Raw genomic sequence first — 100,712 nt, forward strand, 5'->3', positions numbered from 1 at the left:
GAGCCGGATTTCGGCCAGCATCGAAGGCGGCACGAACCGGATCGAAGAGCGTCTCGGAACCATGGACCGTGCCCTGACCATCGGGCTCGACAATGTCAGCCGGACGATCGAAGGCAAGGCCGCTGGCCTCGTCACCAGCATTCGCGGTGCCGTGGGTGACGCAGCCCAGGGTATCGACGCCGAGGCCGCCCGCTCGGCCGACCTGCTTGCCCGCGCCGGCGATGATTTTGCCCGCGCCATGGCTGCCCGTCAGACGGAATTTGCCACCTCGATCGAACAGACGGCGGCCCAGGTCGCCATGCGCAGCGCGGAACTCGCCCGCTCGGTCGGCGAAGCCTCCGACAATGCCAGCGCCCGGATTTCCGAAACGCAGGGGCGTGTTGCCGAACAGGCCTCAACGCTGCAGCAGAACCTGTCCGACGTCGAAAAGGCGCTGGAAGCGCGCGGCAACGCCATCCGCGCAACGCTGGATGACAAGACGCGCGAACTGAATTCGATGCTGTCTGGCCGTTCGGCCGAATTGTCCCGCCTGATCGACGAGCAGGCCCGTCCGCTGGTCGAGCAATATGCCGTTACCGGCAAGGAAACCGCCGAGCGCATCACCGCCATTACCCAGGAAAGCGCCGATCGCCTGCGTGCCGAAAGCGCATCGCTGATCCACAGCCTGACGGCCCGCACCGGCGAAACCCTGAATGCGATTTCCGGTCGTGCAGAAGAGACGGCCAAGGCGATGAAGATGGTCGAAAACCGTCTGCAATCGACGGCCACCGGCCTGATCGACCAGCTCGCCGCCAGCAATTCGGCGATCGCTTCGGTCATCGAGCAGGCAGGCGCCAACCTCGGCGCCATGGATGAGCAGCTCGAATCAACCACCGCGCGCTTCTCCGAATCCGCCACCCGCGCCACGGACATGCTCTCGACATCGACCCGCCTTCTCGAAGGCAAGGTCGACAAGCTCTCGGAGATCTCCGGCTCGACCCTGTCGCAGATCGGCGGCATCGTCGGTCGCTTCGAGGATCACTCGCGCGTGCTCAGCCAGGCCTCAGACCTCCTGGGCGCGGCCCAGTCCAATCTCGCCAGCACGCTCGAGGAACGCCAGGAGGCCCTGCGCACCCTCTCTGTCGGCCTCGTCCGGCGCTCGGAGGAGATCGAAAAGACCATGCACGCGCTGGAAGGCTTCGTCGATGGCGCCTTCGAACGGGCGGAAGAACGCTCGACCCAGGTTGCAGGCAACCTTCGCAGCGGCATCCAGTCATCCTTTGCCGATGTCGGCCGCCTGCTGACAGACGCCGAGAAGCGCGCAGCATCGGCTGCAGACGCCATGCGCACAGCTCTGGTCCAGGCAGGCGACGAAGCCAGCATGTCGGTTGAATCCGTGTTCGTTCGCGCCGAAGAGCGCTCAAGCCAGATCGCCGGCAATCTGCGGGCCGGTGTTCAGGCATCCTTCAATGATGTCAGCAAGACGCTGTCCGAGGCAGAAGCGCGCGCCGCCAACGCCTCCGAAACGATGCGTGCGGCAGTGACCAAGGCTGGCGACGAGGCCGGCATGTCGGTCGAAAATGCCTTCATCCGCGCCGAGGAACGGTCCAAGGAAGTCGCCTCGCGTCTTCGTGGCAGCGTCGGGGCTTCACTTTCGGATATCGAACGCCTGCTGGCCGAAACCGGCAAGAAATCCGACGGTGCCGCCCTGCAGATGCGGGAAGCCCTTCGCCAGGCTGTCGAGGATGCGATCGGCAAGTTCAGCGGCGCCACCGACGATATCCGCCGTTCGGCCAACGAGATCCGCAAGGAACTCGACATGACCCGCGAAGAATTGAAGCGCGGCGCATTCGACCTGCCGGAAGAAGCCAAGGAAAATGCCTCTGTCATGCGGCGCGCCGTTGCCGAGCAGATCAAGGCGCTGCAGGAACTGTCCGAGATCATCGGCAAGTCCTCGGGCCAGATGGAAGTCTCGCAGCCTGTCGTCCGCCAGCAGCAGCCGGTCGCCAACCCTATCGCCCAGGCCATCGCCCGGCCGGTCGCCCAGGCCATTGTCACACCAGCGCCGGCCCGCGTCGTCCAGCAGCAGCCGACCCCCGAACCGCGTCGCCAGGAGCCTGCACCTGCCCTGCGCGGCACGCTTGGCCTGCAGCCGCAACCGGTTGCCCAGCAGCCCGTCCGCCAGCCCGCACAGCCCGTCGAGGACAGAAACACACGTCCGGAAGAAGGCAGCTGGATGCGTGATCTTTTGCGTGGGGCATCCCGTGACGAACCCCAGCCGGCGCCGGTACAGCGCGCTGCCGAGGCCCAGCCAGCCACACGGGCAAGCGACAGCCGCAATCCGCGGCATGTCATGGAATCGCTGAATTCGCTCTCGGTCGATATCGCCCGTGCCATCGATCATGACGCGTCGGTCGATCTCTGGCGCCGCTATCAGCGCGGCGAGCGCGACGTGTTCACACGCCGCCTCTACACGCTGAAGGGCCAGCAAACCTTCGACGAGATCAAGCGCAAGTATGATCGCGAACCGGAGTTCCGCACTGCCGTCGACAGGTACATCGCCGATTTCGAAAAGCTGCTGGCCGACGTTGCCCGCAACGATCGCGACAAGATGATGACCCAGACCTACCTGACGTCCGATACCGGCAAGGTCTACACCATGCTTGCCCATGCAGCCGGGCGGTTCAACTGATCCGAACCACTCGTTTAAACTCTGGAGGCTCCGCAGGACATCGCGGAGCCTTTTTTGTATCACTCCCCTGACCTCGGCCCGCTGATGCCCTGGAGAGCTCAGAGATCGCCGGGGTATAGGGAGTTGACGCATAAGAACTGGACCAGCGCGTTGATGCGCGGACGAAAGCTGCCGTTGAAGGTCAGCACAGCGGCATATGGCGACTTGCCACCGCGCCATATCTCACATGTGTCGCAGAACCTGATTTTCCTGAATGTTGCTGAACAGAGCGAGCCTGGAGAAATCGCTTTTTTCCGGCAAAGGCAAACTCTGAGAGAACGAAGACCTGTTTGACAAACGGGTCTCGCTCGACCCGCCGCCAGTTTCGATCAGATTTGATGCCGCAGCCATCGTCAATGGATCGTCACGACCATCGAACCGCCGATCATCGGCTTAAGGGGTGGACAGGTCCCGTCCCGTTCGGCCAACAGTCTCTTACCCTCGATAGGCCCGGCTGGACACCGAAATGCTGTTGCCATCCGGATCCTTGGCATTGGCATAGGCATAGCCGCCACCATCCTGAATCGTCCCAAAGACAAGACCGTCGGCAGAGCGCCGAGCGACGAAGCCGGCGACATCCTCGACACCGAAGACGAGCTTGACCAGCACCTGCCCCATCTTCTGGGCTTTGCCGGCCCTGTGCAGCATCAGGATCGCACCGCCTTCCGGGTGCCGCAGTTCGCCAATTCGATCGGTCGGATCGAGCGTGCGGATGAAGCCGAAATGCCGTTCGTAGAATGCCGCGGTGACGTCTACGTCCCGCGTGTAGAGCAGGATCCTGTTCAGCATGCCCACACACCTCTCCTGGGGCGAAACGCGTCTGCGCGCCACCTATGCCATTGTTTCCCTGTGCCCCTGTCCAGACAACGAAAAAGGCGGCCCGAAGACCGCCTTTTCAAAATAGTGACCTTCAAGAACGTTCAGTGTTCCTTGCTGGCGTAGACCGACTTCTTCGTAAGGTAGATCAGGCCGGTGAAGATCAGCAGGAAGATCAGCACCATGAAGCCCGTCCGCTTGCGCTCTTCCAGGTGCGGTTCTGCGGCCCACATCAGGAACGCCGAAATGTCTCTGGAATATTGCTCGACCGTCTGCGGCGCGCCATCGTCATAGGTAACCTGGTCGTCGGAGATCGGCTTGGCCATGGCAAGCGACATAGCTGCATTAAAATGCGGATTGAAGTGCGTGCCTTCAGGAACGGCGACGCCTTCCGGCGGCTCCTGGTAGCCGGTGAGCAGCGAATGGATATAGTCCGGCCCGCCTTCCTGATACTGGGTAAAGATATCAAAGATGAACAGCGGGAAGCCACGTTCGACGCCGCGCGCCTTGGCGATCAGCGAGAAGTCCGGCGGGGCCGCACCATTGTTGGAGGCAGCGGCTGCTTCTTCGTTGGCGTATGGCGCCGGGAAATGATCGGAAGCGACAGCCTTGCGGGTGTACATCTCGCCATCGGCATTCGGCCCGTCCTGGACCTCGTAATTGGCCGCAAACGTTTTGACCTGGGCCTCCGAATAGCCAAGATTTTCCAGGGTACGGAACGGCACGAGGTTCATCGAGTGGCAGGCGGAACAGACTTCCGTGTAGACCTTGAGACCGCGCTGCAGCTGCCCCTTGTCATAATGTCCGAACGGGCCGGCAAAACTCCAGTCCATCTCTTCCGGCTTCAGGATCGGATAGTGTGCGGTGGCAGCGGCGTGCTCGGTCGCTTCCTTCAGATCATGCCCCTCTCCGGCGGCATAAGCGGCGCCGCCCAGGAGACCGGCTGCGAGTGCGAGCGGCAGGAGGCTTGTAACAAGCTTTTTCATCGGTTCAGTTCCTCTCAGCCGCGCTCAGTTCTTGTTCTTCTTTGCCAGAACCGCTTCCGTAATCGAATTCGGAATGCGCTTCGGGGTCTCGATCAGGCCGAGAACCGGCATAATGACGAGGAAGAAGGCGAAGTAGTAAAGCGTGCCAATCTGGGCCATCAGGGTGTAGAGATCGGTCGCTGCGCGCGAGCCAAGCCAGCCGAGCAGGATCGCGTTGACGACGAAGATCCAGTAGAACAGCTTGTACCAGGGACGATAGACAGCCGAGCGGACCTTGGACGTGTCGAGCCAGGGCAGGAAGAACAGGATGATGATCGAGCCGAACATCACCAGAACGCCGCCGAGCTTCGAATCGATCGGGCCGATGTTGAAGGTGATGGCACGCAGCATCGCGTAGAATGGCAGGTAGTACCATTCCGGAACGATATGCGCCGGCGTCTTCAGCGCGTTGGCCATGACGTAGTTGTCAGGGTGACCCAGATAGTTCGGCATGTAGAAGACGAACCAGGCATAGGCGATCAGGAACACGGAAAGGCCGAGCGCATCCTTGAGCGTCGCGTAAGGCGTGAACGGCACGGTGTCCGTCTTGGTCTTGACCTCGACACCGGTCGGGTTCGTCTGGCCAGTCACGTGCAGGGCCCACACATGCAGCACGACGACGCCGGCGATCATGAAGGGCAGCAGGTAATGCAGCGAGAAGAAGCGGTTGAGCGTCGGCTGGTCGACGGCAAAACCGCCGAGCAGGAACTGCTGCAGCCATTCGCCGACAAGCGGGAAGGCCGAAAAGAAGCCGGTGATAACCGTTGCACCCCAGAACGACATCTGCCCCCAGGGAAGCACGTAGCCCATGAAGCCGGTTGCCATCATCAGGAGATAGATGACCACGCCGAGGATCCAGAGGATTTCGCGCGGCGCCTTGTAGGAGCCGTAATACAGACCGCGGGCGATGTGCAGGTAGACGGCGATGAAGAAGAACGACGCGCCGTTGGCATGCATGTAGCGCAATAGCCAGCCATGGTTGACGTCACGCGTGATCTTTTCGACCGAATTGAACGCAGACGACACTTCGGCGACATAGTGCATCGCCAGAACGACGCCTGTCAGGATCTGAATGATCAGCATCACCGCCAGCATGGCCCCGAACGTGTAGGCATAGTTCAGATTGCGTGGAACGGGGTAGGAAATAAAGCTGTCATGCACCATCCGCGGCAGCGGCAGGCGTGAATCGATCCATTTCTCGATACCGGTCGCCGGTGTGTAGGTTGAATGATCCCCACTCATAGTCAGTATTCCCCTCAACCGATCTTGATAACTGTGTCGGACGTGAATGCAAAAGTCGGCACTGGAAGGTTCGTCGGCGCCGGACCTTTGCGAATACGGCCCGCTGTGTCGTAGTGCGAGCCGTGGCAGGGACAGAACCACCCGCCGAAATCGCCGGCCTGACCGAGCGGAACGCAGCCCAGATGGGTGCAGGAGCCGATCATGACGATCCAGTTTTCCTTGTCCTTACCGGCCGAGCGGTCAACGTCCGAAGCCTGTGCATCGGCAGGCAGGTTTTCGTTGCGCGCGACAGGATCCTTGAGATCGGTCAGCGCCACTGCATTGGCTTCCTTGACTTCCGCTTCCGTACGGTTGCGGATGAAGACGGGCTTGCCGCGCCACTTGACCGTCAGTGACATGCCGGGCTGCAGGCTGGCAACATCGACCTCAATCGACGCGAGCGCCAATGTCGAGGCATCAGGCCGCATCTGGTCGATGAAAGGCCAGACGACGGCAGCGACACCAACGGCGCCAGCCATGCCCGTTGTCAGATACAGGAAGTCGCGGCGCGTCGGCTCGCTCAGGGTTTCGCTTGATGTCTCGTGTTCGCTCACGGCTAAACCATCCTCTTCACGCAGTGTTTCGCGGAAACCGCTTCTGTCCCCAGGCCCGTTTTCGCCCCGTGTACACTTGAGCGAAAGAACCGCGCCAAATCAATAAGCTGTTGTCGATTCCGGCGAAGTTTTTCACCATCCGGAGCCAACAGTCAGATACCGGCAGACGCTGGACACAGTTCGGCCACAGATTCCCCGGCAATTCGGCGCGTTCTATGCTTGATCGGGAATGATGTCCAGTGTTCAAGAGGGCGAGTGGGCACAATGTCGCGGGAAAACGCGGCCCCTTGCCGGACCCGTGTCGAAAGGCCGCGCGCAGCCCATGCCGATCGTCCGGCAAAGCCAATGCACACAGGCACTTATCGGATCTATTCCGCAGCTTCGTCGCGGCCGAGGAATCCGCCCGATTGCCGCGACCAGAGCTCTGAATAGAGCCCTCCCCGCGCAACCAGTTCGGCATGGGTGCCATCCTCGATGATCCGCCCGCGATCCATCACGAGAAGCCGGTCGAGGGCGGCAATGGTGGAGAGACGGTGCGCGATGGCAAGGACGGTCTTGCCGTGCATCAGCTGGTCGAGATTCGACTGGATGGCCGCCTCGATTTCCGAATCGAGGGCCGACGTCGCCTCGTCCAGAACCAGAATCGGCGCATCCTTGAGCATGACACGCGCAATCGCGATGCGCTGACGCTGGCCGCCGGAAAGCTTCACCCCGCGCTCGCCGACATGGGCATCGAAGCCCTGCCGTCCGCGCTGGTCCGTCAGCCGCTCGATAAACTCGAGCGCCTCGGCCCGCCGCGCCGCCTCGGTCAACCTGTCCTCGTCGGCATCGGGACGTCCAAACAGGATGTTGTCGCGGATCGAGCGGTGGAGAAGCGAAGTATCCTGGCTCACCATGCCGATCTGGGCGCGCAGCGATTCCTGCCGGACGCCGGCAATATCCTGCCCGTCGATCAGGATCCGGCCGCCTTCGAGATCGTAAAACCGCAGGAGCAGGTTGACGAGGGTCGATTTTCCGGCGCCCGATCGCCCGACGATCCCCACCTTTTCACCGGGGCGGATGGTTAGCGAAAGATCGTCCATCAGGCCTTCGGACCGGCCATAGTGGAAGCGAACATGATCGAAGCGGATTTCCGGCTGCCGGACGACCAGATCCGGCGCACCGGGGCGATCCGTGAGACCGATCGGCTGCGAGATCATGTCGGCCGCATTCTGGATCGTGCCGATGTTGCGCATGATGCCGTTGAACTGCACCATCATGCGGCTGAGCAGGAAATTCAGCCGCAGGACCAGGGCCAGCGTGAAGGCCACGGCCCCCGAACTGATCTGTCCGCGCAGCCACAGATCGACGCTGATCGCCGCCATGCTGACGATCATGATGCCCGAAAGCAGCGCCATCGAGGCCCGTACGCCGGTGATGAAGCGCGTAAAGCTCAATATGCTCTTCTGGAAGATATCGAAGCCCTGCCGCATGTAGCGGTCATTCTCGTCGTCGCGACCGAAAAGCTTCAGCGTCTGAATATTGCTGTAGGCGTCGACCATGCGCCCGTTCAGCATAGAAGAAGCCTCCGCCGTCGCACGTGAATGGCTGCGGATGCGCGGCACGAAGAAACGGGCGAGAAAGGCGAAGGCGCAAAGCCAGAGCAGCACGATCACGGCCAGCCAGACATCGAGCTGTCCGACGAGCACAAGGGTCGACACGGCGTAAATGCCGACGAACCAGACGCTTTCCATCAGGGACGTGACGAGATCGCCGGTCGCCTGTCCGCCGGACCAGACCTTGGTGACGATGCGGCCGGAAAAATCATTCTGGAAAAAGGAAACCGATTGCCGCCCGACATGCAGATAGGACTGCCAGCGCACGAGATTGTAGAAGCCGGGCGTAATGATCTGCTGGTCGACCAGCGACATCAAAAGCGACACCAGAAAACGCACAACACCGATCAGCACCAGCATGCCCAGCAGTTCGGCGCCATGGGCTGCGAGAATGCCGTTCCAGCCATCGGCCGGCGTCGTGGTTGCGAGAATATCGACGATCCGCCCGACAAACCAGAACAGTGCCGCCTCGATCGCTGCCGTCAGGCCGCCAAGCACCAGCATCGCAACAAACGGCGCCTTGGCCTGCCGGATGTAGAACCAGACATAGGGCAAAAGCCGCTCCGGCGGACGAAGGTCGTCGCGCGGCTCAAAGGGCCGTATCCAGTTTTCGAATGTGGCAAAGATCGCGTTCAGGAACATCAAACCGATATAGGCGGTTTTGCGAATGCGGCAACTGGAAATCACCGCGCAAACCACCCAACCCGATTACAAATCGGCAATGATCCACATCGCCCGCAGAACTGTGCCGCCTGCCCCAAATCAGCATGCGGCACAGTCCGCGCAGCGTTATTCCGCCGCCTCGTCCTTCCCGGCCTTTTCCGCATCATCGGCGAGGAAGCCGCCGGACTGGCGCGACCAGAGATCGGCATACAGTCCGGTACGGGCAATCAACTCGGCATGGCTGCCGGTCTCGACGATCCTGCCGGCCTCCAGAATGACCAGCCGGTCCATTTCCGTCAGCGTCGACAGCCGGTGGGCGATGGCGATCACCGTCTTTCCGGCCATGAGTGCAAACAGGTTCTCCTGGATCGCCGCTTCCACTTCCGAATCCAGTGCCGAGGTCGCCTCGTCGAGGATCAGGATCGGTGCATCCTTCAGGAACACGCGGGCAATCGCGATCCGCTGGCGCTGGCCACCGGAGAGCTTGACGCCCCGTTCGCCGACCTGCGCATCCAGCCCCTTGCGGCCCTGGTTGTCCTCGAGCCGTTCGATGAAGTCCCAGGCATTGGCACGCTTCGAGGCCGCAATGATCTCTGCGTCGCTCGCCCCGGGATGGCCATAGGCGATGTTGTCGCGGATCGAGCGGTGCAGCAGGGACGTATCCTGGGTGACGACACCGATCTGCCCGCGCAGACTGTCCTGCGTCACTGCCGCAATGTCCTGACCATCGATCCTGATCGTGCCCGATTCCAGATCGTAGAAGCGCAGCAGCACGTTCATCAGCGTCGTCTTGCCGGCGCCCGAACGCCCGACCAGACCGATTTTCTCGCCCGGGCGAATGGCCAGCGACAGGTCGTCGATGACACCCTTGTTCTTGCCGTAGTGGAAGCGGATGTTTTCGAACGCGATCGCACCCTGTCTGGCGTCCAGCACCTTGGCGCCGTCGCTGTCGACGATGTCGTGGGCCTTGGTCATCATGCTCATGCCGTCATAGACCGTGCCGATGTTTTCGAACAGGGCCGACACTTCCCACATGATCCATTGCGACATGCCATTGATCCGCATGGCGAGTGACACGGCAATGGCGATCGAGCCAACGGATATGCCGCCGTTCAGCCACAGATAGATGCCGAGGCTGGCGATCGAAAAGAGCGCGATGCAGTTGTTGGTATAGACCAGCACATGGAACAGCGTGACCTTGCGCATCTGCTTGTGCACGGTCTGCAGGAATTCATCCATGCTGTCCTTGGCATAGACCTCCTCCCGCCCGGCATGCGAAAACAGCTTCACCGTGGCGATATTGGTGTAGCTGTCGACGATCCGCCCGGTCATCATCGAACGCGTGTCGGCCTGCTCCTTCGAAATCTTGCGCAGGCGCGGCACGAAATAGCTGACAATGCCGATATAGACGGCAATCCACAGCAGAAGCGGTGCCAGAAGGCGCCAGTCCGCGGCTGCAACAACAACCAGCATCGAGATGAAATAGCTGATGACATAAACGAAGACATCGAGAAGCTTCATCACAGTTTCGCGCACGGCCAGCGACGTCTGCATCACCTTGGTGGCAACACGACCGGCAAATTCGTTGGCAAAGAACGTCATGCCCTGCCGCAGCAGGTACCGATGCATCTGCCAGCGCGCGATCATCGGATAGTTACCCAGCAGAACCTGGTGCATGATGATGGAATCGAGCGCGACAATGGCGGGAAGGCCCACCAGGATCAGCGCGCCCATCCAGAACAGTTTCGTGCCTTCGGTCTCAAGGAATGTCTCCTGCCGCGCCGACGACAGCCAGTCGACGACATTGCCGAGGAACTGGAACAGCGCCACCTCGCCAACGGCAATCAGCATCGTGCAGATCGACATGGTCAGCAGCCAGGGTGCTGCCGGTTTTGTATAGTGCCAGCAAAAAGCAAACAGTCCCGAGGGGGGAACCGTCGGCTCCTCAACAGGATAGGGGTCGAGGCGGGATTCAAACCAGCCGAACATGGAAAGCTCCGTTACTACAATCTGGGTCCGGGCAACGGACCGCCTGTTTTTGAAACATCAGCAAACAGGACGATCGACGACTGTGTTTTTCCCGCAAAAACGTTCGTTTACGAGAAAAGTCGATCCGTGTCCCGGCAGGCCATCAGGGAAAAAGCGCGAAAGGTGTCAGCCCGCAGAAATCGGGGACATCGATCGGAGGCAGTTGGTCGTTGGATAGTCCATGCATGCCTCCATCAGGTTCGCGTTGAAGATAGCCCATGCGTAGAGGATTTCGACGGCTTGTGCCAGATTGTCGCGGAGCGTTTTCCGATCTTTTTCACCCTTGGTCGAACCGCTGTTGCCATTCGGGCACAGATTGATTATCGCCGGTGATCGTTCCCATCTGTTCTGGTGATATGACCATTCCCGATCTCCGCATTGCGCTTTTTCAGCCGGATATTCCAGGCAACACCGGCACGATCCTGCGGCTGGCCGCCTGCCTTGGCCTATCCGTCGATATCATCGAGCCGGCCGGCTTTGATATCTCCGACCGCAACCTGAAACGCGCCGGCATGGATTATATCGCCGCCGTGGCGCTCACCCGCCATATCAATTGGGAACGCTTCGAACTCTCCCGGCAGGCGGAAGGAAGGCGTCTGGTGCTGGCCTCCACCAAGGCCGCCCTGCCCTATACGGCCTTCATGTTTCAGCCCGCAGACACGCTGCTGTTCGGCCGCGAAAGTGCCGGCGTCCCGGATCATGTCCATGCATCAACGCCGCATCGCATCCTTGTCCCGATGGTCGAGGGACAGCGGTCGCTGAATGTAGCCATGTCGGTGGCGATGATTGCCGGCGAGGCCCTACGCCAGATCAACCTGTCCGGCACATAGACTGGCTGAACCATCAGGCGTCAGGCAAGCGAAACAAAAAATCCGCTCAATCTGCGGTGGGAAGCCGCCGCATGGTGAACTCAACCTGGTCGCCATCCAGAAGCCGCCAGCTTTCGACTTCGGTCCAGTAGGCCGCTTTCGGCCAGGCATCGAACCATTGCCGCGCCTTGTCCCGCGCCGCGGCGCGCTCCAGCCGAAAGGTCTCGCGCACGAACAGACCGTCGCTTCCACCCGGCTTTGCCCGGCGGTGCCGGTCGATCTGACGTTTCAGGCCATCAAGCGGCGGAGCCGCGGGTATTCTTGCCATCGACTTCACCTTTGCCAGCCGGACAACTGCTGTCAACGATAGGGCGATCCGTCAGCGTTTGCGAGTCCGTTTTCAACCGGCCTCTGCCTGCTACCGGCTGCGGCAAAGTTTCGCCGGGCTTGCGGCGGCGCCGTCTTGGCGTTGCCAAAGATGGCAAAAAAAGCGAACTGTGCGCACCATAGGCGAATCGGCAGGAAAACGGCAGGCAACAGTGTGTGCCGGCCAATCAGGAAAAAGACGATGGAACGACCGGAACTGCCGCAGGGGCTGCCTGACGATATCGAGGACAAGAAAGCCCGCGCCCGCGCCTGGTTCGAAAGCCTGCGCGACACAATCTGCGCAAGTTTCGAGACGATCGAGACCGAATTGTCCGGCCCCCTCTCGGATCGTGAGCCCGGTCGTTTCGTGGCAAAGGACTGGGCCCGCGACAACGGCAATGGCGGCGGCGGTCGCATGTCGATGATGGAAGGTCGCGTCTTCGAAAAGGTCGGCGTGCACACCTCCACCGTCCATGGCGAATTTTCGCCGGAGTTTCGGGCGCAGATCCCCGGCGCTTCGGAAGACCCAACATTCTGGGCATCCGGCATCTCGCTGATCGCCCATCCGGTCAATCCCAATGTACCGGCCGTTCATATGAACACCCGCATGGTCGTCACCACCAGCCACTGGTTCGGCGGCGGTGCAGACCTGACACCGGTTCTCGACCGGCGCCGCGTCATGACCGATCCCGATACGCTGCTCTTTCATCGAGGCATGGAGATCACCTGCAACCGCCATGCGGTCGCCGATCATGGCCGTTTCAAAGCCTGGTGCGACGACTACTTCTTCCTGAAACACCGCAACGAAGCGCGCGGCACGGGCGGCATCTTCTATGACTGGCAGCATTCGTCGGAGGAAATGGGCGGATGGGAGGCAGATTTTGCCTTCACGCAGGACGTCGGCAAGGCCTTCAACCTCGTCTATCCGAAAATCGTCCGCAGCAATTTCAACAAGCCGTGGACGGAAGAGGATCGCGACGAGCAGCTGGTGCGCCGCGGCCGCTATGTCGAATTCAACCTGCTCTACGATCGCGGCACGCTGTTCGGACTGAAGACCGGCGGCAATGTGGAATCGATCCTGTCATCGATGCCACCCGTGGTGCGCTGGCCCTAGAGGGGTCTCGTCGAACAAAATGCGATCCGGCGCGTTTTCTGTCGTGACAAGACAGGATCACGCAACGACAGGGAGCATTTGCCATGGTCTTCAAGGAACGCACATTTTACGGCGAGGCACCGGAGAAACTTGTGCCGCAAAACCCGGCCGATCTCGAAGCGAGCGTCGCCGACTGCTTGGCTGTGGTCAGCGGTCTTGATGCCTCAGACATTGCCGTCGTTGCCAAGGACAGCATCATCGTGCTCAGCGGTACCGTCATGACGCTGGACGAAAGCATCCTCGCCGAGGAAGCCGCCCGATCGATCGCAGGCGTTGCCAACGTCGACAACAGGCTGGTGGCAACCGCGATCAGATCGACTTCAACGTCCAGCTGACGATTTCCGCAGAGACATCAGCAAAAGCGGCATCAAGAGCCGCGACGAAAGCCGCGTTGCCGCTGCCCCTGACGGGCACGGTGGCGCGGAACGACTGTTGCGAGCGAACGCTGCCATTCCGATCGTTGAGGATCTTCGCAAAGATCTCGACGACGGCCGTGTCTGCACCTTCTGTCGCGATCTCGAAGGAACGTATTTCTGAAATGATCTGGTAGTCGATCGCAAGGCCTTCGCCCGGCTTGCCGACCCCACCGACCTTGCCGGTATTCTCAAATGCCTGGACGAGCTTGGCCTGAACCATCTTCGGGAGACGGTCGCTCCATTGCGAGGCCGCGAGATACTGGATTTCGGATTTGGATAGCCGGATGACAACCTGCTCGCTGTCCAGCGCCTTCAGCGCCGTCGGCTCGGGAACGAGGATCTGCTTGTTGGTGGAATTGCGGCCCTCGACCACAGGCGATGTCGACAGGCTGAACGTGTCATTGCTGGCCTTGCCACCGCAGGCGGACAACAGGGAAGCAATGCAACACACAACGGCGAACCGGACAAACCCTGCCCTACGACCGTGACTAACACCCGCGAGATTCATGCAGCCTATACCCTTTGCCGATTCTCCGGCAACTTAGAGTGCCATACGTTCAAAACAAGCCCAAACCCGTCGATCCAGACCAAGTGTGACCGAAAGGCCACCCGCCAGTGCAGCCCGGCCACACAAGGCTCGGCCTAAACCTAGCGTCGCGTCCGTCCGTCATACTCTTTCACGGTCTCGCCACCGAACAGCAGCCGCTGCGGATCCTTGTCGAATGTCGTGATCGTGTTGTCGAGGCTCTGCACCGTTCGGCGCGTATCGCTGATGAGCGCTTCGATGTCGCGTAGGCCGGAACCGGAGAAGCGCTTCAGGTTTTCCGCGATCGGTCCGATCTGCGCGTTGATGTTTTCCGCGACCTTGCGAAACGATTCCAGCGTCGCGCGTGCATCGGCGGAAAGCGATGGCGCGTCGGCATCGCCAAGAAAACCATCGACCTTGACCAGAATGCCATCAACACGCTTGGAGGCCGCGTTCAACGTATTGGCCATCTGGGTCACGTCCGTGATGGTCTGGTCGATTTCCGGTTGGCGCTGCGTGATCGTCTGGGCAAAATCATTGATCGAGGCGATGGCCTTGCGGGCATCGGCGCTGGCCGCAGAGACGTCATTGACGACAAGGCCGACCTTCTGTGGGTCAATGGCCGCCACAAGCGTATCCACCCGCTTCAGCGTCGCGGTCGCGTCCTTGCCGAACTGCTCGTAGGTTTCGGCCGTCCGTTTGAAGGTGGCGATGGTGTCGGCAACACTCGAGGAGGCTGCACTCAGGTCATTGCTCATTTTCGCGACATTGGTGACAATCGTTTCGACCTTCTGGGGATCGACCGACTTCACCAGGGCTTCGGCTGAACCGAGGGTCGAATCGAGCTTTGCCGAGGCCGAGTTGATCGAATCGGACATGCCGCTGACGCTTTCGAGAAACTTGTCGACGCCCTCAGCATTGTCGGCCAGCGACTTGGAAAACCGTTCCGCATTACCGATCGTGTCGGTCAGCGGCTTGCGGACGTCCTGGACGAAGCCCTGAAGATCGGTGATTGCGGTGTTGGCGCGATCGAGAATCTTGTCGGCCGTCGCAAGCAGGCTGGTCACGCTCGACTGGTCTGCCGTCAATTGGGCCGGTGTTCCCTTGTCGAGGGCAGCCCGCAGGATGTTTTCATCCCCCTTGTTGCCACCGCTGAGCTCGATATAGGCAGCGCCGGTCAAACCCTGGATTTCCAGCGTCGCCGTCGTCGACTTCAGCACCGGCGCATCCGCGGAAACCTCGGTCACAGCCACGGAATAGCGCGGGTCGTTCGAGTTGATCGCGAGATTGCGAACGGAGCCGACGGGGATGCCGTTGAAGCGCACCGGCGATCCGACGCTCAGGCCGTTTGCCGATCCGGGAATGCTGATCACCAATTCCACCATCTCGCCGCTGCGGCCATACTGGGACATCCAGTAGACGAAGCCGAAGGCTGCAGCGATAACCATGACCGTGAAGAACCCGACAATGGCGTAATTTGCTTTAGTTTCCATGGAGACAGCTACCTTCGGACCGCTACGGCGCAATCCCATATTTCAAAAAGAGTGCCGGCACGATCGCCGGCAAAGCGTACAAATAGGTCAGGACGTTCGTTTGTCCTGCGGAACGATCGAGCGGGCGCGCTTTCCCTGGAAATAGGCCTGCACCCACGCATCGTCAAATGCCAGCATGTCCTCGATCGTCCCTTCGACCAAAACGCGTTTCTGACCGAGAACGGCGATACGGTCACAGACAGAAAACAGGCTGTCGAGATCGTGAGTCACCATATACACGGTCAATCCCAACGTGTCCCGCAGTTTGGCAATCAGGTCGTCGAACTCGGCAGCCCCGATCGGGTCGAGGCCCGATGTCGGCTCGTCAAGGAAAACCAGGTCCGGGTCGAGCGCCAGAGCCCGTGCCAGAGCTGCGCGCTTGATCATGCCGCCGGAGAGCTCGGACGGGAACTTGTTGGCTGCCTCGGGTGCAAGGCCCACAAGTTCGATCTTCAGACGCGCCAGTTCGTTCATCAGGTCCTGCGGAATGTCGAGATATTCGCGCATGGGGACCTGAATGTTTTCCAACACCGTCAGCGATGAAAAAAGCGCGCCGTGCTGGAAGAGCACCCCCAGCCGCATGTCGAGCTCGACGCGCTCCGCATCGCTGACAGCGTCATACTCCGCGCCAAGAATCTTGATCGAGCCGGCCCGACGCGGCAGAAGCCGCAGCACAGTCCGCATCAGAACCGACTTTCCCGTGCCGGACGCGCCGACAAAACCGAGGATCTCGCCCCGGAAGATGTCGAGATTGAGGTTTTCGAGCACGATGTTGGAGCCGAAGCCGACGGTCAGGTCACGCACGGACAGGATTGCCTCTGCGTCACCCCGTGCCTGCACATCCGATGTCTCCGCGGTCATGGACAGATCCTTCTCCATCAGAAATCGATCGCGGCATAGAACATGGCGAACAGGCCATCGACGAGGATGACCACGAAGATCGATTTGACCACCGAAGACGTCACCTGCCGGCCGAGCGATTCGGCGCTGCCGCCGACTTTCATGCCTTCGACAGCCGCCACCACGCCGATGATCAGCGCCATGAACGGCGCCTTGATCATTCCGGCCAGCACCGAGGAAAAATCCACCGCCTCCTGCAGGCGCGCCAGGAATGTGGCGAAGGTGATGCCGGAATAGCTCCAGGTGACGACAGCGGCGCCGGTGAGCGCCGAGAAATTCGCGATGATCGTCAGGAGCGGCAGGATGATCGTCAGCGCGACCAGGCGCGGAAAGACAAGGATACCGACGGGGCTGAGACCCATGACCTTCAGCGCGTCGATTTCCTCGCGCATCTTCATCGAGCCGATTTCGGCGGTGATCGCGCTGCCCGAGCGACCGGCGATCATGATCGCCGTCAGGAGCACGCCGATTTCGCGCAATTGCAGGATGCCGACGAGATCGACCACAAACAGTTCGGCGCCGAAATAGCGCAGCTGGAAGGCGCCCTGTTGCGCGATGATGGCGCCGATCAGGAAAGACATCAGCGTGATGATCGGCACGGCCTGAACGCCCATCCGGTCGATCTGGTTGACGATTGCCGCCGGCGATACGCCGCTCTGGCGCCCCAGTTTCATTTGCGCGCCACGAACGGCGGAACCCAGGATATACATCGCGGCGACGATATCGTCCCAGGTATAGGACACCGCCTTGCCGATCGGCTTGAAGAACCGCTCGAACAGAGCCGGTTTTTTCGAATCGTCCTGTGCCGGGACAGGCAGTTTTTCCGGCAGAGCGTTGACCAGCTCGATGAACCGCGGCTTGTCGCCGGAAAGCTGCACCTCGGCTTGACCTTCGCCAAGCCTGCCCATAAAGCGCCGGATCAGCCAGGCTCCGGCCGTATCCATGGCGGTGACGTCGGTGAAATCGAAGACAATGGTGCCGCTCGCCGTCTCGCCGCCCATGCCGTTCAGGCGGTCGGCCATGGCGCTTACCGAACGATTGCGCCAGTCACCGCTGAACCGATAAACGCGTCCTGTCTGGTCAGGACCATCTTCGATTGCAACGTCTGCATCGGTCGGGGCATGGGAACGCGTCACGTCGATGAGGTCTTCCAGCAAGGGCTACATTTGATAAAACATCAGCGACTCATAGCCGCTTGGCGCACGTCTGTCACCGATGGATAGCATCGTCCGTGCAATCCGCTAGCATGAACGGCCAAACTCCGGAGAAGTTTCATGACAATTTCCCTTCATTGTGCCGTCGAGCACTTCCCGATTGCAGGCCAGTTCACGATTTCGCGCGGCTCGAAAACCGTCGCATCGGTGGTGACCTGTACGATCACGACAGGTGGAAGAAGTGGCAGGGGTGAATGCGTACCCTATGGTCGCTACGGCGAAACCATCGACGGCGTCATGGCTGCAATCGAGGCGGCACGCCCGCTCGTCGAAAACGGCATCGACCGGCAAGGCTTGCGGGAAGCGATGAAACCCGGCGCCGCCCGCAATGCGATCGACTGCGCGCTTTGGGATCTGGAAGCCAAGACCAGCGGCGAGCCCGCCTATGTCATTGCCGGCCTGCAAGCACCCGGTCCGCTGACGACCGCCTATACGATTTCGCTGGACGAACCGGAGACGATGGCCGCACAGGCCGCCCAAAACGCCCACCGGGCGCTTTTGAAGGTGAAGGTCGGAACGGATGATGACGGACCGCGCATTCGCGCCGTGCGCCGGGCCGCACCCGACAGCGGCATTCTTCTCGACGCCAATGAAGGCTGGACGCCGGACAATCTCGCCCGGCACTTCGCAATCTGCGCCGAGGCTGGCGTGCTGCTGATCGAGCAACCACTACCGGCGGGCAAGGACGAGGCGCTCGCCTCGATCGCCCGTCCGATCCCTGTCTGCGCCGACGAGAGCGCCCACCACACAGCGGATCTTGCTGCCCTTTGCACGCGCTATGATGCGATCAACATCAAGCTCGACAAGACGGGAGGCCTGACCGAAGCGCTGCAGATGCGCGACGCCGCCAGGACGCTGGGGCTGAAAACCATGATCGGCTGCATGGTCGGCACCTCGCTGGCGATGGCGCCCGCCGTCCTTCTGGCGCAGGGCGCAGATTTTGTCGACCTCGACGGCCCCCTGCTCCTGGCACGCGACAGAGAGCCCGGCCTTCGCTATGAAGCCTCGCTCGTCTTTCCGCCGGGAAGCGATCTCTGGGGCTGAAGCAGGAACGACGCGGCAGCAAAACCACAGCCGGCCAGCGCCACGAGCGACATGGCGTAAAAGCCGTCGACACCGAACCAGCTGTAAAGATATCCGGCGGCAACGGTGACAACCGCGGTGAAGAAGCCGGTGTAGAAGAAATAGAGCCCCTGCGCCGACGTTTCCTGCTCCTCGGGCACCCGCTGCACCAGACGGTTCTGCATGCCTGTGTGCATGATCGCATAGGTGAAGGCGTGGAAACACTGCAGCACGAAATAGCCCCAGAAGCCAAGCGACATCGGGAAGATCAGCCAGCGCACCACGGCCAGGATGCAGCCGGAAAAAATCATCGTCCAGATGCTGAAACGGCGTGTGATCGCCTTGGTGAAGACGAACATGACGATTTCGGCAAGCACGCCGGCACTCCACAGCAGGCCGATTTCTGTGCCCGAAAAACCGATATGCTGCCAGTAGATCGCCGAGAAGGCAAACAGCATGGCATGGCTGGCATTGACCAGCGTGACGCCGATCAAAAGCAGTTGCAGGTCCCTTGCACGCAGGGCCCGGGGCGGCGGCGATGTCAGCGTCGCCACCGGTGACGGCCGCCGCGGTCGGCCGACCCTGGGGGCGGCGATGGCCATGGCGATCGTCAGGAGAAAACCGCCCGCCATCGCCGGCAGCACCATGTCGCCGCCATAGGCACCGATCATCACGCCGCCGAGCATGGTTGCGCCGATGAAGGCGACCGAGCCCCAGAGCCGCATCTGGCCATAATCGAATTGCCAACGGCGCACACCGGTCAAGGCGATGGCCTCGACGATCGGCACATAGGGCGAATAGACGGCCCCCTGCAGCGCGTAGACGATCAGAACGAACCAGAAGCTGTGCGACACAAAAAGCGCAAGCGCCGTCAAAAGCGACAGCATGGCCGACCAGACAAGGACCTTGGCCCGCTCGCCTATGCGATCGGCGAGCAAGCCGACAAGCGGCGCGGTGATCACGCGGACAAACAACGGCACGGCGAGAATGATGCCGATTTCGAAATCGTTCAGCGAAAGCGTGCTCAGCCAGACCGGAAAATACGGCATGGCGAACCCGTTGACGATCAGCGGGGCACAGAAAAGGAGAGCGGTGCGCACGGCAAAATGTGCAGGCGCATCCTGACGAAACGGGACCGAGGAGGGAGGAATCATAAAAAGACCTGATGAACAGACAAAAGGCCTATCACAAGCGCCCGTCCCGCTGCCAGATGCCAGAATTCCCTACAGCGATTTTTCAGGCCGCATGTTGCGAAAGTGCACGCGTCATCAGCTGTTCGACTTCAGACGTATCTTCGCGCTCGACCGGAAGGCTCCGGACCTGCTGCCAGGTGAGCAGTTCCATCGTCCCGTCCTCATGCTCGGCAACTGCGGTGCAGCTCTCCACCCAGTCTCCGGTGTTGATGTAGCGGATACCGCCGATATCTTCGATGACGGCATGGTGGATATGCCCGCAGATCACGCCATCGGCATCGGCGCGACGGGCTTCGTCCGCCACCACGCGCTGGAACTCGCCGATGAAATTCACCGCATGCTTGACCTGCTGCTTGGCCCAGGCGGAAAACGACCAGTAGGGCATGCCGAGACGGCGGCGCACGGCAGACAGTCCGATATTGATAACGATCACCATGTCGTAGGCCCAGTCACCGAGATAGGCGAGCAGCCGCGCATTGCGCACGACGACGTCGAACTCGTCGCCATGCAGAACCAGGTAGCGGCGGCCATCGGCGCCTTCGTGCATGTGGCGCTGCACCACTTCGATGCCACCGAAGTGCAGGCCTGGAAAGTCCCGCATGAATTCGTCGTGATTGCCGGGGATATAAATGACACGGGTGCCCTTGCGCGCCTTGCGCAAGAGTTTCTGGACAACATCGTTGCACGCCTGTGGCCAGTACCAGTTGCGCTTCAGGCGCCATCCATCGACGATATCGCCAACCAGAATAATGGTATCGGCATCGTGCAGCCGCAGGAAATCGAGCAGATAATCGGTCTTTGCTGCCTTGGAGCCCAGATGCACATCTGAAATGAACAGGGTTTTGTAATGACGGGTGGATGACGGATTTGTTTTGGCTGTCATGCCTGCCTCGCGGTTATCTCGGACTTAGGGTCCGCTCTCAAAACCAGACTCTTGTTTCAGGAGAATGACAGCGCACCCGGCCCGCATCCGTCTATCGTGCAGCCAAGAGGCAAGCGCATGGGTAAAATGGCCGTTCGAAACTATACGCCGGGTTTTTTTCATGCAAAAAGAGCCGCGAATGAAAAGCTGAGGATCGAGCATGGACACCGGCGACAAGGCAAACAATCCACAGGTTCCCGAAAGCGGCGATCTTGATGCGCAGGCGCTGTTCTTCCACCGGTATCCACGGCCGGGCAAGCTCGAGATCCAGCCAACCAAGCCGCTCGGCAACCAGCGCGACCTGGCGCTTGCCTATTCCCCCGGCGTGGCAGCCCCCTGCCTGGCGATCCGCGACAACCCGGCAACCGCTGCAGATTATACGGCCCGTGCCAATCTTGTCGCGGTGATCTCCAACGGCACGGCCGTGCTCGGGCTCGGCAATATTGGCCCCCTGGCGTCCAAGCCTGTGATGGAAGGCAAGGCCGTTCTTTTCAAGAAGTTTGCCGGCATCGACGTCTTCGACATCGAGATCGACGCCCCGGAAATCGACCGGATGGTCGACGTCATCTCCGCGCTCGAGCCGACCTTCGGCGGCATCAATCTGGAAGACATCAAGGCGCCGGAATGTTTCGAGGTCGAGCGCCGGCTGCGTGAGAAGATGGATATCCCTGTTTTCCATGACGACCAGCACGGCACGGCGATCATCGTTGCGGCCGCCATCCTCAACGGCCTGGAACTGGCCGGCAAGGACATTGCCAAGGCAAAGATCGTCACATCCGGCGCCGGCGCAGCGGCCCTTGCCTGCCTCAATCTCCTGGTGACGCTTGGCGCCCAGCGCGAAAACATCTGGGTTCATGATCTCGAGGGCCTGGTCTATAGCGGTCGCGAGGTCCTGATGGACCAGTGGAAGTCAGTCTATGCGCAGGACAGCGAAAACCGCGTGCTGGCCGACAGTATCCGTGGTGCCGACGTGTTCCTCGGCCTGTCCGCCGCTGGCGTGCTGAAACCGGAACTCCTGGTGCAGATGGCCGAAAAGCCGCTGATTATGGCGCTGGCCAATCCCAACCCGGAAATCATGCCGGAACTGGCGCGCGCCGCCCGCCCGGATGCCATGATCTGTACCGGCCGCTCCGATTTCCCCAATCAGGTCAACAATGTCCTGTGTTTCCCCTATATCTTCCGCGGCGCACTGGATTGCGGCGCCCGGACGATCAACGAGGAAATGAAGATGGCGGCGGTGCGCGCCATTGCAGCGCTGGCCCGCGAAGAGCCGTCCGACGTCGCCGCGCGTGCATATTCCGGCGAAACGCCGATTTTCGGGCCCGATTACCTCATACCCTCGCCCTTCGACCAGCGGCTGATCCTGCGCATTGCCCCAGCCGTCGCCAAGGCTGCGGCCGACAGTGGCGTTGCCGACCGGCCGATTGCCGATTTCGACGCCTATCTCGATCAGTTGAATCGCTTCGTTTTCCGCTCCGGCTTCATCATGAAGCCGATTTTCGCGGCCGCCAAGAATGCCCAGAAGAACCGGGTGATCTTCGCCGAAGGCGAGGACGAGCGCGTGCTGCGCGCCGCCCAGGTGCTTCTGGAAGACGGCACGGCACGTCCCATCCTGATCGGTCGCCCGCAGATCATCGAATCGCGGCTGAAGCGTTACGGCCTGCGCATCCGCCCCGATACGGATTTTGAAGTGGTCAATCCCGAAGGCGACCCGCGTTTCCGCGATTATGTCGAGGAATATTTCGCGCTGGTCGGCCGGCTCGGTGTCATCCCGGAAGCCGCCCGCACCATTGTGCGAACCAACCAGACGGTGATCGGTGCGCTGGCCGTCAAGCGCGGCGAGGCGGATGCCCTGATCTGCGGCGTCGAGGGACGCTACAGCCGCCACCTGCGCGATGTGTCGCAGATCATCGGCATGCGCAAAGGCGTGCTCGACTTTTCGGCGCTCAGCCTTTTGATCTCGCAGCGGGGTGCGACCTTCCTTACCGACACCTATGTCACCTTCAATCCGACGGCAGAGGAAATCGCCCAGAAGACGGTGATGGCGGCGCAGGAAATCCGCCGCTTCGGCATCACGCCGCGTGCCGCGCTGGTCTCCCATTCCAATTTCGGCTCGCGCGATTCCGAGAGCGCTTTCAAGATGCGCCGTGCCATACAGATCGTCCGCGAACTGGCCCCCGACCTCGAAGCCGACGGCGAGATGCACGGCGATTCCGCAATCTCCGAAATCCTGCGCAGACGCGTCATGCCGAATTCGACGCTGGCCGGCGAAGCCAACCTGCTCGTCTTCCCCAATCTCGATGCCGCCAACATCACGCTCGGCGTCGTCAAGACAATGACAGACAGCCTGCATGTCGGCCCAATCCTGCTGGGAACTGCCCTGCCCGCCCATATCCTCTCCCCGTCGGTGACCTCGCGCGGCGTCGTCAACATGGCGGCCCTGGCCGTGGTCGAGGCGTCCTACCCGGAATAACAATCGGCAATGTCAGCGCAGAATCGCGACTTTATGCAACCCTAAATTGCATAAAGTCGAAAATTCTTAATGTACTCAAAATTGCACTGGACAAAGCGTAAAACCGTTACCATGCTGAAACCCATAAAATAAAAGGGTATTTCAGCATGGCTGACCAACAGGCGTTTTTTGACCTGCTGGACATTATGGAAAGCGAAAGAGCCGTTGAACCGAAACGGTTTTTCGCCCTGATGCGCAGCACTTTCAACATTGAAAATCTGCTGTATATCGATGTGGAGCTCCTTCCGCGCGGCTTTCGTGTTCATCGCTTGTGCCACACGTTTGAAGCCGATCTCCCGGAGGTTTACCGCGACAGGAATGCAGGTTGTATCGACGCTGTGCTGCGCATGGCATCGGGTGACATCAGACCCGTCGATCTGGCCGACAGCCGCAAACGCTATCCGGCTAGCGAAACCCTGTTTCAGGCGGCACTGCATTTCGGCCTGACGCCGGAAGGTATCATCCTGCCGCTATCGGCGCCGGCAAGACGGTGCGCAAGGCTGGTCATCCAGGCTGATGTCGCGCCCGCCGAGTGGGCGAGCTATCGGCGATGCCACCTGCGGGATTTCCAGCTCCTCGCCAATCTGTTCCACGCCTCGCTGCTCGAAAGCGACGCGCGTCGCCGCGACCAGCACCCAGCGTCTGTTATCCTGACCAACAGGGAAACGGAGGTCCTTGGCTGGGCCGCCGCCGGCAAAAGCTACTGGGAAATCGCCACTATTCTCGGCATCACCGAGCGGACCGTCCGCTTCTTCATGACCAATGCCCGTCGCAAGTTGAATGTGGTTTCCAACACACAGGCGGTCGCCCAGGCCATGCGACACGCCTTGATCCCGGTTTCCTGAGCGTCTCCCCGCTTTTTTCCGCCGTCAACCCTGCGTCCGACTGCCATGGTTCGCCCCAGTCGCATCCTATGTCATTTTGACGTGCATCCATAACCTGTCACTACCGACAGTTTTGCCGCACAACCATCCCTGACAGCATCGCCCCCTCACAACCTGTGACAGGAGCGTAAAATGATCAGGATTTTCAACACCAAAAACAGCAAGCACCATCCGCAGGAAATGGACGCCATGTTCCGCCTGCGCAAGCGTGTCTTCCACGACCTTTTGAAATGGGAGGTAACGGTGCGCGGGGCCTGGGAGATTGACAATTACGATGAAGCCAATCCGCTCTACGTCCTCTCCTACGATGACGAAACCGGACGGCTGCGCGGATCGCTGCGGTTGCTGCCGACGCTGGGGCCGAACATGCTGGACGACACGTTTCCAACCCTGCTGGGAGACACCCCGCAGATCCGCAGCGCCTCCGTCTGGGAATCCAGCCGTTTCTGCATCGACCCGGAGATTTCGCAGGACAGGGCTTCCAATCAGGTCACGATCGCCGCAGCCGAATTGATGTGCGGTGTCGGCGAGCTCGGGCTCGCCTCTCGTCTCAGCCATGTGGTCACGGTGACCGATGTCTTTCTCGAGCGCATGTTCCGGCGGATGGGATGCCCGGGCGAGCGCATCGGCGAGCCGCAGCGGATCGGATCGGTGCATGCCGTCGCCGTCGCCTGGGCGGTAACCGACGCGTTGCTCGACACGATGAAGTCCGTTGCACAGATCAACGGATCGGTGCTGGCTGCGCCGATGTCGCTGGAGATGGCACGCGCCGCCTGATACCTGTCGGGCGGGTCGCGCATGCTGCCCGCCCGATCCACAGGTAGGCCGCCGACGTTAACGTAAAGTCGGCGATCGCGTTGCGCCCTCGGCAAATGCCGGTATGATGGACCAGGCTTTAAAACGACGCGGCGCGCGCCGCTGGGCTGCGCTGCGGCTCGCTCAGACGAGAGATGAAACACGTGTTAACCCGTTCGGCAGCTCTTGCGGCGTTTGTCCTGCCGCTATTCTTAACGATGAGCGTGACTGCACAGGCGTCAGCCGTCTGCGACAGGCTGAATGCGCGTCTTGCGAACCTGCCGAAAATCATTGCCAGCAATGCCAGTGCCCGCGATTATACCACCGCCATTTCAAGGCAGAACCTGGTCCTGCGCAAGGCCCGCAACGATCGGCGCCGGCTCGGCTGCAGTTCGGGCAGCATCATCATCATCGGTGGGCCGAATGCCGAGGCTTGCGACAGCATCGAAACCACCATCGAGCAGATGGAAAGCGATCTGGACACGCTGAAGGCGCGCCGCCAGCACATGGTTTCCGGCGGCGACAACGACGTCAACCGCCGGCGGATCGTCGCGGCGCTGGACGTCAATCGCTGTTTTGAAGAACAGGAGGCCGTGATCAACGCATCGACGTCCGAGCCTGAAATCCACCGTAATATTCTCAGCGATATCCCGAAGGCCGGAGAGACATTCTCGATGTTGCGCGGCAGTGCCGACGTCGCCGATCTCGACATCCCGTCGATCGGCGGCAACGGCACCCTGCGCACCCTGTGCGTGCGAACCTGCGACGGCGCCTTCTTCCCGATCTCGTCGAATGCGACGCCTGCCGATTTCCAGCGCGATGGCGCCGCTTGCGAGCGCCGGTGCCCGGGGGCAGAGACCGAGCTCTATTATCACGCGCTCACGACGGAAGAGACCGATCAGATGGTCTCGGCCAGGACTGGCCAGCCCTATACCGACCTGCCGACGGCCTTTGCCTATCGCACCCGCGATCTTCGCCAGGCCGGACAATGCGGCTGCAAGCCGGCCACCGTTACCGGATCTGGCGTCGATCAGCCTGTGACCGCCAGGCAAAGCCTGCCGGCGGATGGGGCGTCCATCATCGCGGTGACCGCGCCTGCGGCAAAACAGAAGTCTGTCGCTATCGTCGAGGACCGGCCCTACAATCCCGGCGATGCCAAGGTCAGGGTTGTTGGTCCAACCTTTCTGCCGCCACAGGAATCGGCGATCGATCTCAAGCATCCGACGGGACCCGGCTACCAGCAGGTCCAGAGCAACTGATTTTTCAATCGGCGGATACGCCCGCGCCCCAGCGCCCTTCGAAGACCAGCTCCTCCAGTGGTAAACGTTGTCGCCACCCCTTCACCGCCAGTTCCGGCTCCGCATACAGCGCGTCGAAATAGCCCAGGCACAGCCAGGCGATGATCTCGACATGGTCCGGAATACCGAGAATGTCGCGGATATCGCGATCCCGGAAAATGCTCACCCACCCGACACCGACGCCTTCCGCCCGGGCCGCCAGCCAGAGGTTCTGTACGGCACAGACCGTCGAATAGGCGTCCATCCGCGGATTGTGGGTGCGCCCGAGAATGACGCTGCCGCCGCGCGTCGGGTCACAGGTGACGCAGATGCTCAGCGGCGCCTTGCGAATACCCTCGAGTTTCAGGGTGCGGTATCGGTCCTGTGCAGCCCCCTCAAACATCAGCGCCGCTTCTTCATTGGCGAGGCTGAAGGCTTCATGGACCCTAGCCAGTGTCGCAGCGTCGCGCACCAAAATGAAATTCCACGGCTGCATGAAGCCGACGGACGGCGCGCTGTGGGCCGCCGACAGAAGCCGTCGCACGACATCCTCAGTCAGTGGCGCGCTCAGGAACTGGTCGCGCACGTCGCGGCGGGTTTCGATGGCACGATAGACGGCGTCCTTGTCTGCACAGGAGAAGGCCTGCGCCTCGACCATGCGGTCTTTGCGTTCGGATGGCATCGTTTGATCCCCAACAATGCGAAACCTCCCGCCGTCCATACGGGTCCAGTCTATCATGTCAGGCCGGTCTTCTGACTGCGGATCAACCGATCGCACCGCCTTCCCGGCCCCCTGCGGGTCCAGTGGCACGGGCCGGGCACATGCGCATTCCCTCTGGTACGATCGTCCCCGTCACAGCGTTGGGCACGTTCCGGATGTTCGCCGGATTCCCGATTCTCCCGCTTGCGCAGGCACCTGACGCCATGGATATGGTCACAGCCCAAAAGCGAAATCAAGGCGAAGCGAAACCGGCTGCCAAGCGCTGGCCTTGCTCAGATCGGCGCGTCGGGATGCGGCGACCCGTCATAGGCACCCCAGATCGACTGGTCGAAGCAGATGACAGAGCCCGTCATCAGTCCGGATTCGGGCGACGACAGATAGGCGCAGGCGCGGGCGACTTCGGCGGGATCGACCAGCCGGCCGAAGGGCTGGCTCGCAGCCGCCGTCTCCAGCCAGTCGGCGGGTGCGCCGTGGAATTCCCGCTGGATCCGATCCTCGCCCTCGGATGCCATCCAGCCGATGTTCAGGCCGTTGACCCGGATGCGGTTGCGCAACACCGCATAGGCGGTGTTCTTGGTCAGCGTCTCCAGCGCGCCCTTCGACGCGCAATAGGCGCTGATGAAGGGCTGTCCCGCCTTGGCCGACATCGAGCCGATGTTGACGATCGTGCCCTCGGTCTTTTCCCGGCGCATCAGCTTGATGGCTTCCTGCATCAGGAAGAACGGCGCGCGCACGTTGATTGCAAACATGCGATCGAAAAGTTCCGGGCTGGTATCGAGAATGGTGCCGCGATCGGTGATTGCAGCAGCATTGACCAGCGCATCGACGCGACCAAACTCGGTATCGCAGGCGGCAACCACCTTGCCGGCATCCTCGACCTTTTCCAGATCGGCCTGGACGTAGATCACACGGCATCCCGTCGCCGTGGCGATTTCTGATGCCTTGGCTTCGCCCTTGCTGGCATTGCGCCCGCAAATCACCACGCCGGCCGCGCCCCTTTCCGCGAAAAGTCCGGCAATCGTTGCGCCCAGCCCCTGCGTGCCGCCCGTCACGATGGCAATCCGGCCATCCATCCGGCCATAATCCTTGGTCATTGCATCTCTTCCCTGTTCGTTATTCCGGTTCAGCTGTGCTTCTTGTCGGCCTGTTGCGCCAGCGCGGAGACGAAGGCCTCTACCTCCCAGCCCTCGGCCAGAGCCTGGTGCATCAGTTGCGCCTGGGTTTTCGGTGCCAGCCCGCCGACCGGCGGATCGCGGTCAAGATTGGTCGGGAAGGAGTAGCCTTCCGCGCATGCGGCGATGGCGCAGTCGACCTCTCCCGGTAACAACCGCCCTTCGGCCAGCATCACTTTCAGCGCCGGATAGAGCACGCCGCTCATCCGTTCGCGGTTGACCGTTTCCATCGCCCGCCCGAAGGCCGACGAAACCTGCAGGAGGTTGGCGACGCGCTTGATGTCCTGCGAGCGGTTGGTACCGGCCGCATGAAACAGCGCCGGGTTGAAAAACACGAGGTCGCCTTTCTGCAGCGCCAGTTGCACGTGATGGCGATCGAAATAGTCGCGGAACTCCGCGCGCTTCAAGGCGAGATAGCCCGGCTCGTAAGCCTGGCTGAACGGCAGGAACAGCGTCGGTCCACTCTCGAGCGGCATGTCGCAATGGGCAACGGCCCCCTGCAGCGTCAGCGCCGGCGACAAGCGGTGGACATGCGCCGGATAGGTTTCGATCACCGCCGACGTCTGGAAGCCCAGATGATAGTCGCGATGCGCCGATTGGGCGGCGCCGCCCGGATTGACGCGATTGACCTGCGCGGTCATCTGATAGCCCGGGCCGAGCCAGGCTTCGCTGGCCAGCGCGATCAGCGCATTGCCATAATAGGCCGCGAAATTCTCAGGATCCCTCAAACAATGCTTTTCAAGCGAATTCCAGATCCGGTCATTGGCGCCGGGCTTGGCAAAGTGATCGCCGCCGCCGGTGTTCGTCCGGTGTTGCTCGTTGATGATGGCGTCGAATATCGCGCTGGCCGCATCAAGGATGCCGGTGTCGACATAGGCCTGCTTGATGACGACAACGCCAGGACCGCGCGAAAACGCCTCGCAGATTTCGGCCAGCACGGCAAGACGCCCCTCCGGCGTTTCCGCCGCCGCCATCACGGCCTTGCCGTCATAGAGCAGCACGTTCTTTTCCACAGCCATGGCATGCGGATAGTCACCGAGCTGCGTGTTGCGCTCGACCAGCGCGCGAAAATCCTCGATGTCGCAGGCGGCCTCCGTCAGCCACACCCTGTCCTTGCGCTTTTGTGCGTCATTGTCCGTCTTCATCCCTGGTCCTCCCGTCGGATGCGTTCGATGACGGGACTATACGCCGGGCGGAAAGCTGTTATAGAGCAGAAACCCATCAAAAAACCATCAGGACGGCCCGTCGATGGCGCATGATTTTCTGGTCAAGGACATCGCGTTTCAGGCGGGTGTATCGACAGCGACCGTCGACCGGGTCCTGAACGGTCGCGCAGGCGTGCGCCGGCAGACCGAGCAGCGCGTGCGTGCAGCGATCGGCGAGTTGGAAAAACAGCAGGGCGGCCTTGAGGTGCAGAGCCGGAAATTCGCCATCGACGTCGTCATGGAAGCACCGGCGCGGTTTACCGAAACGGTCCGCCAGGCGTTTGAAAGCGAAGCCGCCACCTTCATGCCGAGCGTCTTTCGCTCACGTTTCCATTTTTCCGAGACGATGCGAGCGCAGGACATCGTCAGCCATCTCGACCGTATCCGCCTGCGCGGCACCGATGGCATCGTGCTCAAGGCACCCGATGTGCCGGAAGTCAGCCTTGCGGTGGTCAGGCTCGAACAGGCCGGCATTCCCGTGGTGACACTGGTCACCGACCTTCCCAATGCGCCGCGTACGGCCTATGCCGGCGCCGACAATCGCGCCGCTGGCGAAACCGCAGCCTACCTGATCGGCGAACGTGTCGCAGGCGCACCGGCGACCGTGCTCGTGACACTGTCGAGCAACCGGTTTCGCGGCGAGGAGGAACGGGAGATCGGCTTTCGGCGCACGTTGCGCGACCGCTATCCGCAGGCCAATCTGGTCGAGATCAGCGAGGGCTATGGCCACGACGCGGCAACCGGCGCGCTGGCGGCAAAGGCGCTGGCGTCTCATCCAGGCATCAACGCCGCCTATTCGATCGGCGGCGGCAACCGCGCCGTGGTGGCCGCCTTCAAGGCCGCCGGCCGCTCCTGCGGCATCTACATCGCCCATGATCTTGACGCCGAAAACCTGGCTCTGCTGCGCGAAGGCGCCATCCACTTCGTCCTGCATCATGACCTGAAGACGGATGTCCAGACGGTTTTCCGCGCCATCCTCAATCGCCAACGTCCCCGGCCCGCGCAGGGCTCCCGGCTTTCAGCGGTGGAAGTGATAACCCCTTATAATATTCCGGCCCGGATCGGATGACGTTCGATTTGGCCGCCAGAATGTCCGTCATCAGCCCCAAGACAATCGCGCTTGCATCCGGATCGGCACGTTCAGCAAGACCGGCACGTCGGTCAAGCACGCAGGATGGGAATGGACGACGTGGAAACCACGGAAAGGTGGTGCGTTTTCGGGGATGGAGATGGGGCAGATGCATTCTGAAATTTGTAGAAGAGCCCGTTTTTCCGCTGCTCGAAGCAGAGCCCCGGCAATTGCTTCAGTGCTTTGCCAAGGGTTGCGCACCCGAAGGTCTTGACGCTGAACGTCGGGTCATTGAGGCGCAGGTTTGACGCCAGAACACTGACCGCAAACCAGCCGCCAGTATCCGCGGACATCCTTCCCGAGACCCCAAACACCAGGCTTTTAAATTGCCCTGGGACCGCGACCACCTTGACGGCACTGGCGGCAACACTTGGGGCCGGCGACGCGGTCCTTTCCGGTTTTGCCGGCATAAGATTCACAAACCGGTTGCAGGCTTCGCGGAGGCAATCGGCAGCGTTTTGGCCGCCATATCCTGTTACCGACTTTCCTGCAGCCCGCAAATAGACGGCAAGCGGCGTGAAATCGCTGTCACCCGACGCGAGGCAGAAGTGATCGACGTCCGCAGACCGCAAGAGCTCGATGGCATCGATCGCCATTCGGATATCGGATGCGTTTTTTCGGCTAGACAGACCGCCCACCTGCACGAGGTCAAGGGCAAATTTCCCTTGGCAGCAGAACCATCCCTTGCCGTGGCCGCTTGCGAAATTGCCGTAGGCCCGTCGAACGACCGTTGGCCCCAGCATTTCGATGTCGTCGAATATCGGCTTGGCATGCAGATGCGAAACATTCTCGGCGTCGATGAGGACGGCTACCCTGTTTTTCTCTCGTTCCACGACACATTCCCCGGCTTTGCTTCAGCATGAGAAATACGTATCAATGATGCAATCAAGGGGCCATATTACCTTCCAGCATGGTTAACCCTGAGTTGTCAATATAGCGCATCCCGGCACCGACGCATCACGCCGCAGGCGCATAGCGCACGAAAGCGAACTCCTGGCCACTTGGCGACCAGTTGGGGACATTGATCGTGCCCTGCCCGCCAAACAGCGCAATCAGGACACGGGCATTCCCGCCGTCCGGATCCATCAGCCGGAGCCGCACATTGCAGTCGCGCGGGTGATCGAAGACGTCTGCGTCGTAGGACAGGACGAGAAGGTGACGGCCATCGGGAGACGGGTGCGCAAACCAGTCACCGAATTCGCTGTCGGTGATGCGCTGCACCTCGGATGCGTCGGGCCGGACGCGCCAGATCTGCATTCGACCCGTTCGGCTGGAGTTGAAATAGATCCATTGCCCGTCCGGCGCATAGTCAGGCCCGTCATTGCGGCCCTCGCCAAAGGTCAGCCGCGTTTCGGCGCCGCCTTCGACCGGGATTGTATAGATGTCGAATATGTCGTCGCGGATGCCGCAATAGGCAAGCCTTGTCCCGTCCGGCGACCAGCCATGCCAGTAGGACGGCAGGTTCTGCGTCACCCGTTCCGGCACGCCGCCACCTGAAGGCAGCGTGTAGATGGTCGACTTGCCGAATTCCGTCTTGTCGCTGATGACGATCCTTGTGCCATCCGGCGACATGCCGTGGTCATTGTTGCAATTGACCGCAAATCCCGTGTCGATGCGTATCGGCTCTCCACCGTCGAGCGGCAGGCGATACAGAAGCCCGTCGCCATTGATGATCAGCGACTGGCCATCCGGCGCAAAATTCGGTGCCTCGACCAGCCGCTCCGTCTGCCAGACGATACGCGTCTCGCCAGTCCGGATATCATAGAGTTCGACGGAACTGCGCATGCCTGAAACCCTTCGACCCTTCGACCCTTTGACGCTTCTAGCGGTCGCGAAACCGGTTGGTGATCGGATAGCGCCGGTCGCGGCCGAAGTTCTTGCGGGTGATCTTGACCCCCGGCGCCGACTGACGCCGTTTGTACTCGGCGATATAGAGCAGATGCTCGATGCGGTGCACGGTCGGCTCGTCATGGCCGCGCGCGACGATTTCCTCGGTGCTCATTTCCTTTTCCACCAGGCATTCGAGAATGTCGTCGAGAACAGGATAGGGCGGCAGCGAATCCTGGTCGGTCTGGTTCGGCCGCAGTTCGGCCGACGGCGCCTTGTCGATGATGTTCTGCGGGATCACCACGCCGGACGGACCAAGCGCCCCCGGCGGCACGGTCGTATTGCGCCAGCGCGACAGCGCATAGACCTGCATCTTGTAGAGGTCCTTGATCGGATTGAAGCCGCCGTTCATATCGCCGTAAAGCGTCGCATAACCGACCGACATTTCCGACTTGTTGCCCGTCGTTACCACCATGGAGCCGAACTTGTTCGACAGCGCCATCAGGATCACGCCGCGCGTGCGGCTCTGCAGGTTCTCCTCGGTAATACCGGGCTCCGTCCCCTCGAAGGTTTCCGAAAGCGCCTCCAGGAACCCCTGCACCGGCTCCTCGATCGCCACGACATCATAGTGGCAGCCGAGCGCCTTGGCGCAGTCCTCGGCATCCTTGAACGAATCCTTCGACGTGTAGCGGTAGGGCAGCATCACGGTGCGCAGCCGTTCCTCCCCGAGCGCATCGACGGCAAGCGCCGCGCAGATGGCCGAGTCGATGCCGCCGGAAAGACCGAGCACGACATTCTTGAAGCCGTTCTTGTTGACGTAGTCGCGCAGCCCGATCATGCAGGCGCGGTAATCCGCCTCCTCCTTCTCCGGCAGCCGCGACATCAATCCTTTCTGGCAGACCCAGCCGCCCGCCTCGCGCTTCCATTCGCTGATCGAGACGGCCTCCTCGAACTGGCTCATCTGGAAGGCCAGCAGCCTGTCGGCATTGACGGCAAAGCTTGCCCCGTCAAACACCAGCTCATCCTGCCCGCCCATCTGGTTGGCATAGAGCAGCGGCAGTCCGGTTTCGATCACCTGCTTGATAACGATCTGATGACGGATATCGATCTTGTCGCGATAATAGGGCGACCCGTTCGGTGACAGCAGAATTTCGGCACCGCTTTCCGCTAGCGTCTCGCAGACGCCGAGATCACCCCAGATATCCTCGCAGATCGGAATGCCGAGCCGCACGCCGCGAAAATTCACCGGACCGGGCATGGCACCCGGATCAAACACCCGCTTTTCGTCAAACTCGCCATAGTTCGGCAGGTCGACCTTGTCGCGGATCGCGGTGACGGTGCCTGCATCGAGAACGGCGATCGAATTGTAGCGGCCTGTCTCGTCCTGGCGCGGGAAGCCGATAATGACGCCCGGCCCGCCATCGGCGGTGTCGCTGGCCAGTTGATCGACAGCCTTGCGGCAGGCCCGCAGGAATGCTGGCTTCAGCACCAGATCCTCCGGCGGATAACCGGAGATGAACAGTTCCGTCAGCAAAAGCAGATCCGCCCCGTGCCGCGCAGCGTCTGCGCGCGCCTCGCGTGCCTTGGCCAGGTTGCCGGCAACATCCCCCACGGTTGGGTTGAGCTGGGCAACGGCAATGCGGAGCGTGTCGGTGATGGTCTTTTGCGTGGTCATGGCAGGCCTGTCTTGACTGTCTCTTGGGGATGCAAAGCAGTTATGTCCCCTATTAGCGTATCCGGCGTGAAAATACCCGGTCCCGGCGCTCAAAAACTGAAAAAAACACAGCCTCCTGCCCCGCCCACGGCCGTTCCTGGAAGACCGGGCGGGACCCGCGGCTGCACAGAGCCGTTTCGCAGTGGCCCGCAAAACCGGTTGGCAAAGCGCCGCTTTCCCTATTCATCCCCTGTTCAAAATGACGGCTGTATGACAGATCTACGAATGTTTTGTGATATTGGAGAAAACCTTGGCCAGTTTCGAACAGGTGACGCAGACCGCGTCCGCGCCCGAGGTTTTCACCAAGCGCAACACCCGCACCGCCAGCCATGCCTCTGCACTGGCCCTCGCCGGGCGACTGGCGGTTTCCTTTCTTCTGGCTATTGGCCTGGTTTTTGCCGTCGAGTGCATCGCCCGCAGTTCGATTTCGGAGGCCGGTCTGTTTTTCCTGGATCCGATGCGGCCGGCATGGACGACGGCCGGCGTTTTCTTTCTGGTTTTTCTGGCTGTCGACGCCCTGTTCGGCCGCGACAACTTCGCTGTGGTCCTGCTGCTGCCGCTGGCGCTCATTCCCGCCCTGCTCAACCAGCAAAAACAGATTTTCCTCTCCGATCCGCTTTACCCGACCGACTTCCTGTTCGGCCGTCAGATCATGGAACTGATGCCGGTCCTCGTTCGCGACCGGCCGTGGACAGCCGTTGGCATCGTCATCGGCCTGGTCATCAGCGTCGTTGGCTTGGCGCTGATGATCCGCTATGCCTGGCGCAATTTCCCGCAGCTTGCACGCAAGCGCCGCATCGCGCATCTGGCTTTGACGCTGCCCTTGCTCCTCTCGTTCTATCACATCATGGACTATAACCAGTTTTCGTGGATGCGCGATCGCCTGAAGATCATTCCAATGATGTGGGACCAGACGGAAAACTACCGGCACAACGGCTTCACCATGGCCTTTGCGCTGAACCTGCCGATGGCCAATGTCACGGCGCCGGCCGGCTACATGTCGGAGGCGATCGACAAGATCCCCGTCAATTCCGCGCTTCCGGCCGGCACCAGCCATCGCGGCAAGCCGGATGTGATCGTGCTGATGAGCGAATCCCTCTGGGACCCGACTCGCCTGCCGAATGTGACGCTGTCTCCCGATCCGATGCCGACCATCCGCGCGATGCAGTCCGGCGATGTGTTCTCGCCGGAATTCGGGGGCATGACGGCCAATGTCGAATTCGAGGCGCTGACCGGCTTCTCCAATGCCTTCCTGCCCTATGGCAGCATTCCCTATCAGCAATACATCCGCAATCCGATCCCGTCGCTCGCCACCTTTTTTCGTGGCGAAGGCTACGTATCGCGCGCCGTGCATCCGTTCCAGAAATGGTTCTGGAACCGCAGCGCCGTCTATAAATCCTTTGGCTTCGATGACTTCAAATCCGAAGAAAACATGCCGGTGATGCAGAAGCGCGGGATCTTCGCCTCGGATGAATCGCTGACGAAGGAAATCATCCGCCAGGCCGACGAATTGCGCGATCCGTTCTTCTTCTTCACGGTCACCCTGCAGGGCCACGGTCCCTACGAGGCAAACCGCTACGCCAAGAACACCATCAAGGTCGAGGGTGACTTGCCGGCTGTGGATCGCCAGGTGCTGGAAACCTATGCGCAGGGCGTGAAGGAAGCCGATGACAGCCTGAAGATGCTGATGGACTGGGCAAAGACCCGCGACCGGGAAACCATCATCGTCCTGTTCGGCGATCACCTGCCGCCGCTCAACACCGTCTATTCCAGCACAGGCTTCATGAACGGCGTCACCGCTTCCCGCAAGGGTTCGCTCGCGCAGATGAAGGCGACGCACGAGACCCCGCTGGTCATCTGGTCGAACAAGACAGGCCCGAAGAAGGACGTCGGCAGCATCAGCCCCGCCTTCCTGTCCTACCAGATCCTCAAGCAGGGCGGCTTCGAGCATCCCTATTATACGAGCTTCCTCGGCCGCGTTTTCAAGCAGTACCCCATCCTCGACCGCTACATGCTGGTCGATGCCAAGGGCAAGGACAAGCCGGGCTGGTCGCGTGCCAAGCAGATCGCACCGGCGATCCGCGATTACCGTTTCCTGCAGCATGACATGATGTTCGGCAATCGCTTCGGCACGGATCGGTTCTTTGAATCGCACGCAGACCTTTATCCCGCACCGGCCATGTAAACGGCTGTGCCGAACGCGCGATCGGGTACCCTACCCGGACCGGAACTGGATGCGCGAAAATGACCGTTTTGCAGACGCGGCAACTGAGGCTCGATCCGTGCCGCCCGAGCGACCGGGCCGACTTCATTGCGCTTGAGCGTGACCCGGAGGTCATGCGCTTTCTAACTGGTGGACATCCCGTCGATCCCGAGCAGGATGCGCCCGACGCGACGTTTCTGCGGCCACGCGGAAGCGAGCCCTACGTCTGGACGGGACGTCGCATCACCAATGATGCCTTTGTCGGATGGTTCTGCCTATGGCCGGAGAGCGAGACCACGGCGGAGATCGGATACCGCCTGCGCCGGGAGGACTGGGGCCAGGGACTGGCTTCAGAGGGCATCCGCGCGCTTGTCGACTGGGGATTTGCGAGCGGGGGTTATCAAAAGGTCGTCGCGACCACGATGACCGTCAACCACGCATCACGCCGCGTCATGGAAAAGATCGGCCTGACCCATGAACGCACCGTGCCCGGCGACTGGCCGATCCCCATTCCCGGCTGCGAGCTGGGCGAGGTCTGGTACGCCTTGACGCGCGCGAACTGGAACGGCAGCTGATCAGCCACACCGGCCCTCTCCGGGTTCGTGTCCCGCGGCCTTGTATACTGACGATTTCCCCTGTCTGAAATCTTCCGATGCGGTAAAACCGACCTGCATCATGCCGGAGCAGTGCCATGTCCCAGATCAACGACACCTCGCAAATTCTGTTTGGCAAGCCGAGAGACGAATTGGGCGATGTCGAGCGCAACGTGCTGGATCACTCCCACGAACGCAAGATCCTCTCGAGCGACACGAACGCCGCCTTCAGCGCCCGCCAGACCGGCGGCGATCGACTGTCCGACACCATCGCAAAGGTCGGCGGTTCCTGGACCTTCATCGTCTGCTTCCTGCTCTTCCTGTGCGCATGGACGGTGGCCAACACGCTGCTCCTCACACGGGAAGCCTTTGATCCCTACCCCTTCATCTTTCTCAACCTGCTTTTGTCGATGGTGGCTGCCCTGCAGGCGCCGATCATCATGATGTCGCAGAACCGGCAGGCGGAGAAGGATCGGTTCGACGCGGCCAAGGATTATCAGGTCAACCTGAAATCCGAGGTCGAACTAATCGCCTTGCACCACAAGATCGACAGCGTGCTTCTGGCCGAAATCGCAGCCCTGCGTGCGGACGTGGCACGGTTGGAAACAGCGCTCTCCGCTGCGCTCGCGGCAACACCTCCGCCGCAGTGACCGCAGGCACGCGAGACACGCTGCAGTCCGGCACGAACCCGCAGACTGAACCGGTACGGACGCTGCGAACAGGCCAGCCGATTTCACCGGTCCGCATCGACATGACCGGCAATCGCGGAAGCAAGAAGCGATGACAGGCACATCCGGTTGTTTTTTATTGAATATATTGTAACGCTGGGCCGTTACTGTAGGACATTGCAGCCTACGGAGAACAAGACCGTGCATTGGCCCTGCCGCAGCTTGCGGGCCATCTAGCCTTGGAGACCGACGCAACCCGAACCAGTCCGATCAAACACGCCAACGGTACACCATGAACTGCTTCTCAATCTCCGCAGTTGCCCCTCCGTCGCCGCCCCGTTGCCTAACCGTGCCTGCTCTGCTCGCAAATCCGGGTTTTCTTCCTGTGCTTCAGCAGGGCGCGAAACATCTGATCGCGCTCTACGACCGCTTTCCGCGGGTGGCCAGGCTGGTCTCCGCCCAGCAGAAGTGGCTTCTGACACAGGCCGGCTATGCACTTCATCTGGAACGCGATCCCGGTAACCCACTCTCCGGAATCACCGCCTCCCGCCTGCTCGACATCATCGTCGAATTCGGCGTTGCGAGCCGCAACACAGCAACAGCGTTTCTTGCGGAGATGCAGGCCTACAAGTTCATCCGTGACGTGCCCGGATGCACCGACCGGCGGAGCCGGCCGCTTGAGCCGACGGAGGTCAGCCATGAAGCGATGACCCTGTGGTTCCGGGGGCAGCTGCGCAGTCTGGATCTTCTCGATGGCGGCAACCGCACAGGGATGCTCGAAAGCACCCCCGAGATCTTCAACCGCAGCCAGCCCCGCGCGGCCAAGCGACTGATCGCCGACAAGGCCTGGCGCGAACCGCCGGAGAGCATTGCTACCTTTGTCTGGACAGAATCGGGCGGGCTCATTCTCGATGATCTCATGACCCGCATCGTCAATCTGGTTCCCGAAAATGGTCTGCACTGGGTCGAGCAGCTGCGCTTTGCCGAGCTTTCAAACCATTATGCCATTTCGCGCACCCATGTTCGCCGGCTGTATGCCCGCGTCGAAGCGCTTGGCCTTGTCGGCTGGGAAGACCGTGCGAAGAGCGCGCGGCTCTGGGTCAAGCCGTCACTCATCGAGGACTATTCCCGCTGGCAGGCGGTCAAATTTTCGGCGCTCGACGAGGCCTATCAATGCGCCGTCGAATCGCTCGGACTGGCTGAGCAAGTGCCTGGCGTGAAAGAGGACAACCTGCGCGCCTAGAACCGGGTGGTCAGCTGTTGGATTGGGCAAAACGCGGCAAGCCATCGTCGATGTCGTAGAAATCCGCCTTGTCGGCGCAGAAGATGTGGTAGGCGATCTTGAGATCGGACGGCTGATCGAAAGCCCCGACCAGGACCGAGGTCTCGCTTGTACCGTCCGCCTTCCAGTAGAGCGCTGATCCACAGACCCGGCAGAACCCACGTTCCGCATCCGGACTGGCACGATAGCGGGTCACAGCGTCCATGCCTTGCCACGTGATATTGTCGTCTTCGATCGTCGTCGTGGCATAATAGAGACCGGTCTGCCGCCGGCATTGCGAGCAATGGCAGGCACCCGCCTCGCCCAATGCACCGCGTACCTCAAACCGGATCGCCCCGCAGCCGCAACCGCCCTTGTGGATATCGCCCAAGATCCGTTCCCCCGTTAAATACGACAAAGCCGGGACAGCTTCTGAGGCTGGCCCGGCTTTGTCAAATGCAATCCGGCAGAGTCTGGATCAGCCGCGCTGATCCGTGTCGGTTAGCCGTTGGCGACCATGCGCTTTTCATCGCGTCCGCCCTTCATCCGCTCGGCCAGCAGGAAGGCCAGTTCCAATGCCTGGTCGGCATTGAGGCGCGGGTCGCAATGGGTGTGGTAGCGATCGCCGAGATCGGCGCCCGACAGCGCGCGCGCGCCACCGGTGCATTCCGTCACGTCATTGCCGGTCATTTCGATGTGGATACCGCCCGGATGCGTGCCTTCGGCACGGTGGATCTGGAAGAAGCTTTCGACTTCCGACAGGATCCGCTCGAACGGGCGCGTCTTGTAATGGTTGAGCGTGATCGTATTGCCGTGCATCGGATCGCAGGACCAAACGACCTTGCGGCCTTCCTTTTCCACCGCACGGATGAGGCGCGGAAGATGTTCGGCAACCTTGTCATGACCGAAGCGGCAGATCAGCGTCAAGCGGCCGGCCTCGTTCTGCGGGTTCAGCAGATCGATGAGTTCGAGCAGGCCATCGCCGGTCAGCGACGGACCGCATTTCAGGCCCAGCGGGTTCTTGATGCCGCGGCAATATTCGATATGGGCATGATCCGGCTGGCGGGTACGGTCGCCGATCCAGATCATGTGCCCCGATGTCGCATACCAGTCGCCGGAGGTCGAATCGACGCGGGTCAACGCCTGCTCGTAGCCAAGCAGCAGCGCCTCATGGCTGGTGAAGAAATCCGTCTCGCGCAGGTTCGGATTGCTTTCCGGCGTGATACCGATCGCCTTCATGAAATCCATCGTTTCGGAAATCCGGTCGGCGAGCTTGCGGTAGCGTTCAGCCTGCGGGCTGTCCTTGACGAAGCCCAGCATCCACTGGTGCACATTGTCCAGATTGGCGTAGCCACCCATCGCGAAGGCGCGCAGGAGATTGAGCGTCGCTGCCGACTGCCGGTAGGCCATGATCTGGCGCTCCGGGTCCGGAATGCGGGCCTTCTCGTTGAAGTCGATGCCGTTGATGATGTCGCCGCGATAGCTCGGCAGCTCGACATCACCCTGGCGCTCGATATTCGACGACCGCGGCTTGGCGAACTGGCCGGCAATACGACCGACCTTGACCACCGGCTGCTGGGCGCCAAAGGTCAGCACCACGGCCATCTGCAGGAAGGCGCGGAAGAAGTCGCGGATCGTGTCCGCACCATGTTCTGCGAAGCTCTCGGCGCAATCGCCGCCCTGCAAAAGGAAACCCTGGCCGGCCGCAACATTGGCGAGCTGGCTCTTCAGACGGCGCGCCTCACCGGCAAACACCAGCGGCGGATAGGTTGCAAGCTGCGCTTCGGTGGCGCTCAGCGCCGTCAAATCCGGATAGTCCGGAACCTGACTGATAGGCTTCTGCCGCCAGCTGTTCGGAGTCCATGTCTGTGCCATGATATTCACCTGTTCATCAACCGGCCTTCTTAACCGGAACGGTATCGCAAAGTCCGCGGCTTATAGACCTTGTCTGGCTTCTTGTATAGCCATGCGCGCCCGCCGTTGCCCTCGCCACGCACCAGGCCAGAAACCGGGAAACCCGATCAAGCTTCGCCCATTCCATCCGCTCCAGCGGGTCCGCCATCGGTTCGGCCTTTTTCCCTGTTGGGTCCTTTGCCTGCCCGTCGAGGGCAATCATCCATTCCGGGCTCATCGCGATCTCCTTGTCCGGTTGCGATGCCAGACACGTAGTCGCTAGGGGCAGGCGAGCGTAGACGCATGGCTGAAACACACGTTTCACACATGTTGGATGCCATGCACCGCGGTCTGCGCTATACTGCCCGTCACGGAAAAGGAGCCTTTTGTCTTGAACGAAGTCGATTGGGACGATCTGAAACTGTTCTTCCAGGTGGCGTCGGAGGGCGGTCTTGCCGGGGCTGCGGCGGTCGCTGGATTGAGCGCGCCAACCATCGGCAGACGCATGCTGGCGCTTGAGCGCACCATGGGACGTTCGCTGTTCATGCGCAGCCAGCAGGGATATCGCCTGGCGCCCGACGGCGAGGTCCTGCTGCTTCATGTCGAAACCCTGCGCAAGACTGTATCCGACATCACACGCTGGCATGGCGACGCCTTCACGCTTCCGATCGTCTCCATTGGTGGGGATATCTGGCTCGGTGGGTTTGTCGCCGAACGCGCGATGGAGCTGCGGGGCAAGACCGACGGCTTTCGCCTCTGCTGCAAGCGGCTCCTGCCGGACGACAATCTCACCTTCCGGCATGGCATGATCGCAATGTTCTACGAACAGCCGCAAAGCGGCAATTTTGCCGTCAGCAAATCGGTCACCATGGCCTACTGCGTCTACCGGGCGGAAGACGAGCGCTGGAATACCGATTTACCATGGATATCGATCGGCACCGAAGTGGCAGCGTCATCGGCCGAAAAATGGGTATTCCGCAACCATGAACAGGATATCCACAGCTGGACCAATGCGCCGGAGCTTTTACCCAAGCTCATCGCCGCTGGCGCGGGGCGCGGGGTGCTGCCCATCTTCCTCGGCGACACCCTGCCCGGCCTGATCCGCGACGGCGAGCCGATCGCGGAATTGACCCATCCCGTCTGGCTGACCGTCAATGACGACGACCGGCAACGGCCGGAGGTGCGTCTGACACTCGACCGCCTGACGGATTTGCTGAGACGCAATGCCGCGCTGTTTTCCGGTCAGGAAGCCAAAACGGCACGACAGCCCATCGCCCTTACTGCCGTACCCCGTCTTTGACACGGTAGCTGGGCGAATACATCGTCACCAGTTCTTCGGCTGCCGTTGGATGCACCGCCATGGTGCGGTCGAAATCATCCTTGGTGCATCCGGCCTTCAACGTGATGCCGATCAGCTGCGCCATCTCGCCCGCTTCATGGCCCAGAATATGGGCACCGACGACCTTGCGGTCGGCAGCATTGACGATCAGCTTCATGATGGTCTTTTCGCTGCGTCCCGACAGGGTCGCCTTGATCGGCCGGAATTCCGCACGATAAACCTCAATTTCGGCAAAGGCATGCGACGCCTGTTCCTCGCTCATGCCGACCGTCCCGATTTCCGGCTGCGAAAACACGGCCGTGGCAATCAGGTCGTGATCGGGCGAGAGCGGGTTCTGCTTGTATTCGGTCTCGATGAAACACATCGCCTCGTGGATCGCGACGGGCGTCAGCTGGATGCGGTCGGTAACATCACCCAGGGCGTAGATGCCCGGTGCGCTGGTGCGCGAGAAGGCATCGACGACGATCGCACCGCGTTCATTGGTGTTGACACCGGCCATCTCGAGACCAAGCCCTGTCGTGTTGGGAACGCGCCCCAGCGCCAGCATCACCTGGTCGACGGTGATATGGTCATGGTGGAGTGTTTCGACGACGCGCGTGCCATCCTCGGCCGCCGTCACCGACTGAATGAGGTCGCCGCAGAGAATGCGGATGCCCTTCTGTTCCATGGCGGCATGCAGGCCACGCCGCATGTCCGCATCGAAACGCGAGAGGATTTCCTTGCCGCGATAGATCAGCGTCGTTTCGACCCCGAGCCCGTGGAAGATGTTGGCGAATTCGACCGCGATATAGCCGCCGCCGGCAATCAGAATCGACTTCGGCAGCACCGGCAGATCGAATGCCTCGTTCGAGCTGATGCAGAGTTCATGGCCGGGCAAGGCTGCATGCGGCGTTGGATGTCCGCCGGTGGCAATCAGGATGCGTTCGGCCGTCACGGTCTTGCCGGAACCGAGGAGCTTGATGCTGTTCGGACCGACGAGTTCTGCCCGCGTCTGCAGGATTTCCGCACCGGCATTTTCCAAGCCCTTGCGATACAGGCCTTCGAGCCGCGTGATTTCCCGTTCCTTGGCGGCCACCAGCTTCGACCAGTCGAAACTATGCGTACCGACCGTCCAGCCAAAACCGGCCGCATCCTCGAAGTGCTCGGCGAACTGGGAGGCATACACGTAGAGCTTCTTGGGCACGCAGCCACGGATGACGCAGGTGCCGCCATAGCGGTATTCCTCGGCGATCGCGACTTTCTTGCCCATGCCTGCGGCCAAGCGACCGCTGCGCACCCCGCCCGAGCCACCACCGATAACAAAGAGATCGTAGTCGAAGGACGTCATGGCAATGCTCCGGGGTAATCTGCGTTGGCTGCGGGCGGTCGCGCGAATCCGGCCCGTCCCGTCCTGATATAGGGTGGCCGCCGCCAAAAAGAAAAGCCCGGATTGCTCCGGGCCTGAACTTCACTGTGTTGCGCTGCATAGCCGCCTTTGGCGGCCAGCACAGACAATCAGGGTGTCGGCTGCGCTGCTGTCGCATCCGTTGCCGGCTGCGTCGCACCGATGGCCGCGTCGATTTCTTTCGAGGCTTCCGCGTTGAGGTCGCGCGACACGCCCGACGCCCAGATGTCGGCAGCCTTGACCATTTCGCGCGAGGCAATCGGTCCGTCGTTCAAAAGCTTCTTGCCGGCCGGCGAATTGTAGAAGGTCGCAATGGCGTTCAGCTCTTCGACCGTGAACGTCTTTGCATAGATCGCTGCAGCTTCGTTTTCGAGGTCAGACCGGCGTGCGGCAAGCGCAATCGCCTTTTCGTCCACCGTCTTGACGATCAACTCCTGATAGTTCGGCGACGACTGGATCATCGTGTTCTTCAGACGCTCGGCAAGGTTCGGCAGGATGTTGTCGAAGCCGTTGGTCGCGCCGATCGCAGCAATCGCTGCACGGGCTGCCTTGCTCTGTTCTTCGGTGACGTCCTGCGCCTGCAGGGTCGGAACCATCACGGTCGAAATGAGAATGGCGGTTGCTGCCAGCGTGCGGCCGAGACCTGCGAATGTGATCATGTCAGTAAAGCTCCTGTCCGTTGAGCGCCCATTCGCAAAAAACCGATGGCGGCGCGAATGGGTGCATATTCATTGTCTTCGTGCGGCGCCCATGACCGGGACCGGGCATGCGCCATGCTATCGTGCCTCAAGCACCCTTGCCCCGGACGGGCCGGCAATAATGGCAAGCGATGCGATATTGATGAACAGCCCATGCTCCACGACCCCAGGCACGGCATTCAATTCGCGTGAGAGCGCATCTGCATCAGGAATGCGGCCAAAAGATGCGTCGAGAATCAAATGTCCGCCATCGGTCATGTACGGCCCGTCGCTCGCCTCGCGCACGACGATATCGCCGGAAAGGCCGAGCCGGGCAGCCAGTTTTTCGATTGCATGCCGCGTCGCGACCAGGCCGAAAGCATTGACTTCGATGGGCAGCTTGAAGGCGCCGAGAATATCGACGACCTTGGTTTCGTCGGCGATCACGATCATCCGTGCCGAGGCGCAGGCGACGATCTTCTCGCGCAGCAAGGCGCCACCGGCACCCTTGATCAGGCGCAATTGCGGATCGATCTCATCGGCACCGTCGATCGTCAGGTCGAGTTCCGGAAGCTCGTCGAGCGACTTCAGGGGAACCCCCAGTTCAAGGCAAAGACGCGCGGTTCGCTCCGATGTCGGCACACCCTGGATGCGAAACCCGCCGGCGACCTTCTCGGCCAGCAGACGAACGAACTCATCCGCCGTCGATCCGGTGCCGATCCCAAGCCGCATGCCGTCCTCGACATGCGAAAGCGCTGCCTCGGCAGCCTTTATCTTCATTTCCCGGGCGTCCATCGCGCGATATGCTCCCTCAATGCGTCCCACGTTTGGAAAACCCGCCGCAATCCGGCCTTCCCCGTTTTTCCGTTGAGACACTTACACGCCCCTCGAAACAAACAAAAGCCAAAATAGAGCGCGAAATGCAATTGCGGCGGCACGCTATCGCGCAAAGTCGCGATTGCTTTTCGCAAGCGCTTCCCCTACCGCAGGGCTCTTCCTTAATTCCATTGCCGACGAGGTTCCGCGTGCCTGCACCCCTGGTTATTTTTGATCTCGACGGAACACTCGTCGATACAGCACCCGATCTCGTGGCCAGCCTCAATCACGCCGTCATGCAGGCGGGACTTGCGCCCGTCACCTACAACGACCTGACGCATCTCGTCGGCCACGGCGCGCGCGCGATGATCGAAAGGACCTTTGCCCTGCGCGACGTGGCCCTGAGTGCAAGTGACCTCGACTGGCAGATGAAGGAATTCATCGATTTCTACCATGGCTCCATGCCCGGCGATTCCATTCCCTATCCCGGCGTCATCGATGCGATGGACCGACTGTCATCGGCCGGCCTGACGCTGGCAATCTGCACCAACAAGCTGGAAATGCTGGCAAAGAGCCTGATCGAAGGGCTGGGCCTCACGGATCGCTTCGTCACCATCACCGGTGGCGATACCTTTTCTGTGCGCAAACCGGACGCCGAGCATCTTTTGTCGACGATCCGTCTGGCCGGCGGCCTGCCGGAAAGCGCGGTGATGATCGGCGACAGCCTGAACGACATCCTCGTCGCCCGAAACGCATCCGTCCGATCGATCGCCGTGCCCTTCGGTTATTCGGACGTGCCGATTGAGACGCTGGAACCAGACCACATCATCCGCCATTTCGACGAACTGAACCCGGATCTGATCGAGCGGCTGTTGGCACGGCACTGACACCATAGTTCAGGCGTAAAAAAAGCGGCTCGAAGGCCGCTTTTTTCATGTCTGTAGCATCGATCGGCTCAGCCCTCGGCACGCCGCGCCGTGCGTGTCGCATCGAGCGCACGGTTCATGTACATATCGCGATCATAAACATCGTCGAAATATTCGATCACGCCGTCCTTGTTCGGCCAGGCCGTGAAATAAGCGATGTAGACCGGGATTTTCTCGGGAACGCTGACGCCCTTGTTCCGCCCGCCGGCGATCTGCCTTCCGACATCCTCGACAGAAATACCAAGCACCGCCGCGGCCATGCGGCGCGGGTCGACGAGGCGCACGCAGCCATGGCTGAGCGCACGCTGATCACGCTTGAAGAAACTCTTCGACGGCGTGTCGTGCATGTAGATGGCGTGGGAATTCGGAAACAGGATCTTCAACTCCCCCAGAGCATTGTCGCTGCTGGGCGGCTGGCGCACGGCCACCGAGGCAGTAGAGCCGTACCAGTTGACCGACGAGGACGGAACCGCACGACCACCGACTTCAACCTGGTAGCCCAGGCGATCGAGATAGTTCGGATCGTTGCGCAGCTTCGGCAGCATCTCGTTGATGATGATCGACTGCGGCACGCCCCAATAGGGATTGAACTCGACCGTCTGGATCTCGTCCTGGAAGAAATAGGTCTGGTTGGCCTTCGAGCCGACCACCACACGCATGGAGAACTCCTCGGCGCCGCCCTGATGGTAGGACGCCATGAAGGACGGCTGGTTGATGAACACATAGCGGCTGCCGAGTTCACCGGGCAACCAGCGCGCCTGTTCCATGGCGATCTGGACCTTGTTGATCTTGTCCGCCGTCGTGTCGCCACCGGTCAGGATGCGGATCGACGCCTTGCCGACGATGCCGTCCGGCTTCAGGCCGTGCTCCGTCTGGAACGCTTCGACCAGGGTCACCAGTTCCGGTGTGTAATCGGGCGTGTTCTGATAGGCCTGCAGCACGGCTGCATGCTCGGCCTTCAGGGCATCGGACCCCTTCAGGCGGATCGCGGCGACGACATTGGCGAGTTCGGGATTGCTGATGCCGGGCTTCAGCAATGTGCCGGGGGCGATCACGATGCGCGGGCTCTCGGCCGTTTCCGCCTGAAGTGTCTGCAGTTCGCGCTGCAGGGCGGCAAAATGCGTGCCCGCCGGCTTCAGCCCGTCAAGCAAGGCTGCGACATCGCTGCTCTTCGCCATCCGTTCCAGCGTGTCCTTGAGATCGACGGTCTTGCGCTTGAAATCGTGATAGCCGGAAATCTTGTTCGGATCGATGCGTCCGCGCACGGTATCCGCAACATAGGTCAGCGTCGCAGCCGACAGGCTGATCTCGAACTGGACCAGCTCCTTTTCGCGGGCGATCATGTCGCCACGATCAAAACTGTCGGAGGGGACGGACACGGCATAGTCCTGCGGGTCGAGACCGACCTTGCCGGCATCGCCCAGCACCTTCAGCGCCGCACGCGCGCCAGCGGTCAGGCCATGGCCATCGATCCAGACGAAGGACTGATGTGCACCATAATAGTCTTCAACTGCCTTGGCGACATCGCCCGGCGCAACGGCATTGGCGGCGGGCAGAAACTGCCGGCCGTCCGAGAGCGGCGCGCGCAGCATCGGCGGCAGATCCGCGCTGCCGATCGACCCGGTGACAACGGGGTCCAGCAGCTTGGCGGTGGCAATCTTGCGCAGCGTTTCTGCCTTGTAGGTATAATAACGTGGCCCGGTGACGCGCGGCAACGGCGCCGAAGCCTGCTGCTTCTTGACCTCCGGCGCAACCATGTCGACGCCCGGCAGCGACTGCATGTCGTCCTGAACCACCCGCTTCTTGCCACGGATCATGTCCATCAGCGTCAAGGCTTCGACAGGCTTCACCTGCAGCGACGTCAGCGCACAGCTGGCGAGCAACGTCACGATCGCGGCGGTCTTCATAATTTTCATCGGTATCTGTGTCCCCGTATAAGCGTTGCCGTCGTCTGCGGCTTGCGCTCGACGCGTGCGATGCGCCGTGCCATTGAACTTATAGAAAAGGATGGTGAATGAAAAGAAAACACACCCTCCCCTGTGCAGCAGGAAGGCGTCACAAAAGCGTGACGAGATCCGCACATGTGGAACGGGCCAGCCCTTCCAAAAATTTGAATTTGCACATGAATTTTTCGCAAAATGACGCATCTTGGCAACCTGCGCCGACGCGCCGGTTTCTGCATGCCGGGAATCAGCCGGGCCCTGTGTCTGAAAAGGCACAGGCCGGCAAACGTCCGCCGGTGCTGTTTTCCGGTCCTGTTCCCGACCGCGCGACGCCGTTCTGCACGAAGGGCCGGAAATCTGTCCGACTTAAACGATTGTAGCCGCTGCGCCGTGGCAGAGCCCCTTTACAAACGCATCCCAACTGGGCCACAGAAAAACCCATCACGGCGGGAAAACGCGGTATTGGCAGCGTTTCCGCCTTCCGGTCTTGAGACGAAACAGCAGGACGAAAGCAGGAAGACGATGACATCCACGCGCACGGAAACAGACACGTTCGGCCCGATCGAAGTCGCTAGCGATCGATACTGGGGCGCCCAGGCGCAACGCTCGCTCGCCAACTTCAAGATCGGCTGGGAAAAGCAGCCGCTCGCCATCGTGCGTGCGCTCGGCATCGTCAAGCAGGCGGCCGCCCGCACCAATATGGCGCTGCAGGGGCTTGATCCGACGATCGGCAATGCCATTATTGCGGCAGCGCAGGAAGTCATCGACGGCAAGCTGGATGAACATTTTCCGCTTGTCGTCTGGCAGACGGGTTCCGGCACCCAGTCGAACATGAATGCCAATGAAGTGATCTCCAACCGCGCCATCGAAATGCTGGGCGGCGTCATGGGCTCGAAAAAGCCGGTGCACCCGAATGATCACGTCAATATGAGCCAGTCATCGAACGACACCTATCCGACTGCCATGCACATCGCCTGCGCCGAACGGGTGGTACACGACCTTCTGCCGGCACTCAGGCACCTGCTCAAGGCACTGGAAGACAAGGTCAAGGCCTTCGATCACATCATCAAGATCGGTCGCACCCACACCCAGGATGCCACGCCCCTGACGCTCGGCCAGGAATTTTCCGGCTATGCGGCCCAGGTCGCCTCCTCGATCAAGCGCATCGAGATGACGCTTCCCGGCATTTGCGAACTCGCCCAGGGTGGAACCGCCGTCGGAACCGGCCTCAACGCGCCGATCGGCTTTGCCGAGAAGGTTGCCGATGAAATCGCCAAGATCACCGGCATCGCCTTCGTCACTGCGCCGAACAAGTTCGAGGCGCTGGCCGCGCATGATTCCATGGTCTTCAGCCATGGTGCGATCAATGCCGCGGCCGCCGCTCTGTTCAAGATCGCCAACGACATCCGCCTGCTTGGCTCCGGCCCGCGCTCCGGCCTTGGCGAATTGTCGCTTCCGGAAAACGAGCCCGGCTCGTCGATCATGCCCGGCAAGGTCAACCCGACCCAGTGCGAGGCCCTCACCCAGGTCTGCGTGCAGGTGTTCGGCAACAATGCCGCGCTGACCTTTGCCGGCAGCCAGGGGCATTTCGAGCTGAACGTCTACAATCCCCTGATGGCCTACAATTTCCTGCAGTCTGTGCAGCTTCTGGCCGATGCGGCCGTCTCCTTCACCGACAATTGCGTCGTCGGCATCGAGGCCCGCGAAGACAACATCAAGGCCGCACTCGACCGGTCCCTGATGCTGGTGACGGCGCTGGCCCCGAAAATCGGCTATGACAATGCCGCCAAGATCGCAAAGACCGCCCACAAGAACGGCACGACCCTTCGGGAAGAAGCCGTTGGTGGGGGCTATGTCACCAATGAGGAATTCGACGCTGTCGTGCGCCCGGAAACGATGATCAGCCCCTCCTGACACGATCAACCCCTGCGCGAACGACACTTCAAGCCATGCCCGCCGCTTTTTCCGAAGCGTTGGGCATGGCTTTTTTATTGCCATTTCTTAACAGGTATAAGTGATAGTGCATGTTCTTATGAACACTCTTAACGATGCGAATGACCAAACGTTAAGGCTTCTAAAATCTTTTACCCCTAGAAGTAGCGATGACAGAAAACACACATGAACAGGAGCTTGGCATGCAAACGGCGGCCTCGCACAAAATTCAGATACCGGACATCTCCGCCCATGTGACGCATGCGATGCGGATCATGGGCATATCGCCCATTCCGCGGAACTACGAACTCTACTACGAAGCCTATATCGGCTCCAATCCGAAGCTATCGAAGGAACTGGCGGCGCTTGGCAGCAAGGCGACGCAGGAAGAACTCGACGCGATCGGCGCACAGTATTTCAGCAATTTCCATCACCCGGCCGGCGTCGACCGCGCGCACACGCATCTGGCCTCCGAACTGCTGTCGCTGCTCACCCTCCTCAAGGAGGAGCAGACAGCGCTCGAAAGCTACAACCGCGTGCTGGACGAGGCCTATTCCAACATTACCAGCAAGAGCAGCGCCAGCGCCGAGATCCTGCGTCACGCGGTGACGATCCTGACAAATGCAACCGCAGACACCATGTCGCGGGGCAAGGAGCGCGTCGAAAACGTCGAGTTGAAAACCTTCGAGATGGAGATCATCCGCCAGGAACTCGAAGAATACAAGCGTATTGCCAACACCGATTCGTTGACCCGCCTTGCCAATCGGCGCGCCTTTGATGAAAAGCTCGCGGCCATCTACAATTCCGAGAATACAAAAGCCTATACCGGTCTTCTCGTTGTCGATATCGACCATTTCAAGAAGGTCAACGACAATTACGGCCATCCGGTCGGCGACAAGATCCTGGCGACGGTCGGGACCGTCATCCGCGCCAATCTGCGCCGCGATGTCTTCGTCGCCCGCACCGGCGGCGAGGAGTTTGCGGTCATCCTGACCGACAGCACCGTCGAAGAATGCCTGCAGGTCGGCGAACGCATCCGCACGGCTCTGGCCAACACCCCGTTCAAGAACTCCAAGACCGGCGTCAATTACGGACCGATCACGCTGTCTGTCGGCATCTGCCCGGCGCAGAGTGCCGAAGATCCCGTCGATCTCTACAACAAGGCCGATATCGCGCTCTATTGTGCCAAAAATGCCGGTCGAAACCGGACCATCCTGTTCGAGGACGGCATGAAGAAGGACACCGGCAAGAGCTGGCTGATCTATCGCAAATAGGCTGACGCCTATCCGCCACCGCTCCCGGCGCCCTTGTGGCGCCGTTCGTGTTTCCACGTGGTTCCCTTGGAAACAGCGGACCTCCCCCGTGCCGTCCTATGAAGGCGTCACAACAGGGAGCGACCCGCATTTCCGCGGCCGATCTCCCAGCAAAAACGGGAGACAACATCATGAAACGCCGGACCCTTGCCATTATCGCAACAGCGCTTCTTATCGCAGCCCCAGCAGCCCAGGCCGCAGGAACGGACCGTTCCGTGGAACTGGCATCGCTGCAGACCGGCACGCTCAAGACCGGCTGGCTTCAGGTTCTCTCGGAAGGCAAGCCCGCCACGGAGAAGGTCCGCGCCCGCAAGGACATCAACGCCTCGCCGATCCAGCGCGAACTGATTGCCTTTAACGAAACGGCAGCCCCCGGCACCATCATCATCGACAACTCCGACCGCCGTCTCTACCATGTTCTCGGCAACGGCATCGCCATGCGGTACGGCGTCAGCGTCGGGCGCGACGGTTTCATCTGGACCGGCGCGAACACCGTCAGCCGCAAGGCGGAATGGCCGACCTGGACGCCACCGGAAGACATGCGTGCCCGCGAGGCCAAAAAAGGCAACATCCTGCCGGCCAGCATGAAGGGCGGCATAAAGAATCCGCTCGGCGCCCGCGCCCTGTATCTCGGCTCGACGATCTACCGCATCCACGGCACCAACCAGCCGTCGTCCATCGGCAAGGCGATGTCATCAGGCTGCATTCGCATGGCCAATGAGGATGTCGAGCATCTCTATGCCAATGTCACCATCGGCACCAAGGTCGTTGTTCGCGATTGAGCTTTCCCTGGGGAAGCGCAGGTGAGCGAAAAGCCCCGCTGACGGTGAGTCAGCTTGCGTAGCGGGACGCCATCAGCCGCAGGCATTCCGCAAAGGCCTGCATATCCGTATAGAGCGCGTCTTCACTGGCATTGCCGACAACGAAGATGCCGCCGCGGCTTTCAATGCCGCCGTCGAGCATCAGATTGTCGACCATGTCGAAATCCTCGATCGACAGGCCGTCCGGCCCGCGGATACGGCCATCCGGCGACCGCGTCAGGGCGCCGCCATAAAAGTCCGCACACCGCTTGAAATGGTCGGTCTCAACATTGGTGTAACCGTAGACAACCTTGCCGAGCGCGCACATGAAGCCGAGTTCGAAGCTCGTTCCGACATCGGCGGCCACGCCGCGAAACGGCGTCAGATTGGCAATGACCGCATCGGCATCCCGCATCATGCCCTCGTTGATCGCGCTGATGGCGAGACCAAGCCCCTTTTTCGTGTCGCTGGGGGGAACTTCTAGATCCCCCGGGCACAAGGGGATGAAACCCGCAGCGCGCACCATATCGGCCTTCTGTCCGAGGATGTCGCGGGCATTGGAGAGAAAAACGTCCGGGCCGGCGAGGTAGATTTTCTTTTGCATGCAATGTCTGCCTTGAAACCTGTGTGACAGCCGAGCTTACAGCAGGGATTGCCCAGAGGAAGCCCGCTGTCGTCGCCATCCCCAGACAATGGCAGACGGTATCCGCGCGTTGCAGCAGGTCACCACATGGTCTTTTCCGCGCGTTCGGGCCATTCGCGATCGTAGGTCTCGCGGTCGAAATCGTCCTTGGCCGCCTTCAGCAGCATGCCCGGCGTCGGCAGGTGTGCGGGATCGACACGGAGCGCCGGATCCCAGAGCCTTGAGCGCATCAGCGCTCGCGCGCACTGGAAATAGACCTCGCCGATCGTGACGACGATGACGCTGCGCGGGTGTTTGCCATCAACGTTGAAGGTGCCGGTCAGGGCCGGATCGACACTGACCACGGCCGTGCCGTTGATCCGCATCGTCGTGTTCGATCCGGGCACGAGGAACATCAGGGCCACGCGTGGGTCGCGCACGATATTGGCAAGCGAATCGACCCGGTTGTTGCCGCGCCAGTCGGGTATTAGCACGGTCCGTTCATCGGCAATCCGCACCACGCAGGCCGCATCGCCACGCGGCGAGCAATCCAGCCCCTCCGGGCCCACAGTCGCCAGCGCGGCAAAGCGCGACGCCTCGATCATCAGCCGGTAGTCCGGCGTCAGGACCGTCGTGACCTTGACGATGGAGGCTTCCCCGGCATCGCCATAGAGCGCCTTGAGGTCGTCGAGCGTGCGGATGATTGTCATGCTTTTCTCCAGAATCCTTGCCAATCCGTCCGGCAAGACCATGAAGCTCTGATGACAATGGCAAGGGAAATCGTCAGGCGACCGCCCGGTCCGGTCTATCGAACAGGAAATCGCAGACGATCTCGATGACCGGCGGCGCCGACACGATGCGGCGATGCCCGAGCCCGTTGGCCCAGTGCAGGTGCACACGTGCGTTTGCGGCCGCATAGCGACGGGCATGTTCGGCCGCCACCTCCTTGTCGTCCTCGGCATGGATGATCAGCACCGGCACGTCCAGCGCACCCATCATCCGCGCCGCATCGAACTCGCTCAGGGAGCGTCCGGCCAGCCGCTCGACGACCGCCTCGAATGCCGCCTGCACTTTTGGTCGCAACCGCATGAACCGGCCGAAATCGGCAAACAGCCAGGCCATTTCGCTGGGCGCGCCAATCAGCACGAGACGGCCGGGTATGCGCGGTTGCACACCGGCAAGCGCACCGCCGGCCGCACAGGCAAGGCTTGCGCCCCCGAACGAATGGCCGACCGCCGCATCGAAGGGGCCGAAATGCCGCCAGGCCGCGTCGACGGTCTGCACCGCCTGCGGCATGGTCAGGAAACGTCCCGGCGAGGCGCCGTGTCCGGGCCAGTCGAGCGCCACCACCTCGGCGCCGGCGGAAACCAGCCCCTCGACCAGCGCCGTCAGGTAATCGACGCGCGAACCCCAGCCATGGGTGACAAGCACACGTTTGCCATTCGCCACAGTCGCATCCGGTAGAAACCGGTGGGCGACGGCCGCGCCACCGGAAAGCGGCAACGAGAGCGAAACCCGCTCGGCACGGGCCACCACGGGTGCCGCCTTTTCGAGCGCCGCTGCTTCCTTGGCATTTTTCCCGCGCCTGCCCGGTGTCCGGCTGAAAATCCCAAACGCAAGGCGACCGGCGGCAGCCGGCGAAAACAACGCAACGGCTGCCAGCGACATGCGGATGACCTTGAGCGCAAAGGATGGCATAGTGGGACTCCGATAATGTTCAATATTGAACAATAAAGTACAGGCATGAACAAAAATCAAGTCTCTTCCGCACCGACAGGCCTTCCCTGGGACCATCCCCGTTTCCGCAGCTGGATCGCCGTTGCCCGCGCCTGCCAGCTGATGCAGCAGACGCTGACACGGGCGCTGGCTCCCCTCGACATCAAGCCGCCGCATCTCGACATCCTGATCAACCTCTATCGCTTCGATGGCATCAGCCAGCAGGAACTGGCGCGAAAGCTCTTGGTCGGCCGCTCGAATATGAGCATGCTTCTGCCGCAGCTGGAAAAACGCGGCCTGATCGAACGGCGCGGCGATCGCAAGGACAAGCGCGTGCTGCGCCTGTCGCTGACCAGGGCGGGAGAGACGCTGACGCAGGAGGCGATGGCCATCCAGACCGCCTTGATCGAACGATCGCTGACCGGCGCGCCGATCGACGAATGCATCACGGTGGCCGAATCGATGGAGCGGATCATCGCCACCCTGCTTGCCGGCGAAACAGAAAGCCCGGAATAGGCCGGCGCAACCGTATCGACAAGCAACGGGACCGACTTACCTCGGCTTCTCGGCCTTGTCGCGTGTCATGCCCTTGTTGGCGAGATCGCGCTCGTAGTCGGCAAACTTCGCCGCCCCGGTCTCGCCCAGTTCGCGCAAAAAGGCCCAGGTGAAGATGCCGGTATCGTGAAAGTCGTCGAAGCCGAGCCGGACGGCATAGTTTCCGGTCGGCGCCACCGAGATGATCGCCACATTGCGTTTTCCCGGCACGGTCAGGCCCTGCCCCGGCCCGTGGCCCTGCACTTCGGCCGACGGCGACAGGACGCGCAGCATTTCCGCGGCAAGGTCATACGAAGCGCCGTCGTTGAAGCTCACCGTCAGCCTTTGGCGGTCCTTCGAGACGCGCAGCTCGGTCGGCCAGATATCAGTCATGTCACGCAGTCTCCATTCATCGATCGAAGGCCTAGCATGGGAAGGACGCAGCAAGAAAGTCTACCCGGACGGCATTTTGCAGTCCATTCACGCAGTTGCGTCTTGACGCGGCGGCCTTGGCTCACGACATTGACGTTTCAAGGAGACAGGATGTGACCACAGCCATTATCGACAGGACGGGCGCAACGCCGCTGAACGACGCCCCGGCGCCGATGATCGATCCGTTTGGCCGCGCCGTCACCTATCTGCGCGTGTCCGTCACCGATCGCTGCGATTTCCGCTGCACCTATTGCATGGCGGAAAACATGACCTTCCTGCCGAAGAAGGACCTGCTGACGCTTGAAGAGCTGAACCGGCTCTGTTCCGCCTTCATTGCAAAGGGCGTCCGTAAGCTGCGCCTGACCGGCGGCGAGCCTCTGGTGCGCAAGAACGTCATGTTCCTGGTGCGCGAACTCGGCAAGCATGTTCATGACGGCCGGCTCGACGAACTGACGCTGACCACCAATGGCTCGCAGCTTGCCCGCCACGCGGCCGAACTCGCCGATTGCGGCGTGCGCCGCATCAACGTCTCGCTCGATACGCTCGATCCGGAAAAATTCAAGTCGATCACCCGTTGGGGAGAGCTCGGCAAGGTGCTGGAGGGCATCGGCGCCGCACAGGCGGCTGGCATCCACGTCAAGATCAACGCCGTGGCGCTCAAGGATTTCAACGACCAGGAAATCCCGGACATGATGCGCTGGGCCCATGGGCGCGGCATGGACCTGACCCTGATCGAGACCATGCCCATGGGCGAGATCGACGAGGACCGGACCGACCATTATCTGCCGCTGAGCGAGATGCGCGCCCGCCTCGCCGAACAGTTTACGCTGTCGGACAATGCCTACAAGACCGGCGGCCCGGCCCGGTACCTGACGGTCGCGGAGACCGGCGGCCGGCTGGGGCTGATCACGCCGATGACCCACAATTTCTGCGAAAGCTGCAATCGCGTGCGGCTGACCTGCACCGGCACGCTCTACATGTGCCTTGGCCAGAATGATGCCGCCGACCTGCGCGCCCCCTTGCGGATTTCCGACGACGACGCCTATCTTTCGACCGTGATCGACGAGGCGATTTCGCGCAAACCGAAAGGCCACGACTTCATCATCGACCGCACCAGCAACAAACCGGCGGTCGCCCGCCACATGAGCGTGACCGGCGGCTGACGCAAACCCCTTTTTTCTTCCCTGAAACGCAAAACCCGCCGGGGTCATCCCCGGCGGGTTTTTCCTGCAGGACCGTCAGATATCAGGCGGCGTAGCTGTGGCGGTTGCCATAACCGTGGTTGCTGCGGGTGGTGCCCGTCTTGAAGCGCTCGATCTTCTCGTTGAGGCTCTCGACCTGCCGGCGCAGGCCATGGATCTCGGCGGTGTTCTCCTCGACCATGGCGGCATTCTGCTGGGTGATCAGCTCGACCTGGCGCACGGCCTGGTTGACCTCGTTCAAGCCCCGATACTGGTCGGCGGCAGCCGATTCGATGTTGCTGACAAGCTGATGGATCGTCGAGATATGATCGTTGATGACCGTCAGCGCCGTCCCGGTTTCCTTCACCAGCTCGACGCCGCTGCGCACCTGGACCGAACTTTCGGAAATCAGCCCCTTGATCTCGCGGGCAGCACCAGCGCAACGCTGGGCAAGCTCGCGGACTTCCTGGGCAACCACAGCGAAGCCGCGACCGGCATCACCGGCGCGGGCAGCCTCGACACCGGCGTTCAGGGCCAGCAGGTTGGTCTGGAAAGCGATTTCATCGATGACGCTGATGATCGTCGAGATCTTGTCCGACGACTTGTTGATCGCAGCCATGGCATCGATCGCCTTGGAGACGACAAGCCCCGAATGCTTGGCGTAGTTGTGCGTTTCGTCGACCGAGACCGTGGTCTTGCGGGCGCTTTCTGCCGTCGAACGGACAATCTCGGTCAACTGACCCAAGGCACGGGAGCTTTGTTCGAGGGCTGCGGCCTGTTGCTCGGTGCGACGGGCAAGGTCGTCGGCGGACGCCGCCAGATTGCTGGTGCCGCCGGTGATTTCATTGGTCACCATACGGACATCGATCAGTGTGGCACGCAGCGCCTCGACGGCATTGTTGTAGGTGCGGGCCATGACGACATAATCTGCAGACAGGTTTTCCGCCATGCCGTCTTCCAGATTGCCATCAGCGAGCTTGGCGAGAACGTCCGACAGGGCCGTCAGCGCCTCCATCTGTTCGGCTTCGATGCGGGCACGCTCGTGGCTGCGCCGGGCCTCTTCTTCGGCCGACAGGGTACGTGCGGTTTCCGCTTCGCGTTCCAGGCGGACATTTTCGACGGCGTGGTCGCGGAAGACGGCAACCGAACGCACCATGTCGCCGATTTCGTCGCCGCGGTTGCGGCCCTCGATCGCGACCTCAAGATCACCATTCGCCAGGCGGGTCATGGTTTCGGTGACACGCTTCAAGGGACCGCGCAGGGTCTCAATGAGCATCAGGCCGCCGATGATGGCGAGCAACGTGCCTGCAATCATGGCGATGATCGAGACATTGGCCGAACGCTGGCTATCCTGTTTTCCGACTTCCTGGGCGCGGCTGACGAAGTTTTCGAGCGTCTGGCTTGCCTGCACCACGAGCGTGGTGACCTGCGCCTTCGCATTGAGCCAGCGTTGACCGACGTCGATCAGCTGTGCGGTGCCGCTGTCGATCTGCTCCAGCGAGGGCGTCAGCTTGCCGAGCAGGTCGCGCAGCGCTGCGTTCTTTCCGCCGGTTTCCGAAAGCGTCGTGGCCGAAGCGCGAACGGCCGTGATATCGGCAATGACGGCAGCGCGGCTGTCGGTATTCAGGTTGCGGTGCAGTTCGCTGATGTGCAGGCGAGTGGCATCCAGCCCCTTGAAGGTTTCATCCATCAGCGCGATCAGGCTTTTCAGCAGCAGAATTTCACCATCCATGCCGACAAAACGCTTGGCAGCCGTATCGGAGTTCTTCGCCGCTTCCTTGGCAAAATCCGCTTCATATTTCGAAAACTTGCTGAGGATCGGAACGATCTGCGTCTTCTTGATATCATTTGCATCCGAAGAAGCGACGATCGCACTGATCTTTTCGGCATCCGCCCGGACGACGGCAATCTGCTTTTGCACCTTGTCCGATGCGATCGCCTCGGCTTCGGCAATCTGCTTCATCAGATGCGGCAGGAATTTCTTGGCCGCGTCGATCTTGGCATCGGGCGCGACCGCCATGGTGACAGGCAGGCGAAATTTCTTGATGCGCTCGGCAAGCCCCTGATAGGCAGCCGCGTCAAACAGCAGGGCTTTCGCAAAGGCTTCCTTCTCGCCGGATTCCTTGCGCAGCACATCGATCTGCTTGTAGGCCATATTGCCCTGTTTGGTCATCTCCGACAGCGCCGTCGCAACCGACGTGGTCACCGCGTCGCGCTCCGTCTCGATCGACCAGAGCGTTTCGGCGCCGCTACGCATCGCATCGCCCAACTGCATCACAGATGCGATCTCGGCCCTGTCCGCCGCGGTCGGCAGGAGGTCGTTGAGAACCCGGATGCCGGCTTCCTGTTCCCCGATCCGGGCTGCCAGAATCTGTCGCGTTTCATCCGTCGGCGTGTCGGTGAAACTCTGCACCGCGCCGCGCAGCGCCTCGAAATTCGAGAGATTGCTGATCGTCTCGCGGGTGACGGTCATGTGTCCGTTCAGCGTGCTCGCGGTGAAATAGCCGACAAGCCCGATGCCGGCGATCAGCGCGACAAGCGGGACGACGAACAAAAGAACCTTGGTGACGATGCGAAGACGCTGCAATGAGCGATCGATCAGGGACATTCCGGACTCCAGGCGTTGAGTAAATCGGACATTCCCGCAGAACGGCCTTCGGCATCGAAGAGCCCATATGCCGCGCGCAACAACAGGCGCCGGCGGCACATTCCAGTTGACGCTGGGGGAAACTGCCTTCCCCTGCGTCAGCCATCATTCGCCCCATGCAAGAGGACAGCGGAGTAGAATGACGGTAGGCAGCGAAAATTAATATTTTCCCAATTAAAACCGCAATTTACGATAGTTTCGAGCGCTGCCGGCAGATCAGCATGCTGCACAGAAAGAATGCAGCCTCGCAAGCGGTGTCGCGCAGCCCATAAAACGGCGACGAGAACGGGACAGATGTTGCATAAAAACACGTCCGATGCTTTACAGTTAGGCAGTTGACGTCTTTTGTTACCGTCGCATCGGCTCTCTCGCAGGAAGCGATCGGAAACCGCCCCCCGGCGAACCAGGATAAAAAATGCACTCTTCCGCCAATATGCGCGGCGCAGTTTTCATGTGCCTTGCCATGGCCGGCTTCACCTGCAACGACGCTCTTGTCAAATCCGTCACCGGCGAAATGAATGTCGGCCAGATCATGTTCGTTCGCGGCTTCCTGACTTCCGTTCTGGTGCTGGCACTCGCCTGGTCTTTCGGTGCCATGCGGTCGTTTCGGCTTTTGACGACGCCAGCCGTTGCTCTTCGCGTCGTTGCGGAAGTCGGCGCCTCCATTACCTATATCAACGCGCTCGGGCAGATTCCGCTGGCCAATGCCTCGGCGATCCTCCAGGCGCTGCCGCTGGCTGTGACGCTGGGCGCCGCCCTCTTCCTGTCCGAGCCCGTCGGCTGGCGGCGTTGGCTTGCCATCCTCACCGGTTTTCTCGGCGTGCTGATCATTTTGCGGCCAGGTCCGGAGGGGTTTACAATCGCCGCGCTCAATGTCGTCGCCTCCGTCTTCTGCGCCGCGATCCGCGACCTCTGTACGCGCCGGATCGACCCCAAGGTGCCGTCGCTGTTCATCTCCGTCATAACCGCCGTCGCCATCACGCTGACCGGTGCGGTCATGATCCTGCCGATGGGTGGCTGGCAGCCAATGAGCCTGGTGTCGTTCGGCCATCTGGCCGGCGCCAGCCTCTTGCTGCTGGTCGGCTATCAATGCATCGTTCTGGCCATGCGCAATGGCGAAATCGCCATCATCGCCCCCTTCCGCTACACAAGCCTGATCTGGTCGATCGGTATTGGCATGCTGTTCTTCGCGGAAAAGCCGGACATCTGGATGATTACGGGCATTCTGGTCATCGTCGGCTCCGGACTTTATACCTTCGCCCGCGAAAACAAGCGGCGCGTTGCAGCGGTTGCCCAGCAATCGATCCCCGAATCGCCGAAATAGAGTGACTTGCGCATGACCCGGACCCGATTTCTCGACAGAAACACACCGCCGCATATCGCAACGCTCGTGCTGATTGCCGGCCTGAGCGCCTTGAACATGAACATGTTCCTGCCCGCCCTGCCCGCTATGGCGGCCGACTTCGAAAGCAGCTACGCAACCATCCAGCTTGCCATTTCAGGCTATCTTGCGGGCACCGCGGTGCTGCAACTGATCATCGGGCCGCTGTCGGATCGCTACGGTCGCCGGCCCGTTCTTCTCTCCGGCATCGGTCTCTTTCTCCTGGCAACGCTGGTCTGCATCGCCGCCACCTCGATAGAGGTCTTTCTGGTCGGACGCATGCTGCAGACGACGCTGATTGCCGGGCTCGTCCTGTCGCGGGCCATCGTCCGCGATATGGTCCCGATGGAAGAGGCAGCCTCGATGATCGGCTATGTCACCATGGGCATGACCATCGTCCCCATGATTGGCCCGGTGCTCGGCGGCGTGCTCAGCGACCTGTTCGGCTGGCAGGCGAATTTCGTCGCCATCCTCGTCTTCGGCCTGCTGGTCATGGCCATCGTCTGGCTCGACCTCAAGGAAACCAACGACAGCCCGTCCGCGAGCTTTGCGGCACAGTTCAAAGCCTATCCGGAATTGCTGTCGTCCGGCGCCTTCTGGGGCTACACGCTGACGACAACCTTTGCGTCGGGTGTCTTTTTCGCCTTTCTCGGCGGCGCCCCCTTTGTCGGCAGCACGCTGCTTGGCATGTCGCCGACGGCGCTTGGCCTCTATTTCTGCTTCACCGCCTTCGGCTACATGGTCGGAAACTTCCTGTCGGGACGTTATGCCAGGCGCATCGGCACCGGCAGGATGATGCTGGCCGGCGGCGTCATCACCCTGGCCGGCACCGTCATCACCGGCGCGCTCTTCCTCGGCGGACTGGAAACCGCACTCGCCTTCTTCGCTCCGATGTTCCTCGTCGGCGTCGGCAATGGCGTCAGCCTGCCGAGCGCCAATGCCGGCATCGTCAGCGTCCGTCCCCACCTGGCCGGTTCGGCCTCCGGGCTTGGCGGCGCACTGACCATTGGCGGCGGCGCGGTCCTGTCGGCACTCGCAGGCGCGCTGCTGACGATCGAGACCGGCATCTATCCGCTGCTTGTGGTGATGGCGGCGGCAAGCCTTGCCGGCATCGCCGCGACGCTGTCGGTGATCGGCGCCGACCGACGCGTGCGGACGCGCCTCTCGGAGCAGCAGGGATGACGGAGCGCCAGACAAGGATCCCGACCGACATTCCGGCCGTCATCATCGCCGGCGGCCTGTCCTCGCGCATGGGGCAGAATAAATCCGCCCTGCAACTGGGCGCTCGCCCCCTGCTCGACCGGATCATCGAGCGGCTTCGACCGCAGGCATGCTCGATCGACGTCAACACCAATGCCGTGCCCGCGCCGGACCTGCCGCCGGGCGTGACGGCGTTCGGCGACACCGTCTCGGGTCATCTCGGCCCGCTCGCCGGTGTGCTCTCGGCGCTGCGCCACACAGAGCGGCGGCATCCGGTCTCATCCTGCGTGACAACGGTTCCGACCGATACGCCCTTCTTTCCAACAGACCTTGTCGCGCGGCTGGCAGCGGCCCGGCAACAGGCAGACCAGATCGCCATCGCCTTTACGGACGACATCATGCATCCGATCTTCGGCCTCTGGCCCGTTGCCATCGCCGATGATCTGGAACGCTGGCTGATCACCGACGACAAGCGCCGGGTGCGCAGTTTCATCGCCCGCCATCCGATGGTCGCAGTGCATTTTCCGATGATCGAGACCAAGGCCGGGGCCTTCGATCCGTTCTACAATATCAACACGCCCGCCGATCACGCACAGGCGGAGCGCTGGCTTGCCCTCCTGGAGGCGGAAAAACCATGACGGGTCCAAAACTGTTCGGCATTGCCGGCTGGAAGAATTCGGGAAAGACCGGCCTTTGCGTCCGGCTGGTTACCGAACTCACCCGACGCGGCTACCGTGTCTCGACGATCAAGCATGCGCATCACGACTTCGACATCGACAAGGTTGGAGCCGACAGTTTTCGCCACCGCGAAGCCGGCGCCCACGAGGTCACCATCGTCTCCGGCACCCGCTATGCCATCATGCACGAACTGCGCGGCGGGCCGGAGCCGAGTTTTGAAGAAATCCTGGCACGGCTTGCCCCTTGCGACCTCGTTTTGATCGAGGGCTACAAGCGCGAGCCCATCCCCAAGATCGAAGCCCGCCGGCTGGAAGCAAAAAACCGCGAGCCCCTGGCCCCGACCGATCCGTACATCACGGCCATCGCCGCCGACCACCCCGTCACCGACACAGGCCTGCGGGTGTTCGATCTCGACGACACCTCAGCCATCGCCGATTTCGTCGCACAGGTGACGGGACTTGGTGCATCGGGCTGAAGTGAAGGCTGATCGACCGGTTTAACGGCTTCCCCTTGGAGAGCCTCAAACAACAACAGGCCCGCTGCTTGCGCGGCGGGCCTGTTGTTCTGTTCAGGGTCGATCCAGACGAAATGCCGTCTAGTTCTGTGCAACCGGACGCACCAGCGCCGTAACGCGGCGGATGGTCACGCGCCGGTTCAGTTGCTCGGCATCGCCGGTGCGCACCTTCAGGAAGCGCTCACCATATCCTTGGGTGACCAGGTTTTCAGCCGGAATGTCATAGACTTCCGACAGAAGCACGGCGACAGATTCGGCCCGCTGGTCGGACAGAACGAGGTTGGACTGGTCGGATCCGACCGCATCGGTGTGACCTTCGATGAAGAAGGTTTCGCCCGGATCCTTTTCCAGCACTTCGTTCATCGCGTTCGCCACGCTGCGCAGTGTCTTGGCCTGCGACATCGGCACTTCGGCGCTTCCCGTGGCAAAGGTGATCGTATCGAGATCGATACGGCGCACCTTGTCGCGGATACGGGCCGAGTTCTTCACCTCATCGATCGTGTAGACGCGCTCGACCTGCTCCACCGGCGGCTCGGACAGGAAGTCGTAATAGTCGCGGTCCGGCTGGCTCGACGTGTCGATGATGTAGTCGCGGACCGGCACGCGCAGACGCATGGGCGGCAGGTCGTCGCCGACGTCATAGGCGGGCGGACGCGGGCCGTCACCGGCTTCCGGCGCGTAGATCAGCAGGTATTCGCGGCCCTGCCGGTCGATGCGCGTGCGCTGCAGGATGTCACCGTAGCGATTGTAGATCGTGACAATCTTGACGCCGCCGACCTTTTCGATCGTTTCGCGGGTGCGGCCCCGCGGCAGCTCGTCATAATAGGTCTCCTCGGCATTGCGGCGCAGACGCGGACGGTCGTCGCTGCGCACGATGATCTGGTCGCCAAGATCGATCACAACGCGGTTGTCGAGTTCCTCTTCGATGCGCGGACGACGATCGCGACGGGTGTTCCCATCGGTATTGCCGGTGATCGCATCAATCAGGTCTGGCAGGTCGAAGGTCGGCGCCTCGCTGATCCGTTCGCCCTTCTCGTTGTTGGCGGCGCCGATTTCCTCGCGGCTCGGACGGCGTTCCGTGCGGCCGGCCTGTGATTCGGCATCGCTCGTCGGTGCCGCGACAGTCTCGTCCTCGGCCCGCAATTCCTGGCGCTGCTTGCGGCGCTTTTCACGCGTATTGTCGCCGCCGGCATTGTCGGCATCCTTGTCGCTGTCAAGCACGGCAGCGCCATTCTCGACGGGCAGGACCACGGTCTCGTCGCTGGCGGACGGGTCCTTGGCAATCTCTTGCTTCTCCTCCGTGGTGCGCGTATCGGTCATTTCCGGGACAGGTTCGTCAGCTGCAGCCGCATTGTCCTCGGCAATCGCCGGATCGCCCTCGATCATCGGGCGCAGTTCACCCTCGGCGACCGGAGGCCTGTCCTCGGACTGGGTCTCGTCCGCAGCCTTCTGCTCTTCCGTCTTCTGCGCCTCAGCTGCAGCCTTCTTGTCGCGCTTCTTGCGCGGCTTCTCGACAGGCTCCGCCTGCTGCTCGGCTTCCGGCTGCTGTTCTTCGGCATCAGGGGCTGCCTGCTCTTCGGCGGCCGGCTGCTCTTCCTCTACGGCCGCCTTCTTGTCACGCTTCTTGCGCGGCTTCTCGACAGGTTCCGCCTGCTGCTCGACTTCCGGCTGCTGTTCTTCGGCAACAGGGGCTGCCTGCTCTTCGGCGGCCGGCTGCTCCTCCGCGGCTGCGGCCTTCTTGTCGCGCTTCTTGCGCGGCTTCTCGACGGGCTCCGCCTGCTGCTCGGCCTCCGGCTGCTGTTCTTCGGCAACAGGGGCTGCCTGCTCTTCGGCGGCCGGCTGCTCTTCCTCTACGGCCGCCTTCTTGTCACGCTTCTTGCGCGGCTTTTCGACAGGCTCGGCCTGTTGCTCGGCTTCCGGCTGCTGCTCTTCGGCAACAGGGGCTGCCTGCTCTTCCTCAGCCGCTGCCTTCTTGCGCTTCTTGCGCAGCAGTTCTTCAGGCACCACCTCACCGTCGGCGGAGAGCTGATCCACCGCCGGATCGCCGCTTTCCTGCGCCACCTCGAATGGTTTCATCAAGCTGTCGGCCAGTGCCGGCTGAATGGCCAGCGACACCGATAGAACCGGAAATGCCACCGTTGCGAAAAGTTTGGATCGAATGCTCATGTCTGTCTCCTCCTTGGAGAGGTCTGTTCTGTTTTTGCCGTCGACTGGCCGTTGCCGGATGTCCGGGCAGCAAACCGCGGGACTGCAGTCAAAGTTCCATGCGATGCCTAGCGGAACCGCGATTAACTCGTGATGAACAGCGTATTCATCCTCGACAGCACATAGAGGCGATCTTGCGGCGGAAAGGGGTAAACGCGGCCACAGCATGAAGTTTCGGCGTTTTTCGACGGATTCCTGTTGATTTTCTCCTGGAAAGCGTAGGACTATCGGCCCAGACCGGCAAAACAATGCCCGGCATACCGGACATCCGCATAAAACAAAAAACCGGATGTCTGCCAACAGAGAGGATGAACATGCGTATTTCCAAACGTCTGGCAGTCGCCGCTTCGGCTGCCGTTTTCGCACTCATGGCCGGCTCCGCCCTGGCTGAAGGCGAAAAGATCGTGATCGGCACGGAAGGCGCCTACCCGCCCTTCAACAATCTTGAAGCGGACGGCACGCTGACCGGCTTCGACATCGACATCGCCAAGGCGCTCTGTGCCGAGATGAAGGCAGAATGCACCTTCGTCACCCAGGATTGGGACGGCATCATCCCGGCGCTTTTGTCAAAGAAGTTCGATGCGATCGTCGCTTCGATGTCGATCACGCCCGAGCGCCAGGAAAAGGTCGACTTCACCGAAAAATATTATAACACCGGCCCGGCCATCGCCATACCGAAAGATTCGGACATAACGGAAGCAACGGCCGCTGGCCTCGCCGGCAAGACGATCGGCGCGCAGTCGTCGACGACGCATTCGAACTATGCCGAAGCCTTCTTCAAGGATGCCGAGCTGAAGCTCTACCCGACGCCTGACGAATACAAGCTCGACATCGCCAATGGCCGTGTCGATGCCGTCATCGATGACGTCGTCGTCCTTTCGTCCTGGCTCAAGACCGAGGACGGCGCCTGCTGCAAGATCCTCAAGGCGCTCGATCCGGATCCCGTCATCAACGGACCTGGCGCCGGCATTGCGATCCGCAAGGGCGAGACCGAGCTGAAGGGCAAGTTCGATGCCGCCATCCAGGCGATCCGCGCCAATGGCACCTACAAGGAAATCAACGACAAGTATTTCGATTTCGACGTCTACGGCGGCTGATTTCGAACTGCACAGAAATGCGATGGCGGAAGGCTTGCCCTTCCGCCATTTTTGTTTGACAACACAAGACAACAACAAGCGAGCCAAAAAGGCCGCGCCGGGGAAAACAGACACATGCAGGCTGCATTTGCCGCCCTATCGTCGCTGCTGTCGTGGATTGCCACGACCATCGATCCGCTCTGCGGCCCGATCGGTGTGTTCAGGCTGTTTGCCTCCGGGACACTTTTGTCCTGCGGCGATGTCGGCTGGGGCGACGAGATCGCCTTCGGTTTCATGATTACCACCAGCCTTGCCCTCTGCACCTTGCCCATCGGCCTGTTCTTCGGCTTCTTCATTGCACTGGCCAAGCAGTCGGAAGAAAAATCGCTGCGGCTGGCGACCGACATCTACACGACGATCTTCCGCGGCCTGCCCGAGCTTTTGACACTGTTCATCGTCTATTACGGCTTGCAAATTCTGGCGCAGCAATTCATGGCCGGGCTCGGTTATGAGGGAGCGGTGGAGATCAACGCCTTCGTTGCCGGCATGATCGCGCTCGGCGTCGTTTTCTCCGCCTATTGTTCCGAGGTGCTGCTCTCTGCCTTCAAGGCAATCCCGCGCGGCCAGTACGAGGCCGGCGATGCACTGGGCCTGCGCCGGGGCCGCACCATGCGGCTGATCATCCTGCCGCAGCTGGTGCGCATTGCGCTTCCCGGGCTTGGAAACCTCTGGATGGCGCTTCTCAAGGACACCGCCCTCGTCTCGGTCATCGGCCTGCCCGATATCCTGCGCCAGACCGGCATCGCCGCACGCGTGACGAAAAACGCCTTTGAATTCTTCTCGATCGCCTGCCTGCTCTTCCTCGTTCTGGCCATGCTGTCGTCGCTGGTGTTTTCCGCGCTCGAGCGCTGGACGAAACGCTCGGAGGCCGCCCGATGAGCCATCGCGAAACCATGCTGCCTGCCCTGCCCGCACCGCCCGAGGCCGCGCGTCGGTTCACGACATCGCGGCTGATCGGCAACGTCACGCTCGGCATCTGGCTAGCCGCCGCCATCGGCATCGTGCTGTTCATCATCGACAGCTGGAGCATCGAGAAACTCACCAAATACGGCCCCAACCTCATCTCGGGTCTGGGCGTGACGCTGACGCTGGTCAGCATATCCGTGGTGCTCGGCGGTATTCTGTCGCTACCGCTGGCCTATGCCCGCATGACAAAAAACAAGGTGCTGTCCTGGCTCGCCTACATCTATGTCTATTTCTTCCGGGGCACGCCATTGATCACCCAGCTTTTCCTCATCTACTACGGCTTTGGCACATTCCGGCCCTATCTCGAGGCGATCGGCCTCTGGACCTTCTTCCGCGATGCCTGGTTCTGCGCGCTCCTGACCTTCACGCTCAACACCGCCGCCTACCAGGCGGAGATCCTGCGCGGTGCCATCCAGAGCGTGCCGCGCGGCCAGCACGAAGGCTCGGCCGCACTCGGCCTGCCCCGGCGCATCGCCTTTTTCAAGATTATCCTGCCGCAGGCGATGATCGTCGCCCTGCGCCCCTATGGCAACGAAATCATCCTGATGATCAAGGGCTCCGCCATCGTCGCCATCGTCACCGTCTTCGACCTGATGGGCGAAACCCGCCGCGCCTTTTCGCGCACCTATGATTTCCAGATGTATCTCTGGGCGGCCATCCTCTACCTGATCATGGTCGAGATCCTGCGCAATCTCTGGGCCTGGATCGAAAACCGCCTGACGCGGCACCTGAAGCGCTAGGAGACATTATCCGGGGCGATCAACCACTTGGCAGCACTCCTCCGAAAAGGCTGCTAACACACTGAAATCAAATAATATTCACAAATCTCCGACGCGCTTTAACACTTGATTTACCAATCGGGCGCTTCAATCATAGGGACCATCATTCAGCAACGATGAGGTCCATATGACAAACGAAATGGAACTGCAGCTTAAAGGTTATGGCCTGACGACCGCACAGATCCTCTATCGCATGCCCGATCATCCGGCCTTTCTGCAAACCTATATCTGGCAACAGTACGACATCGCGCCGCACTTTCCCGAGATGAACAGTTTCCTGAAATTCTGGCAGGAGACACTCGACGGCCCCCTGCATTCGGTGCGCTACATTCACCGCAAGCTGATCTCGGCCACCGACTGGCGGGCGCTCAAGGGCGAATTCATCATCAACTGAGCACGCCCTGCGGCGCAACAGGGCTGAAGATCGACTTGCCAAGTCGGGGACGGCACCTTATGACGCCGCCATGGAAAAAATCGACGAAGAAGCTTTGGCCGAAGCCTATAATCGCGCGCTCGCGCTGGAGAAATCCGGTGATATCGAAGCCGCAGTGAAAGCCTACGAGGAGGTCCTCGCGATCGATCCCGAGGACCATGGCGGCGCGGCCGTGCGCATCGCCTCGATGGGCCGCGGCGAGACGCCCGACAAGGCGCCGGACGCTTATGTGACCACACTGTTCGACCAGCATGCCGACGTCTTTGAGGATGTGCTCGTCGAGCAGCTCGAATATCATGTCCCGGTTCTGGTGCGCCAGCGGCTGCAGGCCCTCGCGCTTGGCCCGTTCAAGCGGCTGCTCGATCTCGGTTGCGGCACGGGCCTGACCGGCGGCGCACTGCGCGATCTTGCGGGCGACATGACCGGCATCGACCTGTCGGAAAACATGGTCGAAGTCGCCCATGACAAGGACCTCTACGAAACCCTCTATGTTGCCGAAGTGGTGGATTTCCTCGAAGACAACGACGATCCGTCCTTCGACCTGATCACCGCGACCGACGTCTTGCCCTATCTCGGCGGCTTGGAAGCCCTGTTCTTCGGCGTTGCCGAAAACCTGGAGCCCGGCGGCCTGTTCATATTCTCCAGCGAAACCCTGCCGGAAGAGACGCTGGCCGGGCGCCGCTTCATGGTCGGCCCGCACCAGCGCTTTGCCCATGCGCCGGACTATGTGCGCAATCGGCTTGATGAAACCGGTTTCGACCTGGTGGAAATGACCGACATCACCGTTCGTCTGGAGGATGGCCAGCCGATCGCCGGCCACCTCGTCATCGCAAGGCTGCGCGCCTGACCGTCACATAGCCCGGCCGACCTGGCCGGGCCGCGATCGAAGTTACGCGTCGTGCACGGCCGGCGTCTCGTACCAGTCGCCCTTGAATTCGGTCAGGATGTTCTTGACGATCACTTTGCCTGTGGGACCGTCGATGACGCCAGCGGAAACCATCAGGAGATCGGTGCCGATATTGTCCTTGAACAACCGGCTGCCGCAGGTCGAGCAGAACCCCCGGCGCGCCGTGTCGCTATAGCCCCACCATTGCAGCGTGCCATCGGCTTCGAACCGGACATCGTCACGCGGCGCACCGATCACCGCCATGTAGTTGCCGTGTGCCTTGCGACAGTCACCGCAATGGCAGCAGAAGACGCCGGCCGCATCGGTCGGAATGGAAAACTTCACACCGCCACAGCGGCAGGATGCGTTCAGTCGTTCAGCCATGTTCTTATCCTCATTGCAGTGTCCGGGTCGGCGATCGCCACCCGATCCCGGTTTACATATGGCTGGATGCCGTCGCGTCCATGTCCGTGCGCGGGAAAAGATCAAGAGCGGGATTTTACAGCCAATAATGCAATCCTTGATAGAATTAACAACCCTGAAGGGCAATCGGTTTGTAGACGGAACGCCTGAGAGTTCTAGCTTGACCTTTCAACCTAAGGGGGAATTCAGATGCAGGATTGGGCATGGTTGACGGGGGCGACGCATTTCTTTGGTCTGGTGGGGGATACACTTGAGAACCTCCTGGGGCTCAATCCGATCGCCCTTCTGTTCGCGCTGTTGACACCGCTGCTCCTGATCTATGGGCGGCGCGAAGTCCGGGTACGGCGGTTGCGCTCGATCCAGGATTTTATCCGTGCCTTTGATCAGCTGCGCCAGACGCAGGCGGAAAAGGATGAGCAGGACGCTGCTGCGCAATCGGTTCCCCCGGCCAGGCGACCACAGCCGATCACCCAGAACCCAACCTTCGAATTCGTCCGCTCGAAATACACGTCCGACATCGAGCCTGTCGAATGGCGGGGCGAAAAACGGACATTGAAACTTAGCGAAAACGAGGAGATCGACCGGATCATCGAGAGCCTCGGGGCCTTTGGATCACCCACCGACAAGCGCATATTCCTGTCGACGACAGGCTTTATCATCGCCTGTTATTTCGGCTTTGATGCGCTGCAGGAAACGATGCTTTCCGGCTTCGGAGCCGCTGGCTCTGCCTGTGCGACCACCTTGCCCTGCACCGAGGCCGCGATGAAGCCCGGCTCCTACGAACAGTTGCGCATCATCGGCTCGCTCACCTTTGTTGGTGCCTATATCGCCGCAATCCGGATTTTCCTGCGCGGCCTTTCGGTGTTCGACCTGTCGTCCTACACCTTCCTGCGTCAGACCGGCGAGATGCTGGCATCGGTGACTTTCACCATTCTCGTCTTCCGTGCCTTTCCCGATCCCTTTCATGACGTGGTCTCGGCAGTGGCCCCCGGCTTTGCAGGCCCCGCCGATGGCAGCATTCCCTGGATCTGGCTGGCGCTGGCGCCGCTGTTCGGCCTCCTGCCGCAAAGCGTCACGAAATTCCTGCTGATGAAGATGCAGTCGCTGGTCGCCTGGATCAAGACGAGCGACGACCGCTTCATCGCCGTGACGAAGATCATCTCGCTGGATATCATCGACGGCATCGACTTCGAGACGCGTTTCCGTCTGGAGGAATGCGGCATCTACGATGTCCAGAACCTGGCCACCTACAATCCGATCATGCTGCACATCGAATCGCCCTACGGCATCTATCAGGTGATAGACTGGATCGGCCAGGCGCAGCTCTGCCACATCGTCGGTCCGGAAAAGTTCCTTTTGTTCCGCGAGGTCAACATCCGCACCATCTTCGATCTCGAACGGGCGATCAGCGACGTCAACGCGCCGCCGGAATTCGACGACATCTGCGTCAGCATCCTGTTTGCCAGCACCGACAATCTCAAACAGACACTGGATATCACCAAGACCAAGCTGGCGACCATTGCCGAGGATGGCACGGTCAGCGATGTCGACCTGGCCGAATACAGCCGCTGGGTCCGGGGAAAGATCAACAAGACGAATGTGTCGGCAGCAACCGAACATGTCATGCGCTGGATTGCCGATGATCTGCATGTCCGCCGGCTGCGCCGTCTCTGGAAAGAGATTTCCGCCAGCCTCGGTGAAGACTCCGATCGGCTGGACAGCACCAAACGTTAAACGCACGAACTGTGCTTGCATCAATCGGACCGGCAGGGGCAACCTGCCGGTTTCGCCATTCAGGATTGCGCCCGCTCTGCCCGCTTGGCCACGAGCCAACCCATTCGTCTTTTTGCAGCGCTGCCGGACGCGGAAAAAACCCGTGATGGCTTCCCCCCGAATGGGCGTTCGGCTACTCCATGAGGCTTGTATACGGAATCGATTTCGGAATTTCAGCAGGGAACGATCAGCCGCAAATGGCTCGCTGCAAAATATCCGCGATCCAGGTCTTCAGGAGTTCTCAATGGCTAAAGTTGCATTCATCGGTCTCGGCGTCATGGGTTATCCGATGGCCGGCCACCTGCGCGTCAAGGGCGGTCACGACCTCACGGTCTACAACCGCACGGCAGCGAAGGCGGAAACATGGGTCGACCAGTTCGGCGGAAGCACGGCAAGCACCCCCGCAGATGCCGCCGCCAACGCGGACTATGTGTTCTGCTGTGTCGGCAATGACGACGACCTGCGCTCCGTGACAACGGGCAAGGATGGTGCCTTCCACAGCCTGAAGGCCGGAACCGTCTTCATCGACAACACGACGGCCTCCGCCGATGTCGCGCGCGAACTGGATGCGGCGGCCACCGCGCGCGGCGCGCATTTCATCGATGCACCGGTGTCCGGCGGACAGGCCGGCGCCGAAAACGGGGTTCTCACCGTCATGTGCGGCGCAGAGCCGGACGTGTTCGCGCGGGCAAGACCCGTCATCGACGCCTATGCCCGCATGGTCGGCCTGATGGGACCGGCAGGATCGGGACAGTTGACCAAGATGGTCAACCAGATCTGCATCGCCGGCCTGGTGCAGGGACTGGCGGAAGGCATCCATTTCGGCAAGAAGGCAGGCCTCGACATCGAGGCCGTCATCGACGTGATCTCGAAAGGCGCCGCCGGCTCCTGGCAGATGGAAAACCGCCACAAGACGATGAATGTCGGGAAATATGATTTCGGCTTTGCCGTCGACTGGATGCGCAAGGACCTCGACATCGTGCTGTCGGAAGCCCGCAACAATGGCGCCACCCTGCCGGTGACGGCCCTGGTCGATCAGTTCTATGCCGAGGTGCAGTCGCTCGGCGGCAAACGCTGGGATACCTCGTCGCTCCTGGCACGGCTCGAGAAATAAGGCCCGCCGAACCCGGAATTGAAAAAGGCTGACGCGCGCCGCGCCTCAGCCTTTGTTCCCGCGCAAAATCCGGGCCGATCAATCCTCGCCGGATTTCGCCTGTTCCAGCATCATGTAGTCGAGCGGAAGCTGTGTCGTGTACTTGATCTGCTCCATCGCGAAAGCGGAGGAGACGTCGCGGATCTCGATCTTGGCGATCATCCGCTTGTAGAAGGCATCATAGGCGGCAATGTCGGGAACGACGACGCGCAGGAGATAATCGACATCACCGCTCATGCGGTAGAATTCGACGACCTCCGGAAACTCGCTGACAACTTCGGAAAACCGCCGCAGCCATTCGACGGAGTGCGAATTGGTCCGGATCGACACGAACACCGTCACCTTGGTGTTGATCTTGACCGGATCGAGCAGCGCCACCCGGCCACGGATGATGCCTTCCTCTTCCATCTTCTGGATCCGCCGCCAGCAGGGTGTCGTCGACAGGCCGACCTTCTTGGCGAGGTCGGCGACAGCGAGGGTCGAATCCTCCTGCAGAAGGCGCAGGATTTTGCGGTCAAGGCGGTCCATTTGGCGATCCTTATCGAATATTATTCTTTCTATAACGCGGAAATCGCCAAATGAAAGAAATTTGTTTCACTCGGTCAAGGCCCGGACCCGTGCGCGCAACACCGGCACAAGCTCCGCCTCGAACCAGGGATTCTTCTTCAGCCAGCTTGTGTTGCGCCAGCTCGGATGCGGCAGCGGCAGAACGGGAATGCCGCGATTGACGCCCAGGTGCAGGCGCCAGTCCCTGGCCGTCTCGGTCATGCTTTTGGCCGACCGCGTGCCCAGATGCCATTTTTGCGCATGCAGCCCGATGGCCAGCACCAGGGCGATCTGCGGCATGGCATCCAGCACGGTCTGGCGCCAGTGCGGCGCGCATTCCCGGCGTGGAGGCAGGTCGCTGCCATGGGCATCATAGCCGGGAAAACAGAAACCCATCGGGACGATTGCAAATTTCCGGGCATCGTAGAATTGCTCCCGGTCGACGCCGAGCCATTGGCGCAGCCTGTTGCCCGAGGCATCGTTGAAGGCCTGCCCGCTGTCATGCACGCGCAGTCCCGGTGCCTGGCCGGCAATCAGGATCTTCGCTGTCGACGACAGGACCGCCACCGGGCGCGGCTCATGCGGCAGCCGGTCGTCCATACCTTTCAAGGGCTGGTCGCGACAGATGCGGCAAGCGGCAATCGCCGCACGCAACGTCTCCAGCCCGTCAGTCCCCTTCATGCCCTATCCTCGACCAAAGCCTTGTCATCCAGTCAGCGGATATATGGGGCGCTTCGCTCATGCCGCCATGGGTCTGCCGCCAGATCCGCGGGCGATCGAACGTGCCGGACCAGAGCCCCCTCTTCTGTCGCCGTGCAGCCTCCTCCTCCGGCTCATAGTCTCCAAAGGCAACGGCCTGGCCTTCACGCACCATCGTTGCACCAAGATCCAGCGGCCCAACGGTGCAACGGCCCAGACTGCGTCCGTAGCGATCCTCGCCACGCAGTCTGCACTGCACATCGCCTGCCCCGACCATCTCCAGAAGCCTGTCCCGCGCCACGGAACCGCAGCGCCAGGGACCAGCGGCCCGCAGGCAGGTCTGTGCCAGTTCGGGCGCGTCCATGCCGATCAGCCGCACCCGCATGTCCGAGACAACGAGCGTGTCGCCATCCACGACGCGCGCCTCGCCCTCAACCTTGCCCTCCGTCGTCTCCGCCATCCGGACGACGATCAGACCGATGAAAAGAAAAAAGAAAATGCACAGAAGGAGATCGCGCAGGCGTCTTGCCAGCCCCATGGTTTCGCCCTCCCTCGCCTGCTGCGACATCCACAAGACGGTTGCCAAATTGTTGACGCCTGCAGCAACTTCTTAAGGATTCGCTCCTAGTCTTCAATGGCTTCCATCAAAATCGCACGAGAGCATGAACACAGGCGTCAGCACATCGACCGACAAGATCATCGTCGACAAATCGCGCAGCCATCGCAACAAGGCTGTGTCGAAGGCCGTCCGCTCGACCCGTGAGCGCCTGCAGACCGGCCAGTCCACCGCCTCGGGTTTCGACCGCGAAATGCTCAGGCTCTACATCAGTTCGGTGCTGCAGGGCGCGATCGCGATGCCGATCTTCCTGGTCCTGATCACCACGATCGGGATCTATCTCTCCCAGCGCCTCAACCTGATCGGCTGGGCCTTGCTGGCGCTCAGCATTCATGCCCTGACCGTGCTTCTGGCGCGCCGCGCCAGCACGGATGATATCACCGCGGAAAAAGCCGTGCTCTGGCGTCGGCGCTTTCTCGTTGCCCAGATCGTCATGGGCATCTGCTGGGCATCGTTTTCGATGCAGGAGTGCACTGCCTGCGGCGAGGTGACCTTCACCTTCTACAAGGGCGGTGTCCTTCTGATCGCGCTCGCCGCCACGACCATGGGCACGTTTCTGCTGCGCAACGCCCTGATCGCCACCTTCGCGCCGGCCGTGCTCGCCTTGTCCGTCCAGGCCTTGCTGGCCCAGAGCCCTGCCTACCTCGGCATGACGGCGACCCTCTCCACAGCGATGGTCTTCATGCTCTTCATGACGACGCGCATGCACCGGGCCAATGTGCACATCCTCTCGGTCCAGTCGGAAAAGGACGATCTGATCGCCGAGCTGGAAGTGGCAAAGTCGATGTCGGATGAAGCGCGGCGTCGTGCCGAAGAGGCCAATCTGGCGAAATCTCGGTTCCTGGCGTCGATGTCGCACGAGTTGCGCACGCCGCTCAACGCCATTCTCGGCTTTTCCGAGGTCATGTCGACAGAGGTTCTCGGGCCGCTCAACAATCCCATCTACAAGGAATACACCGGCGACATTCACCGCTCCGGCCAGCACCTGCTCGACCTGATCAACGAAATCCTCGACCTGTCCAGGATCGAGGCCGGCAAATACGATCTCAACGAGGAATCGATCCATCTGGTCGAAATGACCGAGGACTGCATCGGCATGGTCCAGTTGCGGGCCCGCACCAAGAACATCACCATCACCGAGCAGTTCGAACCCGGCATGCCGGCGGTCTGGGTGGATGAGAAATCGATGCGCCAGGTCACGCTCAATCTCTTGTCGAACGCGGTCAAGTTCACGCCGTCGGGCGGCGAAATCTCCGTCAAGGTCGGCTGGACGGCCGGCGGCGGCCAGTACCTGTCGATCAAGGACAACGGTCCAGGCATCCCAGAAGACGAAATCCCGATCGTCCTGTCAGCCTTCGGTCAGGGGTCGATCGCCATCAAGAGCGCTGAACAGGGCACAGGTCTCGGACTACCGATCGTCCAGGCGATCCTGTCCAAGCACAATGGCGAGTTCATCCTGAAATCGAAACTGCGCGAGGGCACCGAAGCCATCGCCATCCTGCCGTCGAAACGGGTGCTGGAAAGCATCCCCGCCGTCGAGGATGCGCATGCCGTCGAACGGCGCCGCAAGAGCTTCGCCTGATCGGCGCTGTCCGATCAGATCCCGAACAGCTTGGAAAAGAACACGACATAAGAGGCATAGCCGACATTGGCGATGATCAGGCAGAGGCATGCCAGCGAGCCCAGGTCCTTGGCATTCTTGCCCATCTCGGAGATTTCCGGCGACACCCGATCGACGATTTCCTCGATGGCCGTGTTCAGCGCCTCAAAGGCGACCATCAGCAGGAACAGCACCAGCATCGCGACATACTGGAAGAAATTCGCACCCGTGACGACGAAAGCGACCATCGCCACGGCAAAAGCGCCAAGCTCGTGCCGGAACGCGGCCTCCCCGAGAAGACGCTTGGCACCGCCGAGCGAATAGGTGGCTGCGGCGAAGAAATGCCGTATGCCCGTCAGTTTTTTTACCGGCGCGCCATTGCCCATGCTGCGATGTTCCTTCGTCAAAACCATGTCACCCAGCCACGCTGCAGGCGGCAAAGGCATCGAGCCCGCGATTGTACACACCGGTCTGGATATTCATCATGCCGAGAACGGTATGAAACAGGTTGTCGTGTGACGTCGCCGCATCCGAATATTGGAGAAGGCAAGCGGTATCAAGCCCCATGATCGATTGATAGGATTTCGAGAACCAGGCGATGAAGGGAACATGCGTCTGTTCCTTCGGCGCAATGGCATAGGGCGCGCCGTGCAGGTAGACGCCGTTTTCGCCCAGCGATTCGCCGTGATCGGACATATAGATCATCGCGCCAGCCGCGTTTGTCTCGTGTTTTTGCAGAAGCTTTGCGACGCTCGCCAGAATGTGGTCGGTGTAGAGGATGCTGTTGTCATAGGCGTTGACGATCTCTTCGGGCTTGCAGTTCATCAGTTCCGGCGTGCGGCAATCCGGTTTGAATGTCCGGTATTCCTCCGGATAGCGCAGATAATAGGCGGGACCATGGCTGCCGAGCTGGTGCAGGACGATGACGGTATCGGTCTTGATGGTGGCCAGCTTCTGGTCGAGCCCCTCGAGAAAGATTGCGTCGAGACATTCGCCACCCTTGCAGAGCGGACTGTTCTTCCGATTGTTGAGGCTGGCATAATTGATCAGGTTGGCAATGCCCTTGCTGCCCGTATTGTTGTCCCACCAGGAGACCTGGACGCCGGCATGGGTCAGCACGTCAACGAGGTTCTGGCGCGAATGCGCCTTCCATTCGGTGTATTCGTCGCGGGTATAGCCGGAGAACATGCAGGGCAGCGATACGGAAGTGGCGGTGCCGCAGCTGGTTGTCCGGGTAAAGTTGACGACGCCGAGCGCCTTGAGTTCCGGATTGGTCTCGCGCGCATAACCATTTAGTGAGAAATTCATCGCGCGTGCCGTTTCGCCGACGACAAGCACGACGACGACGGGCTTTTTCGATTTTGCCAGCCGGTCGCCGGCATGGGCGTCGATGCCGAACGGCGCGACGACGATATTGGTGTCTTCATAGACCGACGAGGCGTAACGCACCGCAGCCGAAATCGGCCCGCTCGGATTGAACAGCTTCATCATGTCCTTATGATCCCGGATCACATAGGCGATACTGGCGAAATTCAGGCTGGCAAGCGCCACGACCGCAACGAGGCTGGGCACGATCACCGCGAGATTATACAGGACTTTCGACAGGAAAGGCCTGTGCCGCACCTTGACCCAGACAACGAACAGCGCCGGCAGAACGGCAAAGAAAAGCACATGCAGCAGGAAACGCGGCGTGATCAGGTGGCCCGCTTCCGCCGTTGTCGTCACCACCGCGCTCTCGACCATCTCCTTGTCGATGATGACGCCGAATGTGTCAGCGAAATAGGATGAGACGCCCGAGACGAGGATGAAGAAGATCAGCGCCGGCTTGAACAGATATTTCACCGAAACGGCCGTGGTCACGACGAAGACCAGCAGCGAGATGCCGAGGCCGAACGACAGCAGACCGAGTTTGGCCGTCCCGAAATAGGTCGATGCACGCGACCAGAAGGTCAGGTTGGTGGCAACCAGAAGATAGACGGAAACCAGCACACTCAAGGAGACGCTGCCGATGACCGGGCGGCTCGGGACAAGGCTTTTCAAATGAAGACACTCCACGCAGGGCGCAGCGTCCCGTCCGCGTGTGGTGCGGCAGACAGTTCGGTGCGCGGGCTCAATCGCAGGGCAGACGAACCTTAGGGTCCGCTGCCGGACGGACGCCTTACCGGCGCCGGTCCGAAACGATGCGTGCCAGAAGCCGCATCGTTTCTGCGTTGGTGCTACGCGTGTCTTGCTGTCAGAAGCCTGTCCGGAAGATCAGCCGGTCAAGCCGGCTGATCCACGAGGCCTCACGCCTTGTTGCTGACGCCCGCCTGGGCAAACGTCGCCATGCCGCCATGGCAGGCGGCGGCGGCCTTGACGATGCCGGCGGCAAGCGCTGCCCCCGTGCCCTCGCCCAGCCGCATGCCGAGCGCCAGAAGCGGCGTCTTGCCGAGCCTGTCGATCGCCTTCATGTGGCCGGGTTCCGCCGAGACGTGGCCGATCAGGCAATGGTCGAGCGCCGCCGGATTGACCGCCTTCAGGATCGCCGCTGCCGATGTCGCCACGTACCCGTCGATGATGACAGGAATTTTCTGCATGCGGGCCGCAAGAATAGCGCCGGCCATCGCCGCGATCTCGCGACCACCCAGGCGCCTGAGCACTTCGAGCGGATCGGACAGATGGTCGCGGTGCAGCGCGACCGCCCTGTCGACGGCCTGGATTTTTCGCGCCAGGATCTCGCCTTCCGCCCCGGTGCCCGGACCGACCCAGTCGGCGGCCGTGCCGCCATAGAGCGCCAGATTGATCGCCGCTGCGATCGTCGTGTTGCCGATGCCCATTTCGCCGATGCACAGGAGATCGGTGCCGCCGGCCACGGCCTCCATGCCGAAGGCCATGGTCGCGGCGCAGTCGCGCTCGGACAGCGCCGCTTCCTGCGTGATGTCGGCCGTCGGATATTCGAGCGCCAGGTCGAAGACCTTGAGGCCGAGATCATAGGCGACGCAGATCTGGTTGATCGCCGCACCGCCGGCTGCAAAATTCTCGACCATCTGTGCCGTCACGGATGACGGAAACGGCGTCACGCCCTGCGCGGTCACCCCGTGATTGCCGGCAAAGATCGCCACCAGCGGGCGCGTCACGGCCGGTGCCCGGCCCGTCCAGGCCGAAAGCCAGAAGGCGATCTCCTCGAGCCGGCCCAGCGAACCCGGCGGCTTGGTCAGTTGCGCGTCGCGGGCACGGGCGGCGGCAACGGCGGCGCTGTCCGGGCCCGGCAGGTTGCGCAGCAGCTCACGAAAATCATCAAACGGCAGGCCGCTGGCACTCATATCAGGCATCCTTGTCTTCAGGCAGGGTCGGGCTTCCTTCCGGAATCCGTGACACCTCCATAAAGCGCGCGGGGAAAACGGGCAACGGCATTTGCGCCGGTTGATGTCGTCGGCGCATGATCGCGGCAGGACGCCGATTCGGGGAAACCGGCAGGCTGGGGAGTTGAAAACACATGGATATGCGCGATTTTACCGATGACATCGCCCGCTCGGTCGCGTTTTTAAGCCGCATCCACATGCCGCAGCGACATTTCGTCAATTTCGACGGGCGCCTCAGCCGCGCCGTGCGTGCCTTTCCCATCGCCGGACTGCTGATCGCCTTGCCGTCGGCCGCTGTCGTTGCGATCTTTTCGGCGATCCACGCCACACCCCTGTTCACCGCCTTCGTGGCGGTCGCGATCCAGGCGCTGATCACAGGCGCGCTGCACGAGGACGGTCTCTCCGACACCGCCGATGGCCTTGGCGGCGGCAGGGACAAGGAAAGCGCGCTTGTTATCATGAAGGATAGCCGGATCGGCTCCTATGGTGCCGTGGCGCTCATCCTGTCCTTTGGCCTTAGGGTCTCGGCGCTGGCCGCCATCCTGCCCGAACTGACGCCCAGCGGCGCCGGCGTCGCCATGCTCGCCATGGCAGCCCTCAGCCGCACGGCCATGGTCTGGCACTGGTCGAAACTTCCCCCGGCGCGCCAGGACGGTGTTGCGGCCTCGGCCGGCGAGCCACAGCGCGGCGCCGTCCGGCTGGCACTGGCGATCGGCCCCACGAGTGCCGTCATCCTCATGCTGCTCGCCGGCGTTCCGCTGCTCGCCATTCCGCTCACGCTCCTGGCTTTCGGCGCAACGGTGACGGCCTTCAGCGGAATCGTCGACGGCAAGATCGGCGGCCATACGGGCGATACAATCGGTGCGACACAGCAACTGACGGAAATTGCGGTTCTGGCAGCCCTTGCGCTGACGGTCTGAAACGCCGATATAGCCTGAAACTGGACTTCATCCGGACGGTACGCCCCATGGAATCGCCCTGCACCCTGATCTGTTCGATCGACATGAAGACCGGCTTCTGTTTTGGCTGCGGTCGCACGCGTGACGAGATCGGCGCCTGGACGCTCTATTCTGCGCAGCAGCGCCACGACATCATGGCGACCCTGCCCGCCCGCCTCGACACGCTGGATCGCAAGCCGCGACGCGAAACAAGGCGGACGCGGATGGCGCGGGAGCGCGTCGGAGAATGAACCGGCTGACGATCCTGCTCGGCATCCTGGCGGTGGGGCTGGTCTTTCTCATCCTCAACCATGACAGCGGCCGCACGTTCGGCATCGACAATGACGATTTCGGAAGCCTGGTCATGCTCGGCGCCATCGCCACCATGCTCTCGGCCGGCCTGTTGCAGAGCCGCCGCCATTTTGCCGAAAGCGTCCGCCAGTTCGGTATCTGGGCGCTGATCGCGCTGGTGCTGGTCGCCGGTTATCTCTACCGCAACGACATGCAGGCCTTTGGCTCGCGTCTGGCCGCCGGCCTCATTCCCGGCCGCGCCGCCGTCTTCACCGACAGCGAAGGCCTGCAGGAAGTCGTTCTCCACAAGATGCTGAACGGTCATTTCGAGACATCGGTTGCGGTCAACGGCGCCAGTGTGTCGATGCTGGTCGACACCGGCGCCAGCACCGTGGCGCTGACCTATGAGGATGCCGAAACGCTCGGCCTCGACCCGGCCAATCTCGCCTACACCGCCCGGGTCACCACCGCCAACGGCATGGCGCAGGCCGCTCCCGTGACGCTCTCGGAAGTCGCCATCGGCCCGATCGTCCGCAACAACGTCCGCGCCACCGTCGCCGAACAAGGCCGACTCGACCAGAGCCTGCTCGGCATGAGCTTCCTGTCGACACTGGACTTCCTGCAGATGCAGACGGATGAATTGCGGTTGCGGGATTAGGTGGCAGTGCGCAGTAGGCAGTAGGCAGTAGGCAGTAGGCAGTAAAAACTCGCACCATCTTGCCCACTGGCTACTGCCTATTGGCTAATTCCTCACCTCTAATTCCGCAACCGATACCCCGTCTTGAAGATCCATGTCAGCACGCCCACCAGCAGCGCAAGGAAGGCGATGATGATCGCCAGGCTGATGGCCGGGTTGACGTCGGCGATTTCGAAGAAGCTCCAGCGGAATCCGCTGATGAGATACAGCACCGGATTGAAATGGCTGACAGCCTGCCAGAAGGGTGGCAGCATGTCGATCGAATAGAAGCTGCCGCCAAGAAAGACCAGCGGCGGGATGACCAGCATCGGGATCAGGTTGAGCTGCTCGAAATCCTTGGCCCAGATGCCGATGATGAAGCCGAACAGGCTGAAGGTCACCGCCGTCAGCACGAAGAACAAGAGCATCACGAAGGGATGGGCGATGTGCAGGTCGACGAACAGCGAGGCTGTGCCAAGAATGATCAGGCCGATCATCATGCCCTTCGTCGCCGCCGCCCCGACATATCCGAGCACGATCTCGGCCATCGACACCGGCGAGGACAGGATCTCGTAGATCGTGCCCGTGAATTTCGGGAAATAGATGCCGAAGGAGCCATTGCCGATGCACTGCGTCAGAAGCGTCAGCATGATCAGGCCCGGCGTGATGAAAGCGCCATAGGAGACGCCCTCGATCTCCTGGATGCGCGAGCCGACGGCTGCGCCAAAGACGATGAAATAGAGCGAGGTCGAGATCACGGGCGAGACGACGCTCTGCAACAGCGTGCGCCGCGTGCGCGCCATCTCGAAGAAATAGATCGACTTGACTGCTTCCAGGTTCATGCCCGAGCTCCCACCAGTTCAACGAAAATATCTTCCAGAGAACTCTGGTGCGTGGAAATGTCCTTGAGGCGGATCCCGGTCTCGGCGAGCGCCGTCAGAAGCGTCGTGATGCCGGTTCGCTCGCCCGAAGCGTCGTAGTCGTAAATCAGGCAGCGCCCCTCGTCGTCAAGCGTCAGTCTGTAAGAGGACAGCGCCTCCGGGATTGCCGCAAGCGGCTCTGACAGATCGATGCGCAACTGCTTGCGGCCGAGTTTTTTCATCAGCGCCGCCTTCTCCTCGATCAGGAGGATCTTGCCGCCATTGATGACGCCGACGCGGTCGGCGATTTCCTCGGCTTCCTCGATGTAATGGGTCGTCAGGATGATGGTGACGCCGGTCTCGCGCAGCTTTTCCACCACCTGCCACATGTCCTTGCGCAGGTTAACGTCGACGCCCGCCGTCGGCTCGTCGAGGAAGAGCACGCGCGGCTCATGGCTGAGCGCCTTGGCGATCAAGACGCGCCGCTTCATGCCGCCCGAGAGTTCGCGCATCATGTTGTCCTTCTTGTCATAGAGCGACAAATCTTTCAGGACCTTCTCGATATGACCAGGATTGGCCTTCTTGCCATGCAGCCCGCGCGAGAAGGAAACGGTGTTCCAGACGGTCTCGAACTGGTCGGTCGTCAGTTCCTGCGGCACCAGACCGATCATCGAACGTGTCGCCCGGAAATCCTTGACGACGTCATGTCCGCCAACGAGCACCTGCCCCTCGGAGGGGTTGACGATGCCGCAGATGATCGAGATCAGGGTCGTCTTGCCCGCACCGTTCGGGCCGAGCAGCGCGAGGATCTCGCCTTCCTCGATTTCGAGGCTGACATCCTTCAAGGCCTGGAAACCGGACCCATAGGTCTTTGACAGGTTGGAAACGCTAACGATCGAGGCCATGGAAACATCCGGTCTGTGGGGAGTGGCTTGGGCAAGTTGCGTCTATATGGACCTTTTTGCCGCGATATTCACCCCGAGAACACAAAAATAGACGACCAGACAGGAAACGGACCGCCGCCGGAAGGTCAGAACGGCCAGCCGCTGCGCGCCAGCACATAGACGGCGCAGCCGAGAACCAGAACCGCGAAGATCCGGTTGAGCGCAGCCTTGTGCGCGGCCAGCCGCGTTGCCGCCAGCGTGCCGGCAATGCCGCCCAGAATGCCGCCGCCGACGAATTGCGCCGCCACCGTCCAGTCGATCAACCCTGACGCAGCATAGTTCAAGGCAGTGGCGAGACCGAAGGTGCCGACCGCCAGCAGCGATGAACCGATGGCCTGGATCATCGGCATGCCGGTCGCCATGATCAAAGCGGGCACGATGAGGAAGCCGCCGCCGATCCCGAAGAACCCCGACGCCGCGCCGGTCACGGATGCGGCAAACGCCGTTGTCAGGCACATGCGCAGATCCACCGGGCGGGCGGCAGAAACGACGGCCGTCTTCGGTTTCAGCATCCAGCCACCGACAAGGATCATCACCAGACCGAACAGAAACAGCAGATGCTGTCCGTCCACGGCCTTGCCGAGCGTCGATCCACCAAGCGCAGCGATGGTGCCGAACAGGGCAAAGACGGCGGCGCAGCGCCACCACACATGCCCTGCCCGCGCATGGGCCGCGAAACTGGCGAATGCATTGACCGAGACAGCAATGGCGCTGGTGCCGATCGCCACATGCGGACTGGCGACACCGACGCCATAGAGCAAAAGCGGCACGGCAAGAATGGAACCGCCGCCACCGACAAGGCCAAGGGTGAAACCGACAATGCCGCCGGAACCGAGCGCTGCGAAAACGGACGTGCTCATGTCTTCGGCCCCGCAAATCGATCATGACCGATCATGCCGGCCGCCATGGCAAGGACAAACCAGACCGTGGCCGGCAGACCCAGCGACAGCGAGGCAAGCGCCGGCCCGGGGCAAAGCCCGCCAATGCCCCAGCCGATGCCGAAAATTGCGGATCCCGCCAGAAGCCGGCCATCGATCGGGTGGCGCGGCGGCAAATGAAACTGGGCGTCGAGCACGGGTTTCGCCATGCGTTGCGCAACCAGATTGCCGAGGGCCGCAACGGCCACCGCGCCGCCGAGAACAAAGGCAAGGCTTGGGTCCCAGGCGCCGGCAACATCGAGAAAACCGCGCACGCGCGACGGGTCGAGCATGCCCGAGAGGGAGAGGCCAAGACCGAAGACAAGGCCGGAGACGAGGGCTGCGGCGATGCGCAGGACAACCGGATTTCTCATGCCAGAATCCCCATCAGGAAGACCGTCAGCACCGCGGTCGACAGGAACGTCAAAACGGCGGCGATCGAGCGTGGCGACAGGCGCGCCAGACCGACGACGCCGTGGCCGCTGGTGCAGCCGGAACCCATCCGCGAGCCGAAACCGACAAGCAGCCCGGCCACCACCAGAAGCGGCGTCCCGGTCTCCACCGTGACGGCCGGCCAGGAACCGGACAGGGCCCGGTAAACGATCGGGCCGAAGACGAGGCCGATGATGAAAGCCGCGCCGACGCCCGATTGCAGGCCTTGCAGCAGGCGCCCGGCAATACCGCTGATGCCGGCGACGCGGCCATTGGCCAGCATCAGAATGACCGCCGACAGTCCGATCAGCATGCCGCCGGAGAGGGAAAGCAGATATCCGTTCATGGCTGGTCTTCCTCGGCGCAGAAAATATCGTAGAGCACCGTGACAAGGCGCGCTGCCCGGTCCTCGGTCAGGCGATAGAAAATCTGCTTGGCATCCCGCCGGGTCTCGACGAACCCGCCATCGCGCAGAACTGCCAGCTGCTGCGACAGGGTCGGCTGATGGATGCCGAGCAGCGCCTCGAGTTCGCCCACGGACCGCTCTCCCTCGACCAGCGTACAGACGATCATCAGCCGGTTCTGGTTGGCAAGAATCCGCAGGAATTCTGCAGCCTGCGTCGCGCGGGCCGCCATGTCGGCCCGCAGCTTCGGCGGTGTCTTGTTCGATGTCATGGCCACCACATTGTCCGATGTCATGGTTTTCACTCCCAGGCTGCGCCGCTCAGCGCATTCAGCGGAATTTTCAGATAGCGCCGGCCGTTGTCTTCCGGTTCCGGCAGGCGACCACCACGGATATTCACCTGCAGGGCATGCAGGATGAGCCTCGGCATGGGCAGGATTGCGTCCCGCGCCTTGCGCAGCTTGATGAAATCCGCGCGCGACTGCCCGGCCACATGCGGATTGCAGCGCTTCTGCTCAGCGACCGTGCTTTCCCAGAGCGGCGCCCGTCCCTCCGGCTGGTAGTCGTGCCCGGTAAACAGCCGCGTCTCGTCGGGCAGCGACAGGATCACCTGGATCGTTGCCCACAGGCTTCCAGCACTGCCGCCTGGGAAATCGGCACGCGCGGTGCCGCTATCGGGCATGAACAGCGTGTCGTGCACAAACGCCGCATCGCCGATCACATAGGTGACCGACGCCAGCGTATGCCCCGGCGAAAACAGCACATGCGCGTCGAGCGAACCGATCCGGAACGTCTCGCCCTGCGCAAACAGCCGATCCCATTGCGAGCCGTCGGTGGCAAGGTCCGGCAGATGATAGAGATCGCTCCAAAGCCGCTGCACATCGACGACATGGGCGCCGATGCCTGTCTTCGCACCCGTCTGTTCCTTCAGATAGGCAGCAGCGGAAAAATGATCGGCATGCGGATGCGTGTCGAGGATCCACTCGACCGAAAGTGCGCGTTCGGCCACATAAGCGAGAATGGCATCGGCCTCGATCGTGGCCGTCGCGCCTGACTTTTCGTCATAGTCAAGCACCGGATCGATGATGGCGCAGGCGCCCGTCATCGGGTCGGAGACGACATACTGGATGCTCCCGGTGCGGGCATGGTAAAATCCCCGGACATCGGGTTTTTGCGCGTAAATCGGCGCGAGGGCATGGGACGGCATGACAAGGACTCCGCTCTAGAGACAATCAATTAACAATTACATATATTGTATATTGATAACTGACAAGCCCAAAAATACGGTCATCGCGTCGCAGCATCCACTGTTGATCCGATCCGATCGGGGGACGCCACGCTCCGGCGACGGATCGGCGCCCATGCTGAAACGGAAAAGAGGGGTGATTGTCATCAAACAGTGATGCTTATGCCTCAGCTTCCGCCCGTGGACATGTTTTCCGCGCGCCTGATTTGCACGAACCGACCCGCATCCCCCTTTCGGAGCGGTTCTTTTAGGCCGGTTCAGACCGGCCCTTTTTTTTGCCCATCCATCAGAGACAGAGCACCCTGGCAGGCTGACGCTGCCGGCCCCTGTTTCGGCCGGCTCAGTCGCAGTGGCGATAGCCGGATTTGCGCGGCCGCAGGTCGAAATGGAAATGATCCTTGTGACTGGCGTCGCTGCCCGGGCCGAGCACGGTGGAGAAGTATTTGCAGCTGTCGCTGCGCACCGCCTTCAGCAGCCCTTTTTCGCGAAAGGCGAAGAAGCCGGGTTTGCGCACATCGATCTCCTTGCCGGAGTTCAGCACGAACTTGCCGACATCGATGGCATTGCCGCGCGCATGTTCCGACATCGGATTGCCGCGCTTGGAATTCATCGTCCGGCAGGAATAGCCGCCCAGCGGCTTGATCGTCTTGATGCCGGAGAGATAGCGATAGCGCGCCGATGGCGCGAGTTCGTTCTTCACCCATTTGGCGAAGGCTTCCGTCACCTGGCAGTTCAGCTTGACCGATGGCTTGATATCGATGCCGCCGGAAAGCCCGGTCAGCTCGATCGGATAGTCGATGCCGCAGGAGCGGCTCTTGGCGATGCGGGCCACATCCTCGAACTCGACCCCCAGTTTCTTCAACCGCTTGCGGCAGGAAATTTCCGACGACGGCATGCGGCCGGTGAAATCCGGCTCGGGCTCGGAGAGCGGGTTGTCGGTGCGCGGCAGGAAGGCGACCTGCTGCTGCTGTTCCTCCTGCTGCTGGCGCAGCATGACACGGCGCTGCTGCTCCTGGAACTGTGCCTTTTGCGCCGCTTCATCGGCGATCTGTGCCGGTGTCAGCGGCGGCAGGTCGGGGTCATAGGCGGCATCGGCGGACGCCGCGATCACCGCCGGGCCGCCGCCCAATTGCTGCACCTCGTCCTCGCCAATACCGCCGACCACCGGTTGGCTGGCATTGCCTTCGGCAATGTCGAGGCTCTGCTCCTGCGCCAGCCCGACGACCGCGGCCGTGCCCGGATCGACGCCGAGCATCGCATCCATGTTGACGCCTTCGGAGGGAACGGTCATCGGCTGCCCGCCCGCCCCATCGATCCCTGCTCCGTCCATCCCCACAGCGGCCATGGACGCGTCAGGCTCGCTGTCGATCATCGGCAGACGGCGCTGCCCGGTGACCGGCTGTTGCATCGCCACGCCTCCGGCAGTGTCCGGCGCCGCGCCATTGCCGGCGTCGCTGAATGTCGTGACCGGGCCCCCGTTGATGGGCCCCTCATTGATTGGATAGGCCTGAAGCCGCTCGTCCTGGCGTGCGGCGCGCACCGGTTCGATGGCGCCGACGCTGCTCGTGTCGTCGATCCGTGCCGACGGTTGAAGACCGTCGGTCGAGCAGGTCGCAAGCGACAGCGACAGGATGAGGATCCCCATGGGCCTGAGGATAGCCAAGGGTCTCTGCATCGACATGGGTCTCGGAATCCCGATCGGCCGACGGACGGAAAACACATACGCCATACATTTACGCCTTCGTCCAAGCGGATGCGCAGCGCATCCGGGCACAAGCCACACCCGCGATCGTGCCGGGGCTTCCTGTCGGAAGCCGGGCACGACCCGCCGGAAAGCGGGCCGTAGGCGCATTTTATGCAAACAGGGTAAATGAAGCGTTGCGGAATGCCCGCAAGATCAGGCGTGCGCCGCCGGCGGCGCAACCGCCGGCCCAACCGCCAAGCTTGAAAGACCGATCAGCGGCAGTCGCCACGACCGATCACGCGGAAGCCATCGGCTTCTGCCATGCAGGAATTCGCAAAGGTCTGTTCGCGGCGTCCCTGGCGAGCGCAGACGGGAGCAAACTCGCGTGTGCAGGCGCGCGGCCCCCTATCTGGCCTGCCCTCACCTGGCCTGCCCTCATCCGGCCGCTCGAAATCAGGCCGCCCATCGCCAGGCCGGCCATCCCCCGGCCGTCCATCACCAGGCCGCCCGTAATCGGGACGAGCAGGCCGGCATTCGCCCCGGCCGATAACCTCAAACCCGTCCACCCGCGCCTGGCAGGCATTCGGGAACGTCTGGCGCCGCGCGCCACGCTGGCCACAGACTGGCGCATATTCCATCGTGCACATCTGCGGCTCCACAGGCCTCGGACGCGGACGCGGCTCGTCGACAACCACGGTGCAGGCCGAAAGGCCGGCCAGCGACAAAAGGAACACGCCCATCAGGCGCGTGGAAAGGGGACGGTTCTGTTTCATCGAGGCACTCCAGTCGCATGGCGGATCCGGACGGTCTCGCCTGTTCAGAAGAGACTCGTATCGCATATCTGTTCGCGAGTCCGGAAGGCCTGAAAGGAAAAAACCCGCGTCCTTGCGAACGCGGGTCAATGTCGAGGGCATCGGTCTTTTTGGATCAGGCTGCCCGGCCATAACGTGCCGACTGCAGATCGTCCGAAAGCCGGAATGTCTGCAACAGGGATTTCAGTTCGCGGCTCTCCTGCGCCAGCGTCTGGCTTGCAGCCGTGGTCTCCTCGACCATGGCAGCGTTCTGCTGGGTCATCTGGTCCATGCTGTTGACCGCTGTGTTGACCTCGGCCAGACCGGTTGCCTGCTCGCGGGCCGCCGTGGCGATCGAAGCCACCGTGTCGTTGACCCGGTTGACCAGCGTCTCGATCTCGCTCAGCGCCTCGCCGGTCGAACGCACCAGCGACACGCCGGTCTCGACCTCGGTGGCGGAGGTGCGGATGAGATCCTTGATCTCCTTGGCCGCACCGGCAGAACGCTGCGCCAGTTCGCGGACTTCCTGGGCAACGACTGCAAAGCCGCGACCGGCATCCCCTGCCCTGGCCGCCTCGACGCCGGCATTCAGCGCCAGGAGGTTGGTCTGGAAGGCGATCTCGTCGATGACGCCGATGATCTGGCTGATCCGGCTGGACGAACCCTCGATCCGGCTCATCGCAGCAATCGCATTGCGGACGATGTCGCCGGACTTGGCAGCGCTGCTCTTCGTCTCGTTGACCATGTCCCGGGCCTCGTTCGCCCGCTCGGAGGCGCTGCGCACCGTCGAGGTGATCTGGTCGAGGGCAGCCGCCGTTTCTTCAAGAGCTGCCGCCTGCTGCTCGGTGCGGCGCGACAGGTTGCCCGTCGCGTCTGAAATATCGGCGGCGCTGCCGTCGACGACATCGCTGGAGCGGGAGATCGAGCGGATCACCTCGCGCAGCGATGCCGCGGCCGCGTTGAAGTCGTCGGCAAGCTTGGCATATTCCGGCGACAGCGGCTCGATATCTGCCGACAGGTCGCCCTGCGCCAGCCGCGCCAGCGCAGCGCCGATCGCCGTCATCGCTTCGCCCTGAAGGCGTGCCTGCTGCTGCTTGCGGCTCTCATTGCCCTGACGCTCGTCGTCGAGAGCTTCCTGCTGCTCCTTTTCCCGTGCCCGAAGCGCGATGCGCTCGGCAACCGAATCCTTGAGCACCACCAGGACCTCGGCCATCTGGCCGATCTCGTCCTTGCGTCCGGTTTCCGGCACGTCAAACGACACATTTTCCTTGGAAATCGCCTCCATGGCACCCTTCAGCCGGTTTACAGGTCCGACGACACTGCGCACGATGGCAAAGGCGACCGCCAGGAGGGCCAGTGTACCGACCAGGGCCAGTCCCAGCGCGACGATAGCCTTGTCCCAGAACATCGACTCGAGGTCGTCAGCATAGACGCCGGTCCCGACAACCCAGCCCCAGGGGGCAAAACCCGCCACATGGGAATATTTCAGCACCGGCTGATCGGCGCCCGGCTTCGGCCAGTAATAATTGACGAAGCCCTTGCCTTCCGCCCGCACCTTGTCGGCAAAGCCGACAAACAGATGGAAGCCATTCGGATCCTTGTTCTGCGTCAGGTCCTTGCCGTCGAGTTCCGGCTTGATCGGATGCATGATCATCGTCGGATGCATGTCATTGACCCAGAAATAGCCGCTCTCCTGGTAGCGCATCGCCCGAATCGCATCGAGAGACTGCGTCTTGGCCTGCTCCTGCGTCAGCGTCCCGGCTTGCTCAAGCTTGTGATAGGCAGCGAAAACTGAAACCGCGTTTTCGTTCATCGCCGAGAGCATGGCCTTGCGCTCGGTGACCAGACCGTCATGCGACTGCAGTTCGACAAAGGTCAGGACGCCTGCCACCAATAAAAGTGCCATACCGACAAGCGCGTAAAGACGCGCGGAAATACGAAAATTTTTCATGCCCACAACTCCCATAAATATCCTTGACGCCAATCTACGGAAGGGTTTTTTCCAACTCCCTAACAAAGTACCGTTAGAAATCGCGGTATTCGTTTTACCTTTTGTTAAGCGCGTGGCGTCTGTTGCGCTGCAAAAAGCCCTTTGAGCAATGCAATGATTCCGGTAAACGCAAAGCACACATGGAGGCGCGGATGACCGACCGACCGAGACCGAACGGCGACCTGACACTGCGCACGCTGGCCATGCCCGCCGATGCCAACGCCGCAGGCGACATCTTCGGCGGCTGGGTCATGGCACAGATGGACCTGTCCTGCGGCATCCGTGCCGCCGAGCGCGCGCGTGGCCGCGTCGTCACCGCCGCCGTCAAGGAAATGGCCTTCGAACTGCCGGTCAAGATCGGCGACACGCTGTGCATCTATACGGATGTCGTCAAGGTCGGGCGCACATCCATGACGCTGAAGGTCGAAGCCTGGGCGCAACGCTACCTGTCCGACCGCATGGACAAGGTCACCGACGCGCTTTTTGTCATGGTCGCGTTGGACGAGGACGGCAAGCCGAAGGCAGTCCCGGACGAATAAAGCCATGGAAGCGGCAGACTGGCGGTGCGTGCACAAGCGACGGCCTCGACCGGAACATGCCGGCCAATACAACCCCTCGTCGATATAGGTTGTATTAATATTTAGAATACAATATTAAGTTGCATTAAAATTCATTCTTGCTACCTTTGTCTCGATATACAACCGAGCAGGGAGCGGGCGTCATGGCGTACACGGTAAAGAACCACAAGCTTTCGACAGGAACGACCAATGTACCCTTTGTGAAGTCACCGAATATTGGCGGCATCGTCAAACCGAAATTTCTGGTGATCCATTACACGGCTTCCGGTCCGGGAAATGACATCGCGCGTTACTTCTCCACCAGGGCAGCAAATGTCTCCGCCCATCTCGTCATCGATCGGTCCGGCCGCATCACCCAATGCGTGCCGCTCGACACGAAAGCCTGGCATGCCGGCAAGAGCACCTGGAAGGATCGGGACGGCACAACCCACACAGGCCTGAACAGCAATTCGATCGGCATCGAGATCGAAAACTGGGGGCCACTGAAGCGCTCCGGCTCGACCTGGCTTTCCTGGACAGGCGTTCCGGTCGACAGCAGCCTGGTTGTCGAAGCCCGCCATCGCTATGGCAGTCCAAACGGTGGCTGGGAAGCGTTCACAGCCGCACAGATCGAGGCCACCACCTTGGCCGCACAGGCGATCTGCGCTGCCTACGGGATCGACGAGATCGTCGGCCACGACGACATCGCGCCGGGACGCAAGTCTGATCCGGGTCCGGCTTGGAGCATGGATCACTTTCGCTCCCAGGTCTTTGGCCAATCATCGGACGATGGCGCACTTTGGATCGTGCGCTCCGCCTCCGGCCTGAATATCCGCTCTGGTCCCGGTGCCGCCCATGCCAAAGTGCGCGACAAGGAACTGCCGGACGGCACGAAAGTCATGTTGCACGAGGAGGAAGGCAACTGGCGCTATATCTCCGTGCTCAACGCGCGCGGGGAGCCGGATTTTTCCGGTTGGGTCAATGGTCTCTGGCTCAAAGCGGCATGATCGGCGACCCGCCCGATGAGAATCGGCGGGTCCACACACAGTCCCTGAATCGCTGCCACAGGCCGGCTCTGCGGGTCCTCCGTGCCAGCCCGTCACTGAAAATGCATCCGCTTGAGCAGGCATCCATCCGTCCTTGGTACAGGGACGGATGCGGCGTCTACCCCTTTAACACAAACGCCGCGCCGCCAGCAATCAGGCAGAAGCCGATCGCGTGGTTCCAGGTCAGCGACTCCTTCAGCCAGAACACCGAGAAGCCGGCGAAGACCACCAGCGTGATCACCTCCTGCATGGTTTTCAGCTGTGCCGCCGAATAGACCTCGTGGCCGATGCGGTTGGCCGGCACGGCAAGGCAATATTCGAAGAAGGCGATACCCCAGCTGGCGACAATCGCCATGTAGAGCGGTGACGAGGTGTATTTCAGGTGGCCATACCAGGCAAAGGTCATGAAGATGTTCGAGAACACCAGCAGCACGATCGGCAGGACGGCGGCAGACGACAGGGAGAACGGCATGGGAATATCCCGGAAAGAGAGAGCGATGGCCCTGAATTAGCCGCTCGGCCGGCCAGGTCAAGCGTCAATGCGTCTCGTCGCGAGGACCTTCGCCCCGCAAGCTTGGGGCGTCCGGTTAAATGAAAATTATGGGAATGCAAGCAGGATGCAGCGCGCGGAGACTTCTGCCGGAATGTGTAGTTTGGAGTAACGATGGTACAACAGGTCCGGCCATTTTCGGATGACGGGACGATCGCGCGACAGATCAAGACGGCCCAGGCTGTTTCGATTCTCGGTGGCATCGTGCTTTCGCTCATCTCGAACTGCTTCATTGCGGCCACCACCGCCATCGTATTGTGGCTCCACAATCCCACGCCGGCGATTGCGATATGGCTGGCAGCGGTCATCGCGCTCAATGCGGCTCGCCTGGTTCACGTCACCCTGATCAAGCGGGGCAACCTGCCGGTACGTCAGCCCGAGCGCGCGCTCTTCCTCCTGTCCGGGGGCGCCTTGCTCGGTGGCATCGTCTGGGCCTTTGCGCCTTTTCTGGGTGGCGGGATCACCACCAACGGCGCCAATGCCTATGTCATCTTCATCATTGCCGGAATTTCCGCCGGCGCGCTGATGCAGAGCACCGCCTTCTCGCGCACCGCACTTTTGTTTGGCGGCCCGCCGCTCGCCGCCACCCTGGTTCTGCTGATGCAGCAGGCAACGGTGCTGTCAGGGGTGATCGCTGCCGACCTCCTCCTGTTGGCCGTGATGATGGTGCGCGCCAGTGGCATGAGCCAGGCCAGCTTCATCCGCAGCCAGAAGGACCGGTTGCAGGCGATCACGCTGGCCGGTTCCCTGTCCGAAGCCAACAGCAAAATCACCCGGTCAAACTCCCAGCTCGAAACACTGGCTCGGCACGATCCGTTGACGGGGCTCGGCAACCGGGCGCTTTTCAACGCCCATCTCCAGGCCCTTGTCGAGCTCCAGGATGACCATCCGCGACAGGTGGCGCTGCTGATCATCGACCTCGACCGCTTCAAGACGATCAACGACACGATGGGCCATGGTGCCGGCGACAAGGTCCTCGTCGAGATCGGTGTCCGCCTGTCCACCCTGTCGGGGCCGGAGGATCGCGTCGTCCGCCTTGGTGGCGATGAATTTGCCGTCATCGTCGATGGAGAGGGTGCGGCAGCGCGCGCGCAGGCGATCGGTACCGGCATTCTGGCCGCGGCAGAAAAACCCATCCTCATCCACGGGCGCCCGACCATCGTCGGCACGAGCGCCGGCCTCGCGCTGTTTCCGGACCACGGGCACACCGCTGAAGAGCTGTTTGCCAGCGCCGACATCGCACTTTACGCCGCCAAGGAGGGCGGCCGGCGCCGGCTGAATATCTTCAATCCCGCCCTCAAGGCCCGGATCGATCGCCAGCGCCTGATCGAGACCGGGCTTGCCGATGCCCTCGCCACCGGCGTCATCGACGTGCACTTCCAGCCACAGGTGGCGCTGGCGGATGGTCGCATAACAGGCTTCGAAGCCCTGCTGCGCTGGAGCCACCCGACGCTCGGCCCCGTAAGCCCACCGGAAGTTGTTCTGGCCGCCCATGCGCTGCACATGTCCGAACGGTTGACCCGCAATGTCGCAACCGCGGCTGCCGCGCTCATCCGGCGCCTTCCGGAATTCGGGCTGGACGGTGCCTCGGTCGCCATCAACGTCTCGCCGCGCGAGTTTTCCAGCTACAGCCTGTCGGCCATGCTGGCGCCGCTTGTTGCCGGCTATGGCATTGATCCGTCCAGGCTCGAGATCGAGATCACCGAGGAAGCAACGCTCGACGCCGTCACGGCGGGTGAGGAACTCGCCCGCCTCGAACGGGCCGGCTACCGTCTCGCCGTCGATGATTTCGGAATGGGGCACTCGTCGCTGGCCTATCTCGTCAGCCTGCGAATCGATCGGTTGAAGATCGACCGCAGCTTCGTCACCGGCATTGCCGCCAGCCGCCAGAACCAGGCGCTTATTTCCGCCCTTGTCGGCATCGGCCATGCGCTGCAGATCGACATCGTGGTCGAGGGCGTGGAAACCGCCGAGGAGGCCGACGTGCTGCGCATGCTCGGTTGCCGCATCGTCCAGGGCTATTATTATGGCCGCCCCATGCCGGTGGACGATATTCCGGGATGGATCAAGACGCATCAGGGCATGGCCACGGAAACGATCGTCCGCGCCTAGGCCTGCGACGAAACAGGAAAACAACGGACGCATCTCGCCCGCGCCGTTGCCTTTTTGTACTCATGCCCCCTTTCCATCGCGACGGACTCTCTCCATATTCCCGCCATGTCGAAAGCACCGAAAAAATCCTCCCACCCTGACCATAGCGGCTTCGAGGAAGCCCCGCAGGCTCCGTTCGAGGGCGCGCCCCTGTCCGGGCCGGTTTCGTCCGGCTCCGTCTCCGACTGGGCCGACGAGCTGCAGCGCATGGCCGAGGCCGAGACAATCGAGACCCGCCACGACGTCGCCTCCAAGGCCGGCAAGCACCGCAAGAAGGTCGAGATCGCGGCGCAGAAGGCGAAAAATGATGCGGCAAAAGACGGCGTCGGCGCCAGCCGTTCATCCCGCGGCACCTCGATGGGCGGAACCTCCGATCCCAAGGCCCGCGCCGCGGCCGGCCTCAACCCGGTTTCCGGCATGGACACGTCGCTCGAGGATGCAGAGAGCCTGGCGGCCGGCGGTGTAACCGCCACCGTCGAGGCCCTGTCGGCGCTGATCGAGAGCGGCAATCCGCTGTTCAAGGACGGCAAGATGTGGACGCCGCATCGGCCCGCCCGCCCGGAAAAATCCGAGGGCGGCATCAAGATCGTCATGCAGTCGGATTTCGAGCCCGCCGGCGACCAGCCAACGGCGATCCGGGACCTCGTCGAGGGTCTCGCCAACCACGACCGCACCCAGGTCCTGCTCGGCGTCACCGGCTCCGGCAAGACCTTCACCATGGCCAAGGTGATCGAGGCGACCCAGCGCCCGGCCGTTATTCTGGCGCCGAACAAGACGCTGGCCGCCCAGCTCTATTCCGAGTTCAAGAACTTCTTCCCCGACAATGCGGTCGAATATTTTGTCTCCTACTATGACTATTACCAGCCGGAAGCCTATGTGCCGCGCTCCGACACCTTCATTGAGAAGGAAAGCTCGATCAACGAGCAGATCGACCGCATGCGCCACTCCGCCACCCGCTCGCTGATCGAGCGCGACGACGTCATCATCGTCGCCTCGGTCTCCTGCATCTACGGTATCGGCTCGGTCGAGACCTACACCGCCATGACCTTCCAGATGCAGATCGGCGACCGCATCGACCAGCGGCAATTGCTCGCCGACCTCGTCGCCCAGCAATACAAGCGCCGCGACATGGATTTCCAGCGCGGCTCGTTCCGGGTCCGCGGCGACACGATCGAGATCTTCCCGGCCCACCTCGAAGATGCCGCCTGGCGCATCTCGATGTTCGGCGACGAGATCGACGCGATCACCGAGTTCGATCCGCTCACCGGCCACAAGACCGACGATCTGAAATCGGTGAAGATCTACGCCAACTCGCACTATGTGACGCCGCGCCCGACGCTCAACCAGGCAATCAAGTCGATCAAGGCGGAGTTGAAGGGCCGTCTGGCGGAGCTGGAAAAAGGCGGCCGTCTGCTCGAGGCCCAGCGGCTGGAGCAGCGCGTCCGCTATGACGTCGAGATGCTGGAGGCCACCGGCTCCTGCGCCGGCATCGAGAACTATTCGCGCTACCTCACGGGACGCCAGCCCGGCGAGCCGCCGCCGACCCTGTTCGAATACATCCCCGACAATGCGCTGCTGTTCATCGACGAGAGCCACGTCTCCGTCAGCCAGATCGGCGGCATGTACCGGGGCGACTTCAGGCGCAAGGCGACGCTGGCCGAGTACGGTTTCCGCCTGCCGTCGTGCATGGACAACCGCCCGCTGCGCTTCGAGGAATGGGACGCCATGCGCCCGGAAACCATCGCCGTCTCGGCAACACCGGCCGCCTGGGAAATGGAACAGGCCGGCGGCGTCTTTGCCGAACAGGTTATTCGTCCCACAGGCCTGATCGATCCCCCGGTCGAAGTCCGCCCGGCCAAGTCGCAGGTCGACGACGTGCTGGGCGAGATCCGCGAGACCGCCCAGGCCGGATACCGCACGCTGGTCACCGTTCTCACCAAGCGCATGGCCGAGGACCTCACGGAATATCTGCACGAACAGGGGGTTCGCGTCCGCTACATGCACTCGGACATCGACACGCTCGAGCGCATCGAGATCATCCGTGACCTCAGGCTCGGCGCCTTTGACGTGCTCGTCGGCATCAACCTCTTGCGCGAAGGCCTCGACATCCCCGAATGCGGCTTTGTCGCCATTCTCGATGCCGACAAGGAAGGGTTTTTGCGCTCCGAAACCTCGCTGGTCCAGACGATTGGCCGCGCCGCCCGAAACGTCGACGGCAAGGTCATCCTCTATGCCGACCACATCACCGGCTCGATGACCCGCGCCATGGAGGAAACGTCCCGCCGCCGCGAAAAACAGGTGGCCTATAACGAGCTGCACGGCATCACCCCGGAATCGGTCAAGTCCCGCATTTCCGACATCCTCGACTCGGTCTACGAGAAGGACCATGTCCGCGCCGATATCGGCATCAAGGGCGTCAAGGGCGGCGTCACCAGCCTGGTCGGCAACAATCTCGGCGCCCATCTCGAGGCGCTCGAAAAACAGATGCGCAATGCCGCCGCCGACCTCGATTTCGAAACAGCCGCGCGCCTGCGCGACGAGATCAAGCGCCTCAAGGCCACCGAACTCGCCATCATGGACGACCCCATGGCCAAGAACCAGGCGAAGAGTGCCGAAGGCGCGACCGGCAATGCCAAGAAGGGCAAGGCATCCGCCGGTCTCTTTGCCAAACCCACCCTCGACGCTATGGGTCCGGGCACCGACATGACCCGCCCGGCCCGCACCGAGACCAGCCTCTTCCGCAAGAACGACCTCGACGAAATGACCGTCGGCCGCACCGAAAAGCCGCTCAACACCGCGGGCAAACTGCCGGAAAAACCGCTGCTGCAGGGCCAGTCGGAAAAGCGCGATACCGCCGAAGACGCCCGCCCTCTCATCCGCGCCAAGGCCGGCGCCGGCTCCTACGAGGATGCCGGCGACGCCAAGCGCCAGAAGAAGAGCAAGGGTAAGACCGGAAAACCGGGCCAGTGATCGGCAGGGCAAGCAGCGCATGCCGCTGGTCCCTCACCTGCGTTTTCGAACACCTGGCTGTGCCAGGAGTTGAAATCGCTTCCTCTCCCACAGGGGGAGAGGCAATGAACCGTATGCCCGAGCCAAACCGGAACAACAGTCCACGGGTCCGAGGCCGTTTCCTCGCCTCTTGTGGGAGAGGATAGCTTGCCCCAGGAGGCGCAGCCGATTGGCGAGGCAAGCTTGGTGAGGCAAACTTGGTGAGGGGGGTGCCGTGCCATCCCAGGCATCAGCCAATCACCGACTCCTCTTCTCCCCGCCGCGGAGAAGAGGCAGCCCGCATTCCCCCACATCCCCAAAAATGAACCATGGCGGACCACCGTCCAAAGCCCGCTCAGGCATCATCTCCGTCGACTCCCTCAACGGAAAGTGCCACAAAAAACGGCACGAACACGCAATTTCACCTGAGGACAGACCATGACTTTCAACACCCTTCGCCTGGGTTTTATCACGATCGCTGTCGGCATCGCGGGCAACGGACTGCTTGCCAGCGCCGCCCATGCCGCTGAGTTCTCCTTCACGGCGACCAACACCACCACATCGGCCATTACCGAAGTCCTGGTGTCCGAAAACAAAAGTGACTGGGGTTATTTCGACATCGGCAGCGGCATCAAGCCGGGCTCGACGGCAAACCTCGTCTGGGACCAGAGTACAAACAGCGAAGGCTGCGCCCAATGGGTCAAGGCCGCCTATGCTGACGGCAGCGAATCGGAACCTGCCAAGTTCGATTTCTGCGAAGACGGCCTTGCGATCGAGTTCTAAAACAGGGCCCGCAACCGCATGACGCTGTCCCGGCAGGTCACTTCGGTGACCTGCGATTTTTCCGGATGGCGACATGCGTCCCCGTCGCCCTTTAATCGACGCATCGCAACCCAAACCGGAGGAAAAAACCCATGCACCTGCAAAACCGGCCCCTCGAAAATCTGCGCCCCTTCCCCTTGCGCGCCTTCCCCTTGCGCCTCCTCGCCGCGCTGTTCGCCGCCCTCACCGCCCTCTTCGCCCTGCCCGCCGCCGCCGAGACCTACGGGACGCCAGAGGCCCTGCTGGAAGCCCTCTACAGCTACGACACGCGCCAGACCGACGAAACCGCGCCGTCGCTCTATTCGCCCTTCTTTTCCGAGGGGCTGAACGCGGTGTGGCAGGCCGATATCGACAAAACCCCGGAGGGCGACATGGGCGCCATCGGCTTCGATCCCGTCATATCAGGCCAGGACGGCGAAGCCACAAATGTCGAGGTCGGCCAACCCATAATCCTCGACGACACCGCCGAAGTCGAAGTCACCTTCACCAATTTTGAGCCCGTGACGCTCTACTACACGCTGGTCCGCGAAAACGGCGGCTGGAAAGTCGACGACATCGCCAGCCAGCAGGGGGAGTATCCCTGGAGTCTGCGGGCGCTGTTTGAGGGGAACTGAGCGGCAGCAAGCGGAACGGGCCAACTCCGCCACCCCCAAGCCGTCATCCTCGGGCACCACCGCCGTCATCCTCGCCCCCACCGCCGTCATCCTCGGGCTTGACCCGAGGATCGATGCCCCAAGCCCGCCGTGACCCATAAACGGCCCCGGCAGTCAGACCCCTTCGCAAAACCGTGACCCGCCGAGCGCCTGAGACTGGATCCTCGGGTCAGGCCCGAGGATGACGACTTTGAGAGAGTGTCGGGGGGCAGCCGAACATGGCTCCATCTCTACCCCTGCTCTGCGTCATACCCCGGCGCCAAACGCCGTCATTCGCGTCCCCTCAAGGTCGTCATCCTCGGGCTTGACCCGAGGATCCACCCCCAAACCCACCAAGGCGCCACTGACGGAAGTCAGCATCCTGCACATTGTCGCCCCATAGACAAAACCGTAGTCATCAAACTACACTTGCCTATGACCGACCGGAACCAGACGGAAAATCTGACCTCGTTTGATCCAGCGGAAGGCCTGACCTCCGACGCGGCCATCGCCGCCTTCATGACGGAAGCCTTCGCCTCCAAAGATGCCGGCTACATCGCCCACGCCCTCGGCGTCGTCGCCCGCGCCAAGGGCATGACCCAGATCACCTCTCAGACCGGCCTTTCGCGCGAACAGCTCTATCGCTCGTTCAGCGAAAACGGCAATCCGACGCTCAAAACGACGATTGCGGTGATGAAGGCGCTAGGTATTGAGCTGACGGCACGGGAGAAGCGACCGGATGCAGCGTGAGAGATATATACATCGGAAACATGTTTACGGAACAATCAACGACTTGGAGCTCTCATCGATACTGTAAATATAGACTCTAAAAAAATCTATATAAGCTTTAACATCGCTTAATGAGATATCATTTGCTTGATCATTATGATGAACAATATTATTTCTCTTATCGACCACTGAAGCAATTATTCCTTTAACAGCTTCAAAATCGGCATTTTTCTTTATATCACAACCAAGAAGCTCAAATAACTTTATAGCTCGCCAAGGATTTGCGGATAATTTGTCACTGACAGATTTTTCTGTTATACTAAGGGCGAATTTTTCGAACTTTGAATGCTTTTTTTCATCAAAGCCGTCTTTAAACACTCCCCAGAATACAATGTTATTAGAAATATTCGCGCTTGATATCCGATCGATCATTGCTCTAACGACAACCATCGCAGTGTCTTTTAGACATGCCTCTGTAATTGCGCACAAATTAATAAGATAAGATTTTGTGTAGAAATTAATGTTATCAGCAAAAAGCTCATCTGGCGGATCCGAGATTACCCTATCATTGGTTTTGTCGATGATTTCACTCAGTTTATCTAACTGACGACCATACATCTCTATTACTCTAACAGACATCAAGCGAGAGCCTTCTTGAGCAAACCGTTCCAAAGCTCAGTTCTCCGGGCAATCGAGGACTTCATCTGAAGCCCACCAGAAGTAGTCTTCTTGAAATCAGCGGACGCACAAAGCTTTTTGTAAGCCTTGATGACTTTATCTTTATTCTGAACAAGTAATGCTTTGTTATGAGTACCCAGTGTCTGCATTAAGAGATCATAATAGACCATACCTTGA

General features: G+C 61.4%; 95 protein-coding genes, 1 pseudogene and 1 riboswitch (1 of these 97 only partly in view). Of the genes and pseudogenes, 43 read left to right on the forward strand and 53 right to left on the reverse strand.

Features of this window, described 5'->3' with window-relative positions; all coding sequences use genetic code 11:
* Window positions 1-2,671, forward strand: the final stretch of a protein-coding gene (locus tag AX760_RS18930; protein ID WP_071834543.1) for an apolipoprotein A-IV repeat region-like domain-containing protein. It extends 3,677 nt beyond the left edge of the window; 2,671 of the gene's 6,348 nt are visible here — the last part of the coding sequence; its start codon lies beyond the left edge, outside the window; the stop codon is at window positions 2,669-2,671.
* A gap of 474 nt (window positions 2,672-3,145) precedes the next feature.
* Here AX760_RS18930 and AX760_RS18935 read toward each other — a convergent pair whose 3' ends face one another.
* The 6 genes from AX760_RS18935 to AX760_RS18960 form a co-directional block, all read right to left on the reverse strand.
* On the reverse strand, window positions 3,146-3,499 hold the full coding sequence (locus tag AX760_RS18935) for a VOC family protein (RefSeq protein WP_071834544.1): 354 nt from the start codon (window positions 3,497-3,499) through the stop codon (window positions 3,146-3,148).
* Window positions 3,500-3,630: 131 nt separating this feature from the next.
* Window positions 3,631-4,512, reverse strand: coding sequence for a cytochrome c1 (locus AX760_RS18940; RefSeq protein ID WP_071834545.1), 882 nt, complete (start codon window positions 4,510-4,512; stop codon window positions 3,631-3,633).
* Window positions 4,513-4,536: 24 nt separating this feature from the next.
* Window positions 4,537-5,793, reverse strand: a complete 1,257-nt coding sequence (locus AX760_RS18945) for a cytochrome b (RefSeq protein ID WP_071834546.1) — start codon at window positions 5,791-5,793, stop codon at window positions 4,537-4,539.
* A gap of 14 nt (window positions 5,794-5,807) precedes the next feature.
* Complete coding sequence (gene petA / locus AX760_RS18950) at window positions 5,808-6,386, reverse strand: ubiquinol-cytochrome c reductase iron-sulfur subunit (RefSeq protein ID WP_071834547.1); 579 nt, start codon at window positions 6,384-6,386, stop codon at window positions 5,808-5,810.
* Window positions 6,387-6,754: 368 nt separating this feature from the next.
* Window positions 6,755-8,623, reverse strand: a complete 1,869-nt coding sequence (locus AX760_RS18955; RefSeq protein WP_071834548.1) for an ABC transporter ATP-binding protein — start codon at window positions 8,621-8,623, stop codon at window positions 6,755-6,757.
* A gap of 147 nt (window positions 8,624-8,770) precedes the next feature.
* Window positions 8,771-10,633 (reverse strand): ABC transporter ATP-binding protein, encoded by a 1,863-nt coding sequence (locus AX760_RS18960; RefSeq protein WP_071834549.1) that lies wholly within the window; start codon window positions 10,631-10,633, stop codon window positions 8,771-8,773.
* Window positions 10,634-11,028: 395 nt separating this feature from the next.
* Between AX760_RS18960 and AX760_RS18965 the strand changes: the two genes are divergently transcribed.
* On the forward strand, window positions 11,029-11,502 hold the full coding sequence (locus AX760_RS18965) for a tRNA (cytidine(34)-2'-O)-methyltransferase (RefSeq protein ID WP_071834550.1): 474 nt from the start codon (window positions 11,029-11,031) through the stop codon (window positions 11,500-11,502).
* A gap of 46 nt (window positions 11,503-11,548) precedes the next feature.
* Here AX760_RS18965 and AX760_RS18970 read toward each other — a convergent pair whose 3' ends face one another.
* On the reverse strand, window positions 11,549-11,809 hold the full coding sequence (locus AX760_RS18970; RefSeq protein WP_071834637.1) for a hypothetical protein: 261 nt from the start codon (window positions 11,807-11,809) through the stop codon (window positions 11,549-11,551).
* A gap of 240 nt (window positions 11,810-12,049) precedes the next feature.
* On the opposite strand from AX760_RS18970, the gene hemF reads away from it, so the two are divergent.
* Window positions 12,050-12,961 (forward strand): oxygen-dependent coproporphyrinogen oxidase, encoded by a 912-nt coding sequence (gene hemF, locus AX760_RS18975; RefSeq protein WP_083531245.1) that lies wholly within the window; start codon window positions 12,050-12,052, stop codon window positions 12,959-12,961.
* Between the two features lie 83 nt (window positions 12,962-13,044).
* Entirely contained in the window at window positions 13,045-13,335 is a 291-nt protein-coding gene (locus AX760_RS18980; RefSeq protein ID WP_071834551.1) for a BON domain-containing protein, read from the forward strand.
* On the opposite strand, the gene AX760_RS18985 is transcribed toward AX760_RS18980, so the two are convergent.
* The 4 genes from AX760_RS18985 to AX760_RS19000 form a co-directional block, all read right to left on the reverse strand.
* A complete protein-coding gene (locus AX760_RS18985; RefSeq protein ID WP_071834552.1) occupies window positions 13,310-13,924 on the reverse strand; it encodes an ABC-type transport auxiliary lipoprotein family protein in 615 nt (204 codons plus the stop codon). The two genes, AX760_RS18980 and AX760_RS18985, sit on opposite strands and share 26 nt — an antisense overlap.
* A 140-nt stretch (window positions 13,925-14,064) precedes the next feature.
* On the reverse strand, window positions 14,065-15,435 hold the full coding sequence (locus AX760_RS18990; RefSeq protein ID WP_071834553.1) for an MlaD family protein: 1,371 nt from the start codon (window positions 15,433-15,435) through the stop codon (window positions 14,065-14,067).
* A gap of 87 nt (window positions 15,436-15,522) precedes the next feature.
* Window positions 15,523-16,335 carry an ABC transporter ATP-binding protein gene (locus tag AX760_RS18995; RefSeq protein ID WP_071834554.1) on the reverse strand — a complete coding sequence of 271 codons (813 nt, stop codon included), beginning with the start codon at window positions 16,333-16,335 and terminating at the stop codon, window positions 15,523-15,525.
* Between the two features lie 17 nt (window positions 16,336-16,352).
* Window positions 16,353-17,531 carry an ABC transporter permease gene (locus AX760_RS19000; protein ID WP_425348872.1) on the reverse strand — a complete coding sequence of 393 codons (1,179 nt, stop codon included), beginning with the start codon at window positions 17,529-17,531 and terminating at the stop codon, window positions 16,353-16,355.
* A gap of 117 nt (window positions 17,532-17,648) precedes the next feature.
* Between AX760_RS19000 and dgcA the strand changes: the two genes are divergently transcribed.
* Window positions 17,649-18,632 (forward strand): N-acetyl-D-Glu racemase DgcA, encoded by a 984-nt coding sequence (dgcA, locus tag AX760_RS19005; RefSeq protein WP_071834555.1) that lies wholly within the window; start codon window positions 17,649-17,651, stop codon window positions 18,630-18,632.
* Here dgcA and AX760_RS19010 read toward each other — a convergent pair.
* Window positions 18,584-19,804, reverse strand: coding sequence for an MFS transporter (locus AX760_RS19010; protein ID WP_071834556.1), 1,221 nt, complete (start codon window positions 19,802-19,804; stop codon window positions 18,584-18,586). The genes dgcA and AX760_RS19010 overlap by 49 nt on opposite strands.
* Before the next feature lie 82 nt (window positions 19,805-19,886).
* The gene (locus AX760_RS19015) at window positions 19,887-20,726 is read right to left on the reverse strand and encodes a UDP-2,3-diacylglucosamine diphosphatase (RefSeq protein WP_071834557.1); all 840 of its coding nucleotides are present in this window, start codon (window positions 20,724-20,726) and stop codon (window positions 19,887-19,889) included.
* A 199-nt stretch (window positions 20,727-20,925) separates the two neighbouring features.
* Between AX760_RS19015 and AX760_RS19020 the strand changes: the two genes are divergently transcribed.
* The 4 genes from AX760_RS19020 to AX760_RS19035 all read left to right on the forward strand — a co-directional run bounded on the left by AX760_RS19020 (window position 20,926) and on the right by AX760_RS19035 (window position 26,215).
* Complete coding sequence (locus AX760_RS19020; RefSeq protein ID WP_071834558.1) at window positions 20,926-23,238, forward strand: NADP-dependent malic enzyme; 2,313 nt, start codon at window positions 20,926-20,928, stop codon at window positions 23,236-23,238.
* A 146-nt stretch (window positions 23,239-23,384) separates the two neighbouring features.
* Window positions 23,385-24,122 (forward strand): helix-turn-helix transcriptional regulator, encoded by a 738-nt coding sequence (locus AX760_RS19025; protein WP_071834559.1) that lies wholly within the window; start codon window positions 23,385-23,387, stop codon window positions 24,120-24,122.
* A gap of 171 nt (window positions 24,123-24,293) precedes the next feature.
* The gene (locus tag AX760_RS19030) at window positions 24,294-24,938 is read left to right on the forward strand and encodes an acyl-homoserine-lactone synthase (RefSeq protein ID WP_071834560.1); all 645 of its coding nucleotides are present in this window, start codon (window positions 24,294-24,296) and stop codon (window positions 24,936-24,938) included.
* A gap of 236 nt (window positions 24,939-25,174) precedes the next feature.
* Window positions 25,175-26,215, forward strand: a complete 1,041-nt coding sequence (locus AX760_RS19035; RefSeq protein ID WP_245295056.1) for a DUF2865 domain-containing protein — start codon at window positions 25,175-25,177, stop codon at window positions 26,213-26,215.
* Window positions 26,216-26,219: 4 nt separating this feature from the next.
* Here the strand turns inward: AX760_RS19035 and bluB are convergent, their stop codons facing one another.
* The 3 genes from bluB to AX760_RS19050 all read right to left on the reverse strand — a co-directional run bounded on the left by bluB (window position 26,220) and on the right by AX760_RS19050 (window position 29,271).
* Window positions 26,220-26,891, reverse strand: coding sequence for a 5,6-dimethylbenzimidazole synthase (gene bluB / locus AX760_RS19040; protein ID WP_425348876.1), 672 nt, complete (start codon window positions 26,889-26,891; stop codon window positions 26,220-26,222).
* Between the two features lie 68 nt (window positions 26,892-26,959).
* A riboswitch (cobalamin riboswitch) is annotated at window positions 26,960-27,168 on the reverse strand.
* A gap of 58 nt (window positions 27,169-27,226) precedes the next feature.
* The gene (locus AX760_RS19045) at window positions 27,227-28,048 is read right to left on the reverse strand and encodes an SDR family oxidoreductase (RefSeq protein WP_071834563.1); all 822 of its coding nucleotides are present in this window, start codon (window positions 28,046-28,048) and stop codon (window positions 27,227-27,229) included.
* A 29-nt stretch (window positions 28,049-28,077) separates the two neighbouring features.
* Window positions 28,078-29,271, reverse strand: a complete 1,194-nt coding sequence (locus tag AX760_RS19050; RefSeq protein WP_071834564.1) for a phytanoyl-CoA dioxygenase family protein — start codon at window positions 29,269-29,271, stop codon at window positions 28,078-28,080.
* Window positions 29,272-29,374: 103 nt separating this feature from the next.
* Between AX760_RS19050 and AX760_RS19055 the strand changes: the two genes are divergently transcribed.
* Complete coding sequence (locus AX760_RS19055) at window positions 29,375-30,400, forward strand: LacI family DNA-binding transcriptional regulator (RefSeq protein WP_071834565.1); 1,026 nt, start codon at window positions 29,375-29,377, stop codon at window positions 30,398-30,400.
* 92 nt (window positions 30,401-30,492) lie between these two features.
* On the opposite strand, the gene AX760_RS19060 is transcribed toward AX760_RS19055, so the two are convergent.
* The 3 genes from AX760_RS19060 to AX760_RS19070 form a co-directional block, all read right to left on the reverse strand.
* On the reverse strand, window positions 30,493-31,293 hold the full coding sequence (locus AX760_RS19060; RefSeq protein WP_071834566.1) for an NYN domain-containing protein: 801 nt from the start codon (window positions 31,291-31,293) through the stop codon (window positions 30,493-30,495).
* A gap of 124 nt (window positions 31,294-31,417) precedes the next feature.
* Complete coding sequence (locus AX760_RS19065; protein ID WP_071834567.1) at window positions 31,418-32,245, reverse strand: TolB family protein; 828 nt, start codon at window positions 32,243-32,245, stop codon at window positions 31,418-31,420.
* Window positions 32,246-32,282: 37 nt separating this feature from the next.
* Window positions 32,283-33,962, reverse strand: coding sequence for an NAD+ synthase (locus AX760_RS19070; RefSeq protein ID WP_071834568.1), 1,680 nt, complete (start codon window positions 33,960-33,962; stop codon window positions 32,283-32,285).
* 379 nt (window positions 33,963-34,341) lie between these two features.
* Here AX760_RS19070 and AX760_RS19075 point away from each other — a divergent pair, with 379 nt between their 5' ends.
* From AX760_RS19075 to AX760_RS19090, 4 genes are all read left to right on the forward strand, one after another.
* Entirely contained in the window at window positions 34,342-36,186 is a 1,845-nt protein-coding gene (locus tag AX760_RS19075) for an LTA synthase family protein (RefSeq protein WP_245295061.1), read from the forward strand.
* Window positions 36,187-36,245: 59 nt separating this feature from the next.
* Window positions 36,246-36,779 (forward strand): GNAT family N-acetyltransferase, encoded by a 534-nt coding sequence (locus AX760_RS19080; RefSeq protein WP_071834570.1) that lies wholly within the window; start codon window positions 36,246-36,248, stop codon window positions 36,777-36,779.
* Between the two features lie 116 nt (window positions 36,780-36,895).
* Complete coding sequence (locus AX760_RS19085) at window positions 36,896-37,447, forward strand: DUF1003 domain-containing protein (protein WP_071834571.1); 552 nt, start codon at window positions 36,896-36,898, stop codon at window positions 37,445-37,447.
* A gap of 403 nt (window positions 37,448-37,850) precedes the next feature.
* Complete coding sequence (locus tag AX760_RS19090) at window positions 37,851-38,708, forward strand: hypothetical protein (RefSeq protein WP_245295057.1); 858 nt, start codon at window positions 37,851-37,853, stop codon at window positions 38,706-38,708.
* A gap of 10 nt (window positions 38,709-38,718) precedes the next feature.
* Here AX760_RS19090 and AX760_RS19095 read toward each other — a convergent pair whose 3' ends face one another.
* The 3 genes from AX760_RS19095 to AX760_RS19105 form a co-directional block, all read right to left on the reverse strand.
* Window positions 38,719-39,117, reverse strand: coding sequence for a GFA family protein (locus AX760_RS19095; protein WP_071834573.1), 399 nt, complete (start codon window positions 39,115-39,117; stop codon window positions 38,719-38,721).
* Window positions 39,118-39,227: 110 nt separating this feature from the next.
* Complete coding sequence (locus AX760_RS19100) at window positions 39,228-40,601, reverse strand: class II 3-deoxy-7-phosphoheptulonate synthase (RefSeq protein ID WP_071834574.1); 1,374 nt, start codon at window positions 40,599-40,601, stop codon at window positions 39,228-39,230.
* Window positions 40,602-40,617: 16 nt separating this feature from the next.
* Window positions 40,618-40,857 carry a hypothetical protein gene (locus AX760_RS19105; protein WP_071834575.1) on the reverse strand — a complete coding sequence of 80 codons (240 nt, stop codon included), beginning with the start codon at window positions 40,855-40,857 and terminating at the stop codon, window positions 40,618-40,620.
* Window positions 40,858-41,010: 153 nt separating this feature from the next.
* On the opposite strand from AX760_RS19105, the gene AX760_RS19110 reads away from it, so the two are divergent.
* A complete protein-coding gene (locus AX760_RS19110; RefSeq protein ID WP_071834576.1) occupies window positions 41,011-41,919 on the forward strand; it encodes a LysR family transcriptional regulator in 909 nt (302 codons plus the stop codon).
* Here AX760_RS19110 and gor read toward each other — a convergent pair.
* From gor to rpiA, 3 genes are all read right to left on the reverse strand, one after another.
* Window positions 41,897-43,285 (reverse strand): glutathione-disulfide reductase, encoded by a 1,389-nt coding sequence (gene gor / locus AX760_RS19115; RefSeq protein WP_071834577.1) that lies wholly within the window; start codon window positions 43,283-43,285, stop codon window positions 41,897-41,899. The two genes, AX760_RS19110 and gor, sit on opposite strands and share 23 nt — an antisense overlap.
* A 167-nt stretch (window positions 43,286-43,452) precedes the next feature.
* Window positions 43,453-44,001 carry a DUF2059 domain-containing protein gene (locus tag AX760_RS19120; protein WP_071834578.1) on the reverse strand — a complete coding sequence of 183 codons (549 nt, stop codon included), beginning with the start codon at window positions 43,999-44,001 and terminating at the stop codon, window positions 43,453-43,455.
* Window positions 44,002-44,118: 117 nt separating this feature from the next.
* Window positions 44,119-44,814, reverse strand: coding sequence for a ribose-5-phosphate isomerase RpiA (rpiA, locus tag AX760_RS19125; protein WP_071834579.1), 696 nt, complete (start codon window positions 44,812-44,814; stop codon window positions 44,119-44,121).
* 230 nt (window positions 44,815-45,044) lie between these two features.
* On the opposite strand from rpiA, the gene AX760_RS19130 reads away from it, so the two are divergent.
* Window positions 45,045-45,722, forward strand: a complete 678-nt coding sequence (locus AX760_RS19130) for an HAD family hydrolase (RefSeq protein WP_071834640.1) — start codon at window positions 45,045-45,047, stop codon at window positions 45,720-45,722.
* Window positions 45,723-45,790: 68 nt separating this feature from the next.
* On the opposite strand, the gene AX760_RS19135 is transcribed toward AX760_RS19130, so the two are convergent.
* Window positions 45,791-47,677: a L,D-transpeptidase family protein gene (locus AX760_RS19135; RefSeq protein WP_071834641.1), complete on the reverse strand. Its 1,887-nt coding sequence runs from the start codon at window positions 47,675-47,677 to the stop codon at window positions 45,791-45,793.
* Between the two features lie 549 nt (window positions 47,678-48,226).
* On the opposite strand from AX760_RS19135, the gene fumC reads away from it, so the two are divergent.
* From fumC to AX760_RS19150, 3 genes are all read left to right on the forward strand, one after another.
* The gene (fumC, locus tag AX760_RS19140; protein ID WP_071834642.1) at window positions 48,227-49,618 is read left to right on the forward strand and encodes a class II fumarate hydratase; all 1,392 of its coding nucleotides are present in this window, start codon (window positions 48,227-48,229) and stop codon (window positions 49,616-49,618) included.
* A 221-nt stretch (window positions 49,619-49,839) separates the two neighbouring features.
* Window positions 49,840-50,910, forward strand: a complete 1,071-nt coding sequence (locus AX760_RS19145) for a GGDEF domain-containing protein (protein ID WP_071834643.1) — start codon at window positions 49,840-49,842, stop codon at window positions 50,908-50,910.
* 170 nt (window positions 50,911-51,080) lie between these two features.
* Complete coding sequence (locus AX760_RS19150) at window positions 51,081-51,731, forward strand: L,D-transpeptidase (protein WP_071834644.1); 651 nt, start codon at window positions 51,081-51,083, stop codon at window positions 51,729-51,731.
* Between the two features lie 49 nt (window positions 51,732-51,780).
* On the opposite strand, the gene AX760_RS19155 is transcribed toward AX760_RS19150, so the two are convergent.
* The 3 genes from AX760_RS19155 to AX760_RS19165 form a co-directional block, all read right to left on the reverse strand.
* Window positions 51,781-52,353: a nucleoside 2-deoxyribosyltransferase gene (locus AX760_RS19155; RefSeq protein WP_071834580.1), complete on the reverse strand. Its 573-nt coding sequence runs from the start codon at window positions 52,351-52,353 to the stop codon at window positions 51,781-51,783.
* A gap of 119 nt (window positions 52,354-52,472) precedes the next feature.
* On the reverse strand, window positions 52,473-53,081 hold the full coding sequence (locus tag AX760_RS19160) for a pyridoxamine 5'-phosphate oxidase family protein (protein WP_071834581.1): 609 nt from the start codon (window positions 53,079-53,081) through the stop codon (window positions 52,473-52,475).
* Between the two features lie 73 nt (window positions 53,082-53,154).
* The gene (locus tag AX760_RS19165) at window positions 53,155-54,069 is read right to left on the reverse strand and encodes an alpha/beta fold hydrolase (RefSeq protein ID WP_071834582.1); all 915 of its coding nucleotides are present in this window, start codon (window positions 54,067-54,069) and stop codon (window positions 53,155-53,157) included.
* A 45-nt stretch (window positions 54,070-54,114) separates the two neighbouring features.
* Here AX760_RS19165 and AX760_RS19170 point away from each other — a divergent pair, with 45 nt between their 5' ends.
* Window positions 54,115-54,603: a MarR family winged helix-turn-helix transcriptional regulator gene (locus AX760_RS19170; protein ID WP_071834583.1), complete on the forward strand. Its 489-nt coding sequence runs from the start codon at window positions 54,115-54,117 to the stop codon at window positions 54,601-54,603.
* Between the two features lie 36 nt (window positions 54,604-54,639).
* Here the strand turns inward: AX760_RS19170 and AX760_RS19175 are convergent, their stop codons facing one another.
* Window positions 54,640-55,014, reverse strand: a complete 375-nt coding sequence (locus AX760_RS19175; protein ID WP_071834584.1) for a gamma-butyrobetaine hydroxylase family protein — start codon at window positions 55,012-55,014, stop codon at window positions 54,640-54,642.
* A gap of 152 nt (window positions 55,015-55,166) precedes the next feature.
* Here AX760_RS19175 and moaA point away from each other — a divergent pair, with 152 nt between their 5' ends.
* Window positions 55,167-56,216: a GTP 3',8-cyclase MoaA gene (gene moaA, locus AX760_RS19180; RefSeq protein WP_071834585.1), complete on the forward strand. Its 1,050-nt coding sequence runs from the start codon at window positions 55,167-55,169 to the stop codon at window positions 56,214-56,216.
* Window positions 56,217-56,298: 82 nt separating this feature from the next.
* Here the strand turns inward: moaA and AX760_RS19185 are convergent, their stop codons facing one another.
* A complete protein-coding gene (locus AX760_RS19185; protein WP_071834586.1) occupies window positions 56,299-58,842 on the reverse strand; it encodes a methyl-accepting chemotaxis protein in 2,544 nt (847 codons plus the stop codon).
* A gap of 454 nt (window positions 58,843-59,296) precedes the next feature.
* Here AX760_RS19185 and AX760_RS19190 point away from each other — a divergent pair, with 454 nt between their 5' ends.
* The 4 genes from AX760_RS19190 to mobB are packed head-to-tail and all read left to right on the forward strand — an operon-like array spanning window position 59,297 to window position 62,615.
* Window positions 59,297-60,205 (forward strand): DMT family transporter, encoded by a 909-nt coding sequence (locus AX760_RS19190; protein WP_071834587.1) that lies wholly within the window; start codon window positions 59,297-59,299, stop codon window positions 60,203-60,205.
* Window positions 60,206-60,217: 12 nt separating this feature from the next.
* Window positions 60,218-61,444, forward strand: coding sequence for a multidrug effflux MFS transporter (locus AX760_RS19195; RefSeq protein WP_071834588.1), 1,227 nt, complete (start codon window positions 60,218-60,220; stop codon window positions 61,442-61,444).
* A complete protein-coding gene (mobA, locus tag AX760_RS19200; protein ID WP_071834589.1) occupies window positions 61,441-62,100 on the forward strand; it encodes a molybdenum cofactor guanylyltransferase MobA in 660 nt (219 codons plus the stop codon). The genes AX760_RS19195 and mobA overlap by 4 nt, the downstream gene beginning before the upstream one ends.
* Complete coding sequence (gene mobB / locus AX760_RS19205; RefSeq protein ID WP_071834590.1) at window positions 62,097-62,615, forward strand: molybdopterin-guanine dinucleotide biosynthesis protein B; 519 nt, start codon at window positions 62,097-62,099, stop codon at window positions 62,613-62,615. Before mobA ends, mobB begins: the two co-directional genes overlap by 4 nt.
* 120 nt (window positions 62,616-62,735) lie before the next feature.
* On the opposite strand, the gene AX760_RS19210 is transcribed toward mobB, so the two are convergent.
* Window positions 62,736-64,820, reverse strand: coding sequence for an OmpA family protein (locus tag AX760_RS19210; protein WP_071834591.1), 2,085 nt, complete (start codon window positions 64,818-64,820; stop codon window positions 62,736-62,738).
* Between the two features lie 145 nt (window positions 64,821-64,965).
* A complete protein-coding gene (locus AX760_RS26805; protein ID WP_139275917.1) occupies window positions 64,966-65,175 on the reverse strand; it encodes a hypothetical protein in 210 nt (69 codons plus the stop codon).
* Between AX760_RS26805 and AX760_RS19215 the strand changes: the two genes are divergently transcribed.
* From AX760_RS19215 to AX760_RS19235, 5 genes are all read left to right on the forward strand, one after another.
* The gene (locus tag AX760_RS19215; protein ID WP_071834645.1) at window positions 65,174-65,956 is read left to right on the forward strand and encodes an ABC transporter substrate-binding protein; all 783 of its coding nucleotides are present in this window, start codon (window positions 65,174-65,176) and stop codon (window positions 65,954-65,956) included. The genes AX760_RS26805 and AX760_RS19215 overlap by 2 nt on opposite strands.
* Before the next feature lie 114 nt (window positions 65,957-66,070).
* Window positions 66,071-66,874: an ABC transporter permease gene (locus tag AX760_RS19220; protein WP_071834592.1), complete on the forward strand. Its 804-nt coding sequence runs from the start codon at window positions 66,071-66,073 to the stop codon at window positions 66,872-66,874.
* Window positions 66,871-67,701: an ABC transporter permease gene (locus AX760_RS19225; RefSeq protein ID WP_071834593.1), complete on the forward strand. Its 831-nt coding sequence runs from the start codon at window positions 66,871-66,873 to the stop codon at window positions 67,699-67,701. The genes AX760_RS19220 and AX760_RS19225 overlap by 4 nt, the downstream gene beginning before the upstream one ends.
* Before the next feature lie 166 nt (window positions 67,702-67,867).
* The gene (locus tag AX760_RS19230; RefSeq protein ID WP_071834594.1) at window positions 67,868-68,134 is read left to right on the forward strand and encodes an usg protein; all 267 of its coding nucleotides are present in this window, start codon (window positions 67,868-67,870) and stop codon (window positions 68,132-68,134) included.
* A gap of 70 nt (window positions 68,135-68,204) precedes the next feature.
* Window positions 68,205-69,020: a class I SAM-dependent methyltransferase gene (locus tag AX760_RS19235; RefSeq protein ID WP_071834595.1), complete on the forward strand. Its 816-nt coding sequence runs from the start codon at window positions 68,205-68,207 to the stop codon at window positions 69,018-69,020.
* A gap of 42 nt (window positions 69,021-69,062) precedes the next feature.
* On the opposite strand, the gene AX760_RS19240 is transcribed toward AX760_RS19235, so the two are convergent.
* Window positions 69,063-69,443 (reverse strand): GFA family protein, encoded by a 381-nt coding sequence (locus AX760_RS19240; protein ID WP_071834596.1) that lies wholly within the window; start codon window positions 69,441-69,443, stop codon window positions 69,063-69,065.
* A gap of 228 nt (window positions 69,444-69,671) precedes the next feature.
* Here AX760_RS19240 and AX760_RS19245 point away from each other — a divergent pair, with 228 nt between their 5' ends.
* Window positions 69,672-71,216 carry a hypothetical protein gene (locus AX760_RS19245; RefSeq protein WP_071834597.1) on the forward strand — a complete coding sequence of 515 codons (1,545 nt, stop codon included), beginning with the start codon at window positions 69,672-69,674 and terminating at the stop codon, window positions 71,214-71,216.
* A 283-nt stretch (window positions 71,217-71,499) separates the two neighbouring features.
* A complete protein-coding gene (locus AX760_RS19250) occupies window positions 71,500-72,369 on the forward strand; it encodes an NAD(P)-dependent oxidoreductase (RefSeq protein WP_071834598.1) in 870 nt (289 codons plus the stop codon).
* Window positions 72,370-72,447: 78 nt separating this feature from the next.
* On the opposite strand, the gene AX760_RS19255 is transcribed toward AX760_RS19250, so the two are convergent.
* From AX760_RS19255 to AX760_RS19265, 3 genes are all read right to left on the reverse strand, one after another.
* A complete protein-coding gene (locus AX760_RS19255) occupies window positions 72,448-72,936 on the reverse strand; it encodes an Lrp/AsnC family transcriptional regulator (protein ID WP_071834599.1) in 489 nt (162 codons plus the stop codon).
* Window positions 72,937-73,002: 66 nt separating this feature from the next.
* Entirely contained in the window at window positions 73,003-73,635 is a 633-nt protein-coding gene (locus AX760_RS19260) for a uracil-DNA glycosylase family protein (RefSeq protein WP_071834600.1), read from the reverse strand.
* Window positions 73,622-74,239 carry a thermonuclease family protein gene (locus AX760_RS19265; RefSeq protein ID WP_139275915.1) on the reverse strand — a complete coding sequence of 206 codons (618 nt, stop codon included), beginning with the start codon at window positions 74,237-74,239 and terminating at the stop codon, window positions 73,622-73,624. Before AX760_RS19265 ends, AX760_RS19260 begins: the two co-directional genes overlap by 14 nt.
* A 76-nt stretch (window positions 74,240-74,315) precedes the next feature.
* Between AX760_RS19265 and AX760_RS19270 the strand changes: the two genes are divergently transcribed.
* Entirely contained in the window at window positions 74,316-75,851 is a 1,536-nt protein-coding gene (locus AX760_RS19270) for a sensor histidine kinase (RefSeq protein ID WP_071834602.1), read from the forward strand.
* Window positions 75,852-75,865: 14 nt separating this feature from the next.
* Here AX760_RS19270 and AX760_RS19275 read toward each other — a convergent pair whose 3' ends face one another.
* From AX760_RS19275 to cobT, 3 genes are all read right to left on the reverse strand, one after another.
* Window positions 75,866-76,282, reverse strand: a complete 417-nt coding sequence (locus AX760_RS19275) for a diacylglycerol kinase (protein WP_083531247.1) — start codon at window positions 76,280-76,282, stop codon at window positions 75,866-75,868.
* Between the two features lies 1 nt (window position 76,283).
* Window positions 76,284-77,909 (reverse strand): phosphoethanolamine transferase, encoded by a 1,626-nt coding sequence (locus AX760_RS19280; RefSeq protein ID WP_087149299.1) that lies wholly within the window; start codon window positions 77,907-77,909, stop codon window positions 76,284-76,286.
* A gap of 245 nt (window positions 77,910-78,154) precedes the next feature.
* Entirely contained in the window at window positions 78,155-79,171 is a 1,017-nt protein-coding gene (cobT, locus tag AX760_RS19285; protein WP_071834648.1) for a nicotinate-nucleotide--dimethylbenzimidazole phosphoribosyltransferase, read from the reverse strand.
* Between the two features lie 173 nt (window positions 79,172-79,344).
* Here cobT and AX760_RS19290 point away from each other — a divergent pair, with 173 nt between their 5' ends.
* The 3 genes from AX760_RS19290 to AX760_RS19300 are packed head-to-tail and all read left to right on the forward strand — an operon-like array spanning window position 79,345 to window position 81,097.
* Window positions 79,345-80,130 carry an adenosylcobinamide-GDP ribazoletransferase gene (locus AX760_RS19290; RefSeq protein ID WP_071834603.1) on the forward strand — a complete coding sequence of 262 codons (786 nt, stop codon included), beginning with the start codon at window positions 79,345-79,347 and terminating at the stop codon, window positions 80,128-80,130.
* 47 nt (window positions 80,131-80,177) lie between these two features.
* A complete protein-coding gene (locus AX760_RS19295; RefSeq protein ID WP_071834604.1) occupies window positions 80,178-80,399 on the forward strand; it encodes a DUF1289 domain-containing protein in 222 nt (73 codons plus the stop codon).
* A complete protein-coding gene (locus AX760_RS19300; RefSeq protein ID WP_071834605.1) occupies window positions 80,396-81,097 on the forward strand; it encodes a retropepsin-like aspartic protease family protein in 702 nt (233 codons plus the stop codon). The genes AX760_RS19295 and AX760_RS19300 overlap by 4 nt, the downstream gene beginning before the upstream one ends.
* A gap of 98 nt (window positions 81,098-81,195) precedes the next feature.
* On the opposite strand, the gene AX760_RS19305 is transcribed toward AX760_RS19300, so the two are convergent.
* From AX760_RS19305 to AX760_RS19350, 10 genes and pseudogenes are all read right to left on the reverse strand, one after another.
* The gene (locus AX760_RS19305) at window positions 81,196-81,957 is read right to left on the reverse strand and encodes an ABC transporter permease (protein ID WP_071834606.1); all 762 of its coding nucleotides are present in this window, start codon (window positions 81,955-81,957) and stop codon (window positions 81,196-81,198) included.
* Window positions 81,954-82,880 carry an ABC transporter ATP-binding protein gene (locus AX760_RS19310; protein WP_071834607.1) on the reverse strand — a complete coding sequence of 309 codons (927 nt, stop codon included), beginning with the start codon at window positions 82,878-82,880 and terminating at the stop codon, window positions 81,954-81,956. The genes AX760_RS19305 and AX760_RS19310 overlap by 4 nt, the downstream gene beginning before the upstream one ends.
* Window positions 82,881-83,005: 125 nt before the next feature.
* Entirely contained in the window at window positions 83,006-83,779 is a 774-nt protein-coding gene (locus tag AX760_RS19315) for a sulfite exporter TauE/SafE family protein (protein ID WP_071834608.1), read from the reverse strand.
* Complete coding sequence (locus AX760_RS19320) at window positions 83,776-84,210, reverse strand: DUF6691 family protein (RefSeq protein WP_071834609.1); 435 nt, start codon at window positions 84,208-84,210, stop codon at window positions 83,776-83,778. Before AX760_RS19320 ends, AX760_RS19315 begins: the two co-directional genes overlap by 4 nt.
* Window positions 84,207-84,614 (reverse strand): YeeE/YedE family protein, encoded by a 408-nt coding sequence (locus AX760_RS19325; RefSeq protein ID WP_071834610.1) that lies wholly within the window; start codon window positions 84,612-84,614, stop codon window positions 84,207-84,209. The genes AX760_RS19320 and AX760_RS19325 overlap by 4 nt, the downstream gene beginning before the upstream one ends.
* Window positions 84,611-84,967, reverse strand: a complete 357-nt coding sequence (locus tag AX760_RS19330; protein ID WP_425348873.1) for a metalloregulator ArsR/SmtB family transcription factor — start codon at window positions 84,965-84,967, stop codon at window positions 84,611-84,613. Before AX760_RS19330 ends, AX760_RS19325 begins: the two co-directional genes overlap by 4 nt.
* A gap of 5 nt (window positions 84,968-84,972) precedes the next feature.
* A pseudogene (locus AX760_RS19335) lies at window positions 84,973-85,848 on the reverse strand (MBL fold metallo-hydrolase); the annotation flags it as partial.
* 409 nt (window positions 85,849-86,257) lie between these two features.
* Window positions 86,258-87,592 carry an extensin-like domain-containing protein gene (locus AX760_RS19340; protein ID WP_071834650.1) on the reverse strand — a complete coding sequence of 445 codons (1,335 nt, stop codon included), beginning with the start codon at window positions 87,590-87,592 and terminating at the stop codon, window positions 86,258-86,260.
* A 281-nt stretch (window positions 87,593-87,873) separates the two neighbouring features.
* Window positions 87,874-88,374, reverse strand: a complete 501-nt coding sequence (locus tag AX760_RS19345) for a Kazal-type serine protease inhibitor domain-containing protein (protein ID WP_071834612.1) — start codon at window positions 88,372-88,374, stop codon at window positions 87,874-87,876.
* A 154-nt stretch (window positions 88,375-88,528) separates the two neighbouring features.
* Window positions 88,529-90,343, reverse strand: coding sequence for a methyl-accepting chemotaxis protein (locus AX760_RS19350; protein WP_071834651.1), 1,815 nt, complete (start codon window positions 90,341-90,343; stop codon window positions 88,529-88,531).
* A 191-nt stretch (window positions 90,344-90,534) separates the two neighbouring features.
* Between AX760_RS19350 and AX760_RS19355 the strand changes: the two genes are divergently transcribed.
* Both AX760_RS19355 and AX760_RS19360 read left to right on the forward strand, forming a co-directional pair.
* Window positions 90,535-90,921 carry an acyl-CoA thioesterase gene (locus AX760_RS19355; RefSeq protein ID WP_071834652.1) on the forward strand — a complete coding sequence of 129 codons (387 nt, stop codon included), beginning with the start codon at window positions 90,535-90,537 and terminating at the stop codon, window positions 90,919-90,921.
* Between the two features lie 182 nt (window positions 90,922-91,103).
* Window positions 91,104-91,946 (forward strand): N-acetylmuramoyl-L-alanine amidase, encoded by an 843-nt coding sequence (locus AX760_RS19360; protein ID WP_071834613.1) that lies wholly within the window; start codon window positions 91,104-91,106, stop codon window positions 91,944-91,946.
* Window positions 91,947-92,103: 157 nt separating this feature from the next.
* Here the strand turns inward: AX760_RS19360 and AX760_RS19365 are convergent, their stop codons facing one another.
* Window positions 92,104-92,457 carry a DMT family protein gene (locus AX760_RS19365; RefSeq protein WP_071834614.1) on the reverse strand — a complete coding sequence of 118 codons (354 nt, stop codon included), beginning with the start codon at window positions 92,455-92,457 and terminating at the stop codon, window positions 92,104-92,106.
* Window positions 92,458-92,649: 192 nt separating this feature from the next.
* On the opposite strand from AX760_RS19365, the gene AX760_RS19370 reads away from it, so the two are divergent.
* The 5 genes from AX760_RS19370 to AX760_RS19390 all read left to right on the forward strand — a co-directional run bounded on the left by AX760_RS19370 (window position 92,650) and on the right by AX760_RS19390 (window position 99,878).
* Window positions 92,650-94,647 carry a putative bifunctional diguanylate cyclase/phosphodiesterase gene (locus AX760_RS19370; protein ID WP_071834615.1) on the forward strand — a complete coding sequence of 666 codons (1,998 nt, stop codon included), beginning with the start codon at window positions 92,650-92,652 and terminating at the stop codon, window positions 94,645-94,647.
* A gap of 105 nt (window positions 94,648-94,752) precedes the next feature.
* Window positions 94,753-97,656, forward strand: a complete 2,904-nt coding sequence (uvrB, locus tag AX760_RS19375) for an excinuclease ABC subunit UvrB (protein WP_071834616.1) — start codon at window positions 94,753-94,755, stop codon at window positions 97,654-97,656.
* 456 nt (window positions 97,657-98,112) lie between these two features.
* On the forward strand, window positions 98,113-98,457 hold the full coding sequence (locus AX760_RS19380; RefSeq protein ID WP_083531248.1) for a hypothetical protein: 345 nt from the start codon (window positions 98,113-98,115) through the stop codon (window positions 98,455-98,457).
* A 131-nt stretch (window positions 98,458-98,588) separates the two neighbouring features.
* Window positions 98,589-99,110, forward strand: coding sequence for a DUF3828 domain-containing protein (locus AX760_RS19385; RefSeq protein ID WP_425348874.1), 522 nt, complete (start codon window positions 98,589-98,591; stop codon window positions 99,108-99,110).
* Between the two features lie 453 nt (window positions 99,111-99,563).
* Window positions 99,564-99,878, forward strand: a complete 315-nt coding sequence (locus AX760_RS19390; protein ID WP_071834617.1) for an addiction module antidote protein — start codon at window positions 99,564-99,566, stop codon at window positions 99,876-99,878.
* Window positions 99,879-99,902: 24 nt separating this feature from the next.
* Here AX760_RS19390 and AX760_RS19395 read toward each other — a convergent pair whose 3' ends face one another.
* Together AX760_RS19395 and AX760_RS27475 are read right to left on the reverse strand one after the other, a co-directional pair.
* On the reverse strand, window positions 99,903-100,529 hold the full coding sequence (locus AX760_RS19395; protein ID WP_139276523.1) for a HEPN domain-containing protein: 627 nt from the start codon (window positions 100,527-100,529) through the stop codon (window positions 99,903-99,905).
* On the reverse strand, window positions 100,496-100,712 hold a 217-nt coding region (locus tag AX760_RS27475), incomplete at its 5' end, for a hypothetical protein (RefSeq protein WP_210187381.1). The genes AX760_RS19395 and AX760_RS27475, both read right to left, overlap by 34 nt.

Source organism: Pararhizobium antarcticum (genome assembly GCF_001885585.1).
Classification (GTDB): domain Bacteria; phylum Pseudomonadota; class Alphaproteobacteria; order Rhizobiales; family Rhizobiaceae; genus Pararhizobium; species Pararhizobium antarcticum.

Excerpts from the sequence above, each read along its gene's own strand:
- AX760_RS19255 (WP_071834599.1), bottom strand. The coding sequence starts at position 72,936 with ATGGACCGCCTTGACCGCAAAATCCTGCGCCTTCTGCAGGAGGATTCG.
- AX760_RS18965 (WP_071834550.1), top strand. The coding sequence starts at position 11,029 with ATGACCATTCCCGATCTCCGCATTGCGCTTTTTCAGCCGGATATTCCA.
- AX760_RS19225 (WP_071834593.1), top strand. The coding sequence starts at position 66,871 with ATGAGCCATCGCGAAACCATGCTGCCTGCCCTGCCCGCACCGCCCGAG.
- AX760_RS19030 (WP_071834560.1), top strand. The coding sequence starts at position 24,294 with ATGATCAGGATTTTCAACACCAAAAACAGCAAGCACCATCCGCAGGAA.
- AX760_RS19275 (WP_083531247.1), bottom strand. The coding sequence starts at position 76,282 with ATGGTTTTGACGAAGGAACATCGCAGCATGGGCAATGGCGCGCCGGTA.
- AX760_RS19190 (WP_071834587.1), top strand. The coding sequence starts at position 59,297 with ATGCACTCTTCCGCCAATATGCGCGGCGCAGTTTTCATGTGCCTTGCC.
- AX760_RS19210 (WP_071834591.1), bottom strand. The coding sequence starts at position 64,820 with ATGAGCATTCGATCCAAACTTTTCGCAACGGTGGCATTTCCGGTTCTA.
- AX760_RS19380 (WP_083531248.1), top strand. The coding sequence starts at position 98,113 with ATGACTTTCAACACCCTTCGCCTGGGTTTTATCACGATCGCTGTCGGC.
- AX760_RS18980 (WP_071834551.1), top strand. The coding sequence starts at position 13,045 with ATGGTCTTCAAGGAACGCACATTTTACGGCGAGGCACCGGAGAAACTT.
- gor (WP_071834577.1), bottom strand. The coding sequence starts at position 43,285 with ATGACGTCCTTCGACTACGATCTCTTTGTTATCGGTGGTGGCTCGGGC.
- AX760_RS19020 (WP_071834558.1), top strand. The coding sequence starts at position 20,926 with ATGGACACCGGCGACAAGGCAAACAATCCACAGGTTCCCGAAAGCGGC.
- mobA (WP_071834589.1), top strand. The coding sequence starts at position 61,441 with ATGACGGAGCGCCAGACAAGGATCCCGACCGACATTCCGGCCGTCATC.
- cobT (WP_071834648.1), bottom strand. The coding sequence starts at position 79,171 with ATGAGTGCCAGCGGCCTGCCGTTTGATGATTTTCGTGAGCTGCTGCGC.
- rpiA (WP_071834579.1), bottom strand. The coding sequence starts at position 44,814 with ATGGACGCCCGGGAAATGAAGATAAAGGCTGCCGAGGCAGCGCTTTCG.
- AX760_RS19120 (WP_071834578.1), bottom strand. The coding sequence starts at position 44,001 with ATGATCACATTCGCAGGTCTCGGCCGCACGCTGGCAGCAACCGCCATT.
- AX760_RS19325 (WP_071834610.1), bottom strand. The coding sequence starts at position 84,614 with ATGAACGGATATCTGCTTTCCCTCTCCGGCGGCATGCTGATCGGACTG.
- uvrB (WP_071834616.1), top strand. The coding sequence starts at position 94,753 with ATGTCGAAAGCACCGAAAAAATCCTCCCACCCTGACCATAGCGGCTTC.
- mobB (WP_071834590.1), top strand. The coding sequence starts at position 62,097 with ATGACGGGTCCAAAACTGTTCGGCATTGCCGGCTGGAAGAATTCGGGA.
- AX760_RS19365 (WP_071834614.1), bottom strand. The coding sequence starts at position 92,457 with ATGCCGTTCTCCCTGTCGTCTGCCGCCGTCCTGCCGATCGTGCTGCTG.
- AX760_RS19370 (WP_071834615.1), top strand. The coding sequence starts at position 92,650 with ATGGTACAACAGGTCCGGCCATTTTCGGATGACGGGACGATCGCGCGA.
- AX760_RS19105 (WP_071834575.1), bottom strand. The coding sequence starts at position 40,857 with ATGAGCCCGGAATGGATGATTGCCCTCGACGGGCAGGCAAAGGACCCA.
- AX760_RS19360 (WP_071834613.1), top strand. The coding sequence starts at position 91,104 with ATGGCGTACACGGTAAAGAACCACAAGCTTTCGACAGGAACGACCAAT.
- AX760_RS19320 (WP_071834609.1), bottom strand. The coding sequence starts at position 84,210 with ATGAGAAATCCGGTTGTCCTGCGCATCGCCGCAGCCCTCGTCTCCGGC.
- AX760_RS18935 (WP_071834544.1), bottom strand. The coding sequence starts at position 3,499 with ATGCTGAACAGGATCCTGCTCTACACGCGGGACGTAGACGTCACCGCG.
- AX760_RS19080 (WP_071834570.1), top strand. The coding sequence starts at position 36,246 with ATGACCGTTTTGCAGACGCGGCAACTGAGGCTCGATCCGTGCCGCCCG.
- hemF (WP_083531245.1), top strand. The coding sequence starts at position 12,050 with ATGGAACGACCGGAACTGCCGCAGGGGCTGCCTGACGATATCGAGGAC.
- AX760_RS18990 (WP_071834553.1), bottom strand. The coding sequence starts at position 15,435 with ATGGAAACTAAAGCAAATTACGCCATTGTCGGGTTCTTCACGGTCATG.
- AX760_RS19305 (WP_071834606.1), bottom strand. The coding sequence starts at position 81,957 with ATGAACCTGGAAGCAGTCAAGTCGATCTATTTCTTCGAGATGGCGCGC.
- AX760_RS19160 (WP_071834581.1), bottom strand. The coding sequence starts at position 53,081 with ATGACAATCATCCGCACGCTCGACGACCTCAAGGCGCTCTATGGCGAT.
- AX760_RS19340 (WP_071834650.1), bottom strand. The coding sequence starts at position 87,592 with ATGCAGAGACCCTTGGCTATCCTCAGGCCCATGGGGATCCTCATCCTG.
- AX760_RS19035 (WP_245295056.1), top strand. The coding sequence starts at position 25,175 with ATGAGCGTGACTGCACAGGCGTCAGCCGTCTGCGACAGGCTGAATGCG.
- AX760_RS19045 (WP_071834563.1), bottom strand. The coding sequence starts at position 28,048 with ATGACCAAGGATTATGGCCGGATGGATGGCCGGATTGCCATCGTGACG.
- AX760_RS19215 (WP_071834645.1), top strand. The coding sequence starts at position 65,174 with ATGCGTATTTCCAAACGTCTGGCAGTCGCCGCTTCGGCTGCCGTTTTC.
- AX760_RS19270 (WP_071834602.1), top strand. The coding sequence starts at position 74,316 with ATGAACACAGGCGTCAGCACATCGACCGACAAGATCATCGTCGACAAA.
- AX760_RS19150 (WP_071834644.1), top strand. The coding sequence starts at position 51,081 with ATGAAACGCCGGACCCTTGCCATTATCGCAACAGCGCTTCTTATCGCA.
- AX760_RS18940 (WP_071834545.1), bottom strand. The coding sequence starts at position 4,512 with ATGAAAAAGCTTGTTACAAGCCTCCTGCCGCTCGCACTCGCAGCCGGT.
- AX760_RS19290 (WP_071834603.1), top strand. The coding sequence starts at position 79,345 with ATGGATATGCGCGATTTTACCGATGACATCGCCCGCTCGGTCGCGTTT.
- AX760_RS19070 (WP_071834568.1), bottom strand. The coding sequence starts at position 33,962 with ATGACCACGCAAAAGACCATCACCGACACGCTCCGCATTGCCGTTGCC.
- AX760_RS18955 (WP_071834548.1), bottom strand. The coding sequence starts at position 8,623 with ATGTTCCTGAACGCGATCTTTGCCACATTCGAAAACTGGATACGGCCC.
- AX760_RS19025 (WP_071834559.1), top strand. The coding sequence starts at position 23,385 with ATGGCTGACCAACAGGCGTTTTTTGACCTGCTGGACATTATGGAAAGC.
- AX760_RS19300 (WP_071834605.1), top strand. The coding sequence starts at position 80,396 with ATGAACCGGCTGACGATCCTGCTCGGCATCCTGGCGGTGGGGCTGGTC.
- AX760_RS19350 (WP_071834651.1), bottom strand. The coding sequence starts at position 90,343 with ATGAAAAATTTTCGTATTTCCGCGCGTCTTTACGCGCTTGTCGGTATG.
- AX760_RS19185 (WP_071834586.1), bottom strand. The coding sequence starts at position 58,842 with ATGTCCCTGATCGATCGCTCATTGCAGCGTCTTCGCATCGTCACCAAG.
- AX760_RS19050 (WP_071834564.1), bottom strand. The coding sequence starts at position 29,271 with ATGAAGACGGACAATGACGCACAAAAGCGCAAGGACAGGGTGTGGCTG.
- AX760_RS19310 (WP_071834607.1), bottom strand. The coding sequence starts at position 82,880 with ATGGCCTCGATCGTTAGCGTTTCCAACCTGTCAAAGACCTATGGGTCC.
- bluB (WP_425348876.1), bottom strand. The coding sequence starts at position 26,891 with ATGGTCGAGGCGCAGGCCTTCTCCTGTGCAGACAAGGACGCCGTCTAT.
- AX760_RS19055 (WP_071834565.1), top strand. The coding sequence starts at position 29,375 with ATGGCGCATGATTTTCTGGTCAAGGACATCGCGTTTCAGGCGGGTGTA.
- AX760_RS19330 (WP_425348873.1), bottom strand. The coding sequence starts at position 84,967 with ATGACATCGGACAATGTGGTGGCCATGACATCGAACAAGACACCGCCG.
- AX760_RS19015 (WP_071834557.1), bottom strand. The coding sequence starts at position 20,726 with ATGACAGCCAAAACAAATCCGTCATCCACCCGTCATTACAAAACCCTG.
- AX760_RS26805 (WP_139275917.1), bottom strand. The coding sequence starts at position 65,175 with ATGTTCATCCTCTCTGTTGGCAGACATCCGGTTTTTTGTTTTATGCGG.
- AX760_RS19235 (WP_071834595.1), top strand. The coding sequence starts at position 68,205 with ATGGAAAAAATCGACGAAGAAGCTTTGGCCGAAGCCTATAATCGCGCG.
- AX760_RS18985 (WP_071834552.1), bottom strand. The coding sequence starts at position 13,924 with ATGAATCTCGCGGGTGTTAGTCACGGTCGTAGGGCAGGGTTTGTCCGG.
- fumC (WP_071834642.1), top strand. The coding sequence starts at position 48,227 with ATGACATCCACGCGCACGGAAACAGACACGTTCGGCCCGATCGAAGTC.
- AX760_RS18960 (WP_071834549.1), bottom strand. The coding sequence starts at position 10,633 with ATGTTCGGCTGGTTTGAATCCCGCCTCGACCCCTATCCTGTTGAGGAG.
- AX760_RS19315 (WP_071834608.1), bottom strand. The coding sequence starts at position 83,779 with ATGAGCACGTCCGTTTTCGCAGCGCTCGGTTCCGGCGGCATTGTCGGT.
- AX760_RS19390 (WP_071834617.1), top strand. The coding sequence starts at position 99,564 with ATGACCGACCGGAACCAGACGGAAAATCTGACCTCGTTTGATCCAGCG.
- AX760_RS19240 (WP_071834596.1), bottom strand. The coding sequence starts at position 69,443 with ATGGCTGAACGACTGAACGCATCCTGCCGCTGTGGCGGTGTGAAGTTT.
- AX760_RS19260 (WP_071834600.1), bottom strand. The coding sequence starts at position 73,635 with ATGAAGGGGACTGACGGGCTGGAGACGTTGCGTGCGGCGATTGCCGCT.
- AX760_RS19295 (WP_071834604.1), top strand. The coding sequence starts at position 80,178 with ATGGAATCGCCCTGCACCCTGATCTGTTCGATCGACATGAAGACCGGC.
- AX760_RS19245 (WP_071834597.1), top strand. The coding sequence starts at position 69,672 with ATGCAGGATTGGGCATGGTTGACGGGGGCGACGCATTTCTTTGGTCTG.
- AX760_RS19385 (WP_425348874.1), top strand. The coding sequence starts at position 98,589 with ATGCACCTGCAAAACCGGCCCCTCGAAAATCTGCGCCCCTTCCCCTTG.
- AX760_RS19135 (WP_071834641.1), bottom strand. The coding sequence starts at position 47,677 with ATGAAAATTATGAAGACCGCCGCGATCGTGACGTTGCTCGCCAGCTGT.
- AX760_RS19230 (WP_071834594.1), top strand. The coding sequence starts at position 67,868 with ATGACAAACGAAATGGAACTGCAGCTTAAAGGTTATGGCCTGACGACC.
- AX760_RS18970 (WP_071834637.1), bottom strand. The coding sequence starts at position 11,809 with ATGGCAAGAATACCCGCGGCTCCGCCGCTTGATGGCCTGAAACGTCAG.
- AX760_RS19145 (WP_071834643.1), top strand. The coding sequence starts at position 49,840 with ATGCAAACGGCGGCCTCGCACAAAATTCAGATACCGGACATCTCCGCC.
- AX760_RS19100 (WP_071834574.1), bottom strand. The coding sequence starts at position 40,601 with ATGGCACAGACATGGACTCCGAACAGCTGGCGGCAGAAGCCTATCAGT.
- AX760_RS18945 (WP_071834546.1), bottom strand. The coding sequence starts at position 5,793 with ATGAGTGGGGATCATTCAACCTACACACCGGCGACCGGTATCGAGAAA.
- AX760_RS19250 (WP_071834598.1), top strand. The coding sequence starts at position 71,500 with ATGGCTAAAGTTGCATTCATCGGTCTCGGCGTCATGGGTTATCCGATG.
- AX760_RS19355 (WP_071834652.1), top strand. The coding sequence starts at position 90,535 with ATGACCGACCGACCGAGACCGAACGGCGACCTGACACTGCGCACGCTG.
- AX760_RS19085 (WP_071834571.1), top strand. The coding sequence starts at position 36,896 with ATGTCCCAGATCAACGACACCTCGCAAATTCTGTTTGGCAAGCCGAGA.
- AX760_RS19010 (WP_071834556.1), bottom strand. The coding sequence starts at position 19,804 with ATGATTCCTCCCTCCTCGGTCCCGTTTCGTCAGGATGCGCCTGCACAT.
- AX760_RS19220 (WP_071834592.1), top strand. The coding sequence starts at position 66,071 with ATGCAGGCTGCATTTGCCGCCCTATCGTCGCTGCTGTCGTGGATTGCC.
- AX760_RS19195 (WP_071834588.1), top strand. The coding sequence starts at position 60,218 with ATGACCCGGACCCGATTTCTCGACAGAAACACACCGCCGCATATCGCA.
- dgcA (WP_071834555.1), top strand. The coding sequence starts at position 17,649 with ATGACAATTTCCCTTCATTGTGCCGTCGAGCACTTCCCGATTGCAGGC.
- AX760_RS19175 (WP_071834584.1), bottom strand. The coding sequence starts at position 55,014 with ATGACTGATATCTGGCCGACCGAGCTGCGCGTCTCGAAGGACCGCCAA.
- AX760_RS19065 (WP_071834567.1), bottom strand. The coding sequence starts at position 32,245 with ATGCGCAGTTCCGTCGAACTCTATGATATCCGGACTGGCGAGACGCGT.
- AX760_RS18995 (WP_071834554.1), bottom strand. The coding sequence starts at position 16,335 with ATGACCGCGGAGACATCGGATGTGCAGGCACGGGGTGACGCAGAGGCA.
- AX760_RS19165 (WP_071834582.1), bottom strand. The coding sequence starts at position 54,069 with ATGCCATCCTTTGCGCTCAAGGTCATCCGCATGTCGCTGGCAGCCGTT.
- AX760_RS19155 (WP_071834580.1), bottom strand. The coding sequence starts at position 52,353 with ATGCAAAAGAAAATCTACCTCGCCGGCCCGGACGTTTTTCTCTCCAAT.
- AX760_RS19170 (WP_071834583.1), top strand. The coding sequence starts at position 54,115 with ATGAACAAAAATCAAGTCTCTTCCGCACCGACAGGCCTTCCCTGGGAC.
- AX760_RS19345 (WP_071834612.1), bottom strand. The coding sequence starts at position 88,374 with ATGAAACAGAACCGTCCCCTTTCCACGCGCCTGATGGGCGTGTTCCTT.